At 66.6% G+C, this 113,995-nt stretch carries 101 protein-coding genes, 1 tRNA gene and 1 pseudogene (2 of these 103 only partly in view); 68 read left to right on the top strand and 35 right to left on the bottom strand.

Annotation, left to right across the window (positions count from 1 at the left end; all coding sequences use genetic code 11):
* From AC5P74_RS13805 to AC5P74_RS13785, 5 genes are all read left to right on the top strand, one after another.
* Positions 1-1,208, top strand: partial view of an alpha/beta hydrolase gene (locus AC5P74_RS13805; RefSeq protein WP_229766020.1) — the 3' portion only. 79 nt of this gene lie to the left of the window's left edge; the window shows 1,208 of its 1,287 coding nt (coding positions 80-1,287); its start codon lies off the left edge, out of view; it ends in the stop codon at positions 1,206-1,208.
* A 174-nt stretch (positions 1,209-1,382) separates the two neighbouring features.
* Positions 1,383-2,417: a radical SAM protein gene (locus AC5P74_RS13800; protein ID WP_032129299.1), complete on the top strand. Its 1,035-nt coding sequence runs from the start codon at positions 1,383-1,385 to the stop codon at positions 2,415-2,417.
* Positions 2,414-3,460 (top strand): hypothetical protein, encoded by a 1,047-nt coding sequence (locus AC5P74_RS13795; RefSeq protein ID WP_053498411.1) that lies wholly within the window; start codon positions 2,414-2,416, stop codon positions 3,458-3,460. Before AC5P74_RS13800 ends, AC5P74_RS13795 begins: the two co-directional genes overlap by 4 nt.
* Before the next feature lie 3 nt (positions 3,461-3,463).
* Entirely contained in the window at positions 3,464-4,009 is a 546-nt protein-coding gene (locus AC5P74_RS13790; protein ID WP_154582241.1) for a hypothetical protein, read from the top strand.
* Positions 4,010-4,514: 505 nt separating this feature from the next.
* Positions 4,515-5,297, top strand: a complete 783-nt coding sequence (locus tag AC5P74_RS13785) for a 3-hydroxybutyrate dehydrogenase (RefSeq protein WP_053498407.1) — start codon at positions 4,515-4,517, stop codon at positions 5,295-5,297.
* Here AC5P74_RS13785 and AC5P74_RS13780 read toward each other — a convergent pair.
* Entirely contained in the window at positions 5,294-6,058 is a 765-nt protein-coding gene (locus AC5P74_RS13780) for a COG4705 family protein (RefSeq protein ID WP_495204975.1), read from the bottom strand. The two genes, AC5P74_RS13785 and AC5P74_RS13780, sit on opposite strands and share 4 nt — an antisense overlap.
* Before the next feature lie 157 nt (positions 6,059-6,215).
* Positions 6,216-8,057, bottom strand: a complete 1,842-nt coding sequence (locus AC5P74_RS13775) for a hypothetical protein (protein WP_495204974.1) — start codon at positions 8,055-8,057, stop codon at positions 6,216-6,218.
* 184 nt (positions 8,058-8,241) lie between these two features.
* Here AC5P74_RS13775 and AC5P74_RS13770 point away from each other — a divergent pair, with 184 nt between their 5' ends.
* Positions 8,242-9,501 (top strand): alpha/beta hydrolase family protein, encoded by a 1,260-nt coding sequence (locus AC5P74_RS13770; RefSeq protein ID WP_329842548.1) that lies wholly within the window; start codon positions 8,242-8,244, stop codon positions 9,499-9,501.
* 53 nt (positions 9,502-9,554) lie between these two features.
* Here the strand turns inward: AC5P74_RS13770 and AC5P74_RS13765 are convergent, their stop codons facing one another.
* The 3 genes from AC5P74_RS13765 to AC5P74_RS13755 are packed head-to-tail and all read right to left on the bottom strand — an operon-like array spanning position 9,555 to position 10,797.
* Positions 9,555-10,013 carry an SRPBCC family protein gene (locus AC5P74_RS13765; protein ID WP_346607511.1) on the bottom strand — a complete coding sequence of 153 codons (459 nt, stop codon included), beginning with the start codon at positions 10,011-10,013 and terminating at the stop codon, positions 9,555-9,557.
* 2 nt (positions 10,014-10,015) lie between these two features.
* Positions 10,016-10,330, bottom strand: coding sequence for an ArsR/SmtB family transcription factor (locus AC5P74_RS13760; protein ID WP_005416268.1), 315 nt, complete (start codon positions 10,328-10,330; stop codon positions 10,016-10,018).
* 11 nt (positions 10,331-10,341) lie between these two features.
* Positions 10,342-10,797, bottom strand: coding sequence for an SRPBCC family protein (locus tag AC5P74_RS13755; RefSeq protein WP_346607510.1), 456 nt, complete (start codon positions 10,795-10,797; stop codon positions 10,342-10,344).
* A gap of 233 nt (positions 10,798-11,030) precedes the next feature.
* On the opposite strand from AC5P74_RS13755, the gene AC5P74_RS13750 reads away from it, so the two are divergent.
* The gene (locus AC5P74_RS13750) at positions 11,031-11,618 is read left to right on the top strand and encodes a TetR/AcrR family transcriptional regulator (RefSeq protein ID WP_329842554.1); all 588 of its coding nucleotides are present in this window, start codon (positions 11,031-11,033) and stop codon (positions 11,616-11,618) included.
* Between the two features lie 93 nt (positions 11,619-11,711).
* Positions 11,712-12,215, top strand: coding sequence for a hypothetical protein (locus AC5P74_RS13745; protein ID WP_329842555.1), 504 nt, complete (start codon positions 11,712-11,714; stop codon positions 12,213-12,215).
* Between the two features lie 11 nt (positions 12,216-12,226).
* Here the strand turns inward: AC5P74_RS13745 and AC5P74_RS13740 are convergent, their stop codons facing one another.
* The 3 genes from AC5P74_RS13740 to ftrA form a co-directional block, all read right to left on the bottom strand.
* On the bottom strand, positions 12,227-12,694 hold the full coding sequence (locus AC5P74_RS13740) for a chemotaxis protein CheW (protein ID WP_329842556.1): 468 nt from the start codon (positions 12,692-12,694) through the stop codon (positions 12,227-12,229).
* Between the two features lie 97 nt (positions 12,695-12,791).
* Positions 12,792-13,235: a BLUF domain-containing protein gene (locus AC5P74_RS13735; protein WP_329842557.1), complete on the bottom strand. Its 444-nt coding sequence runs from the start codon at positions 13,233-13,235 to the stop codon at positions 12,792-12,794.
* A 94-nt stretch (positions 13,236-13,329) separates the two neighbouring features.
* Positions 13,330-14,331 (bottom strand): transcriptional regulator FtrA, encoded by a 1,002-nt coding sequence (gene ftrA, locus AC5P74_RS13730; protein WP_329842558.1) that lies wholly within the window; start codon positions 14,329-14,331, stop codon positions 13,330-13,332.
* Between the two features lie 337 nt (positions 14,332-14,668).
* Between ftrA and AC5P74_RS13725 the strand changes: the two genes are divergently transcribed.
* From AC5P74_RS13725 to AC5P74_RS13685, 9 genes are all read left to right on the top strand, one after another.
* On the top strand, positions 14,669-17,245 hold the full coding sequence (locus AC5P74_RS13725) for a TonB-dependent receptor plug domain-containing protein (protein ID WP_329842559.1): 2,577 nt from the start codon (positions 14,669-14,671) through the stop codon (positions 17,243-17,245).
* A 116-nt stretch (positions 17,246-17,361) separates the two neighbouring features.
* On the top strand, positions 17,362-17,943 hold the full coding sequence (msuE, locus tag AC5P74_RS13720) for an FMN reductase (protein WP_053498382.1): 582 nt from the start codon (positions 17,362-17,364) through the stop codon (positions 17,941-17,943).
* 156 nt (positions 17,944-18,099) lie between these two features.
* Entirely contained in the window at positions 18,100-18,462 is a 363-nt protein-coding gene (locus tag AC5P74_RS13715; RefSeq protein ID WP_065197036.1) for a DUF3088 family protein, read from the top strand.
* A 14-nt stretch (positions 18,463-18,476) separates the two neighbouring features.
* Entirely contained in the window at positions 18,477-19,454 is a 978-nt protein-coding gene (locus AC5P74_RS13710; protein ID WP_005416278.1) for an MsnO8 family LLM class oxidoreductase, read from the top strand.
* Positions 19,455-19,473: 19 nt separating this feature from the next.
* Positions 19,474-20,817 carry an LLM class flavin-dependent oxidoreductase gene (locus AC5P74_RS13705; RefSeq protein ID WP_346607509.1) on the top strand — a complete coding sequence of 448 codons (1,344 nt, stop codon included), beginning with the start codon at positions 19,474-19,476 and terminating at the stop codon, positions 20,815-20,817.
* Between the two features lie 4 nt (positions 20,818-20,821).
* The gene (locus AC5P74_RS13700) at positions 20,822-22,042 is read left to right on the top strand and encodes a M20 aminoacylase family protein (protein ID WP_346607508.1); all 1,221 of its coding nucleotides are present in this window, start codon (positions 20,822-20,824) and stop codon (positions 22,040-22,042) included.
* Positions 22,039-22,590 carry a GNAT family N-acetyltransferase gene (locus tag AC5P74_RS13695; RefSeq protein WP_206620097.1) on the top strand — a complete coding sequence of 184 codons (552 nt, stop codon included), beginning with the start codon at positions 22,039-22,041 and terminating at the stop codon, positions 22,588-22,590. The genes AC5P74_RS13700 and AC5P74_RS13695 overlap by 4 nt, the downstream gene beginning before the upstream one ends.
* The gene (locus AC5P74_RS13690; protein ID WP_080375078.1) at positions 22,587-24,329 is read left to right on the top strand and encodes an ABC transporter permease subunit; all 1,743 of its coding nucleotides are present in this window, start codon (positions 22,587-22,589) and stop codon (positions 24,327-24,329) included. Before AC5P74_RS13695 ends, AC5P74_RS13690 begins: the two co-directional genes overlap by 4 nt.
* Before the next feature lie 16 nt (positions 24,330-24,345).
* On the top strand, positions 24,346-25,323 hold the full coding sequence (locus AC5P74_RS13685; protein ID WP_206620096.1) for an ABC transporter substrate-binding protein: 978 nt from the start codon (positions 24,346-24,348) through the stop codon (positions 25,321-25,323).
* A gap of 174 nt (positions 25,324-25,497) precedes the next feature.
* On the opposite strand, the gene AC5P74_RS13680 is transcribed toward AC5P74_RS13685, so the two are convergent.
* Entirely contained in the window at positions 25,498-28,617 is a 3,120-nt protein-coding gene (locus tag AC5P74_RS13680; protein ID WP_346607507.1) for a discoidin domain-containing protein, read from the bottom strand.
* A gap of 514 nt (positions 28,618-29,131) precedes the next feature.
* On the opposite strand from AC5P74_RS13680, the gene AC5P74_RS13675 reads away from it, so the two are divergent.
* Positions 29,132-29,629: a helix-turn-helix transcriptional regulator gene (locus AC5P74_RS13675; RefSeq protein WP_346607506.1), complete on the top strand. Its 498-nt coding sequence runs from the start codon at positions 29,132-29,134 to the stop codon at positions 29,627-29,629.
* Between the two features lie 27 nt (positions 29,630-29,656).
* Here the strand turns inward: AC5P74_RS13675 and AC5P74_RS13670 are convergent, their stop codons facing one another.
* Positions 29,657-30,733, bottom strand: coding sequence for an MBL fold metallo-hydrolase (locus tag AC5P74_RS13670; RefSeq protein WP_053500038.1), 1,077 nt, complete (start codon positions 30,731-30,733; stop codon positions 29,657-29,659).
* A gap of 104 nt (positions 30,734-30,837) precedes the next feature.
* On the opposite strand from AC5P74_RS13670, the gene AC5P74_RS13665 reads away from it, so the two are divergent.
* Complete coding sequence (locus tag AC5P74_RS13665) at positions 30,838-31,449, top strand: TetR/AcrR family transcriptional regulator (RefSeq protein ID WP_053500036.1); 612 nt, start codon at positions 30,838-30,840, stop codon at positions 31,447-31,449.
* On the opposite strand, the gene AC5P74_RS13660 is transcribed toward AC5P74_RS13665, so the two are convergent.
* Both AC5P74_RS13660 and AC5P74_RS13655 read right to left on the bottom strand, forming a co-directional pair.
* A complete protein-coding gene (locus AC5P74_RS13660) occupies positions 31,446-33,392 on the bottom strand; it encodes an EAL domain-containing protein (RefSeq protein ID WP_346607505.1) in 1,947 nt (648 codons plus the stop codon). The genes AC5P74_RS13665 and AC5P74_RS13660 overlap by 4 nt on opposite strands.
* A gap of 96 nt (positions 33,393-33,488) precedes the next feature.
* Positions 33,489-34,205 carry an SDR family NAD(P)-dependent oxidoreductase gene (locus AC5P74_RS13655; RefSeq protein ID WP_070489328.1) on the bottom strand — a complete coding sequence of 239 codons (717 nt, stop codon included), beginning with the start codon at positions 34,203-34,205 and terminating at the stop codon, positions 33,489-33,491.
* A 278-nt stretch (positions 34,206-34,483) separates the two neighbouring features.
* Between AC5P74_RS13655 and AC5P74_RS13650 the strand changes: the two genes are divergently transcribed.
* On the top strand, positions 34,484-35,287 hold the full coding sequence (locus tag AC5P74_RS13650) for an APH(3')-II family aminoglycoside O-phosphotransferase (protein ID WP_053500030.1): 804 nt from the start codon (positions 34,484-34,486) through the stop codon (positions 35,285-35,287).
* Here AC5P74_RS13650 and AC5P74_RS13645 read toward each other — a convergent pair.
* A complete protein-coding gene (locus AC5P74_RS13645) occupies positions 35,260-35,685 on the bottom strand; it encodes a DoxX family protein (RefSeq protein ID WP_005416291.1) in 426 nt (141 codons plus the stop codon). The two genes, AC5P74_RS13650 and AC5P74_RS13645, sit on opposite strands and share 28 nt — an antisense overlap.
* Positions 35,686-35,830: 145 nt before the next feature.
* Here AC5P74_RS13645 and AC5P74_RS13640 point away from each other — a divergent pair, with 145 nt between their 5' ends.
* The 3 genes from AC5P74_RS13640 to AC5P74_RS13630 all read left to right on the top strand — a co-directional run bounded on the left by AC5P74_RS13640 (position 35,831) and on the right by AC5P74_RS13630 (position 38,556).
* Positions 35,831-36,421 (top strand): TetR/AcrR family transcriptional regulator, encoded by a 591-nt coding sequence (locus AC5P74_RS13640; protein ID WP_053500042.1) that lies wholly within the window; start codon positions 35,831-35,833, stop codon positions 36,419-36,421.
* Entirely contained in the window at positions 36,418-37,452 is a 1,035-nt protein-coding gene (locus AC5P74_RS13635; RefSeq protein ID WP_346607503.1) for a heparan-alpha-glucosaminide N-acetyltransferase domain-containing protein, read from the top strand. The genes AC5P74_RS13640 and AC5P74_RS13635 overlap by 4 nt, the downstream gene beginning before the upstream one ends.
* A gap of 99 nt (positions 37,453-37,551) precedes the next feature.
* Entirely contained in the window at positions 37,552-38,556 is a 1,005-nt protein-coding gene (locus AC5P74_RS13630) for a phosphotransferase (RefSeq protein ID WP_346607502.1), read from the top strand.
* A gap of 118 nt (positions 38,557-38,674) precedes the next feature.
* Here the strand turns inward: AC5P74_RS13630 and AC5P74_RS13625 are convergent, their stop codons facing one another.
* From AC5P74_RS13625 to amaB, 7 genes are all read right to left on the bottom strand, one after another.
* Entirely contained in the window at positions 38,675-39,562 is an 888-nt protein-coding gene (locus AC5P74_RS13625) for a DMT family transporter (protein ID WP_005416295.1), read from the bottom strand.
* Between the two features lie 29 nt (positions 39,563-39,591).
* Positions 39,592-40,653 carry a UDP-N-acetylmuramate dehydrogenase gene (gene murB, locus AC5P74_RS13620; protein ID WP_005416296.1) on the bottom strand — a complete coding sequence of 354 codons (1,062 nt, stop codon included), beginning with the start codon at positions 40,651-40,653 and terminating at the stop codon, positions 39,592-39,594.
* A gap of 8 nt (positions 40,654-40,661) precedes the next feature.
* Entirely contained in the window at positions 40,662-41,717 is a 1,056-nt protein-coding gene (locus tag AC5P74_RS13615; protein WP_053500023.1) for a quinone-dependent dihydroorotate dehydrogenase, read from the bottom strand.
* 8 nt (positions 41,718-41,725) lie between these two features.
* On the bottom strand, positions 41,726-42,496 hold the full coding sequence (locus AC5P74_RS13610) for a class I SAM-dependent methyltransferase (protein WP_346607501.1): 771 nt from the start codon (positions 42,494-42,496) through the stop codon (positions 41,726-41,728).
* Between the two features lie 4 nt (positions 42,497-42,500).
* Positions 42,501-42,785: a DUF4190 domain-containing protein gene (locus AC5P74_RS13605; RefSeq protein WP_053500019.1), complete on the bottom strand. Its 285-nt coding sequence runs from the start codon at positions 42,783-42,785 to the stop codon at positions 42,501-42,503.
* Positions 42,786-42,944: 159 nt separating this feature from the next.
* Positions 42,945-43,784: an SDR family NAD(P)-dependent oxidoreductase gene (locus AC5P74_RS13600; protein ID WP_346607500.1), complete on the bottom strand. Its 840-nt coding sequence runs from the start codon at positions 43,782-43,784 to the stop codon at positions 42,945-42,947.
* Positions 43,784-45,316 (bottom strand): L-piperidine-6-carboxylate dehydrogenase, encoded by a 1,533-nt coding sequence (gene amaB, locus AC5P74_RS13595; protein WP_005416301.1) that lies wholly within the window; start codon positions 45,314-45,316, stop codon positions 43,784-43,786. Before amaB ends, AC5P74_RS13600 begins: the two co-directional genes overlap by 1 nt.
* A 183-nt stretch (positions 45,317-45,499) precedes the next feature.
* Between amaB and AC5P74_RS13590 the strand changes: the two genes are divergently transcribed.
* Positions 45,500-45,576, top strand: a tRNA-Arg gene (locus AC5P74_RS13590).
* Positions 45,577-45,654: 78 nt separating this feature from the next.
* On the top strand, positions 45,655-46,119 hold the full coding sequence (locus tag AC5P74_RS13585; RefSeq protein ID WP_188241335.1) for a GNAT family N-acetyltransferase: 465 nt from the start codon (positions 45,655-45,657) through the stop codon (positions 46,117-46,119).
* A 26-nt stretch (positions 46,120-46,145) separates the two neighbouring features.
* On the opposite strand, the gene AC5P74_RS13580 is transcribed toward AC5P74_RS13585, so the two are convergent.
* Together AC5P74_RS13580 and AC5P74_RS13575 are read right to left on the bottom strand one after the other, a co-directional pair.
* A complete protein-coding gene (locus AC5P74_RS13580; RefSeq protein WP_069139920.1) occupies positions 46,146-46,505 on the bottom strand; it encodes a response regulator in 360 nt (119 codons plus the stop codon).
* The gene (locus AC5P74_RS13575) at positions 46,495-47,658 is read right to left on the bottom strand and encodes a two-component system sensor histidine kinase NtrB (RefSeq protein ID WP_428986915.1); all 1,164 of its coding nucleotides are present in this window, start codon (positions 47,656-47,658) and stop codon (positions 46,495-46,497) included. The genes AC5P74_RS13580 and AC5P74_RS13575 overlap by 11 nt, the downstream gene beginning before the upstream one ends.
* A 151-nt stretch (positions 47,659-47,809) precedes the next feature.
* Between AC5P74_RS13575 and AC5P74_RS13570 the strand changes: the two genes are divergently transcribed.
* The 5 genes from AC5P74_RS13570 (at position 47,810) to AC5P74_RS13550 (ending at position 53,967) form a co-directional block, all read left to right on the top strand.
* Positions 47,810-50,929, top strand: a complete 3,120-nt coding sequence (locus AC5P74_RS13570; protein ID WP_206620090.1) for a response regulator — start codon at positions 47,810-47,812, stop codon at positions 50,927-50,929.
* Positions 50,926-51,750 carry a CheR family methyltransferase gene (locus AC5P74_RS13565; RefSeq protein ID WP_053499919.1) on the top strand — a complete coding sequence of 275 codons (825 nt, stop codon included), beginning with the start codon at positions 50,926-50,928 and terminating at the stop codon, positions 51,748-51,750. The genes AC5P74_RS13570 and AC5P74_RS13565 overlap by 4 nt, the downstream gene beginning before the upstream one ends.
* Positions 51,750-52,325 carry a chemotaxis protein CheB gene (locus tag AC5P74_RS13560; protein ID WP_049413816.1) on the top strand — a complete coding sequence of 192 codons (576 nt, stop codon included), beginning with the start codon at positions 51,750-51,752 and terminating at the stop codon, positions 52,323-52,325. Before AC5P74_RS13565 ends, AC5P74_RS13560 begins: the two co-directional genes overlap by 1 nt.
* Entirely contained in the window at positions 52,322-53,455 is a 1,134-nt protein-coding gene (locus AC5P74_RS13555; RefSeq protein WP_095377692.1) for a hybrid sensor histidine kinase/response regulator, read from the top strand. Before AC5P74_RS13560 ends, AC5P74_RS13555 begins: the two co-directional genes overlap by 4 nt.
* An 83-nt stretch (positions 53,456-53,538) precedes the next feature.
* Positions 53,539-53,967, top strand: a complete 429-nt coding sequence (locus tag AC5P74_RS13550) for a BLUF domain-containing protein (protein ID WP_005416313.1) — start codon at positions 53,539-53,541, stop codon at positions 53,965-53,967.
* A 15-nt stretch (positions 53,968-53,982) separates the two neighbouring features.
* Here AC5P74_RS13550 and AC5P74_RS13545 read toward each other — a convergent pair whose 3' ends face one another.
* Positions 53,983-54,303, bottom strand: a complete 321-nt coding sequence (locus tag AC5P74_RS13545) for an ArsR/SmtB family transcription factor (protein WP_346607498.1) — start codon at positions 54,301-54,303, stop codon at positions 53,983-53,985.
* Positions 54,304-54,386: 83 nt separating this feature from the next.
* Between AC5P74_RS13545 and AC5P74_RS13540 the strand changes: the two are divergent.
* The 3 genes and pseudogenes from AC5P74_RS13540 to AC5P74_RS13530 form a co-directional block, all read left to right on the top strand.
* Positions 54,387-54,827 (top strand): annotated as a pseudogene (locus AC5P74_RS13540) (YeeE/YedE family protein); the annotation flags it as partial.
* Positions 54,824-55,261, top strand: coding sequence for a DUF6691 family protein (locus AC5P74_RS13535; protein ID WP_346607497.1), 438 nt, complete (start codon positions 54,824-54,826; stop codon positions 55,259-55,261). The pseudogene AC5P74_RS13540 and the gene AC5P74_RS13535, both read left to right, overlap by 4 nt.
* Positions 55,262-55,304: 43 nt before the next feature.
* Positions 55,305-56,357 carry a linear amide C-N hydrolase gene (locus AC5P74_RS13530; RefSeq protein ID WP_053499905.1) on the top strand — a complete coding sequence of 351 codons (1,053 nt, stop codon included), beginning with the start codon at positions 55,305-55,307 and terminating at the stop codon, positions 56,355-56,357.
* On the opposite strand, the gene AC5P74_RS13525 is transcribed toward AC5P74_RS13530, so the two are convergent.
* The gene (locus AC5P74_RS13525) at positions 56,354-57,133 is read right to left on the bottom strand and encodes a DUF6491 family protein (protein ID WP_171956861.1); all 780 of its coding nucleotides are present in this window, start codon (positions 57,131-57,133) and stop codon (positions 56,354-56,356) included. The genes AC5P74_RS13530 and AC5P74_RS13525 overlap by 4 nt on opposite strands.
* Positions 57,134-57,214: 81 nt before the next feature.
* Here AC5P74_RS13525 and AC5P74_RS13520 point away from each other — a divergent pair, with 81 nt between their 5' ends.
* The 6 genes from AC5P74_RS13520 (at position 57,215) to thrC (ending at position 64,119) form a co-directional block, all read left to right on the top strand.
* Complete coding sequence (locus AC5P74_RS13520; RefSeq protein ID WP_053499903.1) at positions 57,215-57,910, top strand: helix-turn-helix transcriptional regulator; 696 nt, start codon at positions 57,215-57,217, stop codon at positions 57,908-57,910.
* Positions 57,911-58,077: 167 nt separating this feature from the next.
* A complete protein-coding gene (locus AC5P74_RS13515) occupies positions 58,078-59,028 on the top strand; it encodes a DMT family transporter (RefSeq protein ID WP_495204973.1) in 951 nt (316 codons plus the stop codon).
* Positions 59,029-59,165: 137 nt separating this feature from the next.
* Positions 59,166-59,303 (top strand): hypothetical protein, encoded by a 138-nt coding sequence (locus tag AC5P74_RS13510; protein ID WP_162911581.1) that lies wholly within the window; start codon positions 59,166-59,168, stop codon positions 59,301-59,303.
* Between the two features lie 84 nt (positions 59,304-59,387).
* Entirely contained in the window at positions 59,388-61,892 is a 2,505-nt protein-coding gene (thrA, locus tag AC5P74_RS13505) for a bifunctional aspartate kinase/homoserine dehydrogenase I (RefSeq protein ID WP_495204972.1), read from the top strand.
* Positions 61,889-62,803 carry a homoserine kinase gene (locus AC5P74_RS13500; protein WP_053499897.1) on the top strand — a complete coding sequence of 305 codons (915 nt, stop codon included), beginning with the start codon at positions 61,889-61,891 and terminating at the stop codon, positions 62,801-62,803. The genes thrA and AC5P74_RS13500 overlap by 4 nt, the downstream gene beginning before the upstream one ends.
* A 29-nt stretch (positions 62,804-62,832) precedes the next feature.
* On the top strand, positions 62,833-64,119 hold the full coding sequence (gene thrC, locus AC5P74_RS13495) for a threonine synthase (RefSeq protein ID WP_495204971.1): 1,287 nt from the start codon (positions 62,833-62,835) through the stop codon (positions 64,117-64,119).
* 100 nt (positions 64,120-64,219) lie between these two features.
* On the opposite strand, the gene AC5P74_RS13490 is transcribed toward thrC, so the two are convergent.
* On the bottom strand, positions 64,220-64,972 hold the full coding sequence (locus tag AC5P74_RS13490) for a Crp/Fnr family transcriptional regulator (RefSeq protein ID WP_010482595.1): 753 nt from the start codon (positions 64,970-64,972) through the stop codon (positions 64,220-64,222).
* A 127-nt stretch (positions 64,973-65,099) separates the two neighbouring features.
* Here AC5P74_RS13490 and hisS point away from each other — a divergent pair, with 127 nt between their 5' ends.
* From hisS to cueR, 18 genes are all read left to right on the top strand, one after another.
* Positions 65,100-66,494 (top strand): histidine--tRNA ligase, encoded by a 1,395-nt coding sequence (hisS, locus tag AC5P74_RS13485; protein ID WP_065177574.1) that lies wholly within the window; start codon positions 65,100-65,102, stop codon positions 66,492-66,494.
* A gap of 407 nt (positions 66,495-66,901) precedes the next feature.
* A complete protein-coding gene (locus AC5P74_RS13480; RefSeq protein ID WP_083297606.1) occupies positions 66,902-67,210 on the top strand; it encodes a YerC/YecD family TrpR-related protein in 309 nt (102 codons plus the stop codon).
* Positions 67,211-67,244: 34 nt separating this feature from the next.
* On the top strand, positions 67,245-68,156 hold the full coding sequence (gene hisG, locus AC5P74_RS13475; RefSeq protein WP_053499888.1) for an ATP phosphoribosyltransferase: 912 nt from the start codon (positions 67,245-67,247) through the stop codon (positions 68,154-68,156).
* Positions 68,153-69,448, top strand: a complete 1,296-nt coding sequence (hisD, locus tag AC5P74_RS13470) for a histidinol dehydrogenase (protein ID WP_346608000.1) — start codon at positions 68,153-68,155, stop codon at positions 69,446-69,448. Before hisG ends, hisD begins: the two co-directional genes overlap by 4 nt.
* On the top strand, positions 69,445-70,539 hold the full coding sequence (hisC, locus tag AC5P74_RS13465; protein WP_053499884.1) for a histidinol-phosphate transaminase: 1,095 nt from the start codon (positions 69,445-69,447) through the stop codon (positions 70,537-70,539). The genes hisD and hisC overlap by 4 nt, the downstream gene beginning before the upstream one ends.
* Entirely contained in the window at positions 70,536-71,609 is a 1,074-nt protein-coding gene (gene hisB, locus AC5P74_RS13460; protein ID WP_065197009.1) for a bifunctional histidinol-phosphatase/imidazoleglycerol-phosphate dehydratase HisB, read from the top strand. Before hisC ends, hisB begins: the two co-directional genes overlap by 4 nt.
* Positions 71,606-72,208 carry an imidazole glycerol phosphate synthase subunit HisH gene (gene hisH / locus AC5P74_RS13455; protein ID WP_005416331.1) on the top strand — a complete coding sequence of 201 codons (603 nt, stop codon included), beginning with the start codon at positions 71,606-71,608 and terminating at the stop codon, positions 72,206-72,208. Before hisB ends, hisH begins: the two co-directional genes overlap by 4 nt.
* Positions 72,205-72,939: a 1-(5-phosphoribosyl)-5-[(5-phosphoribosylamino)methylideneamino]imidazole-4-carboxamide isomerase gene (hisA, locus tag AC5P74_RS13450; protein ID WP_346608001.1), complete on the top strand. Its 735-nt coding sequence runs from the start codon at positions 72,205-72,207 to the stop codon at positions 72,937-72,939. Before hisH ends, hisA begins: the two co-directional genes overlap by 4 nt.
* Positions 72,933-73,709: an imidazole glycerol phosphate synthase subunit HisF gene (gene hisF, locus AC5P74_RS13445; RefSeq protein WP_053499875.1), complete on the top strand. Its 777-nt coding sequence runs from the start codon at positions 72,933-72,935 to the stop codon at positions 73,707-73,709. The genes hisA and hisF overlap by 7 nt, the downstream gene beginning before the upstream one ends.
* On the top strand, positions 73,699-74,319 hold the full coding sequence (hisIE, locus tag AC5P74_RS13440; protein WP_329842589.1) for a bifunctional phosphoribosyl-AMP cyclohydrolase/phosphoribosyl-ATP diphosphatase HisIE: 621 nt from the start codon (positions 73,699-73,701) through the stop codon (positions 74,317-74,319). The genes hisF and hisIE overlap by 11 nt, the downstream gene beginning before the upstream one ends.
* An 81-nt stretch (positions 74,320-74,400) precedes the next feature.
* Entirely contained in the window at positions 74,401-75,990 is a 1,590-nt protein-coding gene (locus AC5P74_RS13435; protein ID WP_053500446.1) for a calcineurin-like phosphoesterase C-terminal domain-containing protein, read from the top strand.
* 35 nt (positions 75,991-76,025) lie between these two features.
* Positions 76,026-76,310, top strand: coding sequence for a hypothetical protein (locus AC5P74_RS13430; protein WP_005409434.1), 285 nt, complete (start codon positions 76,026-76,028; stop codon positions 76,308-76,310).
* Positions 76,311-76,394: 84 nt separating this feature from the next.
* Positions 76,395-77,417, top strand: coding sequence for a glucokinase (locus tag AC5P74_RS13425; RefSeq protein WP_495222490.1), 1,023 nt, complete (start codon positions 76,395-76,397; stop codon positions 77,415-77,417).
* Positions 77,418-77,468: 51 nt separating this feature from the next.
* On the top strand, positions 77,469-78,467 hold the full coding sequence (locus AC5P74_RS13420; protein WP_095377680.1) for a glycosylasparaginase: 999 nt from the start codon (positions 77,469-77,471) through the stop codon (positions 78,465-78,467).
* Positions 78,464-79,201, top strand: a complete 738-nt coding sequence (locus tag AC5P74_RS13415) for a copper homeostasis protein CutC (protein ID WP_253135575.1) — start codon at positions 78,464-78,466, stop codon at positions 79,199-79,201. Before AC5P74_RS13420 ends, AC5P74_RS13415 begins: the two co-directional genes overlap by 4 nt.
* A gap of 392 nt (positions 79,202-79,593) precedes the next feature.
* Entirely contained in the window at positions 79,594-82,551 is a 2,958-nt protein-coding gene (locus AC5P74_RS13410) for a TonB-dependent receptor plug domain-containing protein (protein WP_346608003.1), read from the top strand.
* A gap of 161 nt (positions 82,552-82,712) precedes the next feature.
* A complete protein-coding gene (locus tag AC5P74_RS13405; protein ID WP_346608004.1) occupies positions 82,713-85,214 on the top strand; it encodes a heavy metal translocating P-type ATPase in 2,502 nt (833 codons plus the stop codon).
* Between the two features lie 11 nt (positions 85,215-85,225).
* Positions 85,226-85,681 carry a Cu(I)-responsive transcriptional regulator gene (cueR, locus tag AC5P74_RS13400; RefSeq protein WP_188248180.1) on the top strand — a complete coding sequence of 152 codons (456 nt, stop codon included), beginning with the start codon at positions 85,226-85,228 and terminating at the stop codon, positions 85,679-85,681.
* A gap of 78 nt (positions 85,682-85,759) precedes the next feature.
* On the opposite strand, the gene AC5P74_RS13395 is transcribed toward cueR, so the two are convergent.
* Complete coding sequence (locus tag AC5P74_RS13395; protein ID WP_005416342.1) at positions 85,760-85,954, bottom strand: heavy-metal-associated domain-containing protein; 195 nt, start codon at positions 85,952-85,954, stop codon at positions 85,760-85,762.
* A gap of 187 nt (positions 85,955-86,141) precedes the next feature.
* Positions 86,142-89,216, bottom strand: coding sequence for a TonB-dependent receptor (locus AC5P74_RS13390; protein WP_053500459.1), 3,075 nt, complete (start codon positions 89,214-89,216; stop codon positions 86,142-86,144).
* A 1,075-nt stretch (positions 89,217-90,291) separates the two neighbouring features.
* On the opposite strand from AC5P74_RS13390, the gene AC5P74_RS13385 reads away from it, so the two are divergent.
* The 6 genes from AC5P74_RS13385 to AC5P74_RS13360 all read left to right on the top strand — a co-directional run bounded on the left by AC5P74_RS13385 (position 90,292) and on the right by AC5P74_RS13360 (position 100,223).
* Positions 90,292-92,757, top strand: coding sequence for a GH92 family glycosyl hydrolase (locus tag AC5P74_RS13385; protein WP_495204970.1), 2,466 nt, complete (start codon positions 90,292-90,294; stop codon positions 92,755-92,757).
* 96 nt (positions 92,758-92,853) lie between these two features.
* Complete coding sequence (locus AC5P74_RS13380) at positions 92,854-93,903, top strand: LacI family DNA-binding transcriptional regulator (RefSeq protein ID WP_005416345.1); 1,050 nt, start codon at positions 92,854-92,856, stop codon at positions 93,901-93,903.
* 60 nt (positions 93,904-93,963) lie between these two features.
* Positions 93,964-95,277, top strand: coding sequence for an L-fucose:H+ symporter permease (gene fucP / locus AC5P74_RS13375; RefSeq protein WP_005416346.1), 1,314 nt, complete (start codon positions 93,964-93,966; stop codon positions 95,275-95,277).
* 7 nt (positions 95,278-95,284) lie between these two features.
* On the top strand, positions 95,285-96,280 hold the full coding sequence (locus AC5P74_RS13370; RefSeq protein ID WP_138953590.1) for a carbohydrate kinase family protein: 996 nt from the start codon (positions 95,285-95,287) through the stop codon (positions 96,278-96,280).
* On the top strand, positions 96,277-97,503 hold the full coding sequence (locus AC5P74_RS13365) for an AGE family epimerase/isomerase (RefSeq protein WP_329842598.1): 1,227 nt from the start codon (positions 96,277-96,279) through the stop codon (positions 97,501-97,503). Before AC5P74_RS13370 ends, AC5P74_RS13365 begins: the two co-directional genes overlap by 4 nt.
* Positions 97,504-97,604: 101 nt before the next feature.
* Positions 97,605-100,223, top strand: coding sequence for a beta-mannosidase (locus AC5P74_RS13360; protein WP_346608160.1), 2,619 nt, complete (start codon positions 97,605-97,607; stop codon positions 100,221-100,223).
* Positions 100,224-100,304: 81 nt separating this feature from the next.
* On the opposite strand, the gene mtnC is transcribed toward AC5P74_RS13360, so the two are convergent.
* The 5 genes from mtnC to AC5P74_RS13335 all read right to left on the bottom strand — a co-directional run bounded on the left by mtnC (position 100,305) and on the right by AC5P74_RS13335 (position 105,826).
* Positions 100,305-101,000: an acireductone synthase gene (gene mtnC, locus AC5P74_RS13355; RefSeq protein ID WP_053500748.1), complete on the bottom strand. Its 696-nt coding sequence runs from the start codon at positions 100,998-101,000 to the stop codon at positions 100,305-100,307.
* Between the two features lie 3 nt (positions 101,001-101,003).
* Positions 101,004-101,561 carry a 1,2-dihydroxy-3-keto-5-methylthiopentene dioxygenase gene (locus tag AC5P74_RS13350; protein ID WP_053500751.1) on the bottom strand — a complete coding sequence of 186 codons (558 nt, stop codon included), beginning with the start codon at positions 101,559-101,561 and terminating at the stop codon, positions 101,004-101,006.
* Positions 101,562-101,653: 92 nt separating this feature from the next.
* Positions 101,654-102,295: a methylthioribulose 1-phosphate dehydratase gene (locus tag AC5P74_RS13345; RefSeq protein WP_005416352.1), complete on the bottom strand. Its 642-nt coding sequence runs from the start codon at positions 102,293-102,295 to the stop codon at positions 101,654-101,656.
* 545 nt (positions 102,296-102,840) lie between these two features.
* Entirely contained in the window at positions 102,841-104,268 is a 1,428-nt protein-coding gene (locus AC5P74_RS13340) for an amino acid permease (RefSeq protein WP_053500013.1), read from the bottom strand.
* Positions 104,269-104,350: 82 nt separating this feature from the next.
* Positions 104,351-105,826 carry an amino acid permease gene (locus AC5P74_RS13335; RefSeq protein ID WP_005416354.1) on the bottom strand — a complete coding sequence of 492 codons (1,476 nt, stop codon included), beginning with the start codon at positions 105,824-105,826 and terminating at the stop codon, positions 104,351-104,353.
* A 132-nt stretch (positions 105,827-105,958) separates the two neighbouring features.
* Here AC5P74_RS13335 and AC5P74_RS13330 point away from each other — a divergent pair, with 132 nt between their 5' ends.
* Positions 105,959-106,573 (top strand): NUDIX hydrolase, encoded by a 615-nt coding sequence (locus AC5P74_RS13330; RefSeq protein WP_080375108.1) that lies wholly within the window; start codon positions 105,959-105,961, stop codon positions 106,571-106,573.
* A 68-nt stretch (positions 106,574-106,641) separates the two neighbouring features.
* Here the strand turns inward: AC5P74_RS13330 and serA are convergent, their stop codons facing one another.
* Positions 106,642-107,883 (bottom strand): phosphoglycerate dehydrogenase, encoded by a 1,242-nt coding sequence (gene serA / locus AC5P74_RS13325; RefSeq protein WP_005416356.1) that lies wholly within the window; start codon positions 107,881-107,883, stop codon positions 106,642-106,644.
* A gap of 169 nt (positions 107,884-108,052) precedes the next feature.
* On the opposite strand from serA, the gene AC5P74_RS13320 reads away from it, so the two are divergent.
* From AC5P74_RS13320 to AC5P74_RS13310, 3 genes are all read left to right on the top strand, one after another.
* Positions 108,053-109,441, top strand: coding sequence for an FAD-binding oxidoreductase (locus tag AC5P74_RS13320; RefSeq protein ID WP_346607837.1), 1,389 nt, complete (start codon positions 108,053-108,055; stop codon positions 109,439-109,441).
* Positions 109,442-109,503: 62 nt separating this feature from the next.
* On the top strand, positions 109,504-109,803 hold the full coding sequence (locus AC5P74_RS13315; protein ID WP_005416358.1) for a DUF2388 domain-containing protein: 300 nt from the start codon (positions 109,504-109,506) through the stop codon (positions 109,801-109,803).
* A gap of 70 nt (positions 109,804-109,873) precedes the next feature.
* Positions 109,874-111,712 carry a DUF7844 domain-containing protein gene (locus AC5P74_RS13310; protein WP_428986921.1) on the top strand — a complete coding sequence of 613 codons (1,839 nt, stop codon included), beginning with the start codon at positions 109,874-109,876 and terminating at the stop codon, positions 111,710-111,712.
* Here AC5P74_RS13310 and AC5P74_RS13305 read toward each other — a convergent pair.
* Together AC5P74_RS13305 and AC5P74_RS13300 are read right to left on the bottom strand one after the other, a co-directional pair.
* On the bottom strand, positions 111,690-112,766 hold the full coding sequence (locus AC5P74_RS13305) for an ATP-binding protein (RefSeq protein WP_005416360.1): 1,077 nt from the start codon (positions 112,764-112,766) through the stop codon (positions 111,690-111,692). The two genes, AC5P74_RS13310 and AC5P74_RS13305, sit on opposite strands and share 23 nt — an antisense overlap.
* A complete protein-coding gene (locus tag AC5P74_RS13300) occupies positions 112,766-113,482 on the bottom strand; it encodes a response regulator (protein ID WP_005416361.1) in 717 nt (238 codons plus the stop codon). The genes AC5P74_RS13305 and AC5P74_RS13300 overlap by 1 nt, the downstream gene beginning before the upstream one ends.
* A gap of 129 nt (positions 113,483-113,611) precedes the next feature.
* On the opposite strand from AC5P74_RS13300, the gene AC5P74_RS13295 reads away from it, so the two are divergent.
* A protein-coding gene (locus AC5P74_RS13295; protein ID WP_053500004.1) for an efflux RND transporter periplasmic adaptor subunit crosses the window boundary here: on the top strand, positions 113,612-113,995 show its beginning. Its footprint extends 765 nt past the window's final position; the window shows 384 of its 1,149 coding nt (coding positions 1-384); its start codon is at positions 113,612-113,614; the stop codon falls past the right edge of the window.

The following is a 113,995-nucleotide window of genomic DNA, read 5'->3' as shown; positions in this document are numbered from 1 at the left end:
TCGTAGCCCGCTTGCTCGATCACCTGGAGGCTGGGCGCATCGCTGAAGCCGAAGCAATGTTCACTCCACAAATGGCCGAAGCGGTACCGGCGGAATCTCTCAGCACCCTGTGGAACTCATTGGGGACTTTGAAGAGTCGTGGCCTGGCAGCGATCAGCACTCATGAAGGCATGCAGCTGGTGTTGGTGCCATTGCAGTTCAGCAACGGTCGATTTGTTGCACAAGTGGTGGTCGACAAACAGGAGAAAGTCGCCGGGTTAATGTTGCGGCCCGCCGCGCCCGAACAAGCGGCGCCGGCCCCGGCCAATGCCAGCTACCATGAGATCGATTTCATCGTTCCACAGGCACGCGGTGCGCTTCCAGGCACGCTATCGCTTCCCAAAGGAGAAGGCCCATTTCCCGCCGTTGTGCTGGTGCATGGCTCAGGACCGCAGGATCGTGACGAAACCGTTGGACCCAATCGGCCCTTCTTGGACGTCGCGCGCGGTCTCGCCGCGCAGGGTATCGCAGTACTTCGATACGACAAGCGAAGCCGTGCGCGCCCCCAGGATCTTAATGGCGACTTCAGCATTGATGATGAAACAACCGACGATGCGGTTGCCGCGCTCACGGCGTTGGGCGCTGATCGAAGCATAGATGGCAAGCGTCTATTTGTGCTGGGCCATAGCCAAGGCGCGATGCTGGCGCCGCGCATCGCCCAGCGATCACCTGAAGTGAGAGGGGTAGTCCTATGGGCCGCACCCGCGCGAAGCCTGTTGCAGATTATTCCAGAGCAGACCCGCCGCCTCCTTTCGGTAGACGGGCAGCTTGGGCCAAAAGCGGAAGAGCAGCTGGCCATGCTGGATACACAAATCGCGGCTGCTTTGGGTGATCAGGAAGTTGAGGCCAGCAAGCTCCCGCTGGGTGCACCCCAATCCTTCTGGAAGAGCATCGAAGCAGTTGACGCGCGCGGCGACGCCAGGTCACTCCGGAAACCATTGCTTCTATTGCATGGTGGCCGCGATTTTCAGGTAACAGCGATTGACTGGCGCATGTGGAACGAATCGCTGGAGGGGCAGCAGGAAGTGCAACTGAGAGAGTATTCCGCACTCAACCACCTCGGCATTGCAGGTGATGGCCCGGCTTCCCCCCAGGAATACATGCAGCCCGGAAACGTGGACCCGGTAATGATCAGCGATCTCGCACGTTGGCTTAAAGCCCAGAAGTAATGAGGCTGTCGGGCCATGAGCGCCCGTAGGCGTTCTCACGTCAAATATGCAATCGAAGATCTGCGGGGTTTCAATCTTCCGAAATATCCCTTATGGTGGATTTGCTGTTTGGACCCGTCGTAGTGTCCACAGGCGGCCCGGATTGGCCCTTGCCAGTAACATGGAGAAGCAAAAATGGATTTATGCGCTACCCAGGTGCTATCGCCCAGGACGCTGACGTTTATCACAACCTATCGCTGCACTGCGGCATGCGTTCAGTGCTGTTTCGAGTCGAGCCCGACGGTCAAAGGAAGGCTCAGTCGCGATGAGATGATCACAGCGCTTCATGATGCCAAAGGCTCCTTCCCCTCGCTGTCTGTCATCGTCTTCACCGGCGGCGAGGCGACACTTCTCAAAGACGATTTGATCAGTGTGATAGCCGAAGCGACATCGCTAGGGCTCGGCACGCGGATGGTATCGAATGGCTCCTGGGCGAAGACCCGATCCACCGCGAAGCGTTGGGCTGAAAAGCTTTCAACCGCAGGATTGAAAGAGCTCAATATCAGCTCCGGCAAAGATCATCAGGAGTGGGTACCTCATTCTTCCGTGGTCAATGCTGCCGAGGCCGGCCTCACTGCGGGGCTGCACGTTCTCGTGACGGTGGAGGCAGACACGGAAGACGGTCGAACAATGGCGACCTTCGCCGAGGATTCGACAATACGGATGCTTCTGAAGAAGGGCTTGCAACTGCAGTCAAACAGCTGGATGGAGTTCAAAAGCGATCAGGTCAAGCGCGAGAATACGGTTCCACAGCACCTGCGAATAGCCCCGTGCCACCAGATTCATGACAACATCGTTGTCACGCCCTACAAGGAAGTCGCTGCCTGTTGCGGACTGACACTTGAGCACATCCCAGAGATGAAAGTTGGGCGTCTCGAGGATGGCGTCAGCAACGCCTATCTCTCTCAAACGGACGATTTCCTCAAGTTCTGGATCAGAGTGGACGGCCCTGCGGAGATCATCAGGCGCGTGATGGGCGAAGAGAAAGCCGATGAACTACTGAATGGATCGGTGCACATGTGCCACGACTGCGCAGTGCTTCACAAGAACAGTGAAGTGCGCGCAAGACTTGAATCGGATTACCAGAAGTTCATTCCAGAGGTAATGAGTCGCCACGCACTCGGTAAGGCAGTAGACACCCTTTCCCGGCAACAAGGAGCGTTCAAATGAAGCGGCGGAAGTTCATCCAGTCCACACTCGCGGCCAGTGCTGCTGCATCAATTTCCGGGGCGGCGGCTGCCGCGGGCGACAAGAGGGTGTTCGGCACACCTGCGAGCCTTACCGGCGGCACGGATGTCAACGCAACACGAATGCTTCTTCCACTCTCGCGTAGCGGCATGCCTGCAGCCGGCTGGGATCACTGGTCAAAGTTGAGTGCCGCTGCTGTCGATATGTTTTCTGACGAGAAGAAGCGTTCGCTCTTCAACACCAATCCTGGTCGATATCTTTCCACGCTTGGGTTCGACACCAGCAAAGAGACACTGAACGCACCATCTCTGGCTCTGCTGGTTGCTCTGTCGGATAGGGATGTACAAGACGCGGCCAAACGCCGTGACTATACGCAAATGTTGAACTATCTCCAGGCATCTGGTGCGTTGGCGCGTCCAAAGGAAGACGTGCTCACCATGAAGATGCAGCACGCACTCCAGAGCAATATAGACATGATCCGCGGCGTGATGGAGCTTTCTGGGGACGAGTCTCCCGATGCCGAATCGGTACTCGCTTTCATCAAAGCTACTGACAAGCCTCCTACAACGGCAGACCTCGCGGCCCTCGCCAGTGTGGCGGAGCTTCTGCGGACAGCCCCTGGTCAAGCGGTTGTTGGCGCGGCTGTGATTGTGGTTGCGGCTGTTGACGCCATTGTTGGTGTGACCGTAGCCGTGGCTGCATTCACCATGGTTGCCGTTGTGAACCAGGTAGTGGTTGCCGGAAACGAGACCCAGATACCGTCATACAATCATGTGTTCAACGGCCAGCTGAGTCGGCTGGACGGTGACATCTGCGACAGTTGCGACGTTGCACATCGTGCAGCTTCCATCCTGGGAGCCCCCGGCCTTTACGACGAACACGCAAAACTCGTAATAAAGAACGAGGTTCGCTCGTTCCTGCGCGCGATGCGAAACGTCGGCCTTGTCACCTATGAAGAAGATGCATTTGAGACGATTGTCGAAGCGACTTACGTTTACGGCATGCGGTCAATCTCTGCGGAGTAGTTCATGATGATGTGCCGATCCACGCTGGACGTCTCCCTGATTCATGCCTATGCGCTTCCTCTCGGCATATGCGTGGCAGCAGCCGTGGTTCTGATCGCAGTATGGCTGGCACCCCGCTCTGGCGGGGTGCCAGCCAGGAATATTGCGCTCGGCTCGGCGCTGGCCGTTGTTGTCGTAGTTGCCTTTGGCCTCGTATATCAAGCGCGAACAGCGTACATCGCCGTTACAGATGGCCAGCTGATTGGGTCAGCAGCGTTTGTCCGACTGCAGCTCCCGCTTTCCAGTGTCTCGTGGCAGGACGCTTCCGATGCTTCAAGGATCACGCTGCCTCACCGGCAACTTGGGACCAGCACAGGGGGCGTTGAACTTGGCAAGTTCCGCATGCAGAACGGTCGCAACGTCTTCGTGCTGCGCACGGACCGTAGCTCTGTTCTCGTCACAACCAGAGGGGATACTGACTTGATTCTGGACCGACGTCTTCATGAACAGCTCAATGCATGCTTGGATCAGGTACGTGAGACCGGCGGCCATCGAGGAAGATTGCAATGATCAGCAGGAAGTACTGGTTTACCAGGAAAAAGTACGGATGGGGTTGGGGGATGCCGTGCGCGTGGCAGGGCTGGCTGGTGTACGCAGTCGCATTCGGCCTGCTGCTGGCGGGTCCGTTTCTGTTCTCTCCATTTCGCGAGCCCATCGCGTTTCAGCTCTACACGTGGGCCGTAGTGTTGGTCCTTGTCCTCATCTGCTGGATGAAAGGCGCCCCCCCCGGTTGGCGGTGGGGGGAGTAGAACGGCTGCAGAAGCTATTTTCGGACCTGTTCGATTTCGATCCGCCGGGCAAAGCATGGATGCATTGCCCTATGTGGGAGTCGGACAGTATCGCTAGCGGGCCACGACTGCGCCCCCTCTGAGGTGTACCGTTTTGAATGAACGCTGGACACTTCCCTCCGCGGGTACCCAACGCGTTCTAACCGTTGATTGACCAAGGTAGCGTCGCTTAAAGGGGCGCGCCGGTGAAGCTACACTGGCCACCTACGCCCAATGGAAGCTCACCCATGTTCAGTGGAAAGGTTGCGGTGGTCACCGGCTCCACCAGCGGTATCGGTCTTGGCATCGCCACGGCGCTGGCGCGGCAAGGTGCCGATATCGTGCTGAATGGCTTCGGCGATGCGGCGGAGATCGAACGCATCCGTACCCGCCTGGAAGCTGAGTTCGGCGTGCGGGTGGTGCACGATGGCGCGGACCTTTCCCGGGGCGAGGCGGTGCGCGCGATGATCGACCGCGTCGTGACGACGATGGGCCGCATCGACATCCTGGTGAACAACGCGGGCATCCAGCACACCGCGTCGATCGAGGAATTCCCGGTCGACAAGTGGGATGCGATCCTGGCGCTGAACCTGTCGGCGGTGTTCCATGCAACGGCGGCGGCGCTGCCGCACATGAAGCAGCAGGGCGCCGGCCGCATCATCAACATCGCGTCGGTGCACGGGCTGGTCGGCTCGGTGAACAAGTCCGCCTATGTAGCGGCCAAGCATGGCGTGGTGGGGTTCACCAAGGTGACCGCGCTGGAGAATGCGGGCACCGGCATCACCGCCAACGCCATCTGCCCGGGCTGGGTGCGAACGGCGCTGGTCGAGCAGCAGATCACTGCGTTGGCCGAGCGCGAGAGCCTGAATCAGGAGGACGCCGCGCGTGCGCTGCTGGCTGAAAAGCAGCCGTCATTGCAGTTCGTGACGCCCGAGCAGCTGGGCGAAATGGTGGTGTTCCTGGCCTCGGATGCCGCTGCCCAGATCACCGGCACGGCGCTGCCGGTGGATGGGGCCTGGACGGCGCGCTAGCTGGCTGGCTGCGCCTTACGCTGCAGCATCGGCAGTGCCACCAGTGTGGCGAGAATGGTGAACAGCACCAGCGACGAGCCTACCGTGCCGAAGCCCAGGCCGCCCTTTTCCAGCGGCTTGGTGAGCAGATCGCCGAAGGTGGCGCCGAACGGGCGGGTGAGCACGAAGGCGATCCAGAACAGGATGACCCGGTTGATGCCCTTGATGCGGCTGGCCAGTGCGGTGAGCGCGATGAGGCTGCCGATCAGCAGTGCGCCGCCGGTGAAGCCCAGCCCGGAATCGTCGGCGAGGAAATCCCCCAGCGCGGTGCCCAGCGTGTTGGAGAACAGCACGGCGGTCCAGTAGAAGCCTTCGGCGCGGCGCGATGCGATATTGCTGACCGAGATCGACTTCTCCGACATGCGCCAGGCCAGCAACACCAGCGCCAGGCAACCGGCCAGCAGGCTGGCGCCGGTGGCGTAGCCCAGGCCGAGCGTGCGGTCGATCAGGTCCGACAGGGTGGTGCCAGCGGTGCTGGTGGCCAGCACCACCGACCAGAACAGCACCGGGTGGAAGCGCCGTGCCGACAATTGCAGGGTAAGCAGGCCGGCGAAGACCGTCAGCAGGATGGCCGAGCTGGCTGTATAGCCCAGGTTGAGCGTCATCGACAGCAGGTCGCCGGCGGTCTCGCCGAGGGTGGTGGCGGCGATCTTCATCACCCAGAAGCCGAGGGTGACCGCCGCCACCTTGCTGTGCAGGGAATCTGCGTCTGAAGCACGCATCGAACGTCGCCTGGGGAGCCTGTGGGCGATGCTGTGGCGGGCGGCGTCGGAGCGCGGTCGGAACCGGGTTCACGCGTCGTTCCTGCTCATCTGGCGTATGCAGCGGTGCGCCGGCCTTGGAGGCTGCCGCCCGGGCGAACCCGGGCGGCAGGGGTACTTACAGCAGGTCGGAGAATCCTGCGACCAGTTCGGCGCGTTCGTTCATCCTGTCCACATAGCCTTCCTGCCCAGGGTTGAACATGCGGTAGCCGTCGGGCAGCACTCTGTTCGGGGTCGGGTAGTACGGCAATTCATTGCCGTAGCCAATGACGGGTACCGGCTGGCGCGGCTGCGCCTTGGGCATGCCCAGGCCGTAGGCGACCTGCTGGCGCTGCGTGGTGGTGGGGCACAGCAGCGATGTGGCAATCGAGTAGATGCCCTGAGAGGGGGCTGCGTATGCGTTGCCGCACGGCAGCCGCTTGTTGGTGTTGAGCGTGCCGCCGTAGTAGACGCCGTCGGCCCTGATCAGCTTGCGGATGGCCGTCACGTCGGGGTCGTGCGCCAGGCGGTAGGCGATATCGAATGACTCCACGCCCGGGAAGGTGAAATCGTCCGCCAACGTGTAGGCCTGGCGATAGCGGAAGGTGGCGCCCGAGTTTTCAAGGGCCTCATTGGTCAGCTTGAGGTTCTCCTCCATGAGCTTCAATGCGCCGCCCATCCCACCAACGGCTTCCACCTGCTGGTCGACAATGAACAGTAGATCGATGGTGGTTGTTTCACGCTCCCAAACGCCCTTGTCATTGACCCGGAACGCAACCTGTTCGCGTGGCCGTACCGTTTCGCGCAGCGTGCCGTGGGCGACATCGATCTGCCACAGCGCCGTGTTCTCCACAAGCACGCGCCGTTCGGTCTCCGGCTTGGGCAGGGTCAGCGTCCGGTAAGACGTATTGGGAGAGCCGACCACCACGCGGACAAACGAGGTCTTCTCCTCGAGCTTTCCATTGCGCAGCTCATGGAACTTCACCTCCTTCCCACTCCGGCGAACAAGCTGCCAATGTCCCAGTTCGGCGAGGAAGACGAACTCGAGTTCGTCACCCTTGCGCAGGATCACCTGGGGTGCACCGTAGTCAAGGCGGATGACGGAGTCGATGGAGGCGCTTGAACGATAGATCATCCTGTCGCGATCAGAACGTGTACGGGGCAGCGTGATGAGTCCCGCCCACTTGCCATCGCTGAATTCCACGATAGTGCGGGAAGAAACGCGGTGCTCCCAGGTCCGAGGGTCGTTGTTGTGGTAGTACGGTGCGTGCACCCACGTCCACACCTTCCTGGCGGGATCATACTCCGCACGCGCCAGCTGCTTGCGGTGGACGGTGATTCGCTGGTCGAGGAAGTCCGTACCCCCACCCAGTACCTCTGTCGGCGTGGTCGCTAGGTTGTCGATCACGATGGTTTGATAGGCCGTGCCCTGGTTGGGCAGTAGCAGCTCGCGAGCATGTTGCCCATCGCGCAGTACGACAAAGGAGACCAGGTGCTTGCTGGTCGGGATCTGCCAGCGTTGCTGGTTGGGCACGCTCAGCTCGAGGCTGGATTGCCATTCAAGCCATGCGCCCTCGCTACCAGTAGCGTTGGCGTGGAACTCGATGGATTCGCCGCTGGGCAGCTTCAATGGCCCGCCCGGAACGTTGTAGATCGGGCCTTGGATCTCCACCACGCTTGACGGGTAGACGGACATGTTCTTGATCCTGAGGTTCCGGAAGCGATCGGGAAGCTCGACCCGGTCCATCCAGTACCAATCCGTGATGGAAAGCTCCGTGTTCCTGCAGGTGTTGTCGCCCGGAGCGTGCGTGTTGGGTAGTTTTTCCTTGTACTTGAGGGAAGGCGGAGACCAGAACTGGTAGGGGCAGTTTGGAAGCGCGGCGAACGCAGGCGCTGCGGTGAGAGAGGCCAGAAGGCCCAGGGTGATTCGGGAGGGGATCATGCGCGTCCGGGGAGTTGCGGCATCGATGATGCGGTTCAAGGGGGCATCAGCCTCGCCGCAGGGCCGGGAGGCTTCCATCGGACGCCTACGAAATATGCAACGCGCCCGGACTGTAGGACGATGACGCCAACCACCGGACGCGCTACGCTGCATCTCGCTGCTGCTGGCGCTGGGCAGCACACTTCGACGGAGGTCCGAGGCACTGATGGGAACAAACCTGTTGTTGACGGCGGTACTTCTGTCTGCGGCGCTGCCCGCTGCAGCCACTGCGTTGTGCACGGCCAGCGCCTACGGTGACGGGCAGGGCAACATCGTGGTGCTGGGCGCACCCGCTGCGGCACCGGCCAAGGGGCAGCGTTATCTGATGCTGGACGGGCGACGTGGTGCCACAGGCGATGCCAACACACCTGTGAGCTGCAGCGGCGATGTGGTCAGCTTCAGGTCGTCTGCGGGAGCCGCGCAGCGCTGGCAGCGACTGCAGACCCGCGATACCGATGCGACCTTCATCAGTGCGGGAACCAGGCTGGTCGGGCAGTTGATCGAGCCGGCTGGCCCGGCCGACCCGACGCGGCCGCTGGTGGTGCTGGTGCACGGCTCGGAACGCACGATGGCGGTGGCGGCGATCTACCAACGCATGCTGGTGGCGCAGGGGATCTCGGTGTTTGCCTACCAGAAGCGTGGCACCGGCGATTCGGAAGGCGAGTACACGCAGAACTTCGAGCTGCTGGCTGACGATGCGGCGGCGGCCTTGGCGAAGGCACGTGAGCTGGCGGCGGGGCGTTTCGGTCGGGCCGGGTACTTCGGTGGTAGCCAGGGCGGTTGGATCGCGCCGCTGGCGGCGACGCGCTCGCAGGCGGATTTCGTGGCGATCGGTTTCGGGCTGGTGGTGTCACCGATCGAGGAGGACCGCGAGCAGTTGTTCGACGAGGCGCGCCGCATGCAGCTGGATGCAGCGGCGATGAAGCAGGTCGGCCAGCTATCGGATGCGAGCGCGCAGCTGATGCGCACGCATTTCAGCCAGGGCTACGAAGCACTGGCCCGGGTGCGTGCGCAGGTGGGTGCTGCGCCGTGGGCAAAGACGATCAGTGGCGAATACAGCGGCGACATGCTGCGCATGAGTGACGCTGACCTGCGCAGGATCGGTCGTGCGCGCTTCGACAACCTGGAGCTGATCTGGGACTACGACGCCGAGGCCGCGCTGCGCCGCCTGAAGGTGCCGTTGCTGTGGGTGCTGGCCGAGCAGGACCGCGCCGCGCCGATTGCCGCCACGCGTTCGATCCTGTCGCGCCTGCGCGCGTCAGGACAGCCGATCGAGACCTACCTGTTCCCCGACACCGACCATGGCATGGTCGAGTTCCGCACCGATGCCGAGGGCAACCGCGTGTCGACGCGGATCACCGACGGCTATCTGCGCCTGCTGGCGGATTGGATCAAGCAGGATGTGCACGGACAATACGGGCGCGCGCGCACAGTGAGCGATTGAGCGGATGGTGGCGCAGGCGGCGGATGGCGCTCCGCCGCCGATAGCGGCACGACTCAGCTCGGCTTCGCAAACACATCCAATCCCTTGCCGGTCTCCAGCAGCGACTTCAGGCTCGACAGCACGATCGGCCAGCCCTGGCGGATGCCGGTATCCATGCCGCTGCCCGGTTCCAGTTCCTCATGGGTAACCGTCAGCCGCACCATGTCCTGGTAGGGCACGATCTCGAAGGTGACCCGGCTGTAGGCGTCCGGGTTGTCGGCCTGCGAGGCGGCGGCCCAGGTGATGACCAGCCGCGAGGGCGGGGTGCTTTCCACCACTTCGCCGACCAGCTCGACCGAGCGCGTTTCATTTGCACGCACGTGCTGCCAGCGCGAGCCCGGCTTCCAGTCCGAGACGTTTTCGTGGCCCCAGTAGCGGCTGGCGATCTCGGGGCGGGTGATGGCCTCGAACACCTTCTGTGGCGTGGACGCGATGTAGATCACGTGGATGAAGCGGGTGGTCTCTGCGGACATCGTCATTCTCCTTCCAGTTCGCGTTTCAGGTCATGCAGCAGGCTCAGGCGCTGCTGCTCGAACTTGCGTACCCAGCGCTCATAGACCTCATGCAGCGGCACCGGGTTGATGAAGTGCAGCTTCTCGCGGCCACGGCGTACGGTGCTGATCAGGTTGGCGTCTTCCAGCAGGCCCAGGTGCTGGGTGACCGATTGCCGGGCCATGTCCAGGTGTTCGCAGAGCTGGCCCAGGGTCTGGCCGTTGTCTTCGCAAAGCAGGTCCAGCAGCGTTCTACGCGTGGGGTCGGCCAGTGCCTTGAACACCTTGTCTGCATTCATGCTGGGCGTCTTCAGTTCCAGTTGTCGATCCTGATGTCGTGTGGATTGGGCTGACCCTTGCCGGTTTCCAGCAAGGCCTTTAGGCTCAGCAGGAAGACCGCCCACTTGGTGCTGCAGTGGGAGGTGAACTCGACGCGTTCCTTCCAGCCTTCGTGGGTGAACAGGACGATGCAGTAGTCGCCCTCCTGCTTCAGCGCGAAGCGCACGTGGGTACCTATCCATTCGGCAGGACCGGCGAGGAACTGCCAGAGCACGAGCTGGCCAGGAATGAGCTGTTCCAGCTTCATTTCCATGGCGCCGATCTCCTGGCCGTTGCTCGTGAAACGCGCCTTGACCGTGCCGCCGACATCGCGGTCGCCGTGGGTTTCTTCAGCCCACCAGGCCGCCACGCCTTCGGGGGTGGCCAGTGCTTGATACACCTGGCTTGCGGGGGCCTTGATGCCGACCCGGTGTGCGATATCCACCATTGCAGGTTCCTCGCATGGGCCGGCAGGCGCCGCCCTTGAGTGGACTATATGCAGGTAAATACCTGCATGTCAAAACCCGCCACGAATGCCCGGGTTTGGTAGTGCCGGCCGCTGGCCGGCATCCCGGTGGAGTTGGGTGCGTGCAGTTGCCGGCCAGCGGCCGGCACTACCAGATGCTGCCCACCCGGCCGCGGCTAGTTGACAGGCAGCCAACCTACTAGTAGGTTGACGGCATGAAAGAGCCGCTCTCGCCCAAGGCCCAGGAGATCCTGGCCCACGCCCGTTCGCTGCTGGAGGCCGGTGGCTACAACGGCTTCAGCTACGCCGACGTGTCGGCGCGGGTGAACATCAGCAAGGCCAGCATCCATCACCACTTCCCCAGCAAGGCAGACCTGGTGCGCACGGTGGTTGAGCTGTACCGGGCCGAGGCGCGCGAAGGCCTGGCGCTCCTGGACCGGCAGCTGGGCGACCCGCTGCAGGAGCTCAACGCTTATGTGGACTACTGGTCGAGCTGTATCGCCGGTGGCACGTCCTCGTTCTGCATCTGCGCGATGCTGGCGGCCGAGGCACCGATGATCCCAGCGGAGGTTGCCGATGAAGTACGCGGGCATTTCGAGGACTTGAGCGGCTGGTTGGCGCTCACGCTGGAAAAGGGCGCTGCCATGGGCCAACTGCAATTGCAGGGCTCGGCGGCCGATGAGGCCAGGGCGTTCATGTCATCGGTGCATGGCGCGATGCTTGCGGCGCGCGGCTTCGGTGACGCGGCGACGTTTGCTGCGCTGGCACGGCTGGCCATCGCGCGGGTGAGCGCGGCTGCCTGATGGATGTGTGGTGGGCCTGCGGCAACGTAGGCCTTCTTTTTTGAATCAATAACCTACCTACTAGTAGGTTCACTCAATCCCTGGAGATGTTCCATGTCGCACTCTCTGTCCACGTTGGGCTTGATCCACACGGCCGTCAGCCTGGTACCGGTTATCACCGGCCTGTATGCCTTCATTTGCCATCGTGCCATCGACCCCGCCATACGCTCGGGCAAGCTGTACCTTTTGGGATTGGTGCTGTCGGTCGCTACGTCATTGACCGTCTCCAGCACGGGTGGGCTCAATCCAGGCCATGCGTTCGGCGTGATCGTGCTGCTGGTGGCGTTCGGCGGCGTGCTGGCCACCCGGCTGCGCTGGCTGGGTCGAGCAGCGCGCTACGTGTCGACATTTGCGCTGTCTTTCAGCTTCCTGCTGTCGCTGGTGCCAGGCGTGAATGAAACGCTGACACGGTTGCCGGTGAACCATCCCATTGCGGCTGCGCCGATGGCACCGGTGGTGCTGCACACGTTGCTGGGATTGGCGGTGGTGTTTGTGATCGGCTTTGCCGCGCAGTGCTGGCGCATGCGGTTTCAAACGGTTCGCAGCAGGCGCCCTTGAGCAGAGGCGCCTCAGTCCCGCACCGCGAGCGCAGCCAGCAGCGACTGGGGTTCGATCAGCGCAGCCGAACGTGTGGCATCCACCCGAACGTGCCGGATGCAGAAGTTGAACGGTCGACCCTGGGCCGGCGAGGCTGCGTCTGGAGATGCGTCCGGTGTTTCGATCTCCAGCACTTCATCTACCGCCAGCGCCAGGGTTGCAGTGCCGGCGGTGATCAGCAGCATGGCTGGGCTGCTGCCATCGAATGCCGGTTGCCCGCTGAGCCTGCGCAGGTCGGCCACCGGCAATGGCTGCCCTCGTACCTCCAGGTTCCGCCTGCCATGCGGGTCTGCAGGGCCGAAGGTCTCGGGGCCGCGTATTTCCACGGCTACCTGTACGTCGATCGCGAACAGGGCCGTGCCTGCACGCAGGACGACGACCTCGAACAACTCGGCGGGCGAGGCACGTGTTTCCGTTGAAGGTTGAGCGGGTACAGGCATGCTGTGGATCTGGCAGGAACGATGGGTAACGCGGCTTGAATGATGACGTGTGCAGGGAGCACGCGGCCGCGTGGGAGTACGCGCGCAAGGCGGCGGTTCAGCTGGATCCGACGGACGCATGGTGGGCACTGAGCGGGCAGATGCGCGGAAAGTGCGGACGCAGCAGGCCGACGAGCTGGTCCATGCCCGGGATGGCGTGGCCGAACTCGTCCCAGCGCGCATTCACCAAGCCGGATACCACGATCTGTCCGGTCTCGATGCAGGTCATCGCCCAGTAGGGTACGGCGCGTGCGCCGATTGCCATGTCCAGCACGGGGGCGATGGCGGCGTGCGAACGGCTGTCCTGGATGCGGCGCCTGACCGCCGCCAGGCCGTCGGGCGGGCCTTCGATGTATTGGAAAAACCGCTGCCCGTCGACGATCAGCGCACCGGTAATGTCCACCCGGCGATTGAACGCGGCAGATTGCGAGATGATCTGGCGGAGGGCTTGATTGGACAGCCCAGCCGACATGCGGCTGGAGTAAGCAAATGCATGGAGCATGGAAGGGGCTTCTTGTGACGCACGTCACTATACGCACGCAAGCCCGCACCGTCGTGAGGCTTTGCTCACGCCACGCCTGGCACAGCGCACCGGGTCAACAGCCCACCAGGCGGTCGGCACCGAGACCGCTGCGGTGCTGGTTGCGGTACTCGGCAGGACTGGCGTCCACCTGGCCGCGGAAGTGCCGGCGGAACGACTCCTGCGAACCAAAGCCGGCCTGCTCGGCAATCCACTGCAGCGGCCGGTCGGTGGTTTCCAGCAGCTCGCGGGCGAATGCCACGCGCTCGCGGATCAGCCAGTCGATGGGTGACAGGCCGGTGGCTTCCAGGAACTGCCGCTGCAGCGTGCGCTGGCTGAGCGCGGCCTGCTCGGCAAGACTGCCCAGCGAGTGCGGCTCGCGCAGGTTGCGGCGTATCCATTCCATCAGTTTTGCCAGACGCGAGGGCTCGCCATTGGGAATGGCCCGGCTGACACGCTGGCTGCGTTCGGCATCACGCCATGGCGCCAGCACCAGCCGTTCGGCCACCAGATTGGCCACGCGCGCGCCGTAATCCTTGCGCACCATGTGCAGCATCATGTCCATGCCGGTGGCCGAGCCGGCCGAGGTGATGACGTTGCCGGTATCGACGTACAGCACGTCTTCGCGCACATCGATGCGCGGAAAGTCGCGTGCCAGCGCTTCGGTGAGGCGCCAGTGGGTGGTGGCCGGGCGGCCATCGAGCAGCCCGGCCCAGGCCAGCACGAAGGCGCCAGAGCAGATCGAAGCGATGCGTGCGCCACGGGCGTGGGCGCGGATGAGTGCATCGAGCAGTGCCTGCGGCGGGCGTTCGCTGGGTTCGCGCCATCCGGGAATGACGATGATGTCGGCGTCATCAACAGTGCGGAGATCGTAGGGCAGCTGCACCTGCACATTGCCGAGCATGCGCAGTGCACCGGGTTCACCCGCGCACAGCTGGGTGCGGTACCAGGCCACGCCCAGTTCTGGCCGCACCGGTGCGAACAGGCCAACCGCACAACCGAACTCGAACAGCCCCTGGCCGTGGCAGGCGACGATGGTGACGAGCGGCGCGGTGGGATCGGCGGGTGGGCTGGGCATGGCTTGATGCTACGGGTGGAGATGCGTGGGGCTGCGTGGTGCGCGGGCATGAGGTGATGCCTGCCAGGCATATGGAGCGGTCGCTCCCCTCTTGTAGAGCCGAGCCCACGCTCGGCTCAGTACCGGCAGGGGGATGCATCTGACGCCGTCGCGTAGAGCAGCCGAGCGTGGGCTCGGCTCTACAGACAGCAGTGCACCGGCAATGCCGCCTAACCTCATTACCAGCGGTCATGTGGGTGGCCGGATGTTACGGCTGGGTGACGCGATCGCGCCTGTCGCGGTGGGTGAACAGGCCCTTGAATGGAAGCGTGTTTCCGGCCCACTCCCACGAGTCCCCATGCCTGCCGCCCATGCCCCTGTGCTGAACACTCTCGCCGTCCTGATCGCCAGCGTTCTGGCTGCATCGCCTGGCCATGCGGCTGACGCCGATGCAGATCCTGCTGCCACCGCTGCGACGGCCAACGTGGCAGCGTCCACGCTGGATGCGGTGGTGGTGACCGGTTCGCGCACCAGCACGCGTACGGTGAAGAACAGCTCCACGCCGATCGATGTGATCTCGGCCGAAGACCTCACCGCCACCGGCCAGGCCAACCTGCTGGAAGCACTGCAACGCGCGCTGCCGTCGCTCAGCCAGATCGGTGGCTACCAGAGCGACCAGGAGAGCCTGATCCGTGGCTACCAGCTGCGCAATCTCTCGCCGGGCTACACGCTGGTGCTGGTGAACGGCAAGCGCCGCAATGCCAGTGCCTATGTGAGCGGGGCCAACGGCGGCGGTTTCCCCGGCCATGCCTGGGCAGACCTGGCGTTGATTCCAGTCTCGGCGATCGACCACGTGGAAGTGCTGCGTGATGGCGCGTCGGCCATCTATGGTTCGGACGCGATCACCGGCGTGGTCAACGTGATCCTGAAATCGCAGGCGCACGGTGGCGAGCTCGCCGTGGAAAGCGGGCAGAGCATTGATGGCGATGGCTCGCGCACCAGCGTGCGTGCCAACGTGGGCCTGCCGTGGGGCGCCGATGGCTTCGTCAACCTGTCGGGCGAGACCACGCGGCAGCACCACGCGATCCGTACCCGCCGTTACATCGATGGCTACCTGAGCTATCCGGTGGTGGATGCCAACGGCAATCTGGTCGCGCTGCGACCGAACAACCGGTTGCCGGCCGGCGCATCGCCGAACCCGGCCGAGGCCAACCGCGATGCCGAGGCCAACACCATCCTCAGTTCGCCATCGTATGCGCTGAAGGCGTTTGCGGTGAACGTGGGCCATGGTCTGGGCGAGAGCGCCCAGTTCTACGCCAATGCCACCGCCAGTGATCGAACCGCGCAGGCGATCCAGAATTTCCGCCTGCCGGCGACCATCTTCACCACCTACAAGGCGCCGGGTGTGCTGAGCGTGTTTCCCGATGGCTTCCTGCCGGTGCTGGAAACCAAGGAGAAGCAGTACACCGGCACCGCAGGTGTGAAAGGCCAGATCGCGGGCTGGGATTACGACGCCAGCCTGACCGGCAACCGCAGCACGGTACGCACCTATACCCGCAACTCGGTGAACTACTCGCTGCCGTACCCCGGTTCGCCCACTGATTTCTATGATGGCAAGCTGGATTACCAGCAGGGCATCGCCAACCTCGACCTGCGCCGTGGCTTCGAGGTGGTGGCATTCGCTTCGCCGCTGGAAGTGAGCGCAGGTGCCGAGTACCAGCATGAACAGTACGAGCGCGGGGCGGGGCAGTGGGAGTCGTACACCGGCTTTGGTGCTGCAGCGTTCGTCGGCTATTCCACTGCGGACGCGGTGAAGGCCACCCGCAACAGCAAGGCGGTGTACGTGGGTGCGGCCGCCAACATCACCTCACGCTGGTATCTGGATGCGGCCGCGCGCTGGGAAGACCATTCCGACTTCGGCAGTGTCTCGACCGGCCGCCTGACCACCCGCTTCGATTTCACCGATGCGCTGGGTGTGCGCGCTACGGTCAGCAACGGCTTCCATGCGCCCAGCCTGGGCGCGCAGTTCTACCAGGCCACCGGCAGCTGCCCGTGCGGTACCACGCTGGTGGCGCAGGTGTCTTCGCCGGCGGCGGTCGCACTGGGTGCCACACCGCTGAAGCCGGAGAAGGCGACCAACTACAGCCTCGGCGTGACCTGGGATCCGAGCCCGGCCTTCCACCTGGCCGTGGATGCGTACCAGATCGATATCCGTGGCCAGCTCGGGCAGTCCAGCCAGATCGGCTACAACGCACAGGATCCGACGCGCATCACCGACAACAGCGGCACGGTGCTGAGCGCAGCGCAGAAGAACACCATCGATGCACTGCTGGGGTCGGCCGGCATCAGCATCCTGCCGGGTGATGCGTTCTATGCCAGCTACTTCACCAACGTGGGCAATACCCGTACCCGTGGCGTCGAGCTGACCCTGGAAGCGAACCAGGAAACCGCGTGGGGCAAGCTGCGCTGGAGCTACGCGGCCAACGTCGGCCGCACCACGATCCGGAAGATCAGTGATATTCCGCCGGCGCTGCAGGGGCTGCCCAACATCAACCTGTTGACCAAGTCCAGCGAGTACGCGCTGCGCTTCCGCACGCCCAGCTACACCCAGGTGGCGGGCTTGGGCTGGCAGAACGGGCGCTGGCGCTCGAATGTCGACTTCACCTACTACGGCCCGATCAAGCGCCTGAACAACGGCGTGGAGTACAAGCAGCCGCCGGTGCTGTTGACCAATCTCTCCGGTGCGGTGGAACTGGGTGCGGGCTGGAGTGCGGCGCTGGGCATCAACAACGTGTTCGACAAGCGCACGCGCAAGGTGCCGGCGTACGCGCGCAGTGCCACCGATGTGGCGAGCATCGAGACGACGTGGGATTCGGGCGACGTGCTGAGCCGGATCGGGGCGTTCTGGTACGGGCGGATCAATTACCGGTTCTGATGTGGAGCAGCCGAGCATGGCTCGGCTCTACAAAGGCGAATGCAGCCGAGCATGGCTCGGCTCTTCAGAACGCGAAAGGCGGCCGGACGGGGTTCGGCATCATCGAGGAGCAGTTCATGTCTTCTGCATTGAGGGTGGTTGCAGTGGTGGGGTCACCGACCAGCTCGGCGACGTCGCGTACGTTGCTACTGGTGCGGCACCTGTTGGCGTCGTTGCAGCAGCGGGTGCACGCCAGCGTGGAGCTGGTGGAGCTGGCGCCGATCGCGCGCTCAGTGGGGCAGTCGCTGTCGCGCGATGAAGTGGAGCCGGCGGTGGAACAGGCGCTGCAGGCCATCGAGACCGCTGAACTGCTGGTGGTGGCCGCGCCGGTGCATCGCGGTTCGTATCCGGGGCTGTTCAAGCACCTGGTCGACTTCATCGGGCTGGAGGCGCTGGTGGATACACCGGTGCTGCTGGCGGCGACCGGTGGCAGCGAGCGCCATGCACTGGTGATCGACCATCAGCTGCGGCCGTTGTTCAGTTTCCTGCAGGCGCACACGCTGCCGATCGGGGTGTATGCCACGCCGGCCGACTTTGATGGCGAGCACCTCAACAGTGCAGCGTTGCAGGCCCGCATCGCGCTGGCGACCGAGCGGGCGGCCGGGCATCTGGCTACGCAGGCGCTGGCGGTAGCGGCGCCGCTGCGACGCATCGCCTGATGCCATAACCGGCGGCGCTTTGCATATGGCCAAGGCGCATCTGCGTGGCCGGATCCGACCGCCGATTGTCGCCTGGCATCGCCACCGCAAGCACCGGCATCCCTAGCATCGAAATCGAAGCGGCATCGCATTGCCGGCCCTGATGAGGACACTCCCGTGGCGTTGGACGCAGCAAGCAAACCCATCCTGTTCCTGCTCGACCGCGAGTTCGAGGACGGACAGATTCCCGGCCAGCGCTTCTTCTGCCGGCACAGCCTGTTGCTGGAAGGGGCGCTGTCGAGCATCGATGGCCTCGACGCGCAGCTGGACGTACGTCGCATCGGTTTCGCGCGGCCACGCCGCGAGGTGATCGCCGAGATCGGCGAGCAGGACCAGTCGTTGCCCAAGCTGGTGCTGCCGCAGGGCGTGCGCAGCGAGCTGGCCAGTGGCGCGCATCAGGACCGCCAGTACATCTCCGGTGCCGAGCCGATCCTGGCTGCGCTGAACGGATTGCTTGGCATTCCCGTGGCCCACCCCTGAGCGAGGACACGACCTTGAGCTATCTGATCAGCGTCTTGGACAAGAGCCCCGTGGCTGAAGGCGCCTCGCCAGAGCAGGCGCTGCGCAACAGCCTGCAGTTGGCGCAGCGTGCCGAGCAGCTGGGCTATCACCGGTACTGGTTTGCCGAGCATCATGCCGCGCCGGCGCTTGCCAGCCCGGCGCCGGAAGTGCTGGCCGCCTGGGTGCTGGCGCAGACCCGTCGCATCCGCATCGGCAGTGGCGGGGTGATGCTGCGCCACTATGCGCCGTACAAGGTGGCCGAGAGCTTCAACCTGCTGGCGGCGTTGGCACCGGGGCGCGTGGATCTGGGCGTGGGCAAGGCGCCCGGTGGCCTGCCAGCATCGACCGCCGCGCTGGCGGCGGGACGCCCGGCATTCGCCGATTTCGACCAGCAGCTGCGCGACCTGGAGGGCTATCTGTCCGGTGCCGCAACCGAGGCGCTGGCGCGTCCGATTCCACAGCAGGCGCCGGAGCGCTTCCTGCTCGGTGCCAGCCCGCAGAGTGCGCAGCAGGCGGCCGAGCTCGGCTGGCGCTTCGTGTATGCCGCGCACTTTGATGGCGACCCGAAACACATCGAGGCCGCGTTCGACGCCTACCGCGGTGTCTCCACGCAACCGCCGTTGCTGGCCACGGTGGCCTTCGCCGCTCCGACTGCCGAAGCAGCCGCACGCCATATCGGCGCGCTGCGCGTCTACAAGCTGCATCTTGGCCCGGGGCAGACGGTGAACCTGCCCAGCCCCGAGGCGGCTGCCGAGTATGCACGCCAGGTAGGTGTGGCGGACTTCCGCATCGAGGAAACACGGCCAAGCGTGCTGTCCGGCGATGCGCAACAGGTACGCGGCGAACTGGATGCGCTGCACCGACGCTTCGGCGTGGGTGAATTCATCCTCGACGCGCCGGTGGCCGATCTCGACGCACGCCTGACATCCCTCGAACTGCTGTCGCCCGCGCCGCGCGCGGCGGTGGCCTGACCTGCAGGAGCGATCCCCAATGAGCACGACCCCGCGCCACATTCCGTTCGGCATCATGCTGCAGGGCCCCGGCAGCCACATGCATGCCTGGAAGCATCCGTCCAATCCGGCTGATGCCAGCGTCAACCTGCAGTTCTACAGCGACATCGCGCGCACGGCCGAGGACAACGGCATCGCCTTCGGCTTCGTGGCCGACGGCCTGTACATCAACGAGAAGTCGATCCCGCACTTCCTCAACCGCTTCGAGCCGATCTCGCTGCTGTCGGCGCTGGCCACGGCAACGAAGAAGATCGGCCTGGCCGGCACGCTGTCGACCTCCTACAGCGATCCGTTCACCGTGGCCCGCCAGTTCGCCTCGCTGGATCTGCTCAGCGGCGGCCGCGCCGGCTGGAACGTGGTGACGTCGCCGTTGGAGGGTTCGGGCCGCAACTATGGCCGGCCGCATCCGGAGCACGCGCTGCGCTACCAGATCGCCGATGAGTACCTGGACGTCGTGCAGGGGCTGTGGGATTCGTGGGACGACGACGCCTTCGTGCGCGAGCGCGACAGCGGTACGTTCTTCGCGCCGGAAAAGTTCCGCCGCCTCGACCACAAGGGCCGCTTCTTCCAGGTGGAAGGGCCGCTCAACATCCAGCGTTCGCCACAGGGCCAGCCGGTGATCTTCCAGGCCGGTTCGTCCGACGACGGCATCGCGCTGGCCGGCAAGTATGCCGACGCGGTGTTCACTCATTCGCCGTCGCTGGAAGAAACCCGCGCGTTCACCCAGAAGGTGAAGAACTCGGCGATCGCGCATGGCCGCAGCGGCAATGACGTGAAGATCTTCCCGGGTATCGGCCCCATCGTCGGCCGTACTGCCGAGGAGGCTGAAGCCAAGTACCAGGCGATCGCCGCACTGGCCACGCTGGAGGATGCGCTGGCGTACCTGGGGCGCTTCTTCGATCACCACGATTTCAGCCAGTACGACCCGGATGCACCGTTCCCGGAGCTGGGTGACATCGGCAGCAACTCGTTCCGTTCCACCACCGACCGCATCAAGCAGGATGCGCGTGAGAAGGGCTTGAGCCTGCGCCAGGTGGCGTTGGAAGCGGTGAGCCCGCGACCGAACTTCATCGGCACGCCGGAGCACGTGGCCGATGAGCTGATCCGCTGGTTCGATGCCGGTGCCAGCGATGGCTTCATTCTCGGCTTTGCCGCGCAGCGCGAGGGCCTGGACGATTTCGTGACCCAGGTGCTGCCGATCCTGCAGGCGCGCGGCTACCACCAGCGCGAGCTGGAAGGACAGACCCTGCGCGAGCATCTGGGTCTGCCGTACAAGGCCAGCCGCCATGCGACCGACGCCGAACCGGCGCGGAAGGTGGGGTAGGGCGATGAGCGGAGAAACTGCGGTAGCGCCGGGCCACGCCCGGCGGAATTCCCCAACCAGCGGCATAGTGCCGGAGATCGCGGCACGCGCCGAGGCGGCCATCGCGATTCGTCATGATCTGCACCGGCACCCGGAGCTGGCCTTCGAGGAGCATCGCACCAGTGCCCGCGTGGCCGAGCTGTTGCAGCAATGGGGCTATGAGGTCACCACCGGCCTCGGCGGCACCGGCGTAGTCGGCACGCTGCAGCGCGGGCAGGGAAGCCGTCGCCTGGGCCTGCGTGCCGACATCGATGCGCTGCCGATCCGCGAGGACTCCGGCCTGGCCTACGTCAGCCAGACCGAGGGCCTGATGCATGCCTGCGGCCACGATGGGCATACCGCGATCCTGCTGTCCGCTGCGCACTATCTGGCCCATCACGGCAATATCGACGGCACCCTGCAGCTGGTGTTCCAGCCTGCGGAAGAAACCGGTTCGGGTGCATCGAAGATGCTTGCCGACGGCCTGTTCGAGCGCTTCCCGGTGGATGCGATCTATGGGCTGCACAACTGGCCCGGCGTACCCGTCGGCCACTTCGGCTTCGTCGATGGCCCGGCGATGGCGTCGGTGGACTGGGCGCGGCTGAAGGTAATCGGCAAGGGCGGCCACGGTGCCGAGCCGCAGGGCAGCGTGGATCCGATCCTGGCGGCAGCGCACATCGTCACCGCGCTGCAGAGCGTGGTGTCGCGCAATGTCGATCCGCGGCAGATGGGCGTGGTCACCGTCGGCTCAATCCACGGTGGGCAGGCTGCCAATGTGATTCCGGACGTGGTCGAGCTGAAGCTGACCGTGCGCGCCTACCTGCCCGAGGTGCGCGACACGCTGCGACGCCGGGTCACGGAACTTGCCGAGCAGACCGCCGCCGCGTTCGGCGCGCGCGCCGAGATTGAATTCCCGCGCGGCTTCCCCAGCGTGATCAACCACCCGCAACAGACGGCCTATGCCCGCAAGGTGGCGGTGCAGTGCTTCGGCGCCGAACAGGTGGTGCCCGGCTTCGCACCGCGCACCGCCAGCGAGGACTTTGCCTTCCTGCTGCAGGCGCGACCCGGCAGCTTCGTGTTCGTCGGCAACGGCGACAGTGCACCGTTGCACAGCCCGCGCTATGTGTTCAACGACGCCGCCATTGCACCCGCTGCCAGCCTGTGGGCGCGGCTGGCCGAAGACTACCTGGTGAAGGACGTGGCATGAGCAACAACGAACGCTTCCTCTATACCTCGGTCGATGACCCGCTGGCGCGGCCGCTGTTCGATGGCCTGGAACAAGAGTACGACCGCCGTTACGCCGACGTGCGCCGACGCATCGGTGGCAGCGCCCGCGAGGAGCTGCAGCGCTATCCGGCGCAGGCCTTCGCGGCGCCGGTAGGGGCCTTCGTACTGTTGCTGCGCGACGGTGTGGCGATCTCTGGTGGCGCCTTCATGCCGCACCGCGATCCAGACACCGCCGAATTCAAGCGCATCTGGACGCTGCCGGGGTTGCGACGCCAGGGCATCGCGCGGCGCGTGCTTCAGGAACTGGAAGAACAGGCGGCACGCCAAGGCTATCGGCGTGTGTTCCTGACCACCGGCTTCCGCCAGCCCGAAGCTGTCGGCCTGTACCTCAGTCATGGCTACACCGCGCTGTTCGATCTGGATGCAGATCCGGAAACCGTCGCGCACCTGCCCTTCGAGAAGCACCTTGGGCAACCGGCGCCAGTGCTTTCGTCGTCGCAGGCCGTGCTGCACGGGGCCCATGCATGAGTACACCGTCGTCTGCGCTTGAGGGAATCACTGCGCGTCCTGCGCCAGCGCCCGAATTGAAGATCGTGCCGGCCCGGCATCCACTGCAGGGGGTTGGTACGGTGCTGGCACTCGCGCTGATCCTGATCGGCCTTCAATCAGTACTTGGCAATCCGCGTTGGGGCTGGGGCACTTTTGCCGAATGGTTCTTCGCGCGCCCGGTGCTTGAGGGCCTGGGCCGCACGCTGCTGCTGACCGCGCTCGGTACTGGCCTCGGTTTCGCGCTGGGCACCTTGCTGGCGTTGGCCCGCGTCTCCGGTTCGCCGCTGCTGTCGGCGGTGTCGTGGGGCTACGTGTGGCTGTTCCGCTCGATCCCGCTGCTGGTGCTGTTGCTGCTGCTGAACAATCTGGGCTACCTGTACAGCACCATCGAGCTGGGCGTGCCGTTCACCGGCATCAACCTGTTCTCGTACCCGACCACGCAGCTGATCGGTGTGTTCACTGCCGCGGTGCTGGGCCTGACCCTGAACCAGGCCGCGTTCTCGGCCGAAGTGATCCGGGGCGGCATCCTGTCGGTTGACCACGGCCAGTACGAGGCCGCGGCCGCGCTGGGCCTGCCACGTGGCCGCCAAGTCCGCCGCATCATCCTGCCGCAGGCGATGCGCTCGATCCTGCCGGCCGCGTTCAACGATGTGATCGGCCTGGCCAAGAGCACTTCGGTGGTCTACGTGCTGGCGCTGCCGGAGCTGTTCTACACCGTGCAGGTGATCTACCGCCGTAACCTGGAAGTGGTGCCGCTGCTGATGGTGGCCACGGTCTGGTACCTGGTGATCCTGACCGTACTTTCACTGCTGCAACGGCGCGTCGAGCAGCGCTTCGCGCGCGGCCAACTGCAGCGCGAGCGCTCGGCATCGCGCGTGTCATCGCCGCGCGTGCAGAGTGATGCCGCACCGCGCGTGGTCAACCGCCCGCGCATCGCCGCGCAGGTGGATGCCGGCGAGGGCGCGGCGGTGTCGCTGCACGGCGTGGGCAAGGTGTTTGGCGACCAGCCGGTGCTGGAGGATGTGAACCTGGACCTGCGCGCCGGCAGCGTGACGGTGCTGATCGGCCCATCGGGCGCAGGCAAGTCCACGCTGCTGCGGCTGATCAACCACCTGGAGCGTGCCGACAGCGGCTACGTGACCGTCGGCGGCCAGTTGATCGGCTACCGCCGTGACGGTGAAACCCTGTACGAACTGCCCGAGCGTGAGATCCGCCGTCGGCGTGCCGAGGTGGGCATGGTGTTCCAGGGCTTCAATCTGTTCCCGCACCTGACCGCGCTGGAGAACATCATCGAGGCACCGATCGCGGTGCGTGGCGTGCCACGTGCGCAGGCCGAACAACAGGCGCGCACGCTGCTGGAGCGGGTCGGCCTGGCCGACAAGGCCGATGCCTTCCCGCGCCAGCTGTCCGGTGGCCAGCAGCAGCGCATCGCGATTGCCCGCGCACTGGCGCTGCAACCGAAGGTGCTGCTGTTCGACGAACCCACCTCTGCGCTGGACCCTGAACTGGTGGCCGAAGTGCTCAGTGTGATCGAGGAGCTGGCCCGCTCCGGCACCACGCTGGTGATCGTCACCCACGAGCTGAGCTTCGCCCGCCGCGTGGCCGACCACGTGGTGATGATGGACCAGGGCCGGGTGATCGAGCAGGGCACGCCCGACGCCGTGTTCGAGCAGCCGCGCCAGCAACGCACGGCCGATTTCCTGGCCAAGACCCTGTAACCCCGGAAGGAGCACCATGAGTCGTGCAGCATCGCGTCGTCCCTCGCGCAGCACCCTGTTGATCGTGGCGGTGCTGGTCATCGGCATTGCCGGTATCGTCTACTCGCGCGTGCGCCAGGCACCGGATGCAGGCACCGTGGCCGCGACCAGCCTGGCCGGCGCGAACACGGCCGTCCTGAAGGGCACCTTCGACCCGAAGGCGAAGGCATTGATCCCCGCCGGTTATCAGTTCGTCACCCCGGGTGCGTTTACCGTGGCCACCCATCCGGGGCAGCTGCCGCTGGCCGACTACGGCGCCGACAGCAAGGACGTGGTCGGCATCGAGCCGGACATCGCGCGGCTGATCGCCGATGCGTTGGGCCTGAAGCTGGTGATCGTGCCGGTCGCGTGGGCGGACTGGCCGCTGGGGCTGGAATCGGGCAAGTACGATGCGGTGCTGTCGAACGTTACGGTGACCGAAGAGCGCAAGAAGAAGTTCGACTTCTCCAGCTACCGCTACGATCTTCTGGGCATCTACACGCGCAGCGACGGGCCCATCCAGAAGATCGAAAAGCCCGCTGATGTGGCCGGGCTGAAGGTGGTGGTGGGTGCCAGCACCAACCAGGACCAGATCCTGCGGCAGTGGGACCGGCAGAACATCGCGGCCGGGCTGAAGCCGGTGGAGTACCAGTACTTCGACGACGCCGTGGTCGGCCGCTTGGCGGTGATCACTGGCCGCGCCGATGTCTCGTTCGAGCCCAATGCCACCGGCGCCTACTCGGCACGCGATGGCAAGGTGCGGCGCGTGGGCCTGTTCCCCGGTGGCTGGCCGAACGCTGCGGCGATCTCGGTGACCACGCGCAAGGGCAGCGGCCTGGCCGATGCGGTGACGCAGGCGTTGAACACCCAGATCGGCAGCGGCACCTATGCGCAGGCATTGGCGCGCTGGAACGTGGCCGAGGAGGCGGTGCCGCAATCGCAGACCAATCCGCCGGGGTTGCCGACGCTGCAATGACACCGGGCGTGGCCCGGCGCTACAGCTGCTTCTGTAGAGCCGAGCCATGCTCGGCTGCAGTTCGCGCGGTGCGCGATGAGTCGAGCATGGCTCGACTCTGCAGGAGCATCCACCCATGGCGTGGATCTACTGGTGGAGTCTGCTTTCCGTAGAGCCGAGCCATGCTCGGCTGCTCTACCAACGCGCCTCCAGCGTTCTGAATGGTCTTGCCAGGCGCACGCCCTCCGCATCGAACGCGGTAACGTTGCGCCCATCCACACGCACGGTCTTCGGCATCGTCCGCGCCGGCCACCAGACCTTCACCGCCGTCCCACTGCGCAGGCCCTTGCCCAGCGTGATCGATAGCGTGCCGTCGCGTTGCCGTGCCTGCATCTGCAACGTGCCGTACGCGGTGGGCAGGCGTTCCACCGCCAATCCATCGCCCGCCACCCACGAGGGGGGCGTGCCCGGCAGCAGCGAGAGCGCATCATCGTCTTCGCGCATCAGCATGCCGAACAGCGTGCGGCCGTATTCGGCACCGATCCAGGTGTGCGGCATGTCGCCCAGGTAGCGAGGAAAGCGCAGGCGTGAGTGCACGACCTCGGCCAGCACCTGCCACTGAAGCGGGCGCCGGTCATGCAGCAGCCCCTGCAGCAGCTCATCGGCGACGTGCGGCTGGCCCAGGTGTACGTAACTCAGCACGTTGCGGATCTCGTACGGTGTGTACGCATACAGCGCACCGGGGTGGCTGCGCTTGCGCACGTCCTCCAGATAGCGGGCGAAGGTGGTCCGCAACGCATCTGCAGGCAACACGCTCTGCGCACCGGTCGGGTCCAGTGCGATCGAAACGCCGGTGGGATCGCCATCGCCCAGGTCGGCCGAGGAGGGAATGAAGTCGATGCCCTTCCACGCCATCGTCGCCCGGATCGAGGCATGCAGTGCGTCGTAGAGCAGCTTGTATTGTTCGCGCGCCCAGGCTGCGGTCTCGTGGTCGCCCAGCGATTCGGCCAGCCAGGCACCGTCGTGCCAGCCCTTCAGGCCCCAATAGTCATCCCAATAGCTGTGGGTGGGCGACGGGTAGCCCTCATGGCTGATCGACGGCGCAAGAATGCCCGCGAACCGTTCCGGCGAAGGCTGGTCAGCCTTGTAACCGGGCACCAGCGTGCGTTCGCGCAGTTCCTGCAGGAAGCGCAGCGCCGCTTTCACCTTCGGCAGATAGCCACGCACAGACTCGGGGCCGCCGTCCAGGCGCGCGACATCGGCCACCAGCGCGACGTACTGGCCCTGACTGTCGTACTCGATGTCTGATCCAAAGCCGGTGTTGACGCTGCCATCGTCGTTGAGGATCGGTGAGACCAGGCCGTTGGGATGCACGCCGTGCTCGCTGTACCAGGCCAGGTAGTCGCGCGCCACGCGGGCTTCCCCCATGCGCAGCAGCACCGCCGAGGTGGCCATGCCGTCGCGGATGAAGGAACGGTTGTAGTTGCGCGGGCCGGGCTGCATGGCTGGACCGGTCTGGTTGATCAGCATGTAGGCGGCCTGCGCGCGCAGCATGTCCACCAGCGACGGATCGGGCAGGCGCAGGCCGACCTGGCCCAGCCGTGCCTGCCAGTCTGCAGACGCCTGCGTGGCCAGTGAATCAAACGCCGCATTGGCATCGTGGGGCAGCGTGGTCAGATCCAGCGCAGGCGCTTCGGGCAGCACGCCATTGGCATCGGCGGCGGCGGTGCCCAACGGGAACGCGACCACGACGGCATCACTGGTTCCCGGCGCCAACGAGACGCGGTAGTTCAATGCAGCCGAGGCAAGCCCCTGATCATCACGCACCTGTTGCGTGGAAGGCAGCTGGCCGGCAGCGAGGGTCGCGGTGATCTCCGTTGCGCCATCCTTGCCGAATGGCGCCGCGCCGGATGCGGTCACTGGAGTAAGCGACTGCAGCAGCGTGCGCCCATTGATACGCAGGGCCTGCCCATCGATGGCCACCTCGCGGATCGGGGACAGCCCGCCGTTCTGCCACGGCGGATTCATCTGCATCGGGCGCACCACCAGGCTGAGCGTGCCATCGATCCGGGTGCTGCCGGTGTTGTGCAGGCGATGCCGCAGGAAGGTCACCGGCTGGCCATCGCGCTCAATGGCGAATACTTCACTGCGCAGCTGCAGGCCGGGTTGCGGTGACCAGGTGGCAGAGGGCATCGGCTTCCAGCCGTCGCGCAGGGCATGCTGCATGGCCTGCCCGGCGGCGCCGGCGGTTTGGCCATCGGCATTGCGCCAGATGGGCTGTACCAGCGGCGCACCCTTGAACGCTTCCAGATTGCCGTACTCGTCGAAGATCGATTTCTGTCGTCCTGCATGCACACCCACGGCCGTCCAGTAGGTCTGCTGCATCTGCAGCGAGGCCGGGAACAACGCGCGCTGGGCGCCGCTGGCGACGATCTGATACTGCTTCATCGGCGTCATCACGGCTTTCGGGCCGAGCAGGCGCAGGCGTGCGATCCGTGGCGCAGCGCCGTCCACGCTCAGGCGGAAAGCACGCAATGGTTGTGCTGCAGTGGCGGCCAGCCAGCTTTGCCGGTGACTGGCCGCCTGTGCATCGTGTGCGAGGTCCTGCCAACGGCCCTGTGCATCCTGCGCCTGTAGTCGGGCGGCGCCTCGTGCGCCATCGCCCCAGTCGACCACCAGGCCAGCCGTTGATTGGGCCTGCGGCAGCGTGATCTCGAACGTATGCGATCCATTTGCCCCGGCCGGCATCGCGACGGCGCCGCCGCCTTGCCAGAGCGCCGCTGCCTGCGTTGCATCGATACCGCTGATGCGTGCGCTGAGCGTGCTGTCCAGCGGCTCCATCTCGAAGATCGACACGCCCCAATCGGAAGTGCGCTGCGGGCTGGCCAGCCGCAGGTAGCGCGCCTGGCGCGGCGCGAAGTACAGCGTTTCCACATCGCCCAGCGAATCGGCCATCGTGTACGCGGTCTGCCACTGCCTGCCATCCATTGAGGTCTGCAGTGAATAGCCTTCCGGGTTCGATACGTCCCAGATGAGGCGGGCGCCGGCCAGCAGGGTGGGCGCGCCCAGATCGATCTGGAACCAGTGGCCGGGGCTGAAGGCGCCGCCGGTGACGGTCTTCGGGTTGCCGTCGATCAGGTGGCTGATCGCCATCGCCGGCACCTGCTGCGAGGAACTGCTGGCCTGCCATTGGCTGCGCGGTGGAAGGGTCTGTGCCTGTGCGCTGGAGGCCAGGGCGGCCAACAGTAAGGCCGCAGCAGGGCGCAATTGAAAAAGCGGTGTGGAGACCTTGGAGCGTTCGGCGCGCAACGTCATTACGGACAGCCTCGCAGGTTCGGCCGGAATCGGGCGAGCGCTACGCTAGCAAGGGATGTAATCGGTTACATGACGCACTGTAGCGCCGCTGGACGCTGGCGCTGCCATCACGGGAGGGCTGACGGATGTGGCTCTGGACGTGTAGCGCGGATTGGCTAGGGTCACGTCGAAAGTTCTTTCAAGTGAGTTGTCATTTGACAACCAATGTGAGCCGTGTGCAGACTATGGAGAACAGGGAATGTCTCGAGCGCGTCATCCAGACAAGGACATCGAAGCGGCGTTGCAGTTCGCGGAGGATCGTGGGTGGAGGCTCCGTATGGCGGGCGGCCATGCGTGGGGTCGGATGTATTGCCCTTACAACGACACCGATTGCCGATGCGGGGAGTTCTGCATCGTGAGCATCTGGAGCACACCGCGTAGCGGCAGCCATCATGCAAGGGCCTTGCGGCGTGTGGTCGAGAACTGCAGTCGTGAGCAATGAGATCACGCTTCGTCAGAAGCGAAGGGGTCAATCATGGAATTCAACTTCACCGTGAAGTACCGCTTGCCGGACACAGGTATTGAAATCGGTGTCCTCGAGCAGCGCCTGGCCGAAGGCGGCTGTGACGACGCGCTCGTGGGCCTTGGGCTGCCGGGACGGCTGGCCTTGGCGTTCTGCCGCGAAGCAGATAGCGCAGGGGCTGCCCTGCGTTCGGCGCTGGACGATGTGCAGCGGGCCGTGCCCGGTGCCGAACTGGTTGAAGTGAGCCCCGATCTGGTTGGGCTCACTGACGTCGCAGACCTGCTCGGAATGTCGCGCCAGAACATGCGAAAGCTCATGCTGGCCAACCCGCAGTCGTTTCCGTCCCCCGTGCATGACGGCTCGACCTCGATCTGGCATCTCGTCGACATTCTCGGTTGGCTGCGAGCGCGCGGCAGCGGGAAAGTCACGACGGAAATGACCGAGCTCGCTGCCGCTGCGCTACAGATCAATCTGGCCCGGGAAGGGCGCAGGCTTCACCCGAAGACGTAGCGGCGGCCAGAATTGGAGCCCACCGCGTTACAGCTCCACCGTCTCCCACCAGCGCGTACCTGCCTGCGGCGCCTGCATGTCCAGTGCTTCGCCCATCATCGGCGTAGCCACTGCAACATTGTTTGCAGCGGCCAGCGCGGTGATGCGTTCGAATGGCTGCTGCCATGCGTGCAGGGCCAGGTCGAAGGTGCCGTTGTGGATCGGCAGCAGCCACTTGCCGCGCAGGTCCAGGTGCGCCTGCAGCGTCTGTTCCGGCTGCATGTGCACAAATGCCCAGCGTGGATCATAGGCGCCGGTCTCGATCATGGTCAGGTCGAACGGACCGTATTTCTCGCCGATGGCCTTGAAGCCGTCGAAGTAGCCGGTGTCGCCGCTGAAGAAAATGCGGAAGTCACCGTCCTGGATCACCCATGAAGCCCACAGGCTGCGGTCGCTGTCACCCAGCCCGCGGCCGGAGAAGTGCTGGCCCGGGGTCGCGGTCAGGCGCAGGCCGTTGGCTTCGGTGGATTGCCACCAGTCCAGCTGCTCGACCTTGCGCGCATCCACCCCCCACGCGATCAGCTGGTCGCCGACGCCGAGCGGTGCAATGAAGCGCGCGGTCTTGCCGGCCAGCTGCATGACCGCGGCATGGTCCAGGTGGTCATAGTGGTTGTGCGAGAGGATCACACCGGCGATCGGCGGCAGCGCGTCGATGCTGATCGGCGGTGCATGGAAGCGTGCGGGCCCCATCCACTGCACCGGCGAGGCGCGCTCGGAGAACACCGGATCGGTCAGCCAGTACTGGCCACGCAGCTTCAGCAGGATCGTGGAGTGCCCCAGCCGGAACAGGCTGCGATCCGGTGCGGCGTCCAGCGTGGCGCGGTCCAGCGGCTTCACCGGAATCGGGTGCGCGGGCACGGTGCCCTTGGGCTTGTTGAACAGGAACGTCCACCAGATCTCCGCGCCGTCGCGCAGGCCCATCGCCGGACGGGGCAGGGCATTGCGGAACTTGCCATCACGGTACTGCGGCGAATCGGGGAAGTCGGGAAGGGACCAGGATTTGCAGAAGGTGTAGGCGGTCACGGCGAGGATTCCGAGCAGGAGGACAAGGAGCAGGCGCTTCATGGGTGACGTCCGCTGGGTACACTGCACAGTGTAGTTTCGTGTTTTTCAAAAGTACACTGTCGAGTGTAAAATAGAGGCATCCGTTCAGTTATCCGGTTCCCGCCATGTCCCGCCCCCCGCAACGCCTGACCGACCGCAAACGTGACGCCATCGTGCGCGCGGCGGTGGAGGAGTTCCGTGCATCGGGCTACGAGGCGACCAGCATGGACCGCATCGCCGAGGCGGCGGGGGTCTCCAAGCGCACCGTCTACAACCATTTCCCGAGCAAGGAAGCGCTGTTCTCGATGATCCTGGAGGAGCTGTGGGAACGCAGCGTGGCCAGCGACGCACTGCCATACCGCGCCGACCAGCCGCTGCAGACGCAATTGCTGCAGTTGCTGGGCCAGAAGCTGGACCTGCTCAGCGATGGGAATTTCATCGATCTGGCGCGGGTCGCGATGGCCGAGATCATCCATTCACCGGAGCGCGCGCAGGCCATCGTCTGCCGCATGGGCGAGAAGGAAAGTGGCGAGAGTGCCTGGATCCGCGCAGCAATTGCCGATGGCCGTCTGCGCGAGGTGGATCCGGACTTTGCCGGCCACCAGTTGCATGGGCTGGTGAAGAGCTTCGCGTTCTGGCCGCAGGTCACGATGGGGCAGCCACCGTTGACCGCGCAGGAACGTGCGCGCGTGTCCGAATCGGCGGTGGCGATGTTCCTGGGGTTCTACGCGGTCTAGCTGGCTGCGAAGCGACGGAACTCGTCGGCCGGCAGTGCCGCCGAGTACAGGTAGCCCTGGCCGACATCCACCCCGAGTGCGCGCAGCTTCTGTTCCTGGGCGAGGGTCTCGGTACCCTCGGCCACCACGATCGCGCCGCAGCGGTGCGCGACCTCGACGATGAAGCGAACGATCGACTGTGACTTGGCGTCGGACAGCGTGGCGATCAGTGCCTGCTCGATCTTGACCTCGGCGATGGCCAGCTGCGAAAGCAGGATCAGGGTTGAATAGCCGGCGCCGAAATCATCCAGCGACAGGGTGACCCCGGCTGCCAGAAGCTGTGCGATGTTGGCATCGACCACGTCGCGCTCGACGATTTCGGTCCATTCGACGATCTCCAGGCGCAGCATCGCACCGGGGATGTCATGCAGCTGCAGCAGCTCCTGCAGGCGCAGGCCGAAGTCGGGCAGGCGCAGCGATTCGGCTGAAACATTGACTGCAATGGTCAGCGCCGCGCCGTCCCGCCGGCAGTGCTGCAGGAAGTGCACCGCCGACCGCAGCGTGGCCCATTCCAGGTCTGCCAGCCGCCCCTGCCGGCGCAGCAGCGAGATCACCCGCATCGGGGCAATCGGCCGGCCTTCCCCGTCGCGCATGCGCAGCAGTGCTTCGGCGCCGACCAGTTGGCGGTCCTGCAGACGATGCTTGGGCTGGTAGCACAGCGGCGCATTGCCCTGCTGCAGCCAGTGCTCAAGCGCAGCCTCGATCAGGGCGTCGATCTCGCTGTCGCGCTGGATCGGGTCATCGAAGAACACCACGCCCGACTCGATCGCGCTCAGTGCCACGGTGATGGCGCGGAACGGAAGATGTCCTTCGTCGGCATCAGCAGGGGGCTTCAATTCAACCACTGCACAGCGGAACAGCGGCCGGAAGCCCGGCCAATCGCGGCCGACCCCATCGGCCAGGTTGCTGGCCAGCTCGGTGATCTGCGGTTGCGTGCGCAGTGTGGACAAGGTCAGGCCGCGCACCAGGATCGCCAGCGCGGCATCACCGAACTGGTAGATCTCCAGCTGCGCAGCCGACAGCGAGGGCAGCAACCGATGCACCTCCCCGGTGCTGTCGCGCTGCCACAGGCCGTTGTCCTGCAACGGCCCGTAGCGCAGGCGCAGATCGCGCAGGTTGCCCATCTCGGCCACGATCAGGCAGGCCTTGCCGGTGCCGTCGTTATCCCGCCAGTACTGTTGCAGGCGTTCACCGAGCGCACGCATGTTGGGCAGCCCGCTGATCGGATCGATGCGGAGCCAGGCCTGTTCGCGCTGGCGTTGCGCATCGATCTGGGCATCGTTGTAGACCAGCGCGAACACAGCGCCGAGCACGAGCAGCGAGACCGGCAGTGCCAGCACGCGCTGGATCGCCAGCTCGGCCACCGGCAGTTGATCGGCGCCAATGATCGCCACACCCAGCGCCAAACCCAGAGCGGTTACCCCGATACGCACGCCCCAGGCCTGCAGGATCATGCGCGGCGAGAGCTCGTTGAGCATGCGCGGGTGCAGGTGCCTGCGCAGCCAGACGCCGGCCACCATCTGCAACACGGCCTCAAGGCTGGCAGGCAGGAAGAACGGGATACCGACGAACTGGTAGCGGGCCAGCAGGGCGGCGGTCAGGCAGGCCAAGCCCCCGCGCCATCCGCCCAGCAGGCCACTGACCAGCAGGATGTCGAAGCCGAGGTGCAGCTTGACCACACCCTGGGAATAACGGGCCACGAACCAGGAATTGAACAGGTAGATCAGGCCCAGCGCTACGCCGACATACAGGCGACGGCCTTCAATGGCGTGCCCGGCGCGACGGGTGGCGATCAGCAGCACGCCGATCATGCCGATCACTGCCGTGGCCTGCAGCAGATACAGCGGCAGGCTGGGCAGGGCGCTGTCCAGGACCTGGGTCGAGACCCGTGAAAGCGCATCCATAGCAGGTTCCCGCCTGTGACCGACGGCCAGTGACGAGCAGGGTAAACCACGACCGCGCGCGCGGCCACTGAGCGTGCTCTGCGGCGGCCGGCAAGGTCAGTAGCGCGGGTCGGCGATGGCGGGCAGCACCAGTTCGCGCACGAAGCCGGAGGATGACAGCTGCAACAGGGCGCTTACCATGGCCACGACATCGTGGACCGGCACCTGCTCACCGTCGCCGCGCGCTGCGGCCTCGGCCACCGGCACCGACAAGGCGTCGTCGGTGTTGAGGTAGCCCAACTGCAGGCTGGTCACCGCCAGCCGGCGATCGCGGAAGCCTTCGCGCAGCGCATCGGCGATGCCGTTGAGGGCGAACTTCGAGGCGCCGAACGCCACTTCCGGGCGGCCACTGCGAGGCAGGGCCGAGGTCGAACCGGTCAGCACCAGCTGCGGGCGCGCTGCGCCCAGTACGCGGGGCAGCAGGCGTTGCAGCAGTAAAAGGGTCGCGGTGATGTTGACGTCGACCAGCTTCGTGAGTGCAGCATCGCTTTCATCGAGGAAGGCGTACTCGTCGCTGAAGGCCTTGTCTTCCCAGATACCCAGGTTGTGGATCAGCACATCGATATCGGCCGGTGCCTGCGCTGCGATGTGGTCGGCAGCCACGGTCGGCCGGGACAGGTCTGCTTCGATCCATTGCAGGGTGACGCCGTCAGCGCAGGCGATGCCGCACGGGCGGTTGCGCGAGACACCAATCACAGTGTCACCCGCGGCACAGAGGCCTTCCACGAACGCGCGTCCCAGGCCCTTGCTGGCGCCGATGACCATCAATTTCATGTTGCTTCCTCGTTGTACTGCGGCAGCCACGATCGGCTGCCAGAACGGTGCTCCACTTGGCGAACGCGCGCAGGCCGCCGCGTTCGGCGGTAAGGGTCGAGGCCGTGTCGTCGAACTGGCACCGGTACCGTGGCAGCAGCCGTCGCTGCTGCAGGCGCTGGGACGCAGTGGCCGCCGACGGCCCGGTCAGCTCGCTCAGGCTGCCTCCCGCACGGGGGGCGATGTGCGCCAGGATGAGCGAGAATGCGTAGGGTCACCGGCAACAGGAATCTCCTGGCATGGACGAGCACAACGCCACCACGGATGGCATGCCGCTGCCGTTGGCGTGGCAGAAAGCGTTGGCCGGCGCGCGCATCGAGCGGCAGTCGATGGGTGTTTCGCGGGCCGACGTTGCCCGCGTGCTGCGGCCAGGTAGACCCGACGCCTTCCTCAAGTCGGAACTGATCGATGCCTTCAGTGAGCTGGGCGATGAGATCGCACGCCTGCGCTGGCTCCAGGCACAGGGACAACCGGCGCCAACGGTGATTGCCACGGCCGAAGAAGCGGGCCGGCACTGGTTGCTGATGAGCGCGCTGCCTGGCCGCGATCTGGCTTCGTCGCCGGAACTCGCGCCGCAGCAACGGGTGGAGATACTGGCCGACGCGCTGCGCGGGCTGCATGCGTTGCCGGTAGCAGCCTGTCCGTTCGATCAGCGGCTGGCCTCGCGCCTGCCGGCCGCGCAGGCACGGGTCGAGGCGGGGCGCGTGGACGCCGATGACTTCGATGACGAACGCCTGGGACAGAGTCCACAGCAGGTCTTCGCCCAACTGTGCAGCACCCGTCCCGATCATGAAGATCTGGTGGTCAGTCATGGCGATGCCTGCCTTCCGAATCTGATGGTGGCCGAGGGGCGTTTCAGCGGTTTCATCGACTGTGGGCGGCTGGGCGTGGCCGACCGTTACCAGGACCTGGCGCTGGCCGCGCGCAGCCTGGTCCACAACTTCGGTGATACGCGTTGGGTCACGCCGTTGTTCCAACGCTACGGCGCTGTAGCCGACGAGCGCCGGTTGGCGTTCTACCGGCTGCTCGACGAGTTCTTCTGAGCCCGCGCGCGGCTGGCGATGGCCGCGCAGATCAGCCCACCGATCACGCTCAGGTGTTCCAGTGCGAAGAACAGGGCCAGCTGCTGTTCCGCGCCGTGCTTGGTCCAGAAGGCATGCACGATGGCGATGGTCAGCAGCATGAACACCGCCAGCGCGCCGCTGCCCAGCCAGAGCAGGCGATCAAGTAGCAGGCACAGTGAGCCACCCAGCAGCACCACGGCGCTGGCGAGGTTGAACAGCACAGGCGGTTGCAGCCCGGCCGCCTGCATTTCGGCCACGCTGTTGTCCCACGCCAGCAGCTTGGCCAGACCCGATGACAGGAACACCACGGCCAGCAGCAGTCGGGCCAGGAACCACAGCACGCGGCTGTCGAGCAGGGCGGTGATCATCCGCGGCATGAAGTCTCTCCGGGTTGGGCTTGGAACGGGCCGCGCAGCATCGGGCCTCAACCGCAGTTGAGGTCAAGGGCCGGCTGAACGGAACTCGCTGGTTGGCCGGGTTGCCATCTTCCATGTGGACGAACGTTCGTTCATTATTGGCGCCATGAACCGAGCCGACCGCAACGCGCAACGCAACGCGCAGATCCTGCAGGCCGCCCTGCAGTGCTTCCTCGCCAAGGGATTCCACCAGACCAGCATGCGTGACATCGCGCAGGCGGCCGACGTCAGCTTGGGCAATCTCTACAACCACTTCCCTGGCAAGGAAGCGATCATCCTTGCAGTGGCCGTGGCCGAGAGCGAGGAATTGGCGCCGTTGCTGCAGCGGCTGGCCGTGGCCGACGGTGATCGCACGCAGGTGCTGGCGTTCCTGCAGGACTTCCACACGCTGTGCAGCCATCCGGAATGGGCGACGCTTGCCGTCGAAGTGCTGGCCGAGAGCGCACGCAATCGGGCCGTGGCCGAGGCATTTGCGGCCAATCGCAGGCAGTTGCAGGCTGTGCTGGCCGAAGCGCTGCATCAGGTGGCACAGCGTGAACGTCGGCGTCCCGTGCTGGCCCCGGCACTGCAGGCGCAGGTGCTGCTGGATGCCATCGAAAGCGATGCGCTGCGTCGCGGGCTGGGCGAAGCCGGTGGCACCGATGAGGCTCCGCTGGACCCTGGCCTGCTCGCGCTGCTGCTCGGTGCACGCGCATGAGCGCGGTTGAGCGGCGATTGCACGGCCTCGATCTGGCACGGTATCTGGCGCTGGCAGGCATGGTGCTGGTCAATTTCCGCCTGGCGATGGCCGTGCCGGCAGAGGGTCAGGGTTGGCTGGCCGGCTTCTTCCATCTGCTGGAAGGCAAGGCCTCTGCGACCTTCGTCACCCTGGCCGGACTTGGCCTGGTACTGGCCACACAGCGCCTTGGCTGGATGCCGGCCGGCGCGCAGACCTGGCGGCGCGCGCTGTTCCTGCTGGTGCTGGGCCTGCTCAACCTGACCCTGTTCCCGGCCGACATCCTGCACTACTACGCGGTGTATTTCGCGCTGGCGGTGCTGTGGCTGCGTGCGTCGTCACGGGTGCTGCTGGCCAGCATCGCCGGCCTGGCGGCCGGGTCGTTCTGGGCACTGCTGCACTGGAATTACAGCCAGGGCTGGAACTGGCAGACGCTGGAGTATGCCGGTCTCTGGCAGTGGCCGGGTGCCGCGCGCAACCTGCTGTTCAACGGCTTCCATCCCTTGCTGCCCTGGATGTGCTTCTTCCTGCTGGGCATGCTGCTGGCGCGCCTGCCGTTGTCACAACCGCGGGTGCAGCGTTCCTTGCTGCTGGTGGGCCTGCTGCTGATCGGCGCAGGCCAGGCCGTGCAGCACCTTGCACAGGGAACGCCCTGGCAGCCGTGGCTGGGAACGCAGCCGATGCCGCCGGGACCGGCCTACGTGTTGACCGGTGCGGGCGCAGCCTGCAGTGCGATTGCCGCGTGCCTCTGGATCAGCCGCCGTTATCCGGGGGATTGGCTGGAACCGCTGACTGCAGCAGGGCGAATGACCCTGACCCTCTACGTCGGCCACATCCTGCTGGGCATGGGTACGCTGGAATGGTTGGGGCTGCTCGATGGCAGCGCGTCGCTACCGACCGTGCTGCTGTGGGCGCTGTTGTTCCTGATGCTGGCCACGGGCGCAGCGTGGCTGTGGTCGTGGCGGTTCACGCGGGGGCCATTGGAAGCGGTGATGCGTCGCGCCGCCGGCTAGCACGTTGGTCGCGCAGGCACGATGTTGTGACGGACATGTCTGTGTCGTGGCGGGCACATCTGCGATAGTTGTCGCAGATAACACTTTCCGCTTGCATCCATGTCATCCGCTTCGGCGCAGCATCTCGGCGAAGTCCTCCAGCAATCCTATGGCATCACCGCGACCGCCGTGGTGCCACGCCCGGTTGGCGCCGATGCCAACGCCAGCGTGTATCGCATCGATGCACGGCGCGGGCAGTGGTGGTTGAAATGCCGCAGTTACCAGGTGGCCCCTGCCGTCTGGGACACCCTGCATTGGCTGCGCGGCACGCTGGGTATCGAGGAGATCGTTGCGCCCTGGCCGGCCCTGACCGGTGGGGCATCGGTGCAGCGCTGGGGCCTGCAGTTCACCCTGTTCCCGTATGTGGAGGGCCAGTCCGGCTTCGAGGCGGCGTTGAGCCGCGCGCAATGGCAACGGTTGGGCGAAGTGCTGCGGCGCCTGCACGACGCGTGCCCGCCACCGGAGCTGCAGGAGGCGCTGCCTAGCCTGCGGATGGAAACCACAGCGCTTGATACCGTCGGGCAATGGCTGGCCGGCGAAGGCCTGGCGGCTGCCAAGGATGGGCTGGGCCGTGCCTTCGTTTCCGTCTGGGACCAGCAGCACGCGCGCATCGCGGCGCTGCACGCGCAGGCACTGCAGCTGCACGCGGCGTTGCAGGATGTGCCGGTGCGGCTGCACCTGTGCCACACCGACCTTCATGCCGGCAATCTGCTGATGGGCAATGACGGCGGCCTGCATCTGATCGACTGGGATGGCCTGTCGCTGGCACCGCGCGAGCGCGACCTGATGTTCATCGGTGGCGCTGTCGGCGGGCGCTGGGGCCGCGAGAACCCGTTGGGATTCGAGGAAGGCTATGGCAGCGACCGCGGCGACCCTCGCTGGATTGCCTGGTACCGTCACTGGCGCATCCTGCAGGACCTGATCGAGTTCCAGCAGGTCCTGCTGGGCAGCGATGGAGAGGACCGGTCGCCGCAGCTGCGCCGGCAGTCGCTGCATTTCCTCAGCGAACAGTTCGCACCGGGCAATGTGTTCGACGCGGCCGAGCGGGTGTATCGCGCGCTGTAGATCCACGCCATGCGTGGATGAACCCTGCGCGCTCAGTCAACGGTGGAGGCGCGAAGAGCAGCCGAGCGTAGGCTCGGCTCTACAGAGGAGTGCAGCGTCATCCACGCGTGGCGCGGATCTACTCGGCGGGCTTCGCCGCTGATGAGGCGGCTGCGCTGGCGGCGCGGCGCGACAGCACGGCCTCGCGGTGGGCAATGTAGGCGTTGGCGGCGAGGATGATGCCGGCGCCGATGATCGTCCAGCGGTCCACGCTTTCGTTGAACAGCAGCCAGCCGAACAGCGTCACCAGCGGCAGCTGCAGGAAGCTGATCGGGGTCAGCGCCGAGACTTCACCCAGGCGCAGCGCCCGCGTCCACAACAGCTGGCCGATGGTGCCGAGCACGCCGGTGGCCAGCAGCCACAGCCAGGCCATGCCGCTGGGCCAGACCCAGACGAACAGCGCCGGAACCAGCGACAGCGGCACCCAGAACACGTAGGTGTAGAGCACCACGGTATCGGCGCTGTCGACGCGGGTGAGCTGCTTGATCTGGATCGCCACCAGCGAACTGAGCACCGCGGCGGCCACGGCGACCAGGCTGCCCGCGGTGAAGCCGGCGGTACCGGGTCGCACGATCACCAGCACACCGATGAAGCCGACCACGACCGCGGCCCAGCGGCGCACGCGCACGGTTTCACCCAGCCACAGCACGGCGGCAATCGTGACGAACAGTGGCGTGGAGTACGACAGCGACACCGCCTGCGCCAACGGCAGGTGGCCCAGCGCCCAGAACGCGCACAGCATCGAGCCGAGGCCGATCGCACTGCGCACGAAATAGCGCGGCAGCTGCTGCGTCTTCAGCGGAGCACGGCCCGGCCGCAGCAGCATCGGCAGCAACGCCAGCAGGCCGAAGGCATTGCGGAAGAACGCCACTTCCTGGGTTGGCACGTACCGGGTGGCGTAGCGGATCGCGACCGCCATCAGGCCGAATGCCATCGTGCTGCCAAGCATCAGCAGCGCCGCCCGCATCGGGGCGCTTGGGGAAAGGGCGGGGGTGTTCACCACTGTGCGCCGAGCAGGCGGGGCTCCGGTTCGATCGGCACACCGAACTTCTCCAGCACCGAGGCCGAAATGCGGCGCGCCAGCGCCAGCAGTTCAGCGCCGCTGGCATTGCCGTGGTTGACCAGCACCAGCGCGTGGCTTGGCGCCACGCCGGCATCACCTTCGCGGAAGCCCTTCCAGCCGCAGGACTCGATCATCCATGCCGCCGAGACCTTGCGCTTGTCATCCTGCTCGGCCGGGAACACCGGCAGGTCGGGGAAGTGCTGCAGCAGCACGTCGACCTGTTCCAGCGGCAGCACCGGGTTCTTGAAGAAGCTGCCGGCGTTGCCCAGTACATCCGGGTCGGGCAGCTTGCGGCGGCGGATCGCGATCACGGCATTGGCCACGTCCACTGCGCTCGGCAGCTCCACGCCCTGTGCCTGCAGCTCCTCGCGGATGCCGGCGTAGTCCATGCGCAGATCGTGCAGCAGTGGCAGCTTCAGTTCGATGGCGGTGATCAGGTAGCGATCGGGTTGCTGCTTGAACACGCTGTCGCGGTAGGCGAAGCCACACTGTTCGTTGTCCAGCCGCACCCAGGCCTGCTCCTGGCAGTCCCACGCTTCGACCGCCTGGATGAACTCGCCAACCTGCGCGCCATAGGCACCGATGTTCTGGATCGGCGCGGCACCGGCCGTGCCGGGAATCAGGGCCAGGTTTTCGAGGCCAGACAGGCCTTCCTGCAGCGACCACATCACCAGGCCATGCCATGGCACGCCGGCACCGGCACGGATCACCGCATGGTCGGCGCGGTGTTCAAGGAAACTGATGTCACGGTTGCCGAACACCAGCACGGTGCCGGGCAGGTCCTCGGCGATCAGAACGTTGCTGCCGCTGCCCAGCACCAGCAGCGGGCCGCTGGCCACCTCAGGCAATGCCAGCACGTCCGGCAGCAGCGCGGCATCGTGCAGTTCCAGCAGCTGCGCGGCGCTGGCCTGCACATGGAAGGTATTCAGCGCCTGCAGCGGCGCATTGCGGGTGAGCGTCCAGCGCAGCGGGGCGTTGCCGTCGATGGTATCCATGGGCGCGCTCACAGCGGGGCCACCGCGCCGCGGCTTGGCGCTTCACGGCGGCGACGGATCGCCTCCACGCATTCGGAAACCAGCGCCGGTCCACGGAAGATCAGGCCGCTGTAACACTGCACCAGTGCCGCGCCTGCGGCCATCTTGGCCACGGCATCGGCGCCGGACAGGATGCCGCCGACGCCGATCAGCGGCACCGATTCGGGCAGGCGCGAACGCAGGCGGCGCAGCACCAGCGTGGACTGCTCCAGCACCGGTGCACCGGACAGGCCGCCAGCCTCATTGGCCAGCGGATCGCCGGCCACCCTGCTGTGGTCGATGGTGGTGTTGGTGGCGATCACGCCGTCCACCTGCAGTTCGCCCAGCACGCGGGCGGCGGCGTCGATATCGCGTTCGCTGAGGTCCGGCGCCACCTTCACCAGCATCGGCACGCGTCGGCCGTGCCGGGCAGCAAGGTCTTCCTGGCGGTCGCGCAGCTGGCTGACCAGCTGGCGCAGCGCGGTCTCTTCCTGCAGCTCACGCAGGCCTGCGGTGTTGGGCGAGGAGATGTTGACGGTGATGTAATCGGCCAGCGGGTACACCTTGTCCAGGCAGGCAATGTAATCGTCCACGGCCTGTTCGTTGGGGGTGTCCTTGTTCTTGCCGATGTTGATGCCGAGCAGGCCGCGGCGGTTGCGCGCGCGCTCGACGTTGCGCACCAGCGCATCCACGCCCGCATTGTTGAAGCCCATGCGGTTGATGATGGCGTTGTGTTCCGGCAGGCGGAACAGGCGCGGTTGCGGATTGCCGGCCTGCGGGCGCGGGGTGATGGTGCCGATTTCGACGAAGCCGAAGCCGAGCGCGAAAAGTGCATCGATGTGCTCGCCGTTCTTGTCCAGGCCGGCGGCCAGGCCGACCGGATTGGGGAAGGTCAGCCCGAACACCGTGCTGGGCATCGGCGCGATGCGTGCGGCCAGCAGCGGCGTGGTGCCGGTGCGATAGGCCAGGTCCAGTGCGGACAGGCCGAGGCCGTGGGCGCGCTCGGCGTCGAGCGAGAACAGGAAGGGGCGGGCAAGCGAATACATGCGTCGGTTCAGTCCAGCGTGCCGAGGAAGGCTCGGGTTCGATATTCAAAAGCGACCTGGCCGTCCACCGCATGGGCGGCGAACAGGTCATGCAGAGCGTCGATCATCGCCGCGTGGCGGGGATGACCGGATTGGGGTGCATAGGAGGAGGACAGCAGGCGCCCGCGCAAGGCGTCGAAGTCCAGATACTGCACGTTTGGCAGCTCTACCCTGCCGCGCAGGCCGGGGCCGAACCAGGCCTGCATGGTGGCATCGTCCTGGTAGCGCTCGGCCACAGCGGTGTAGTCGGTGCCGTAGTCCAGCAGCAACTGTTCGTAGCCGATCAGGAACGGGCTGGCATCGAGCAGGCGCGAATTCCAGTAGATCAGTGCCTGGCCACCGGGGCGCAGGATGCGCTGCCACTCGGCGCGCACCGCCACGGTGTCGAACCAGTGAAAGGCCTGCGCGACGCTGACCAGATCGATGCTGGCGTCCCCCAGGCCGGTGGCCTCGGCGCGGCCATCGACAGCGGAAAAGTCCGGATACTGCGGTGCCAGCCACTGTTCGGCGGCGGCGCGCATCGCAGCGTTGGGCTCGACCGCCACCAGCGGATGACCGCTGGCGAGAAACGGGCGGCTGGAGATGCCGGTGCCGGCGCCGATGTCGGCGACACGGGCCTGGTGGCTGACGCCCATCGGGCCGTGCAGCCAGTCCAGCAGTGCGGGCGGGTAGTCGGGCCGGTAGCGGACGTAGTCGGCGACGCGGTTGCTGAAGCGTTCAGTGCTGTCGGAGGCGGTCATGGCGTCAGTTCGACACCGCCGCCAGCCATGCCAGGCCGCCGAAGAACACGATGAAGACCAGGATGGCGGCAAGCACGGCGCCGACCATGACCCAGCCCAGCACCAGGCCGGTAACGGCCAGGCCGTCGCCTTCCAGTTCATGCGGGCGGCGGCGGATCTCGGCGCGGGCCATGTGGCCGGTGATGATGGCGACGATGCTGGCCACGAAGGGCAGGACGGTCCAGCTGGCGATGCCCATGACCAGGCTGACCACGGCCAGGGCGCTTGTCTGTCGGGGTGCCACGCTCATCGGGTCCTCCTTGGCAGTGTGCACATGATAGTGCCTCTGCCCGGGCAATCCCATGGGCAGCGGTTGCGGACGCGCCGACCAGGGTTGGCCGCTACGGTAGCCGTCGACCTTGGTCGACGAACGGCATGCCAACCAAGGTTGGCAGCTACCAGGCGCCTATCAGCCCATCAACACCTGGCCGCCATCCACGTTGAGCACGCTGCCGGTAATCCAGCGCGCCAGTGGCGAGCACAGGAACAGGGCGGCGTCGGCGATCTCACGCGCGTGGCCAAAGCGACCGAACGGGATCTTCGCCAGGGTGCCGTGGTACAGCGCTGGATCCTCGATGCGGCGACGGTCCCAGAGCCCGTCATCGAACTCGATCGAGCCCGGTGCGATGGCGTTGACCCGGATCCGGTCCTTGGCCAGCGCCAGCGCCTGCGAGGTGGTGTAGTGCGAAAGCGCGGCCTTGGCAGCGGCGTAGGGCGCGCCACCGGGGCGCGGCTGCTGCGCGGCAATCGACGACAGATTGAGGATGCAGGCATCGCTGGATGCGCGCAGCCAGGGCAGGGCCAGGCGCGAGGCACGCACCGCCGCCATCAGGTCGATCTGCAGGCTCGCAGCCCAGCCCTCTTCATTGTCGGCCATGCCGTAGCCAGTGGCATTGTTGACCAGCACATCGATGCCGCCGAGGGCATCGGCGGCGGCCTGCAGCCAGGCCTGGATCTGGCCGGGATCGGCCAGATCGGTGGAAAACGCATGCAATGGCGTGCCCTGCGCCTGTGCATCGGCGCACAGGGCCTCCAGGCCGGCCTGGCCGCGCGCGCAGACCGAGACCTGCGCACCGGCACCCGCAAAGGCCAGTGCCATTTCACGACCAATGCCTTTGCTGCCGCCGGCAATGAGCACGCGGCGGCCGCTGAAATCGAGGATCGGAGCCCCTGCGGGGATCCGACCCTGGGCATGGGTCAGATCCCCGGAGGGGCTCTGACCCACAGACGTGTCTGCGTCGCTTGCCATCACAGGTCGAACTTGATGCCCTGCGCCAGCGGCAGCGAATCCGAATAGTTGATGGTGTTGGTCTGGCGGCGCATGTAGACCTTCCAGGCATCCGAACCGGACTCGCGGCCACCGCCGGTGTCCTTCTCGCCACCGAAGGCGCCGCCGATCTCCGCACCGGACGTGCCGATGTTGATGTTGGCGATGCCGCAGTCGCTGCCGGCGGCCGACAGGAACTTCTCGGCGGTCTTCAGGTTCTGGGTGAAGATCGAGGACGACAGGCCCTGCGGCACGCCGTTCTGCATGTCGATGGCTTCGTCGAGGGTGTCGTACGGCATCACGTACAGGATCGGTGCGAAGGTCTCGTGCTGGACCACGGCGTCGCTGTTCTTCAGGCCCGTGACGATTGCAGGCAGCACGAAGTTGCCGGCGCGGTCGATGCGGGTGCCGCCGGTCTCGATGGTGCCGCCGGCCGCCTTGGCCTGGGCAATGGCATCGAGGAACTGCTGCACGGCGCCTTCGCTGTTCAGCGGGCCCATCAGGTTGGCGGCATCGGTCGGATCGCCGATCTTGCCTTCCACCTGCTTGTAGGCCTTGACCAGGGTGGCCAGCACGTCGGCGTAGATCGAGCGGTGCACGATCAGGCGGCGGGTGGTGGTGCAACGCTGGCCGGCGGTGCCGACGGCGCCGAACACGATGCCCGGCACGGCCAGCTTGAGGTCGGCGGTTTCGTCCAGGATGATCGCGTTGTTGCCGCCGAGCTCCAGCAGGCAGCGGCCGAGGCGGCGTGCGACCTTCTCGTTGACGGTGCGGCCGACCTGGGTCGAGCCGGTGAAGCTGATCAGCGGCACGCGGCGGTCATCGACCATCTTTTCCGACAGCGCGGTGCCGGCATCGTTGATCAGGAAGAAGATGTCCGGGAAGCCCGCTTCGCGCAGGGCATCGTTGCAGATCTTCAGCGAGGCGATGGCGGTCAGCGGCGTCTTGTTGGACGGCTTCCAGATGCACACGTCGCCACAGATCGCCGCCAGGAACGAGTTCCAGCTCCACACCGCGACCGGGAAGTTGAAGGCCGAGATGATGCCGACCAGGCCCAGCGGGTGGTACTGCTCGTACATGCGGTGGCCGGGGCGCTCGGAATGCATGGTGTAGCCGTACAGCATGCGGCTCTGGCCCACGGCGAAATCGGCGATGTCGATCATCTCCTGCACCTCGCCATCGCCTTCCGGCTTGCTCTTGCCCATTTCCAGGGCAACCAGCGAACCCAGGGCGTCCTTGTGCCTGCGCAGTGCTTCACCGCACAGGCGCACGGCTTCACCTCGGCGCGGCGCCGGCGTGGTACGCCAGACCTTGAAGGCTTCCTGGGCGCGGGCGACGACGGTCTCGTACTCGGCCTCGGTGGTGGCGCGGACCTGCGCGATCGGCTCGCCGGTGGTCGGGTTGACCGGGGTGATCAGCTCACCGCTGGTCGCGCTCGACCACTCCCCGTTGCCCAGGTACGTGCCAGCGTTGATCGCGTCCAGGCCAAGGGACTTGAGCAGCTCGGAAGACATGCAGACTCCTGTGTTTCGTTACGTTGTTTGGTGCCATCGCGGGCAGGTGGGGGACGCGATGAACTGAATCGCCGATGGTAGCAGAGCGCCCCGACCGGCCATGGTGCAACGCGCCAGGGGAACCGGGTGGAACATGAATGCTTGGAGGGCAGGGCACGTTGCCTGTAAACTTCCCGGCTGCATGGCCCCGTAGCTCAGCTGGATAGAGCGTCCCCCTCCTAAGGGGAAGGTCGCCCGTTCGAATCGGGCCGGGGTCACCATGTGCGCGGCGCCACGTCCGCGCGCTGCCCGCGAGGCCACTCGGATATGCTGGCGCCTCACCTCGCGATCCGGCCGCCATGGACCACCGCCTGCAGCCCGTGCAACCCCACGACTACGCGCTCATCGCCGGGTGGCTGGATTCGGCCGCAGGCACGCTGCGCTGGGCTGGACCGGGCGTGCCCTATCCACTGCGACCCGAGCAGTTCGAGCAGGTATTGCAGCTGCGCGAACGCCCAGGATGGCTGCTGCTGGCAGAAAACGGCATGCGCGTGGGTTTCGGCCAGGCCTGGCGCACACAGCCGGGTACGATGCATCTGGGCCGTCTGCTGGTTGCCCCGCAGGCGCGGGGCCGCGGTCTCGGGCGTGGGTTGGTGCAGGCGCTGATCGAGCAGGCGTTCCAGTCTGATGCCGTTGAACGGCTGACCTTGCGGGTCTATCGGGACAATGCCGCCGCAGTTGCGTTGTACCGGTCCTTCGGCTTCGAGCCGGTGAACACTGCATCCACGCCGGCGCTGCTGTTCATGCAGCGGGCCCGGCGCTGAGCATGGTCACGCAGGCCGGTACGCCTTCAGTCCTGCCTGAGCAGTTCAACCAGCTGGCGCAGGCGATAGGGCTTGGGCAGGAACTCCACCTGCTCCGGAAGCGGCGGCAGCTGCGAACGCGCATAGCCGGAGGACAGGATCATGCGTGCATGCGGCTGCTCACGCGCGACGTGCTCGCTGAGTTCGATGCCGGACATGCCGTTGGGCATGCTGACATCGCTGAACACCACGTCGAAGCGTGCGTCGCCCTTCAGCAACGCAGCGGCTTCATGCCCGTCGGCCGTGGTGGACACCTCGATGCCGAAATCGCGCAGGGCCATGCCGATCATCTCGCGCAGATCGTTCTGGTCCTCCACCATCAGTACGCGGATCGGGTCATCGGTCATGGGTAAATTCCTCGGTTGCGGGTAGCAGCAGGCTGACCGTGGTGCCGACACCGGGCGTGGTGGACACGTCGACGAAGCCGCCGCTCTGGGTAGTGAATCCGAACACCTGGCTCAGGCCCAGGCCGCTGCCCTTGCCGATGTCCTTGGTGGTGAAGAAGGGCTCGCTGGCCCGCTCGGCGATGTCGGCGGCCATGCCGTGGCCTTCGTCGCAGACGCTGAGGGTGACATAGCCGCGTTGCAGCGTGGTGTCCGCATCCGGGTCGAGGCGATGTTCCAACGCGGTGCCGATCAGGATGCGGCCGCCATCGGCGGTGGCCTCCACGGCATTGGCCACCAGGTTCGCCAGGGCGGTCTGGAGCTGCATCGCATCGGTGCTCACCAGCGGCAGGCCCGGGGTGAGATGGGCTTCCAGTACCACCGTGAGCGGGCAGGCGCGTTGCAGGTCCGGCAGCCACTGCCGTACCAGCGCATTGATGTCCACCGATTCCCGGATCAGGGTCTGGCCGGTGCTGAAGGCCAGCAGCTGGCGGGTCAGCAGCGCGCCGCGGTCGGTGGCTGCCTGCGCGGCATCCAGCAGCTCGGCTGCGCGTGCATCGTCACTGCTGACACGCAGCGACAGCAGGTCAAGGGCGTTGCCGATGGTGGTCAGCAGGTTGTTGAACTCATGTGAGAGGCCGCGACTGAGCCGGCCGACCGTCTCGAACTGCTGCGTATTGCGCAGCGCACGCTGGGCATCGCGCAGCAGCCGCTGCGCCTGCCACTGCTCGGTGATGTCACGGGTGATCTTGACGAAGCCGAGCAGTTCGCCGGCTTCCACGACCGGTTCGATGACCACGCTGGCGCGGAACAACGAGCCATCGCGGCGAACGCGCCAGCCCTCACTGGCGGCATGACCCTGCTGCGCTGCGACGCGAAGCAGGCGCTGCGGTTCACCGGCCTCGCGGTCGGCGGCCAGGTAGAAGCGGCTGAAGTGCGTTCCCACCACTTCATCGGCTGAATAGCCTTTGATACGTTCGGCGCCCGGGTTCCAGCTGCACACGATGCCTTCAGGATCAAGCAGGTACAGCGCATGGTCGCGCACGCTGTCGATCAGCAGTCGCAGTTGTCGGGAAGGGTCCGTCAGCACGGACGTCGTAGAAGCGGCTGCGTCCACGTGTAAATAAGTGTTACCCCTGTGAGGGACGTGAAGCTAGGCATTCAAGTGTGAAGGATGCGTGCACACCTGACACGTGCCATTTGTCCTGTGCGGCTGAATGCGACACGGAGTACCATCTTCCACCCTTTGCCCTCTGGAACCGACCTGCATGCGTCCTGGTGCGACTACGCGTGACCGCTGGATCTGGATGACGTCCGCCGTGCTGCTGGCCGCGACCATCGCGTTGGAACTGGTCGTCCCGCTCGGCTACGCGGTATGGCTGGCCTACTTCCTCGCGGTCGGCGTGACGGTGTTCCAGCGCAGTGCACGCGCGCCGTTCGTGGTCGCGGTGATCGCCTGTGTCCTGCTGGTGATCGGCTTCAACGTTGCGCCAGCCAGCAACAATTCGTCGTTCTCGCTTGTCAACCGTACCGTCGGTGGCTGCGCCTTCCTGATGATCGCACTGATCGTCTCGCGCGCGATCCAGGCCCGGCGCCAGGCGATGCGCGCGCTCTGGCTGCAGGAGGCCGAGAACGCGGTGGCGATGAGCCTGCGCGGTGACCTCGGGCCGGAGCAGATCGCCGAGGCGGCAGCAGTAAGCCTGGCCGGGCAGCTGGATGCAGAGGTCGGTGCGGTCTATCGCCTGGACGGCGGCCGGCTGCAGCTGACCGGTGGCGTGGCGCTGCCCTCTGGGACGCCGGCCTCGCTGGCCCTGCACGAAGGACTGGCCGGGCAGGTTGCCCGGGACGAACGCATCCGCCACCTGCACGGCGAAGATGCTGCCGTGCTCGAACTGCAGACCAGCCTGGGCCGGCTGCCGGTGCGCGAGCGCATCCTGGCGCCGATCAGCAGCGATGGTGCGGTGGTCGGTGTCATCGAGCTGGGCCGCGCGCGGGCGGGTGAACAGCGTGACCTGGATCGCGAGCTGCTGGAGCGCTGCGCCGACACCATCGGCATGGCACTGCGCGCATCGCTGCTGCGTGCGCAGCTGGTGGTTCTGCTGGAAGAGTCGCAGCGCCAGGGCGAGGAGCTGCAGGCCCAGCAGGAAGAGCTGCGCGTGGCCAACGAGGAACTGGAAGAGCAGAGCCGCAGCCTGTTGCAGTCGCAGAGCCACCTGGAAGAACAGCAGGCTGAGCTGGAACAGAGCAACGTGCAGCTGGAAGAGCGCACCCACGAGCTGGAGGCGCAGAAGCAGGCACTGCTGGTTGCGCAGAGCCAGCTGGTGCGCAACAGCAACGAGCTGGCGGCGACCTCGCGTTACAAGTCCGAGTTCCTGGCCAACATGTCGCATGAGCTGCGCACGCCGCTGAACAGCTCGCTGATCCTGGCCAAGCTGCTGGCCGACAACAAGGACGGCACGCTGACCGAGGAACAGGTGAAGTACGCGCGAGCGATCCTGTCGTCCAACAACGACCTGCTGGCGCTGATCAACGACATCCTCGACCTGTCGCGCATCGAGGCCGGCCATGTCGAACTGTCCGATGAAGTGGTGGTGGTCGAGAGCGCGCTGCAGCGCCTGCGCGAGACCTTCGAGCCGATGGCGCGGCAGAAGGGCCTGGCCCTGCAGATCGAAGCCGACGCCCTGGCACCGACCCAGATGGTGGTTGACAGCCAGCGGCTGCAGCAGATCCTGAAGAACCTGCTGGCCAACGCGGTGAAGTTCACCGAGCATGGCAAGGTCAGCCTGCACGTGCGTGCCGGCGGCAACGGCCGCATCCGGTTCGAGGTCTGTGACACCGGCATCGGCATTGCCCGCGAGCAGCTGGATGTCATCTTCGAAGCGTTCCGCCAGGCCGATGGCAGCACCCGCCGTCGCTACGGCGGTACCGGCCTGGGCCTGTCGATCTCGCGCGATCTGGCCGAGCGCATGGGCGGCGGCATCCAGGTTGACAGTGAGCCCGGGCGCGGCAGCTGCTTCATCCTGGAGCTGCCGTTGCAGGGTGCGCCTGCGGCGAGCGCAGCCGACGCTGCCGAGGTCCCCGTGGCAGCGCCGCCGACGGCGCCGGCCGTGCTGCCGGCCGTGCTGCCGGCCGCGCCCGTACGCGCTGCGACCGCGGCAGCGCCGGTTACTGCGATGGCCGGCGTAGCCGACGACCGCGGTCGCCGCCAGCGCGCCGGGCGCCTGATCCTGGCGGTCGAGGACGATGCCACGTTCGCCGAAGCACTGGTGGCGCTGGCCCATGAACTGGACTTCGACTGCGTGGTAGCGGGCACGGCGGAAGAGGCGCTGGCCCTGGCCAGTGAACTGCGCCCGAACGGCATCCTGCTCGATATCGGCCTGCCGGACGTGTCGGGCCTGAGCGTGCTGGAACGCCTGAAGCGCAACCCGGACACCCGCCACATCCCGGTGCATGTGGTCTCGGCCACGGACCGCAGCCAGGTGGCGCGCGAGCTGGGCGCGATCGGTTTCGCGATCAAGCCGACCACGCGCGAGCGGCTGGTGACGGCGATCGAACAGCTGGAACAGACCAGCCAGCGCGACATGCGGCGGCTGCTGATCGTGGAAGACGACAACGAGCTGCGCCACAACCTGGAACTGTTGCTGGGCCGCGACCAGCTGCAGATCGTCGCTGTAGGCACCCTGGCCAGCGCACTGGAACAGCTCAGTACGGTCACGTTCGACTGCATGGTGATGGACCTGTCGCTGCCCGACGGCAGCGGCTACGACCTGCTCGAGCACATGGCCGGCAACGACGATGTCGGTTTCCCGCCGGTGATCGTCTATACCGGCCGCGCGCTCAGTCGCGAGGAAGAGCAGCGACTGCGCCGCTATTCCAAGAGCATCATCATCAAGGGCGCGCGTTCGCCCGAGCGCCTGCTGGACGAGGTGACCCTGTTCCTGCACAGCGTGGAGGCCAGCCTGCCCAGCGACCAGCAGCGCCTGCTGCGCGAGGCCCGCCGTCGCGACACCGTGCTCGACGGTCGGACGGTGCTGCTGGCCGAGGACGACGTGCGCAACATCTTCGCACTGTCCAGCGTGCTCGAACCCCTCGGCGTCACGCTGGAGATCGCGCGCAATGGCCAGGAAGCGGTGGATCGGCTGGCCGAGCGCGAGGTCGACCTGGTGCTGATGGACATCATGATGCCGGAGAAGGATGGCCTTGCTGCGATGCGCGAAATCCGCGCGCAGCGCCACCTGCAGGACCTGCCGATCATCGCGCTGACCGCCAAGGCCATGCCGGACGACCGTGAGCGCTGCCTGCAGGCCGGCGCCAACGACTACATCGCCAAACCCATCGACGTCGACAAGCTGGTCTCGCTGTGCCGGGTCTGGTGCTCGCGGCAATGAACGAGCAGGCCCTGTTCGACCTGGAGCTGAAGGTGCTGCTGGAAGCGCTTTACCAGCGCTACCACTACGATTTCCGCAGTTATGCGGTATCGTCGCTGCGGCGGCGGATCCGCCAGGCCATGCAGCGCTACGAGTGCGAGCGGCTGGCCGACCTGCAGCACCGCCTGCTGCACGAGCCGGACCTGTTCGCGCAGGCGATGCAGTTCTTCACCGTGCAGGTCTCGGAGATGTTCCGTGACCCGGCCTATTTCCGGGAGCTGCGCGAGCAGGTGGTGCCGGTGCTGCGCACCTATCCCTCGGTGAAGCTGTGGGTGGCCGGTTGCAGTACCGGCGAGGAAGTGTGGTCGCTGGCGATCCTGTTGCACGAGGAAGGCCTGCTGGAGCGCAGCATCGTCTACGCCACCGACATCAATCCGGCAGCCCTGGCCACCGCCGAGGCCGGCGCCTATGGCATCGACCGGATGGCCCAGTTCAGCCGGAACTACCTGGCGGCCGGTGGCAGCGCCTCGCTGTCCGACTACTACGCCACGGCCTACGATGGCGCGGTGTTCGATCGCCAGCTGCGCCGCAACGTGGTGTTCGCCGACCACAGCCTGGCCACCGACACCGTGTTCTCCGAGGTGCATCTGGTGTCGTGCCGCAATGTTCTGATCTATTTCAACCGCGATCTGCAGGACCGCGCGGTGGGCCTGTTCCGTGAAGCGCTGGTGCATCGCGGCTTCCTTGGTCTGGGCAGCAAGGAGTCGCTGCAGTTCGGGCGCCACCACGGCGCGTTCGAGACCTGCTCGCGGGAGCATCGCCTGTACCGGAAGGTTGCCTGATGGCACTGCCGACACGACCGGCCGTGCTGGTGATCGGGGCCTCGGCGGGTGGGGTTGCGGCGCTGCAGGCGGTGCTCGGCGCGCTGCCCGCGGCTCTACCGGCGCCGGTGCTGGCCGTGCTGCACCTTCCGCGCGACCGCAGCAGCCGCATCGCCGAAGTGCTGGCGCCGTACTGCGCGCTGCCGGTGCGCGAGGCCGAAGACAAGCAGCCGCTGCAGCCAGGCACGGTGACCTTTGCGCCACCGGACTATCACCTGCTGGTGGAAGACGCCGGTTCGCTGGCGTTGTCGGTGGACGCGCCGGTGCTGTTTTCGCGCCCGGCCATCGATCCATTGTTCGAGTCGGCTGCGGCCGTGTTCGGCGCGCAGGTGCTGGCCCTGCTGCTGACCGGTGCCAGCAGCGATGGTAGTGAAGGGGTGGCCGCGGTGCGCGCCGCCGGTGGCCGCGCCTGGCTGCAATGTCCCGAGGAGGCCGAGGCATCGATGATGCCGGCCTCCGCCCTGCAGCACGCCGGCGCCGATGCCGTGCTGCCCCTCGAACTGATGTGCCGTCGCCTGAAGGAGTTGTTTGCATGAACCTGCTGCCACCGGACCCTGCGCAGTCGCAGACCCCGGTCAACCTGCTGATCGTCGATGACGTGCCGCAGAACCTGGTGGCCATGCAGGCGCTGCTGCAGCGCGAAGGCGTGAACCTGCTGCTGGCGGGCTCGGGCGCGCAGGCGCTGGAACTGCTGCTCGAGCATGAGGTGGCGCTGGCCCTGCTGGACGTGCACATGCCGGAGATCGATGGCTTCACCCTGGCCGAGCTGATGCGCGGATCACACCGCAGCCGGGATGTGCCGATCATCTTCCTGACCGCTTCGCCGGACGACCCGCTGCGCGCGTTCAAGGGCTACGAAACCGGCGCGGTCGACTTCCTGCACAAGCCGGTGGCGCCGCAGGTGATCCTGAGCAAGGTCAATGTCTTCATCGAGCTGTACCAGCAGCGGCAGCTGCTGAAGGCGCGCAACGAGGCGCTGGAGCGCTCGCTCAAGCTCAACGAGACGATGGCGGCGGTGCTCACCCATGATCTGCGCACGCCGCTGTCGGCGATCCTGCTGTGTGCCGACAAGCTGGCGCTGGAGCTTCCTGCGGGCAATGACGGCGCGCAGCAGACCCTGAAGCACCTGGAAGCCAGCACGCTGCGCATGGCGCGCATGGTTGAGCAGCTGCTGGACTTTTCGCGGATCCGCAGCGGCGGGCTGCGCCTGCAGGCCAGCGCCTGTGATCTTGCCGAGGTCACGCGTGCGGTGGTGGCCGAAGCGGGCAGCGCCCACGGCCACGCACGGGTGCATCTGGATATGCTGGGCGATACCCGCCTGCAGGGTGATCTGGATCGGCTGGGACAGGTTGCCGCCAACCTGATCGGCAATGCGCTCACCCATGGCAGTGAGGCGAGGGTGGAGGTGGACGGCCGTGATCCGCGCAGCGTGCTGCTGCGGGTGAGCAACGCGGGACGGATCGACGACGCGCTGCTGCCGCGCCTGTTCGAGCCGTTCAAGGCCAGCTTCCATCCCAGCAATGGCCTGGGGTTGGGCCTGTATATCGTCGATCAGTTCGTGCGCGCACACGGCGGGCACATCGCAGCGCGCAATGAAGCCGGTCAGGTGGTGTTCGAAGCCCGGTTGCCGAGGCGCACAGAGGGGCTGCCGGCGGCCGCTACCTGAATTCTTCAGGGAACACCTGCGGGCACTGAGACGGACTCGTCCGCAGCTGCTACCGTGGGTGTACATCTTGTCAAGGAAGCGCCATGCCACTGCGTGCCATCGCCTACGTCAGCCAGGCGCTGCCGGATCTTTCCGCTGAACGGCTGCGGGCGCTAGTCGACGATGCAGCCCGTTTCAACAAGATGGCGGGCGTGACCGGTGTGCTGCTGCATGACGGCGGGCGATTCCTGCAGTACATCGAAGGGCCGCCGGATGGTATCGATTCGGTGTACGAACGGATCCTGCAGGCCGGTAGCCATATCGACATCATCGAACTGGCGCGTGGCCGCCTTGGCCAGCGCCAGTTTCCGTACTGGTCGATGCGCGCGTTGCCGGTGGAGGAAGCGCTGCTGCGGCAACTGTCTTCCAGCGACTGGTCAGGTTTCACCCGCGCGTTGCATGGTGACCTGTCGGCGCCGACCCCGGTGGATCTGCTCGATCAGGTCGTGCAACCGGTGCTGCACGCAGGTTGAACCTGCGTGGAAGGTTCAGCGCGCGGCACTTCCGCAGTACGCCGCGTGCAACGCCTGCAATACGCCCAGCGCCGGCCCTTCCACTACCCGGTAGTGGATCGACTGCGCTTCGCGCCGGGTCGAGACGATGCCAAGTCCGCGCAGCACCGCCAGATGCTGGGACAGCGCTGATGCGCTGAGCCCGGTCAGTGCCTGCAGTTCCGGTACTGGCGCCTCGCCTTCGACCAGCCGGCACAGCACGCGCAGCCGTGCAGGATTGGCCAGGCTTTTGAGCAGCGCCGCGGCCTGGGCGGCATGCTCGGCCATCGCGGCACTGTCGAGCTCGATTCGGGCCATGGTTGACCTTTTGCTTTAGAGGACGCTAATTTAGAAAAAGCTAATTCAAAAGGCAAGCGAATGAACGGGACAACTGGAGGCAGGTCATGACCGTGCCGTGGGCCGCCGTCGCGGGGGGCGCGTTGATCGGTGCGGCGGCGGTGGTCTTGCTGGCAACCACGGGCCGGGTAGCCGGCATCAGCGGCATCTCCGCTGGCAGCGTGCGCGCAACGCCCGGCGATCGAGGCTGGCGCTGGGCATTCCTGCTCGGCCTGCTTGCCGCTGCAGGGGGTGTGCTGTGCTGGCAGGCCGTGCCAGATCAAGCGCCCCGCGACCTGTTGCGTGACGCCTTGCCGGCGTGGCAGCTGGTTGGCGCCGGCCTGCTGGTCGGATTCGGTACGCGGTTGGGCAACGGTTGCACCAGTGGTCATGGAGTGTGCGGCATGGCCCGCGGCTCAATGCGGTCGCTGCTGGCGGTGCTGGTATTCATGGCCTGCGCAATGCTGACTACATTCCTGATCCGTCATGGCGGGGGCTTCGCATGAACCGCGTGATGGCCGCCGCCGGCGCGGCAGGGGCGCTGTTCGGCGCGGGCCTGGCGCTGGCCGGCATGACCGATCCGCGCCGCATCCTCGGTTTCCTCGACATCGCCGGCGATTTCGATCCCACCTTGGCCTGGGTGCTGGCCTCGGCACTGCTGGTCAGCGCGGTCGGCCAGCGCTGGGTGCTGCGGCGCCCGCGGCCGTCATGCGCAACGCGCTTCCAACTGCCCGCTGCGCGCGGTGTCGATGTACGCCTGGTGCTGGGCGCGGCATTGTTCGGAATGGGTTGGGGTTGGGCAGGCTATTGCCCGGGCCCTGCCATCGCCGGGCTGGCGGTGGGATCGCGCGAAGCGCTTTGGTTCGTGCCGGCCATGCTCGCAGGTTTCTGGCTGCACGATCGGCTGGTTCGCCGGGGCTTCACCGCTGTGTCACCCTGAATCGGGTCATATCCACGGATCACGGGGAAAGGAGCGCAACGACATGGCACGGATGAAGTGGAAGGAAAGGGCACTGCTGGCGGTCGCGCTGGCCGCCGCAGTGGCACCCGCGCTGGCCTGCACGCGCGCGGTCTACCTGGGCGACAACGGTGATGTGATCACCGCGCGCTCGATGGACTGGAAGGTCGATGTGGCGACCAACCTCTACGTGCTGCCACGCGGCATCGCGCGCACTGGCCAGGCCGGGCCGAAGTCGCTGGCCTGGACGGCGCGCTACGGCTCGGTGGTGGCCACCGGTTATGACGTATCGACCACCGATGGCATGAACGAGAAGGGCCTGGTGGCCAACCTGCTGTGGCTGGTCGAATCGGAGTATCCGAAGCAGCGCGGCAACAAGCCGGGCCTGGCCATCTCACTATGGGCGCAGTATGTGCTGGACAACTTCGCCACCGTCGACGAGGCGGTCGCGGCGCTGCAGCGCGAGCCGTACTCGATCGTCACCGACAAGGTGCCGGGCGAAGACCGCCAGGCCACGCTGCACCTGTCGCTGTCAGATGCCAGTGGCGACAGTGCCATCGTCGAATACATCGGCGGTCGCCAGGTGATCCACCATGACCGGCGCTACCAGGTGATGACCAATTCACCGATCTTCGAGCAGCAGCTGGCACTCAACAGCTACTGGCAGCAGATCGGCGGCACGGTGATGCTGCCGGGTACCAACCGCTCAGCCGACCGTTTCGCGCGCGCCTCGTTCTACATCAACGCCATTCCCAAGTCCGAAGACCCGGTGGTGGCGCTGGCCAGCGTGTTCAGCGTGATCCGCAATACGTCGGTGCCCTACGGCATTACCACGCCGGGCGAGCCGAACATCTCCTCCACGCGCTGGCGTACCGTGGCCGACCACAAGCGGCGCTTGTACTTCTTCGAATCGGCATTGACCCCGAACACGTTCTGGGTCGACCTCAACAAGGTGGATTTCGGCGGCAAGGTGCTCAAGCTCGATCTCGGTCCGGACCAGCGCAATACCTTTTCCGGCGACGCGCTGGGCCACTTCGTGCCCAGCGCACCGTTCGCGTTCCTTGGCGTCGACGGTTAGTTCGACGCCTGGCTGGAAGCCGGATAGACCGCCTGGATCGTGCAGCCGCCGCGGGTGTACTGCGGCAGCGGCGCCAGCGCGTCGTTGCGCAGGTCACCATTCTCGAATCCGGCGGTGAGGATGCGATCGCCCGGATTGCCACAGATCAGGCCGTTCTGCATGCCGGAGTGGAAGCTCAGCTGTGGCGCACGGTCGAGCTGGCGGCAGTGGCTGCCAAGCTCCACGCGATAGTAGCGGTGACCCCCATTGCGATGCGGATTGGTCTCCACCAGCATGCCCTGCGGGTCGGACGACCACGCGCGCACGTTGCGCGTGGCAAAGCAGTACGACGGCGAACCACCGAAACTGCGGCGGATGTCCCTGCGCTCGCGGATGGTCAGGGCGGGCAGGGTGGCCATGCGCAGGCGGTCGCTGTCGCGGGCCACGCTGGCGTAGTCGCGATCCTGCACGGGGGTCACCGCGCTGATCGCGCAGTTGCGGCCATCGACCACCACACGCTCGCTGGGGCGACCGCAGGCCCAGCCGGCGGGTGCTTCAAGTTTCAGCGTGGTGGCACCGCGGACGCCGGGGCACTCTTCGCTGAAGTCGATCCGATATGCCTGGCCCGAGGCGGCTCGCAGAGCGATTGAACGCGATGAAGCCTGCTCCACTTCCTGGACGCCGACCGCGTCCATGCAGTGCGGGGCCGGTGGCGTACGTTCCTGCGCGGAGGCCGAGGCGGTGAGCGCCAGGCCGAGGCTGGTGGCAAGCACCAGGGACAGCTGCTGATGGGTCATGACCTGCACTCCCTGCGTTGGATGACGGATCGACTATAGCAGCGGTTTGCACGGCCGTTGTTACACGCGCACACTGCCCGGATGGGCGCCATCTTCCATCTGCGGCACTACGGGCAGGCCACCGGCCTGGACCGCCATGACTACGCGCAGTGGGTGCTGCCGCTGCAGGGGGAACTGCAGTTCGAGATGGAAGGGCGCGGCGGCCGGCTGGACCTGCTGCAGGGGGCATTTGTCGCCGCCGGCGAAGCACATGACCAGATGGCGGACGGCCCCAATGGTTTCGTGATCGTTGATTGTCCTCCAGGCGTGCTGGATGACGGCACGCAGGAGCATCTGTGCCGCCAGCGCTGGCTGCATCTGCCGCTGGCGTTGCGGCAGCGCCTGGCCGCCGTGCAGGCAGGGCAGCCGATGCCGGCGTTGCTGCCGCAGTTGCTGCAGGTATTTGCACCGGCGGGCAGTGGCGCGCGCATGCAGGGCCTGTGCGCGGCGGTGCAGGCCGATCCCGGCCGGGCCTGGCCGGTTGCCCGGATGGCCGGAGTTGTTGGTGTCAGCGAGAGCCGGTTGCACACATTGTTCCAGCGCGAGTTCGGGCTGAGCCCGCAGGCCTGGCTCAGCGCGTGCCGCTTGCGTTGGGCCAAGCATCAGCTGCGCACCACTGCCGCGCCGATCAGCGATATCGCACTGGCCGCAGGCTATTCCGAACAGAGCGCACTGACCCGTGCGCTGCGCCGCGAATGTGGCCAGACCCCCGCTGCGTGGCGCAGGGGTGCCGGCTGATCTGTAGAGCCGAGCCCACGCTCGGCTGCCCTTATCTGCACAACGGTGAATCGCAGCCGAGCATGGGCTCGGCTCTACAGAGGTGACAAGGCAGCAGCCTGGGTCAAGAGCGCCCAGCGGCCAGCGCTTACACTGCGCGGCCCGTTCCATCCGCTCGGACAATCCGAATGCGCAATAACCCGATGGCCGTGGGCATCGCCAATGGCGTGGCCGCTGGCGCACTGTGGGGCGTGGTCTTTCTCGCGCCTGCCGTGCTTCAGTCGTTCAATGCGTTGCAACTGTCCGCCGGCCGCTACCTGGTCTATGGCCTGATGGCAGTCGCCCTGCTGCTGCCGCGATGGAAGCGGCTGGCACCGCGGCTGGGCCGTGCCGAATGGTTCGGCCTGCTGTGGCTGAGCCTGGCAGGCAACCTGGTGTATTTCCTGCTGCTGGCGACCGCCGTGCAGTGGGCCGGTGGCGCTGCGGCATCGCTGATCGTTGGCCTGATTCCGGTGGTGGTCACCCTCGTTGGCGTGCGCGAGCAGGGCGCTGTACCACTGAAACAGCTGCTGCCGGCACTGGGGCTGTGCGTGCTGGGGGTCGCCCTGGTGGGTTGGGAAGCGCTGATGTCCGAGCACCTGGCCATCCCGTGGCGGCAGCGCCTGATCGGGCTGCTGTGCGCGTTCGGTGCGCTGTTCTCGTGGGCGCTGTATTCGATCGGCAACAGCCGCTGGCTGGCGCGCAGGCCGGACCTGTCCAGCCATGACTGGTCGCTGCTGACCGGCGTCACCACCGGCGGCCTGGCCCTGCTGCTGGTGCCGATGGCCTTCATCGGGCACACCGGCAGCCATACGGCGGCGCAATGGAGCGGGTTCTGGGCGATCAGCGCCGGCGTGGCAGTGGTGGCCTCGATCCTCGGCAACGCATTCTGGAACCGTGCCAGCCGCCTGCTGCCACTGACCCTGACTGGCCAGATGATCGTGTTCGAGACCCTGTTCGCGCTGCTGTACGCCTTTGCATGGCAGCAGCGCTGGCCCTCGCTGCTGGAAGCGCTGGCAATCGTGTTCCTGGTGGCTGGCGTGATGCTGTGCGCGCATGCGCATCGCACACCACGGGCGATCGCCGAACATGCCGGCTGAATGCAGTCGTAAGCGTGCTGATGTCGGCTTTGTCTCAGTTGCAACCAAATGTCGGCACGTTGGCCGATGATCGCTGCATCGGTTTTTTGCATCGCAGCACTTGACAGCGGCAGGGCGCACGGTGTTTTCTGTGCGCCATGGTGCTTGATGCCGCCCACGCCAGCCTGATCGCCCCCGCCATTGCGGGCCGTTCGACTGCGCCGGTCGCGACCATCACCACCATTACCACCACCACCGTCACCACTGCCCTGGTGCGGCCCGTCGTCTTCGTGTAACTCCCGAAAACCACGGCCCCGCACCCTTCAGGTGGCGGGGAAACTCGACACCTGCATGCGACGGGGCCTCCTACCGAGGTCTGCATGTCTTCCCACGCTCCCGCTCATTCCGTTGCCCCGGCCGACCTGGCTGCCCCGTTCACCGTCGTGCACAAGTTCGGCGGCACCTCGGTGGCCGATGCCGAACGCTATCGCCATGTGGGCGGCCTGCTGCTGGCCCGTCCCGAATCGCTGCAGGTCACTGTCGTCTCGGCGATGAAGGGCGTCACCGACGCGCTGATCGAACTGGCCCAGCTGGCGGCCAAGGGCGATCAAGGCTGGCGTGAGGCCTGGCATGTCCTGCGCGCACGCCATCGCGGCGCTGCCGTGGCGCTGCTGGGCGAGCAGGTGGGCGAGACGGTCGAATGGATCGACGCCCGCTTCGATCAGTTGGCCGAAGTGCTGGCCGCGCTGGCGGTGATCGGCGAGCTGCCGCGCGAGGTGCTGGACCGTGTGCAGGGCTTGGGCGAAGTGTTTTCCGCACAGCTGCTCGGCACGCATCTGCGCGCGCTGGGCGAAGACTGCGCGGTGCTCGACGCGCGCGATGTGCTGGTGGTCGGGCATGGCGAACTCGGCGTGGATGTCGACTGGGAAGCCAGTGCCGACCGCCTGGCCAAGTGGCGCCTGCAGCATCCGCAGTCGCGCCTGGTTGCCACCGGATTCGTCGCACGCGATCGCGATGACCGCATCACCACCCTCGGCCGCAACGGCAGCGACTATTCCGGTGCGATCTTTGCCGCGCTGTTCAACGCTGACGAGCTGCACATCTGGACCGATGTCGATGGCGTGCTGTCGGCGGACCCGCGGCTGGTGCCCGAGGCGGTGCAGCTGGAAGCGCTGAGCTACGACGAGGCCTGCGAACTGGCGTACTTCGGCGCCAAGGTGGTGCACCCGCAGACTATGTCGCCGGCGATCCGCCTCGGCCTGCCGATCTTCATCCGCAATACGTTCCAGCCGGCGCATCCGGGTACGCGGATCAGCGCCGAGCGCTCGCCGCGCGGGCCGGTGAAGGGCCTGACCCTGAGCCCCGGGCTGGCCCTGCTGAACCTGGAGGGCACCGGCCTGATCGGCGTGCCGGGTACCGCCGAGCGCGTGTTTGCCGCGCTGCGCCAGGCGCAGGTGTCGGTGGTGATGATCTCGCAGGGTTCCTCGGAACATTCAATCTGCTGCGTGGTGCGTGCTGCCGAAGCCGGCCGTGGCCGTGATGCACTGCTGCACGCATTTGCGCACGAGTTGTCAGCGGGACAGGTGCAGCGCGTACAGGTCAGTGAGGGCGTCAGCGTACTGGCCGCGGTCGGTGACGGCATGGCCGGGCAGCCAGGTGTGGCGGCGCGCCTGTTCGAGGCACTGGGGCGTGCGCAGGTGAACATCCTGGCGATTGCGCAGGGCTCGTCCGAGCGCAACATCTCGGTCGCAGTGGATAGCGCCGATGCCACCCGTGCGCTGCGCGCGGCGCATGCTGGCTTCTGGCTGTCGCCGCAGACCTTCGCGGTCGGTGTGATCGGGCCCGGCAACGTTGGCGCCGCACTGCTGGACCAGTTGCTGGCCGCGCGCCCGCAGCTGCTGGCCAAGGCCAATGTGGATCTTCGCCTGCGTGCGCTGGCCTCGCGTTCGCGCATGCGCCTGGAAGTGGACGGCCTGCACGCGGACTGGCGCGAGGCCCTGCGGGACGCGGGTGAATCCAGCGATCTTGATCGTTTCACCGAGCACCTGCTGGCTGCGCACCTGCCGCATGCGGTGGTGATCGACTGCAGTGGCAGTGCCGAGGTGGCCGAGCGCTACGAGGGCTGGCTGGCGGCGGGCATCCATGTGGTCACCCCGAACAAACAGGCGGGTGCCGGGCCGCTGCCACGCTACCAGCGCATCCGCGCCGCCGCAGCGGCCAGTGGTGCGCGCTTCCGCTACGAGGCCACGGTGGGCGCGGGCCTGCCGGTGATCACCACGCTGCGCGATCTGGTCGATACCGGTGACGAGGTGCTGGCCATCGAGGGCATCTTCTCCGGCACGCTGGCCTGGCTGTTCAACCGCTTCGATGGCAGCCAGCCGTTCTCGCAGCTGGTCGCGCAGGCGCGGTCGATGGGCTATACCGAGCCGGACCCGCGCGATGATCTGTCCGGTGTGGACGTGGCACGCAAGCTGGTGATCCTTGCACGCGAGGCCGGTCGCGCGCTCAGCCTGGAACAGGTACAGGTGGAAAGCCTGGTGCCGGCACTGCTGCGCGACGGCAGCGTGGATGACTTCATGGCGCGGCTGGGCGAGTCCGACGCCAGCCTGCTGCAGCGCCTGCAGGATGCGCGGGCGCGTGGCGCGGTGCTGCGCTACGTGGCACGGCTGGGCACCGACGGCGCCTCGGTGGGCCTGCAGGAACTGCCGGCCGACCATGCCTTCGCCAACCTGCGGCTGACCGACAACGTGGTGCAGTTCCGTACCCGCCGCTACTGCGACAACCCGCTGGTGGTGCAGGGGCCGGGCGCTGGACCGGAAGTGACGGCGGCGGGCGTGTTCGCCGACCTGCTGCGGGTAGCCGCTGGCGAGGGGGCACGCCTGTGATCGCACGTGCATTTGCGCCCGCCACGGTGGCCAATGTGGCGGTGGGCTTCGATATTCTGGGGCATGCCATCGCAGGCGTTGGCGATACGGTGAGCGTGCGGTGTATCGATGAGCCGGTGGTGCGCATCGAGGCGATCCGTGGCAGTGCGGTCGAACTGCCGCTGGAGGCGGCCGGAAACACCGCAGGTGCGGCGTTGATGTCGCTGCGCGCAGGGCTGGGCCTGGACTTCGGCTTCGCGGTGGAGATCGACAAGGGCATTCCATTCGGCTCCGGCATGGGCGGCTCGGCAGCGTCGTGCGTCGCTGCGCTGGTTGCTGCCAACGCATTGCTGGATGCACCACTCGCGCGCGAGGCGCTGTACCCGTTTGCGCTGGATGGCGAGGCCGTGGCCAGTGGGGGCCGCCATGGTGACAACGTGGGGCCGCTGCTGCTCGGCGGGCTGGCGTTGTGCACGGCCGACCGCCTGCTGCCGATCCCTGTGCCAGCCAGTTGGCACAGCCTGCTGGTGCACCCGCACGCGGTGCTGGAAACCCGTCTGGCACGCCAGGCGCTGCAAGGCAGCTATGCGCTGGGTGAATTCGTGGCGCAGAGTGCGAATCTTGCGCTGGTGCTCAGCGGCTGCCATCGCAGCGACGCGGCGCTGGTCCGCGCTGGCCTGCGCGACGTGCTGGTGGAGCCGCGACGGGCGGGACTGATCGGCGGCTTCGAGGCGGCTCGTGATGCGGCGTTGTCAGCCCGTGCAATGGGCGCAGGCATCTCCGGTGCCGGCCCCAGCGTGTTCGCCTGGTTCGAAGATGCCGACCAGGCCCACGCTGCCGCGGCGCCGGTGCAGGCGGCATTCGCTGCTGCCGGCTTCGACAGCGATGCCTGGGTGTCGCCGCTGGATGCGCCCGGAGCCCGGCTGTGCTGAATCCTTCTCCCTCTTTGGATACTGAACCCATGCAATTCGTTTCGACCCGCGGCCGGTCCCCGGCCGTTGGCCTCAGTGCGGCCATCGCTGCAGGCTTGGCGCCCGATGGTGGCCTGTACGTGCCCCAGGTACTGCCGGCGCCACGTGAGCTGGAAGCCGGTGCGACCCTGGCCGATACCGCTGCAGACCTGCTGGCACCGTTCTTCGCCGGAGATGCGCTGGAGGCCGGATTACCGTCGATCTGCCGCGAGGCGTTCGACTTCCCGGTGCCGCTGCGTGCGCTCGGCGACGGTGACCACGTGCTGGAACTGTTCCATGGGCCGACGGCGGCGTTCAAGGACATTGGTGCGCGTTTCCTGGCCGGTACGCTGTCGCAGCTGCAGGCCGGCAAGGACCGTGACCTGACCATCGTCGTCGCCACCTCCGGCGATACCGGCGCGGCCGTTGCCGCGGCCTTCCATCGCCAGCCAGGCGTACGCGTGGTGGTGCTGTATCCGGATGGTCGCGTCTCACCGCGCCAGGCGCACCAGCTCGGCTGCTTTGGTGACAACATCCTGGCGCTGCGCGTGGCCGGTGCCTTCGATGACTGCCAGGCCATGGTCAAGCAGGCGCTGGCCGACCGCGAACTGCAGGCACAGGTGCCGCTGAGCTCGGCCAACAGCATCAGCCTCGGTCGCCTGCTGCCGCAGATGAGTTACTACGCACATACGGCACTGAACCACTACGCGTTGCATCGTCGCCGGCTCAACCTGGTGGTGCCGACCGGCAACCTTGGCAACGCGATGGCCGCGGTGCTGGCGCGCGCACTGGGAGTGCCGATCGGGCAGATCGTGCTGGCCACCAATGCCAATGCCGTGCTGCCCGCGTACTTCAGTGGCGGCGACTACCAGCCGCAGGCCAGTGTGGCCACCGTGGCCAACGCAATGGACGTGGGTGCGCCAAGCAACTTCGAACGCCTGCGCTGGCTTTACCGCGGAGATGATGCGGAGCTGCGCGCTGCACTGCGTGCGTTCGCGGTGGATGATGTGACCATCCGCGCGACGATTGCGGCGGCCCATGCCAGCAGTGGCGAGCTGTTCTGCCCGCATACGGCTACGGCGGTGAAGGTGTTGCAGGACCTGCGCGCACGGGGTGCCAAGGGCGACTGGGCGGTGGTGGCCACCGCACATCCGGCCAAGTTCGAGGCCGTTGTCGAGCCGTTGATCGGCGAACCTTTGGCCGTGCCGCCGGCATTGGATGCGTTGTTGCAACGGGCGGCGCACGCCGAACCGTTGGCCGCCGATTACTCGGCGTTGCGCGAGGTGTTGCTGCGCTGACCGAGAATGCCTGGTTGCCGGCCAGCGGCCGGCACTACCCGTGCTGCATTACGCTGGTAGTGCCGGCCGCTGGCCGGCAACCCCATGAACCGTGATGCGGTCAGATCAACCCTTCACCGGCCAGTGTGCGCAGCCCGTCCTCGTCGAGGATCTCCACTACGTTCAGGTGGGGCAGGGCAATCAGCCCTTGCTGGCGCAGCTTGGTGAAGGTGCGGCTGACCGTTTCCATGGTCAGGCCCAGATGGTCGGCGATGTCGCCTCGGCCCATCGGCAGCGACACGCGCAGGCCGTCGCCGCCCAGCTTGGCCTCGCGCGCGGCCAGGCGCAGCAGGAAATCGGCCAGCTTCTCGGCCGGCTGCAGGCGTGCCAGCGCCAGTGCAGCGTCCTGCGCGGCATCCAGTTCCTGGCAGGCACGCTGCAGCAGCTTGCGCTCCAGGTGCGGGAAGCGGCTGCGGAGCGCCTTCATCTGTGGCAGCGCGACGCGGCAGACACGGCTGTCGGCGATGGCTTCGATGTCGTAGCGGTGATGGTCGCTGCCGCTCAGGCCCAGGTAGTCGCCGGGCAGCACGAAGCCGTTGATCTGGCGGCGGCCGTCGGCCAGGGTGCGTACCAGGCGCAGTGCGCCGGCAGTCAATGTATAGACATGGTCGCGTTCTTCACCCGTGCGGGCCAGCGTGCTGCCCATGCTGACCTGCTGCGAAACGGTGACCTGTTCCAGCGCCTGCACTTCATCGGGCGACAGCGCCGAGCACACCGCAAGGTGGCGAACCGAGCAGTGCAGGCAGTCCAGCGTGGTGCAGGACGGCGAGGCGGGATCGTTGGTGGCGGGCGGAGCGCCGGAAGGCCGTGACATGTTGCGGGGGCGTATCGCGGGCGGGGGAGGGCCTTATGATACTTCAAGCGGCCGTTCGACCCTGCCCGAGGCGGGGGCGCTAGAATGTCGCCCCCTCCCACGTCCCGTTCCAGCAGGAGTTCCGCCCGTGATCAAGCCCCGTACCCCGCCCGGCACCCTTGAGCTGCTGCCGCGCGAGCAGATTGCGTTCCAGCGCATGCTGGACGTCATCCGCCGCAACTACGAGCGCTTCGGGTTCCTGCCGGTGGAGACGCCGGTGTTCGAGCTGTCCGACGTGCTGCTGACCAAGTCCGGCGGCGAGACCGAGCGCCAGGTGTACTTCGTGCAGTCCACCGGTGCGCTGGCCAATGCCGCCGAGTCGGGTGACCGTTCGCTGCCGGAAATGGCGCTGCGCTTCGACCTGACCGTGCCGCTGGCGCGTTACGTGGCCGAGCACGAACACGAACTCACTTTCCCGTTCCGCCGTTACCAGATGCAGCGCGTGTACCGTGGCGAGCGTGCCCAGCGCGGCCGTTTCCGCGAGTTCTACCAGTGCGACATCGACGTGATCGGCAAGGACAGCCTGAGCGTACGCTACGACGCCGAAGTGCTGGCGGTCATCCACGCCGTGTTCTCGGAACTGCGCATCGGTGACTTCAGCATCCAGCTGAACAACCGCAAGCTCATGCGCGGCTTCTTCGAGAGCCTGGGCGTGGCCGAAGGCGAGCGCCAGCTGGCGGTGCTGCGCGAAGTGGACAAGCTGGACAAGCGCGGCGCCGATTACGTGCGCGAGACGCTGGTGGGCGAGGGCTTCAACATCCCGGGCGAGCAGGTCGAGAAGATCCTGGCATTCGTGGCCGTGCGTTCGCAGGGTCATGCCGATGCGCTGGCGCAGCTGGCAACGCTTGAAGCCGACGCCGGTTCTTCGGAGATCCTGCGTACCGGCGTGGCCGAACTGCGCGAAGTGCTGCAGCTGGTGCAGGCGCTGGGCGTGCCGGAAACCGCGTACTGCCTGAACTTCTCCATTGCGCGCGGCCTGGACTACTACACCGGCACCGTCTACGAGACCACGCTGACCGACCACCCGCAGATCGGCTCGATCTGCTCGGGCGGCCGCTACGAGGACCTGGCCAGCCACTACAGCAAGTCCAAGTTGCCGGGCGTGGGCATCTCCATCGGCCTGTCGCGCCTGTTCTGGCAGCTGCGCGAGGCCGGCCTGATCGATGGCATCGAGGCCAGCAGCGTGCAGGCGCTGGTGGCGCTGATGGACGAGCAGGGCATGCCGCAGTCGCTGGACATCGCGCGCCGCCTGCGCGCGGGTGGCATCAATACCGAAGTGCAGATGGAGCCGAAGAAGATCGGCAAGCAGTTCCAGTACGCGGCCAAGGCGGGCATCCGCTTCGTGGTGCTGGCCGGTGAAGACGAGCTGGCGCGCGGCGTGGTGGCGGTGAAGGACCTGCTGCGCGAACAGCAGTTCGAAGTGTCGCGCGATGAGCTGGCGAGCACCCTGCAGGTGGAGCTGGAGCAGTCGAAGGTGATGTAACTGCCGGTTGGCCGCACGCCGACACGCCACGAAACGCCCACCACCCGGTGGGCGTTTTCATTTCCGGGCCGCGTTCCGGGGTCAGAGCCGTTTTCCTTCAGAAAGCGGATCCGACCCCTTGCTGTTCCAACAGCTCGCAGGAAACTGTCGACGGCGGGGTGGGTCCGGTGGCAGGGGTGTGAGCGGCATGGATGCCGCGGCCAAGCCCCCATGGATGGATTTACGGCGTCCCCTGCCACCGGACCCTCCCCGCCAACGCTCAGGAAATCAGCATTTGCTTTTGCTCTGGCTCTTGGCGGGTGCAGGGCAGCAGCCTTGCCGCCCCCTCAACCCCCGATTTGACGCACTGCGCAAGAATGCGCTAATGTACTAACGCGCTATTACATTGATGCATGGAAACGACCCCCGTGAAAGCCCGCCCCGAGATTGCCGCCAAAGATCCGAAGGCCGACCTGGAATCCTTGGCCCTGGCCTTTGCCGCCCTGCGCGAGCCGGAGCAGGTGGAAGCCTTCCTGCGCGACTTGTGCACTCCGGCCGAACTGGAAGCCATGGCCGACCGCTGGAAGGTGGTGCCGTTGCTGCAGCAGGGCGTGCCGTACCGCGAGATCCACGAGCGCACCGGGGTCAGCGTGACCACCACCGGACGGGTGGCGCGCACGCTCGAGCACGGCCATCGAGGCTATGCCGCTGCCATCGACCGCCTTGCTTCGCGCTGATCCGCGCCCCGTTCCGAACTTCGAGACCTCCCCCATGAGTGCAACCCAGGCAGCGCCGGCACGAGACCGGCTGCGTATCGCCATCCAGAAGAGTGGCCGGCTGGCCGAGCCCGCCCGTAACCTGCTCAGCGCCTGTGGCCTGAGCTGGCGCGAAAGCCGCGACAAGCTGTTCTGCTACGGCGAATCGCTGCCGGTGGACCTGCTGCTGGTGCGCGACGACGACATCCCCGGCCTGATCGCCGACGGCGTCTGCGACCTCGGCATCGTCGGCCGCAACGAGCTGGACGAACAGGCCGCGGCACGCCGCCAGGTCGGCCTGCCGGACGCCTATCAGGCGCTGCGCGGGCTGGGCTTCGGCCAGTGCCGGCTGATGCTGGCGGTGCCGGAGGAATGGCAGTGGCAGGGTCCGGCGCAGCTGGCCGGCACCCGCATCGCCACCAGCTACCCGGCCATCCTCACGCAGTGGCTGGCGGAGCAGGGGGTGGACGCACAGGTGGTCGAGCTGTCCGGTTCGGTGGAAATCGCCCCGCGTCTGGGCACCGCCGACCTGATCTGCGATCTGGTGTCCAGCGGCGCCACCCTGCGCGCCAATCAGCTGACCCCGGTGCACAACCTGCTCGACAGCGAGGCGGTGCTGGCCGGTGCAGTACGGGTGCCCGATGATGCACGTGCATCGCTGCGCGCGATGCTGCTGCGCCGCCTCGATGGCGTGGTGCAGCGCCAGGACCGCAAGCTGCTGATGTTCCGCGCCAGCGAGGATCGTGTCGACGCGCTGGCGCAGTTGCTGGCCGATGCCGAGCCGCTGGTGCGGTTGCCGGCCGATGGCGGTGCGCTGCGCCTGCAGACCATGTGCCCCGGCCCGCTGAGCTGGCAGCGCATGGAGGAACTCGAGCGCGCGGGTGCGCAGGGCCTGATGGTACTGAGCGTGGAGCGGTCGCTGGCATGAACCGTCTGATCTGGTCCCGACTTGATGAGGCCGCGCGCAGCGCGGCATTGACCCGCCCGGTGCAGGCCGTGGCGCAGCAGACCCGCGATGCCGTGACGGCCCTGATCGCGCAGGTGCGTGCACAGGGCGACGATGCGCTGCGTGCGATCACCGCGCGCTTCGATGGTGTCGAGCTGACCTCGTTTGAAGTCTCCGAAGCCGAATTCGCCGCTGCTGAAGCGGCCGTGCCCGCCGAACTGCGCCAGGCGATGGTGGACGCCGCCGAGCGCATCGCGCGCTTCCACGCCGCCGGCATGGGTAAAGGCTATGCAGTCGAAACCGCGCCGGGCGTGGTCTGCGAACGCATGCTGCGCCCGATCGGCCGGGTGGGCCTGTACGTACCTGCTGGCAGCGCGCCATTGCCGTCCACCGCGTTGATGCTGGGCGTTCCGGCGCAGTTGGCCGGTTGCCCGCAGGTGGTGCTGTGCACGCCGCCGCGCGCCGACGGCAGCGCCGATCCGGCAGTGCTGGTAGCCGCGCGCCTGACCGGCGTGCAGCGCGTGTTCAAGTTGGGCGGCGCGCAGGCGATCGCCGCGATGGCCTATGGCACCGCCAGCGTTCCGGCCTGCGACAAGCTGTTCGGGCCCGGCAACAGCTTCGTCACCGAAGCCAAGCAGCAGGTCGCGCAGGATGGCGCCGCCGCCATCGATATGCCGGCCGGTCCCTCCGAAGTGCTGGTGATTGCCGACGCTGGCGCCAATCCGGCGTTCGTCGCCGCCGACCTGCTGTCGCAGGCCGAGCACGGCCCGGATTCACAGGTGCTGCTGTTGACCGACGATGCCGCGATGCTGGCCGCGGTCGAGGTTGAGGTCGAGCGCCAGGTGGCCCTGCTGCCGCGCCAGCAGATTGCGCGGCAGGCGCTGTCAGCGTCGCGCCTGATCCAGGTTGATTCGTTGGACGAGGCCTTCGCGATCAGCAACCGCTATGCGCCCGAACACCTGATCCTGGCGCTGCGTGAACCGCGCGATTGGCTGGACAAGGTGCAGGCGGCCGGCTCGGTGTTCCTCGGCGACTACACCCCCGAAGCACTGGGTGACTACTGCAGCGGCACCAACCACGTGCTGCCCACCGCCGGCGCCGCGCGTGCTTACAGCAGCGTGAGCGTTGCCAGTTTCCAGAACCTGATCAGCGTGCAGAGCGCCAGTGCCGCCGGCCTGGCCGCGATCGGCGGCTGCGCGCGCATCATCGCCAGCGCCGAAGGCCTGGATGCCCACGAGCGTGCGGTGGCATTGCGCATGGAGGTGGCGGCATGAGCGCGGCTGTCGAGGAGGTGCTGGCGCTGGTGCGCCCGGATCTGCAGGCGTTCGCCGGTTACAGCTCGGCACGCAGCGCAGCGGTGCAGGGCGAGGTCTGGTTGAACGCCAACGAGTCCGCCTGGGCCAATACGGCCGACGCGGCTGGCAGCAGCCGGCGCTATCCGGAGCCGCAACCGTTGGCGTTGCGCGAAGGCTTGGCGGCGCTGTACGGCGTGACGCCACAGCAGCTGCTGGTCGGCCGCGGCAGCGACGAGGCCATTGATCTGCTGGTGCGCGCGCTGTGCGTGCCGGGCCGCGACGGCGTGGTGGTCACGCCGCCGGTGTTCGGCATGTACGCCGTCTGCGCACGCCTGCAGGGCGCTGCATTGATTGAAGTGCCGCTGGTGGACAGCGAAGATGGCCTGCGTGCCGATCTGGATGCGGTGATCGACGCGGCCAAGGCGCAAGGTGCCAAGCTGGTGTTCCTGTGCGCCCCGTCGAACCCGGCCGGCAGTGACATCGCCCTGGACGAAGTCGAGCGGGTGGTGGTGGCGCTGCGCGGGCAAGCACTGGTGGTGGTGGATGAGGCCTATGTCGAGTACGCGCAGCGTCCGTCGGCGACCACGCTGCTGGCCGCGAACCCGAATCTGGCGGTGCTGCGCACGCTGTCGAAGGCGCACGCTCTTGCCGCCGCCCGCGTTGGCACCCTGATCGCCGCCCCGGAGCTGATTGCCGTGCTGCGCCGCTGCCAGGCGCCGTACCCGGTGCCGACGCCATGCGCGGAACTGGCGGTGCAGGCGCTGCAACCCGCCGCGCTGACCATCACCGCCGAGCGCGTAGCCACGGTGATTGCCGAGCGCGAACGCCTGCGCGAGGCGCTGCCGGGCCTGCCCGGCGTGCGTCGCGTCTACCGCTCATCCGGCAACTACCTGCTGGTTCGCTTCGCCGATGCGCAGGCCGCGTTCGATACGCTGCTGGCTGTGGGCGTGGTGGTGCGCGACCAGCGCGCCGCGCCGCAGTTGGGTGATGCACTGCGCATCAGTATCGGCAGTCCCGAAGAGAACGACCGCGTGCTTGCGGCCCTGTCGGCGCGGAGGGCCGCAGCATGACCCCGATCCTGTTCATCGACCGCGACGGCACCCTCATCGAGGAGCCGTCCGATTTCCAGATCGATGCCTACGAGAAGCTGCGCTTCGTGCCGCAGGTGATCCCGGCGCTGCTGAAGCTGCGTGATGCCGGCTACCAGTTCGTGATCGTCACCAACCAGGATGGCCTGGGCAGCGACAGCTACCCACGCGCCAGCTTCGATGGCCCCAACGACCTGATGCTGCAGATCTTCGAGAGCCAGGGCATCACCTTCCGTGACGTGCTGATCGACTGCAGCTGGCCGCAGGACAATGCGCCGACCCGCAAGCCGGGCATCGGCCTGATGACCGCCTACCTGCAGGACCGCAGCATCGACTGGGCGCGCTCGGGCATGGTTGGCGACCGCATCACCGACCTGCAGTTCGCCGACAACCTCAACATACGTGGCTTCCAGCTGCGCACCGCGCAGTTCGGGGGCGAGTGGGACTGGCCGGGCATCGCCCACGCGCTGGCCGACGCGCCACGCACCGCCGTGGTCCAGCGCAACACCAAAGAAACGAAGATCCGCGTTGAGCTGGACCTGGATCGCGCCGGTGATGCGCGCATCTCCACCGGCCTGCCGTTCTTCGACCACATGCTGGAACAGATCGGCAAGCACGGCGGCTTCGCCCTCGATATCCAGGCCGAGGGTGACCTGCACATCGATGAGCACCACACCATCGAGGACACCGGGCTGGCCCTGGGCCAGGCCCTGCGCGAGGCGCTGGGCGACAAGCGCGGCATCGGCCGCTACGGTTTCACCCTGCCGATGGACGAGACCCTGGCCAGCGCCGCGCTGGACTTCAGCGGACGCCCGTACTTCGTGTTCGAGGGCGAGTTCAAGCGCGAGCGGGTGGGTGACATGCCGACCGAGCTGGTGCCGCACTTCTTCCGTTCGCTGTGCGATGCCAGTGGCCTGAACCTCAACCTGCAGGTACGCGGCGACAACGATCACCACAAGGTGGAGGCCTGCTTCAAGGCGCTGGCGCGCGCACTGCGCCCGGCGCTGGCCCGGCAGGGCACGGCACTGCCGAGCACCAAGGGGGCATTGTGAGCGACGTCGCGCTGATCGATGCCGGCGGTGCCAACCTGGGCTCGGTGCGCTACGCACTGGAGCGGCTGGGCGCGACAGTGCGGCTGGTGCGCGATGCGGACGGCCTGGCGGGTGCGCAGCGGGTGATCCTGCCCGGCGTCGGCGCCGCCGGTCCCGGCATGCAGCGCCTGCACGCGCAGGGCCTGGTGGAGCCGTTGCAGCGGCTGGAGGTGCCGCTGATGGGCATCTGCCTTGGCATGCAGCTGCTGTTCGAACGCTCCGAGGAAGCGGGTGTGGAGACACTGGGACTGATTCCGGGCGTGGTGCGCAAGCTGGTGCCGGCCTGTGGCATCCGCGTGCCGCACATGGGCTGGAACCGCCTGCTGCCGCTACGTGAGTCGGTGCTGTTGCAGGGTGTGCCGGAACGCGCCAGCGCCTACTTCGTGCACAGCTATGCGGCGCCGCTCAATACCCATACCGTCGCTGCCTGCGACCACGGCGGGCTGTTCACCGCCGTGGTGGAGCAGGGGCGTTACTACGGCGCACAGTTCCATCCCGAGCGCTCCGGCGAGACCGGCTCGCTGATGCTGCGCAATTTCCTCGAGGGCACTGCTGCATGAGTTTCATCGTCTACCCCGCGCTGGATATCCGCGACGGCCGCGTGGTGCGGCTGCGCCAGGGCGACTACGCGCAGGAAACCTCCTACGGCGACGATCCGCTGCCGCGCGCGCAGGCGTTCGCCGCGCAGGGCGCGCAGTGGATGCACCTTGTGGATCTGGATGCCGCACGCGCCGGTGGCTATACGCTGGCGCCGCTGCTGGCGGCGATCCGCGCGCACACGCAGCTGCAGGTGCAGACCGGCGGTGGCGTGCGCGGCCGCGACGACGTGGCGCGCATCCTCGATGCCGGCGCCGGCCGCGTGGTGGTGGGCTCGCTGGCGGTGCGCCGCCCCGATGAAGTGGTCGGCTGGCTGGAGGAATTTGGCGCCGAGCGCATCACGATTGCGCTGGACGCGCGCCAGGACGCACAGGGGCAGTGGCAGCTGCCGGTGCACGGCTGGACCGAGAACGCCGGGGTGACCCTGGATGACCTGGCCCAGCGCTATGCGCGCGCCGGCATGCGCCACCTCTTGTGCACCGACATCGCCCGCGACGGCATGCTGGCCGGGCCCAATATCGGCCTCTACCAGCACCTGTCGGCCTTGCTGCCGGGGGTGGCGGTGCAGGCGTCCGGCGGCATCCGTGACGTGGCCGATGTGGCCGAGGCGCGTGCCGCTGGCTGCGGTGGTGCGATTCTCGGCAAGGCACTGCTGGAGCAGCGCATGGACCTGGCGGAGGCGTTGGCATGTTGAGCCGCCGCATCATTCCCTGCCTTGACGTGCGCGATGGCCGCGTGGTGAAGGGCGTGCGCTTCCGCGATCACGTCGACATGGGCGACATCGCCGAGCTGGCGCAGCGCTACCGCGACCAGGGTGCCGACGAGCTGGTGTTCTATGACATCGGCGCCAGCCCCGAGGCGCGTTCGGTGGACGTGGCGTGGATCGAGCGCATCGCGCGCCTGATCGACATTCCGTTCTGCGTGGCCGGTGGCATCGACAGCGTGGAAGCCGCGCGTCGCGTGTTGTTCGCCGGTGCCGACAAGGTGTCGATCAACTCGCCTGCGCTGGGCCGCCCGGAGCTGATCACCGAACTGGCCGACGAGTTCGGCGTGCAGTGCGTGGTGGTGGGTGTCGACTCGGTACGTGAAGCGGACGGCCAGTGGCGGGTGCGCCGTTTCAGTGGCGACCCTGACAAGACCCAGGCGGTACCGCTGCGTACCCTGGACTGGATCGTCGAAGCTCAACGGCGTGGCGCTGGCGAGATCGTGCTGAACTGCATGGACAGCGACGGCGTGCGCCGTGGCTACGATGTCGTGCAGCTGCAGCAGGCGCGGGCCCTGTGCCAGGTGCCGCTGATCGCCTCCGGTGGCGCCGGTGCGATGGAGCACTTCGCCGAAGCCTTTGACCAGGCCGACGTCGACGGCGCGTTGGCAGCCAGCGTGTTCCACAGCGGTGCCATCGCCATTCCGGAATTGAAGCGCTACCTGCGAGCACAGCAGATCGAGGTGCGGGATGTCTATTGAAGTGAGGCCATCGCTGGATGCGCTGCAGGCGCTGGACTGGGGCAAGGGCGACGGCCTGCTGCCGGCCGTGGTGCAGGATGCCGATACCCTGCAGGTGCTGATGCTGGGCTATGTCAGCGCCGAATCGCTGGCCGCCACGCTGGCCATCGGCCACATGACCTTCTTCAGCCGCAGCAAGCAGCGGTTGTGGACCAAGGGCGAGCAGTCCGGCAACGTCCTGGCGGTACAGTCGATCAGTGTCGACTGCGATGCCGACACGCTGCTGGTGATGGCACGCCCGGCGGGGCCAACCTGCCACACGGGTGCGGAGAGCTGTTTCGACCAGGCGCCGAAGGACTTCCTGGGCGGGCTGGACCAGTTGGTCGCGATGCGTGAGGCGCAGCGCCCGCCGGGCAGCTATACCACCAGCCTGTTCGAGGGCGGCATCCGCCGCATCGCACAGAAGGTGGGTGAGGAGGGGGTGGAGACCGCTCTGGCTGCGGTTGCGCAGGATGACGAGGCGCTGCTGGGCGAGGCCTCGGACCTGCTGTACCACCTGCTGGTACTGCTGCGCGCGCGCGGTCTGTCGCTGGACGATGCGCGGGCGCTGCTGGAAAAACGCCATCGTTGAAGTGCGATAGTGCCGGCCGGCAATGCAGCCGAGCGTGGCTCGGCTCTACAATACCGCGTCTCTTTCTGCCGGATGCCTCCCATGAAACTGCCTGCCGCCTGGCTGTGCTGCCTGTTGCTGACCTCGCCGGCCTGGGCTGCGGACACCGTGGTCACCGGCAAGGTCTATCTGGAGCGTGACGGCAAGCCGGGCCGCGGTGCGACCGATCCGGGCCTGGCCGGGGTGCAGGTCTCCAACGGCGAGACGATAGTCAAGACCGCCGCCGATGGCAGCTACAGCCTTCCGGTGCGTGACGGCCAGACCGTGTTCGTGATCAAGCCCGATGCGTATTCGTTCCCGAAGGCGACAGACGGCCTGCCTTCGTTCTGGCGCCACTTCCGCCCGAACGGCTCGCCGGCGCTGAAGTACGGCGGCATCGCCGCCACCAGCGATGTCACCCGCAACTGGGATTTCGCGCTGCAGTCGGATCGCCATGACAGCCGTCGCGGCTTCCAGATGCTGGTCTTCACCGACTCCCAGACCGCCAGCCTGAAGGACATCGGTTACTACCAGCAGTCGATCGTGTCGCCGCTGATCGGCCAGACCAAGGCGCGCATGGGCACCACCCTGGGTGACATCGTCAACGACGATCTGACCCTGTATCCGGCAATCAACAAGGTCACCACGTCGCTGGGCGTGCCGTGGTTCCATGTGCCGGGCAATCACGACCTCGATTTCGATGCAGCCAGCGACGAGCATTCGCTGGACAGCTGGCGCAACATCTACGGCCCGGACACCTACGCGGTGGAAGAGGGCGGTGCCAGTTTCGTGTTCCTCGACGACGTGGTGTATGACCCCAACGCAAGGCCGAAGTATGTCGGTGGCCTGCGCGAAGACCAGTTCGCTTTCCTTGCCAGCTACCTGAAAGGCCTGCACAAGGACCGCCTGCTGGTGCTGGGCATGCACATCCCGCTGTTCGACGCCGCGCCGGGGCGCGAGACCTTCCGTCATGCTGACCGCCAGCGCCTGTTCGACCTGCTGAAGGACTTCCGCAACGTGCTGGTGCTCAGCGGGCACAGCCACACCCAGCAGCACGTCTACCACGGCAAGGCCGACGGCTGGAACGGTGACAAGCCGCTGCACGAATACAACGTCGGTGCCAACTGCGGCGCATTCTGGTCCGGGGTGAAGGATGCCGCCGGCGTGCCGGACAGCGCCATGAGTGATGGCACGCCAAAGGGCTACGCGTTGCTGGACGTCGCCGGCAATGGCAGCTACAAACTGCAGTACCGCGTGGCCGGCAAGCCGGCCAGCGAGCAGATCGGCCTGCATGCGCCGAAGGTGCTGCGCCAGGGGGCCTATCCGGCGTGGGGTGTCTACGCCAACGTCTACATGGGCGAGGACGCCAGCGTGGTCGAGTACCGCGTCGATGGCGGTGCCTGGCAGCCGATGAAGCAGGTCAGTCAGCCCGATCCGCGCCTGATGGTGGAGAACGTGGCTGACGATCTGGCTGACAGCCTGCGCGGCTACGACCGTTCGCCGGAGGCCACCGCGTCGCCGCACCTGTGGCGTGGCGCGCTGCCGACCGACCTGGCAGTGGGCAGTCACAAGGTCGAAGTACGCTCTACCCAGCCTGATGGTGCAGTATTCACCGCCACCACCCGCTACAGCCTGCAGACGGCACAGCCCTGATCCCCCGCATCTCCGCTCCAGCGAAAGGACCCCGCATGGATATCCGCTTCATGGCCGGCACCACGCCAGTCACCCTCAGCCGCCACTGGTTCACCGGCGCGATGCTGCTGCAGAGCGCCACCGAGAAGGTCTGGGTGCAGCATCCGCTGCATCCGGGCACCCACTTCTCGTTCTCGCTGGTACAGTCGTGGCTGCGCCACATCGCCGGCCATGAGGTGCTGGTCGAGCGCACCCGGCCGCTGTTGTTCGCCGGCTTCCGCCCGCAGCGCCTGCGCGTGCTGGTGGATGGTGTGCAGGTGGCCGAACAGGAAGGCATGTAGTCCAACCTGAACCGCCGGCGCGCTAGGCAAAGCCGCCCCGATGCCTGAGAATCGGGGCGATTCAATCGATCCAAGCAGGCCAGCGTGACCATCGCAGCAGCGTCCCCGGTTTCCACCGACTCCGCCCGCGGCGGTCTTCCGCGCAGTCTCGTTGTCGCCGATGTCGGCGGCACCTTCGCCCGTTTGGCGCTGGCTGAAACGCAACCCGGCCAGGCACCACTGCTGGGCAGCCATCGCACCTATGCCTGCGCCGAGCATCCGAGCCTGTCGGCGATCCTTGCTGATTTCACCGCAGGCCTCGGCCAGCCGGTAGAGGCCGCCGTGGTCGCCATCGCCGGCCTGCTCGATGGCGATGTGCTGATCAATTCCAACCTGCCATGGACGGTCTCGCTGTCGGCCACGCGGGTGCAGTCCGGGCTGCATGAGCTGCAGCTGATCAATGATTTTGAAGCGGTGGCGTTGGCCATTCCTTACCTGCAGCCTGACACCTTGGTGCCGCTCAATGGCGATGCTGACCCGGCGCAGGCGTTCCCGGCGCTGGTGCTGGGCGCCGGTACCGGCCTGGGTGCAGCATTGCGCTTTGCCGACGGCGAGCGTCCGGTGCTGGCCAGCGAGATCGGCCATGCCGCGCTCGGCGCCGGCACCGCGCTGGAACTGCAGGTGCTGGGCAAGCTGCTGCAGCGCTGGACGCACGTGGACAACGAGCGCGTGCTGTCCGGCAGTGGCCTGATGAACCTGTATCCGTGCCTGTGCGAACTGCGCGATGTCACCCCGGTGTGGGGCAGCACCGAGGCACTGATCGGCGCCGCGCGCAGCGGCGAGGATGCGCTGGCCGTGGAAACGCTGCAGGTGTTCTGTGCCTGGCTGGGCAGCCTGGCCGGCGACGCAGCGATCGCGGTGGGTGCGCGTTCGGTGTACCTGGCCGGGGGCATTTCTGCGCATGTGCAGGATTTCCTGGCCGATGGCCGCTTCCGTGAGCGCTTCCTCAACAAGGGCGTGCTGACCGAGGTACTGCGCCAGGTGCCGGTATGGCGCGTGGAGCATGGCCAACTGGGCGTTCTCGGCGCAGCGGTCTGGTACGCCGCACGGCAGCCCACGCAAGACTGATCGGCGTGGCCGGCATCGGGCCGGCCGTGCATTGCAGACTGGGAGGGGAAGATGGTGGATCGCAGGCAGTTCCTGCAGGCCGGCGCACTGGCTGCAGGCATGGTGGCCTTGCCGGGCGTGCAGGCGCGCACGCAGGGTGGGGCCAAGGTGGTTTCGACCTGGGACTTCGGCGTGCCGGCCAACCAGGCCGCATGGGAGGTGCTGGCGCAGGGCGGCAGCGCACTGGATGCGGTGGAAGCGGGCGCACGCTGGGCTGAGAGCGAGCTGTGCAACCCCACCGTCGGTCATTGCGGCAACCCGGATCGCGACGGCGTGCTGAGCCTGGACGCGAGCATCATGGATGGTGATGGCCGTTGTGGCGCAGTGGCCGCGCTGGTGGACATCCTGCATCCGGTGTCGGTGGCCCGCAAAGTGATGGAAAACAGCCCGCACGTGCTGCTGGTGGGCGAGGGCGCGCAGCAGTTCGCGGTGCAGCAGGGTTTTGAACGCAGGCACCTGCTGACGCCGCAGGCCGAAGCGGCCTGGCGCGAGTGGCTGAAGACCGAGAAGTACCAGCCGCAGATCAATGCTGAGCGTCGTAGTATTCCTGGCAACAGCGACAACCACGACACCATCGGCATGCTGGCGCTGGATGCCCGCGGTAAGCTGGCCGGCGCCTGCACCACCAGCGGCATGGCCTGGAAGCTGCACGGCCGGGTCGGCGACAGCCCGATCATCGGTGCCGGCCTGTATGTCGACAACGAAGTGGGCGCGGCCACTGCCTCGGGCGTGGGCGAGGAGATGATCCGCAATGCGGCCTCGTTCCTGGTGGTCGAGCTGATGCGCCAGGGGCGCTCGCCGGCGCAGGCCTGCCGCGAAGCGATCGATCGCGTGGTGCGCAAGCGCCCCGAAGCGAGCAAGACGCTGCAGGTGTGCTTCCTGGCCATGAACAAGCAGGGCGAGGTGGGCGCTTACGCGCTGCATCGCGGCTTCGTCTACGCGGTGTGCGATGCGCAGCGCCAGGATGACCTGCGTGATTCGCCGTCGATCTACACGAGCACCCAGGCGTGAGCACACGGCTGACCCTGGAGATCGCCAGCAACTCGCTGGCCTCGGCGCTGGCCGCCCAGGCCGGCGGCGCCGATCGCATCGAACTGTTCGACAACCTGGCCGAGGGCGGCACCACGCCGTCGTTCGCCAGCATCGCGATCGCCCGCGAACGCCTGTCCATTCCGCTGTTCGTACTGGTGCGCCCGCGCCCGGGCGACTTCCACTACGACGCACTGGAAACCGAACTGATGCTGCGTGACATCGCGCAGTGCCGCGCGCTCGGCTGCGATGGCGTGGTGATCGGTGCGCTGGATGTGCAGGGCGGGATCGATCTGGCGCTGTGCCGTGAACTGGTGCAGGCCGCCGGGCCGCTGCAGGTGACCTTCCATCGCGCCTTCGATGCTGCCCGCGATCTGCCTGCGGCACTTGAGCAGGTGGTTGAGCTGGGTTGCCAGCGCGTGCTGACCTCGGGCGGCCAGGTCAGCGCCGAGGCCGGCGCGGATGTGCTGGCGGGTCTGGTCACCCAAGCGGCGGGACGTATCACGGTGATGGCCGGCGCCGGGCTGGGACCGGCCAACATCGCGGCCGTTGCGCGACGGAGCGGCTGCACCGAACTGCACGCCTCGGCCAAGGGCCTGCGGCGTTCGGCCATGCAGTTCCAGAACCCGGCGCTGCGCGGCTTGGACCCGGACTGGAGCCAGACCGCCACCGCCACCGTGGCCGCACTGCGGCAGGCGCTGGACAGCGCAAGGTAACCCGCTTCTCCTGTAGAGCCGAGCCAACGCTCGGCTGCGCTTTGCGGCAAACGACATCAGCCGAGCACGGGCTCGGCTCTACAGTCGCACGCGACAACGCGGACAAAACCGTTCCGCGCGCGATTGTCGCGTTCGTGTCATTGACGTGTGCGCCGTTCTCTCAGCGATGTTGCGCAACCCTTTGATTGTTCTGGATACCGGCAGCCGATAGCGGCATTCCGCCAGCGGTTGCTGCATCGCCGCATGCCCGGCGCGGTTCAGCTGTGCTTTAGTTTGGATCGATCCACAGGGGAGGGGCTGGGACGGTCGTGAACCGATCCCGGTACCCGGATCAGCCGTCGTGCTACGCCACCACCCGTCCGTGCGTCCACACTTTCCAAGAGCAATCACCCATGGCTCAGTCCGTTCGCAAGCGTCGTCACCTGCTGTCCCAGGCACTGGTCCTGGTCCTGTTTCCCCTGGCCGCTGGTGCACAGGAAGCGGCCAGTTCGTCCACCAAGGACTTGGACGCGGTCACCGTTACCGGTTCGCGCATCAAGCGCGCCGCGGTCGAAGGTCCGGCCCCGGTCAACGTGATCACCGCGCAGCAGATCCAGAAAGAGGGCTTCGTCAGCGTGTACGACGCGCTGAAGACGCTCACCGAAGCGACCGGTACCGTCGAAGCCGCCTCGCAGTGGGGTTCGCACACGCCCAATGCCAGCGGGCTGAACCTGCGCGGGATGGGCCCGAACCGCTCGCTGCTGTTGGTCAACGGCCGTCGCGTGGCCGATTACCCGCTGCCGTATGGCGGTGAAACCAATTTCTCCAACTACGGCAACATTCCGGCCGCAGCGGTGGAACGCATCGAAGTACTGACCGGCGGCGCCTCGGCCATCTATGGTTCGGACGCGATCGCCGGCGTGGTCAACGTCATCCTCAAAACCAACTACGACGGCGACGAAGTGCGCGTGCGCGGCGGCACCTCCACCGAAGGCGGGCGCGACACCTGGGACCTGTCATGGGCCGGCGGCAAAACGGGTGACAACTGGAGCGTGACCTATGCGTTGCAGTACACCAAGCGCGATCCGTTGTTCGGCCGCGACCGCCCGCAGATGGACGATGCCGATGATGCGCCGTATGCGTCCTGGAACATGGAGCAGCGCAAGGTCGGCTTCCGTCCCACGGCCGGGCTGGCGCTGATCGATCCGACGACGGGCCAGCGCCTGGCGCCGCCCACCGGTACCTGCGAGAAGTTCGACGGTGAGTACTACACGGCCGATCGACTGGTCTACAACTACGCCGCCAACCGCATCACCAACACCGGCCGCCTGTGCGGCATGAGCGCCGACTACGCCAACTGGCTGCTGACCGGTGGTGCCGAGAACGTGTCCGGCAACCTGTATGCCACCTTCGATTTCAGCAGCGACCTGCAGGCCTGGACCAACCTGGCGGTGTACCACTCCGAAGCGATCTGGGGCACCAACCCGCCCAGCGTCTCGCTGATCGACGACGACAACGGCTATTACTGGGATGCCAATCGCAACCGTCCGATCCTGGGCGTGCGCCAGTTCACTCCGAACGAAGTCGGCGGCCTGGACACCCTGCGCAACACCAACCGCGAACTGTCCTGGGACTGGAGCGCTGGCCTGCGTGGCCGCCTCGCCGACCGCTTCGACTGGAGCGCTACGGTGGGGCGCTCGTATTACCGGGTGGAGGAAAGGCAGAACGTGGTCGACAAGCAGAAGTCGTACGACTACTTCCTGGGACCGAAGCTGGGCACCACCGCCGATGGCGAGGCGATCTATGCACTGAACGAATCGCGCTGGTGGAATCCGCTGACGCCGGACCAGTACTGGCAGATGGGCACCGTCGCGAAGAATCGCGCAACGTCCTGGGTCAACCAGGCCTCGGCGGATATCACCGGCGAACTGTTCCAGGGTTGGGCCGGCCCGATCTCGTTCGCCGCCGTGGCCGAAGTCGCGCAGCAGGGCTATCACCTCAGCCCGGACCCGCGCGCCGGCATCGACTTCGATCTGCAGAACGTCGATCGCGGTGGCGGCGAGCGCACCCGTTACTCTGCCGGCGTCGAGTTCAAGATCCCGCTGCTGGAGAGCGTGACGGCCACCGCGGCCGCCCGCTACGACCGCTATGGCAACTACAAGGCCGATGACAGCAGTGAAGCGCTGGATATCGGCAGCCAGAAGGAGACCACCTGGAACGTCGGCCTGGAATGGCGCCCGGTCGAATCGCTGCTGGTGCGTGGCTCGTACGCCACCAGTTTCCACGCGCCGGACATGCACTATCTGCTGGGCCAGCCGAGCAGTTCCGAAGTGCAGACCTATGACCGCCTGCGCTGCATCCAGAGCGGTGCCTACCTGGTCAACAACTGTGGCGTGGGCAACACCGATGTCTGGTACACCTTCGACGTGAACCGGCGTGGCACGCCGCTGCTGCGTTCGGAAACCGGCGATTCGTGGACGGTCGGCTTCGTCTGGGACGTGATGCCGAACCTGTCGGTCAGCGCCGACTACTGGGCGATCAAGCTGGAAGACATGATCGTCGACGTCGGCGCCGACGAGGTGCTGGCCAGCGAGGCCGGCTGCCTGACGGGCAAGAACATCGATGGCACGCCGTGGGCCAATCCGGCCGGTGGCGATTATTGCGCCGGCATCCTGGCCCGCGTGAACCGCGACAGCAGCGGCCGGCTGGTGTCGATCGAGCGCGGCCCGTTCAACCTGGCCAGCCGGGAAGTGCGCGGTATCGACCTGACTGCACGCTATCGCCTGGAAACCGCGCAGTGGGGCAGCTTCCAGCTGGGCCTGAACTACACCAACCAGATCTCGACCAAGGAACAGCGCTACGCCAACGACCCGAACCCGGAACGGCGCGACCGGGACCTGCGCAGCAAGCTGCGCGCGAGCCTGGCCTGGCAGCGTGGCAACTGGAACGCCAACGTCTATGCCGACCGCGTGGGTTCGGTGCCGGGCGTGCGCTATCACTGGGGCACCGATCGCCTGGACAATCCCGGCGGTTGCCTGCCGTTCGCCGACGGCTACGTGCCCAGTGACAGTCCGTCGCTGAACTGCCTGGAACCGGCACAGCTGCCGGATGGCTCGGTGAACCCGAACCCCAACGCGGGCCAGCAGACCTCGCGCTACTTCGGCCGGGTCGGGCCGTTCATCACCTGGAACGTCAACGTGGGTTACCAGGTGACCGAGCACGCCAAGGTCAATGTCTACGTCAACAACGTGTTCAATTCGGCCAGCTGGAACCACAAGGACCCGTACAAGCTGGACTATGACTTCGCCCCGACCCGGTTGCTGAGCGCGGTCGGCCGCGAGTTCGCATTGGAGTATGTGTTCACCTTCTGAGGAGACCGGCCTCCGCCGGTAGATCCACGCCATGCGTGGATGCGGAAACGGAACACCGGGGGCGGCGCCCCCTTGAGGCATGCGGACAGGCTGGATTTGACCTTCCCACGATGGCAAGGTTTAGCCTGTCCGCATCCAGAAGGAAACCCGGGAATCCGATCATGAGCACGCCGCGCGCCGCTGCCGCCCCCGCCAGCCCCTCCACCATCAGCCTGCCCATCGAGGGCATGACCTGCGCCAGCTGCGTAGGCCGGGTCGAGGCAGCACTGTCCAAGGTCGAGGGCGTGGGCAGTGTCTCGGTGAACCTGGCCACCGAGCGGGCGGACATTCGTCCGTCGGGCCCGGTGGATCGCGCGGCGCTTGTCCAGGCAGTGGAGCGGGTGGGCTATGACGTGCCCGCAGCGACCACCGAACTGGCGGTCGAAGGCATGACCTGCGCTTCCTGCGTGGGCCGTGTCGAACGCGCGCTGTTGGCCGTGCCCGGCGTCAGCCAGGCCAGCGTCAACCTGGCCACCGAGCGCGCCACGGTGCGTGGCATGGCGGACGTGGCTGCGCTGGTCGCCGCGATCGACAAGGCCGGCTATGACGCACGTGTGATCGAGGCGGGTGTGCAGTCCGATGACCAGGCTGCGGAAAAGAAGGATGCCGAGCGCGCCGAACTGAAGCGCGACCTGATCGTGGCGGCCGCGCTGGCACTGCCGGTGTTCGTACTGGAAATGGGCTCGCACCTGATTCCCGGCATGCACGCATGGGTGATGTCCACCCTCGGCATGCAGGCCAGCTGGTACCTGCAGTTCGTGCTGACCGCGCTGGTGCTGGCCATTCCGGGCCGCCGTTTCTACCAGAAGGGGTTCCCGGCGCTGCTGCGGTTGGCGCCGGACATGAATTCGCTGGTGGCGGTGGGCACCGCCGCGGCGTTCGGCTATTCGGTGGTAGCGACCTTTGCACCGCGGCTGCTGCCGCCGGGCACGGTGAACGTCTACTACGAAGCGGCGGCGGTGATCGTCGCGCTGATCCTGCTCGGCCGCTTCCTGGAGGCCCGGGCCAAGGGCCGCACCTCTGAAGCGATCAAGCGCCTGGTCAACCTGCAGGCCAAGGTGGCCCATGTGATCCGTGACGGCCGCGCGGTCGACATCCCGATCAATGAAGTGCAGAGCGGCGACGTGGTGGAAGTGCGCCCGGGCGAGCGCGTGCCGGTGGATGGCGAGGTGGTTGAAGGCCGCAGCTACATCGATGAATCGATGATCAGCGGCGAGCCGATTCCGGTCGAGAAGCTGCCGGGCAGCAGCGTGGTGGGTGGCACGGTCAACCAGAAGGGCGCACTGACGGTGCGGGCCACGGCCGTGGGCGCGCAGACCCTGCTGGCGCAGATCATCCGCATGGTCGAACAGGCGCAGGGCTCGAAGCTGCCGATCCAGGCGGTGGTCGACAAGGTCACGTTGTGGTTTGTGCCGGCGGTGATGCTGGCCGCGCTGGCGACCTTCGCGGTCTGGTTGATCTTCGGTCCATCGCCGGCACTGAGCTTTGCATTGGTCAATGCGGTGGCGGTGCTGATCATTGCCTGCCCGTGCGCGATGGGCCTGGCCACGCCGACCTCGATCATGGTCGGAACCGGTCGTGGCGCCGAAATGGGCGTGCTGTTCCGCAAGGGCGAAGCACTGCAGCTGCTGAAGGACGCGCAGGTGGTGGCGGTGGACAAGACCGGCACGCTGACCGAAGGCCGCCCGCGCCTGACCGACCTGGAGATTGCTGCCGGCTTCGATCGCAACAGGGTTCTGGCGGCAGTGGCCGCGGTGGAGTCGCGCTCGGAGCATCCCATCGCCCGCGCGATTGTTGATGCCGCGACCGGGCAGGGCATCACGTTGCCGGGCATGGTCGACTTCGAATCGGTCACCGGCATGGGCGTGCGGGCCAGTGTCGAGGGTGCACGCGTGGAGGTCGGTGCCGATCGCTTCATGCGCGACCTGGGCGTGGACATCACTGCATTCGCAGCATTGGCGGCGGAACTCGGCACGCAGGGCAAGTCGCCGCTGTATGCCGCCATCGACGGTCGCCTGGCCGCGATCATCGCGGTATCCGATCCGATCAAGCCGAGCACCCCGGCAGCGATCGCGGCACTGCATCGGTTGGGCCTGAAGGTGGCGATGATCACCGGCGACAACGCCGGGACCGCGAAGGCGATCGCGCGCCAGCTCGGCATCGATGAAGTGGTGGCCGAGGTGCTGCCGGAAGGCAAGGTCGAGGCGGTGCGCCGGCTGAAGGCCACGCACGGCCACGTCGCCTTCGTTGGTGACGGCATCAACGATGCGCCAGCACTGGCCGAGGCCGATGTCGGCCTGGCCATCGGCACCGGCACCGATATCGCGGTGGAATCGGCCGACGTGGTGCTGATGTCGGGCAACCTGCAGGGCGTACCCAATGCCATTGCGCTATCGAAGGCGACGTTGGGCAACATCCGGCAGAACCTGTTCTGGGCGTTCGCCTACAACACCGCGTTGATTCCGGTGGCCGCCGGCGTGCTGTACCCGGTCTGGGGCGTGCTGCTGTCGCCGGTGTTCGCGGCCGGTGCGATGGCACTGTCCAGTGTGTTCGTGCTGGGCAACGCACTGCGCCTGCGCCGCTTCCAGCCGCCGATGGCGGATGCCGCCGTTGCGACCCACTGAAGGAGAATCGCATGAATATCGGTGATGCCGCCAAGGCCTCCAGCGTGTCGGCGAAAATGATCCGCTACTACGAACAGATCGGCCTGATTCCTGCGGCGGATAGAACGGAGTCAGGCTATCGGGCGTATTCGCAGGCCGACATCCATCGCCTGCGCTTCATCCGCCGCGCGCGCGATCTCGGCTTCCAGGTGGCCGAGATCGGCGACCTGCTGGGCCTGTGGAACGACACGTCGCGCCACAGTGCTGACGTCAAGCAGCTTGCCGAGCAGCACATCGCCGACCTGGAACAGCGCATCGAGCACATGCGGCAGATGGCCGACACGCTGAAATCGCTGATCCGCTGCTGTGCCGGCGATGAGCGCCCGGAATGCCCGATCCTGCAGCGGCTGGGTGAAGACGATGAGGCCCCGCCGCCGGTCGATGCAGCGAAGACCGGCGCGGTGCGGCGGCGCGCGCGCAAGCGCTGAGTTTCCATGTCGCGTGCAGGAAAAGCCCGCCCAGTGACAGTGCAGGGGGCGGGCTCCGCTGTGGCAGAAAGCAGGGGATCAGGCAGTGCGCGGCGGGAATCCCGCATCGTTCAGCGCGGCGAACACCTGCTCCTGTGATGCGGTGGTCTGCACCTTGACCAGGCCGGTCGGCGGATCGGCCACCACACTGGCGCTGGGATCGATCTGCTGGATCGCGCGGGTCACGCTGCGCGCGCAGCCGCCGCAGGTCATGCCGTCAACATGGAATTCCATCTGTAGCTCCTTCGGTGCTCGTGAGGTGAAACCAGTGTGCACCTTCCAACGATGGCAGGGTCAAGCAGGTGGCTGAACGGCGGTGCAGGCAAATGAAAACGGCAGCCGCCTGTACCAGCGCGGCTGCCGTGGAGGACCATTCCCGTCGGGGCGGGCAAGACTGCGCCGGGCCAGGCCCGGCGCTGCCTCAGAACTTCCAGTTCACGCCGAAATACAGCTGGCGCCCGGCGTACAGATTGGACAGCAGGCGGGCCTGGCTGTCGTTGCCGATGTAGCTGCGCAGCTCGGACTTGGTGGCGTTCAGTACGGCGGCGGTCACCGTCCAGTCCGGGGTGAGGTTGTAGGCCACGTTCAGGTCAAGCTGGCTGTAAGGCTTGGTGTAGGTGGTCATGCCATTGTTCAGGCCGCCGACCACTTCACCACGACGGTTGTACGAGGCGCGCGCCAGGAACTTGTCGTTCTCGTAGAACACCGTAACGTTGGCCTGGTTCTTGGCACTGCCGACCAGCGGCGAGGAGCCGATTTCCTCGCCATCCAGCACGATCGAGGCCAGGTTGGTGTCGTTGTAGGTGTAGTTGGCCTGCACGCCCAGTCCGAAGTCGAACGTGTACTGGCCATACAGTTCCACGCCCTGCGACACGCCATCGCGGCCATTGGCCTGGGTCTCGTACTTCTGCACGGTGACCGACTGCCCGCCGACGTTCATCTGCTGGTCGCGCACCACCGGCACGGTGAAGTTGTCCACGTTCTTGCGGAACAGCGAAACACCTGCGACCGCGCCCGGCTTGAAGTACCACTCCAGGCCCAGGTCGAACTGGACCGCCTTGAACGGTTCCAGCGCCTTGTTGCTGCCCGAGCCGTACCAGCCGGGCGTGTCGGTGCCGCCGGTGACGCGGCGGTCGTTGGCGTACTCTTCGCTGATGTAGCGCAGGCCACCGGGATAGGCGATGCTGGTGTAGCTCGGGCGCGCGACCACCTTCGACGCCGCGCCACGCAGCACCAGGTTGTCGGTGATGTCCCAGGCAATGTTGAAGCTGGGCAGCACGTCGGTATAGGTCTTTTCCAGCGACGACAGGGCATACACCTTGTCGCGCACCTGCGGGTCGGGCAGGCGGACGAAGCCACCCTGGCAGCGCAGGTTCGGGTCGGCGGCCGGATCATCGCAGCTCATCGGCGCGCCGCTGGCGTTGTCGACGAAATAGTCGTTGAAGCGCTCGACCGAATCGCTGGACTGGGCGAACTGCTTGGTCCGCACCACGCGCACGCCGATGTTGCCGCGTACCCGCTCAGTGCGGAAGTTGGCCTGGAAGTAGCCGGAATAAATCTTCTCGTTGACGTCGTAGACGAAGTCTTCTTCGGTGCGGTTGTGCGAGCCACCGTAGGTCTTGTTCAGGTAGTCGATGTAGGCCGGGTAGTTGATGCCCGGGAACACGTTGGCGTTGAACGCGCCGGTGATGTTGCTGATCGGGTTGGACAGGAAGAAGCCCGGCTGCGCATCGCCTGCGGTCGGATCGCAACCGGCCTGGTAGCGGTTGTTGTCATAGTCGGACGGATCCAGGCCCGGGCACACCCAATAGGTGTTGCCGGTGTTGCGGTGGACCTTGCCATCGCGGTACTTGGCGCCGAACTGGATCGAATCCAGCCAGCCGGCCTCGAACAGCTTGGTGACGTCGGCCTGGAAGTAGTTCTGCTTGACCTCGGTCTGCATCCACGACGAATCGGTCGAGCCGGTATCGACTTCGGCCACGCCCGCCATCAACTGCTGCTGCAGGTCCGGCGAGAACTGCACCGACGGTGTGCCGGTCAGGTCCCAGGCGGTGTACTGGTTGCCGGACTGCCACTGGTTGCCAACCTTGCGGCGCGGCTTGGCCGACATGCGGAAATTCATCGACGGACCACCTTCGGACCAGGTGCGGCCGCCGGTGAACGAGGCCTTCCACAGCGGGCTGATATCCCAGTCGATGGTCAGGTCGGCGGTCTGCGACAGTGCCTTTTCCTTGCTGTATCCACCGGTGAGCTGCGGAGTGGGGATGGTGCAGTCGTCCGGGCCCCAGCCACCGGGTTCCAGGCCGGCTGCCGCTGCTTCTTCCTCACTGCAGTAATAGGTCTTTCCGGCCAGCTTCTGGTACTGCGCACCCGTGACGATGCTGCCACTCGGGTCGAAATCCAGGCCGTTGAGCAGGCGGCCGCCGGCCCAGTTGCCGTCCTGGTTGTAGCGGGCCAGGTTCCACTCCGGCACCTTCAGCATGTTCTGGGTGTAGTCACCCTGCAGCTCGAAGCGGAAGTAGTTCGCGGTCATCGTGACGTTGTCGACCGGCTTGAACTGGAAGGTCAGCTGGCCGCCCTTGCGCTCGCGCTTTTCTTCCTTCACCGCGAAGTTCACCGAGGTCGGCATGAAGAATTCGCTGTAGTTCTTGCCAGCCTGGTTGTTGAAGCCGGACTGGCCCCACCAGTAGTGGATGCCATCCTGTTCCAGCAGGTTGCCGTTGGCATCGCGGGCCGTGGTGCCATTGCCGTACCACTGGTAGTCCTCGGTGCTGGCTTCCATGGTGCGGGTGGTGCGCTTCTGCTGGGTCACGCCGACGAGGACGCCGAAGCGCTCATCCTTGCTGTGCCACGAGTACAGCGCGGACGCCTGCGGATCGACATCGTGGCTGGTATCGGAGGTGGTGCCCTCCAGGTTCACGTAGCCGGAGTTGGATTCCATGTCCAGCGGGCGGCGGGTATGCAGGATGACCGTGCCGCCGATGCCGCCTTCGTCGATGCGTGCTTCCGGCGACTTGAACAGCTCCGCGCTGGACAACATGTTCGATGGCAGCAGGGTGTAGTTGAAGGAGCGCGTCGCTTCGTTGTTGGTCTCCGACGAGGCGACGAAGTTGCCGTTCAACTGGGTCAGGGTCAGGTCCGGCGCGAGGCCGCGCACACTGACACTCTTGCCTTCGCCACCGCTGCGGGTGATGACCACGCCGGGCACGCGCTGCAGTGCGTCGGCCACGTTCTTGTCGGGGAACTTGCCGACGTCCTCGGCGGTGATCACCTCGACCACCGCGTTGGCGTCGCGCTTCTGCTCGAGGCTCTTTTCAATGGCGTAGCGGTAGCCGGTGACCTGGACGCTGTCCAGGGTGGTGGCGTCCTGCGAGCCGGTGGAAGCGGCCTGTTGCGCGGCGGCGCCACCCGGAATGACGGCGGCGGCCAAGGCCAGCGCGATGGCCAACGACAATGCGTCCTGGCCATGCGTACGTGTTGAATGCTTCATTCCCATCTCTCCCTCTCTCATGGATTGATCCGGTGACGTGGCACGGACAACTTGAATCGATCTAATTTGAAGTGACTTTGTCGCTGTCGCCAAGCAACTGCCAGTGGCGCCGCGCGCGTGGCCTGGTACGTCCTGTTGCTGCTCCCCCAACTCCCGGCCATCGCAGCGTCGTCTTGGATCGATCTAAGCGATGGGCGGGCGATTTTTAGCACGGGTCGCCCGCAGGCGCATGCTGCTGCGCAATATGGTACTGGCGTGGCGAAGGGATGACGGTTTGCTGAAATCAGTGAAATCGTTTTCGTGCGCAGGGGAGGGTGGGTCGGCAGGGCTGCGCCCTGCACCTGCGGTAGTGCCGGCCGCTGGCCGGCAACTGCCAAAGCCAAAGCCAAAGCGGCTCTGGTTTTCTGCTGGTTTGGCGGGGCGGTGTGGGCTGGCAGGACACGCCGTAAACCCGTCCATGGGGGCTCGATGGCGCCATCCATGGCGCCAACGGTCCTGCCAGCCCACGCCGCCCCACCTTTGACAGCCTCCCGGTGACGGTTGGATTGTCCTGGCGACGGAATGTGGAACGGCATGGGGTCAGATCCGTTTTCCTATGGAAAACGGATCTGACCCCAATTGATTTCGTTATCTGTCAGAGATTCAGCCAAGCATGGCGTTGATCCGTTGCAGATCGCGAGAATCTGTCGAAGGCGGGGTGGGTCCGGTTGCGGGGGTGTCCGCGGCATGGATGCCGCGGCCAAGCCCCCAGGGACGGGTTTACGGCGTCCCCCGCAACCGGACCCACCCCGACTCCCCACAGGAAACCGGCTTCTGCTGTTGCTTCTGCTGTTGCGGTTGCTGTTGCTCCAGCTCGTAGCAGGTGCAGGGCGCAGCCCTGCCGAACACCCCATCTCATGCTGCGCCGCAGAATGCATTCGGCTGAACCTGCATGCTCTACTTGAATCGATCTAAATTCACGGTCTGGTGGGTCGGGCGTCGTTCCAGGGGGAGCTCTCTGCAGGTCAGGGCAGGGCTCAGCGGAACGGTGCCGGACGGCCCCGGCCGTCTGCCTCCGCGTCATCGACTACAGGAACCCGACATGCGTCCAGTGCCGTCCGCTCCCGCCGTCCCATTGTCCTCGCGCCCGCTGGTGCGCCTGGCCTGCCTGCTCGCGCTGTCGTCAGTGCCGGTGCTGCTGCAGGCCGCACCGGCCGCGCTGGAACGCGAGGTCAATACCTTCATCGGCAGCAAGGACGACGGCAATACGTTCCCGGGCGCGTCGGCGCCGTTCGGCCTGATCCAGGTCAGCCCGATCGGCAGCCACTATTCGGGCTGGCGCTACGACGACGAGAAGATCCGTGGCTTCGGTCATTCGTTCATTTCCGGCGCCGGCTGCTGGGAGCAGGGTGGCCAGGTGTCGGTGCTGCCGGTGACCGGTTCGATCGGTCCGGGCGGCGATTTCGATACCGGCAATGCCAAGCAGTTCGACCACAAGGCCTACGCATCGACCTACACCCACGATGGTGAGGTCGGCCAGGCCGGCTACTACAAGGTGCGCCTGACCAGCTACGGCGGCATCGATGCGGAAGCCACCGCGCGCACCCGTGCCGCCGCCGAGCGCTACACCTTCAGCCAGCCCAGCGGCGATGGCCACGTGCTCGTCAATGTCGGCCAGGCCAACGAGCGCCATTCGGTGATCGGCAGCGTGGTCGATGTGGTCGGCGATCGTGTGGTGGAAGGCAAACTGGTCACCAAGAGCTTCTGTGGCGGCCACCAGTACACCACCTGGTTCCGCATCGAGTTTGACCGTCCGTTCAAGGCGCATGGCACCTGGGGTGAGGGCGGTGGCCTGCCGGGCGCGCGCCACAGCATGGAAGGCGAGCAGAAGCCGAACGGCGCCTGGCTCAGCTTCGACCTGGCCAAGGGCCAGTCGGTGACGGCGGTCAGCGCGATCTCGCACGTGGATGCCGAAGGCGCGCGCACCAACCTGCGCGCAGAAGGCATGCAGAATGGGGTGCTGCTCGGCTTCGACCGCATGCGTGCGCTGTCCCAGCAGTCCTGGCGCGAGCAGCTGGGCCGGGTGCGTGTTCAGGGCGGCACTGCCGACGACCGCGCGGTGTTCTACAGCGCGGTCTATCACGCACTGCTGCAGCCGATGACCGGCAACGACGCCGACGGCCGCTACCGCGGTTATGACGACGGTATCCACCGCGCCGATGGCTGGACCTATTACGAGTACTTCTCGCTGTGGGATACCTACCGCGCGCAGAACCAGTGGCTGGCGCTGACCCGCCCGGACGTGGCGCGCGACATCGGCCGTACCCTGCTGGCGATCGACGAACAGGTCGGTTGGCTGCCGCGCTGGGGTTATGCCAACTTCGAGACCAACATCATGACCGGCGATCCGGTCACGCCGTTCATGGTCGACCTGTGGCGCTTCGGCGCGCTCAAGGGCCGTGAATCGCAGGCCTGGGATGCACTGCGCCGCAATGCCTTCGGCACGCCGCCACTGAACTCGCGCATGGCCGGACGCTCCGGCAACCCGACCTACCTGGACAAGGGCTATGTGGCCTACGACCGCGCATTCCCGTCCAAGGGCATGGATGTCGATCCGCACCATGGTGGTTCGGCCACGCTGGAATATGCGTTGGCCGACTGCGCGCTCTCGCAGATGGCCGATGTCCTGGGCCATGCGCAGGATGCGGCGACGCTGCGTGAGCGTGGCCGCAACTGGCGCAAGGTGTGGGACCCGCAGGTGCGGGATGCCGAGACGGGTTTCACCGGCTTCCCGCGCCCGCGCACCGAGGATGGCCAGTGGTACACGCCGGCCGATGGCCACTACAGCCCGCGTTCGCACCACGGTTTCCATGAGGGCACGGCGTGGCAGTACCAGTGGCTGGCGCAGCAGGACGTGCCGGGCCTGGTCGAAGCGATGGACGGCCGCGAACAGGCCGGTCGCCGCCTGGATGCGTTCTTCGCGATGGACGCGCTGCAGGCCGATCCGCTCAATGCCGCCCGCAAGGCGTGGGTGGTAGGGCCCTACAGCTACTACAACCAGTTCCGCTACAACCCGAACAACGAGCCGGACCTGCACTCGCCGTGGCTGTACACGCTGATCGGCCAGCCGTGGAAGACCGCCGCCGTGGTGCGTGCCGCGCAGCAGTTGTTCACCAATGCCCCTAATGGCGTGACCGGCAACGATGACCTCGGCACGATGTCGGCCTGGTACCTGTTCAGCGCCATCGGCGTGTACCCGGCGGTGCCGGGCAGCGGCCAGTTCCTGCTGCACACGCCGCGCTTCAGCAAGGTCGAAGTGGATATGGGCAATGGCCGAACCCTGCGCATCGACGCGCCGGGTGCCGATGGCCGCCGCCTGCAATACGTGCAGGGTGTGCGGGTCGACGGCCAGGCGCATGCACCGGTGTGGCTGGACTGGGACCGCCTGCAGCAGGGCCCGCGCCTGCAGTTCGCGCTCGACGCGAAGGCGCCGGAGCAGGGCTGGGGCACCGCGGTGAAGGACCTGCCGGTGTCCTGGTGCGCGGCACCGGGCAGCCAGCTGCGCTGAGCCGGACTGTGCCGTTCGCGCTGACCCAGCGAACGGCACGGCACGACACGGCCCTGATCCATTAGGCTTGAGCCTCCAGCGGAGTCCGGGAAGACGATGAACGACAACGGCAACAGTCCCAGCAAGCGCGCCGGCAAGGCGGTGACGGTGACCGACATCGCGCGCGCGATCGGCGTGTCACGGGCAACCGTGTCGCTGGTGCTGCGTGGCAGCCCGCTGGTCAACGTCGATACCCGCGCCAAGGTCGAGGCCGAACTGCGCCGCCAGCGTTACGTCTACAACCGTGCGGCGGCCAACCTGCGCCGTCGTACCTCGTCGAGCATCGCGCTGGTGATCAACGATCTCTCCAACCCGTTCTTCGCCGAGTTCGCATCGGGCGTGGACGAGGCGTTGGGCGGGCGTGGCTACGTGACCCTGCTCGGCAGCACGGGTGAATCGCCGGAGCGGCAGCAGGCGGTGCTGTCCACGCTGATGGAGCACACCCCGGCCGGCCTGATCCTGTCGCCGGCCGAGGGCAGCGATACCGCACAGCTGCGGCAGGCACTGGGTGCCAATGCCAACGTGCTGCTGTTCAACCGCGAACTGGCCGGGGCCGACTGGGACTTCCTGACCCTGGACAACCAGCACGGCGCCTATCTGGCCACGCGCCACCTGATCGAGCGCGGCCACCGGCAGATCGCGTTCTTCGGGGGCCACGCCGCATCCAGTTCCTGCCACCAGCGCCGCGCGGGTTTCCAGCAGGCGCTGGCCGAGGCCGGTCTTTCGCTGCCGCCGGGCTGGATGATCGAGTCGGCCCCGAACCGCCTGGAAGCGGCAGCGCGCACCGATGAACTCTTCGCCGACGGTCATCGGCCGAGTGCGGCGGTTTGCTACAACGACACCGTCGCGCTGGGCCTGATGCTGGGCTTGAACTCGCGCGGCATCCGTCCGGGCGGCGATTTCGCCGTCACCGGCTTCGATGATATTTCCGAGGCGGCGGTGGCCGTACCGCCGTTGACCACGCTCACCGCCGACCCGCGCGAGCGTGGCCGCCAGGCTGCGGCGCTGCTGCTGCAGCGGCTGGACGAACCCGATGCACCGCCTCGGCGCACGGTCGCGCCGGTGCAGTTGCGCATCCGCGAAAGCAGTGCCGCACGACCGAACTGATTCCTTCCGCATACCCCTTCCACGCAACAACGACCTTCCGCGCATCGAGGCGCGTACCGCATGCCGATCTCCGCAACGCCCCGTCCATCGGGTTCTTCGGGCAACGCACCCGCCGTCACCAACGGCAAGGCGTTGGCTGTCGTGACCACGATCTTCTTCATGTGGGGCTTCCTGACCTGCCTCAATGACATCCTGATCCCGCACCTGAAGGCGGTGTTCGAGCTGAACTACGCCAAGGCGATGCTGGTGCAGTTCACCTTCTTCGGTACTTACTTCCTGATGTCGCTACCGGCGGGCCGCCTGGTGGCGGCGCTGGGCTACAAGAAGGGCATCGTGGCTGGACTGGTGATCGCCGGCATTGGCGCGCTGGGCTTCTGGCCGGCGGCCGAACTGCGCGTGTACGGCGCCTTCCTCGGTGCGTTGTTCGTACTGGCCACGGGCATTACCGTGCTGCAGGTCGCCGCCAACCCGTACGTCGCGCTGCTGGGCCCGGAACAGACCAGTTCCAGCCGCCTGACCCTGGCGCAGGCGCTGAACTCGCTGGGCACGGCCATCGCGCCGATCTTCGGCGGCATGCTGATCCTGTCCAACACTGTCAAGAGCGCTGACGACATCGCGGCGCTGCCGGCCGCCGAGCAGCTGGCCTACCGTGCCGCCGAGGCGCAGGCCGTGCAGGGACCGTACGTGGGCCTGGCCGTGGCGCTGGTGCTGCTGGCGCTGTTCGTGTTCCTGTTCCGCCTGCCGGCGCTGAGCGACGCCACCGAGCAGGCCGACCAGGGCCACCACCACAGCTACCTGGATGCGCTGCGCAAGCGCCACCTGCTGCTGGGCGTGCTGGGCATCTTCTTCTACGTCGGCGCTGAGGTGTCGATCGGCAGCTTCCTGGTCAACTACCTGTCGATGCCCAACATCGGTGGCTTCAGCGAACAGGAAGCCACGCACTACGTGTCGGCCTACTGGACGATGGCGATGATCGGCCGCTTCGCGGGCTCAGCGCTGCTGGCGCGCTTCTCGCCCAGCCGCCTGCTGGCGATCTTCGCGCTGGTCAACGTGGCGCTGCTGGTCACGACCATGCTGAGCTCCGGCAACATCGCGCTGTACTCGGTGGTGGCGATCGGCCTGTTCAACTCGATCATGTTCCCGACCATCTTCGCGCTGAGCATCGAGCGCCTGGGGCCGCTGACCAACAAGGGCTCCAGCCTGCTGATCATGGCTATCGTCGGCGGTGCCGTGGTGCCGTACCTGCAGGGCGTGCTGGCCGACCACATCGGTGTGCAGGCCAGCTTCATCCTGCCGCTGCTGTGCTACGGCTACATCATTTTCTACGGACTGGTCGGCGCGCGTACGCCGGCCTCCGCAACGCAGGGAGGCTGAGTCCGGAATGGGTGCCATCGTTTGCTTCGGCGAAATTTTGATCGATCTACTAGCGCAGCCGCCGGCCTCGGCCGACACGCCGCGCGCCTTCCTGCAGTACGCCGGTGGTGCACCGGCCAACGTTGCCGTTGCGGCCGCACGGTTGGGTGCGAAGACGCAGTTCGTCGGCACGCTGGGCCGCGACATGTTCGGCGACTTCCTGGCCGACAGCCTGGTCGAGCACGGCGTGGGCACGGATTACATCGTGCGTACCGATGCGGCCAAGACCGCACTGGCCTTCGTCGCACTGGATGCCAGCGGCGAGCGCAGCTTCAGCTTCTATCGCCCGCCGGCAGCCGACCTGCTGTTCCGTGACAGCGACTTCCAGGCGGCGTGCTTCGACAGCGCACAGTGCTTCCATGTCTGTTCCAACAGCCTGACCGAAGCGGCCATCGCCGAGGCGACCTTCGCCGGCATGGATCGTGCGCGCGCGGCTGGTGCGGTGGTCAGCCTCGACCTCAATCTGCGTCCGGCGCTGTGGCCGGCGAACGAGGACCCGACACCGCGCCTGTGGCAGGCGCTGGAACGCGCCGACCTGGTCAAGCTGTCGCGCGAGGAACTGGACTACCTGGCCGCGCCGCTGGGTGCCGATGGCGAGGCAGCGGTACTGCGGCGCCTGCTCGCTGCGCGCGCGCGCTGGGTGATCGTCACCGACGGTGCGGCCACGCTGCACTGGTACACGCGCGACAACCACGGCACGGTCACCAGCTTCCGCGTGGCCACCGTCGACACCACGGCGGCTGGCGATGCTTTCGTCGGTGGCGTGCTGGTTGGGCTGCTGGAGCGCGGCGGCGCCGGTACCGGTTTTGCCGCCTTCTGCCAGGACCCGGAGGCGATCACCGCCACGCTGCGCTTCGGCGCCGCAGTCGGCGCGCTGGCTGTTACCCGCAAGGGCGCGTTCGCCGCGATGCCCTCGCTCGATGAAGTGCAGCAGCTGCTGCAGGCACAGGACATTACCGCATGAGCACCTCGCCCGATTTCCGTTCGCCCGCGTTCCTGCGCGCGCATATCGCCGACACGATGGCGTTCTACCACCCGCACTGCATCGACCCGGACGGTGGCTTCTTCCACTACTTCCGTGACGACGGCAGCATCTACGACGCCAACCATCGCCATCTGGTGAGCAGCACGCGTTTCGTCTTCAACTACGCGATGGCCTACCGCGAATTCGGCAACGCCGAGTACCGTGAGGCGGTCGAGCACGGCGTGCGCTACCTGCGCGAGGGGCACCGCAACCCGGCCACCGGCGGTTACGCCTGGACCCTGCGCGACGGCAAGGTCGAGGACGACATGAACCACTGCTACGGCGTGGCGTTCGTGCTGTTGGCCTACAGCTGCGCACTGAAGGCCGGTCTCGAACAGGCCCGCGCCTGGATGGACGAGACCTGGCAGCTGCTGGAAGCGCGCTTCTGGGAGCCCCAGCACGGCCTCTACAAGGACGAAGCCGATGGGCAGTGGAACTTCACCGGCTACCGTGGCCAGAACGCCAACATGCACATGTGCGAGGCGATGCTGGCCGCCTTCGAGGCCAGCGGCGAACAGCGCTATGTGGAGCGCGCGCTGCAGCTGGCCGACAACATGACCCGTCGCCAGGCCGCCAAGGCCGGTGGCCTGGTGTGGGAGCACTACGATTCCAACTGGGAGATCGACTGGGACTACAACCTGGACGACCCCAAGCACCTGTTTCGCCCGTGGGGCTTCCAGCCGGGCCACCAGACCGAATGGGCCAAGCTGTTGTTGATCCTGGACCGCCATGTGCAGGTCGACTGGCTGGTGCCGACCGCGCAGCACCTGTTCGACGTGGCCGTGGCGCGCAGCTGGGACGAGACGCGGGGTGGCCTGTACTACGGTTTCGCGCCGGAGTCGCGCCGGCAGCCGGGCATGGATGGCGCCCCGATCGGTGGCGACAGTTTCGTCTGCGACGACGACAAGTATTTCTGGGTGCAGGCGGAGACGCTTGCGACCGCCGCACTGATGGCCAAGCGTACCGGCGATGACCGCTATTGGCAGTGGTACGAGCGTATCTGGGCGTATTCGTGGGAACACTTCGTCGATCACCGGTACGGCGCCTGGTTCCGCATCCTCGATGCCGACAATCGCAAGTACAGCGACGAGAAGAGCCCGGCCGGCAAGGTGGATTACCACACCATGGGTGCGTGCTACGAAGTGTTGAACGTGGTGCGTTGAGGTCTGCCGCGCTGCGCGCTCGCCGGACGTGGTCCGGCGCTACCGTGGCGTGTTGAATTGGTAGCGCCGGACCATGCCCGGCGGAAAGACAGGAGCATCCCGTGCATCGCCTTCCCCTCGTTGTCCGCCTGCTCCTGCTGCTGATCGCGGCGTCCGCCTTCCCGGTCGCTGCCACGCCGCTGCAGGCACAGTGGGAGTTCCGTATGCTGCCCGGCGACGCGCAGGGCGCCGCTCATCCAGGTCTGCAGCAATGGCGGGCGGCGACGGTGCCGGGCAGCGTGCACACCGACCTGCTGGCTCACGAACTGATCCGTGATCCGTATGTCGGCGCACCAGAGGCCGAACTGCAATGGATCGGCCTGGCCGCCTGGGAGTACCGCGCCCGCTTCGACGTGGATGCGGCGACGCTGGCCAAGCCCAATGCCGAGCTGCGCTTCGACGGTCTGGATACCTACGCCGACGTCAGCCTCAACGGCAAGCCGCTGCTGCGCGCGGACAACGCGCACCGGACCTGGCGCGCGCGCGTGAATGGGCGCCTGCGGGCCAGGGACAATGAACTGCAGATCGTGTTCCGTTCGCCTATCCGCACCCTGCTGCCGGGCGTGCAGGCAATGCCGCACAAGATCGCTGGCAACTACCCGTCGCCGTATGGCGATGAGCCGAAGGGCGCGATGGTCGGCAACTTCGCGCGCAAGCCGGCCTACCACTTTGGCTGGGACTGGGGGCCTCGCTATGTCACCGCCGGCGTCTGGCGCGGGGTTGACCTGCAGGCCTGGGAGGCTCACCGCCTGACCGATCTTGCGGTGCGTACAGATGCATTGAGCGCGGAGCAGGCGAAGCTGGCCGTGCTGCTGCAAGTGGAGCAGGGCGCGGCGGCGGGCTCGGCCGTGGTGAATGTGGATGTGCGCGATCCGCAGGGCCGCAACGTGGCCCAGGTGCAGCGCACGGTGCTGCTGAAGCCCGGCCAGAACAGCATCGAGGTTCCGGTTGAACTGGCCGATCCAAGGCGCTGGTGGCCAGTCGGCCACGGCGCGCAGGACCGCTACACGGTGCAGGCCCGCCTGGACCAAGGTGGCACGCCGGAGCTGGCGCGCGAGCAGCGCATCGGGCTGCGCACGGTCGAACTGCGCCGCGAGGAAGACCGCAAGGGCGGGCAGGGCTTTGCCTTCGTCATCAACGGCGTGGAGATCTTCGCCAAGGGCGCCAACGTCATTCCGTTCGATGCCTTTCCCGCTCGCGTCGATGCCGCACGCCTGCGCCAAGTGCTGACGGCCGCGCGCGACGCCAACATGAACATGCTGCGCAACTGGGGCGGCGGCTACTACGAGGACGACGCGTTCTTCGACATCGCCGACGAACTGGGCCTGCTGGTCTGGCAGGACTTCATGTTCGGCGGCGGCATGCAGCCGGGCTACGATCCGGCGTTTCGTGCCAACGTGGTGGCCGAAGCACGCGACAACGTGCGCCGTCTGCGCCATCACCCCAGCATCGTGCTGTGGTGTGGCAACAACGAGGAAGAAACCGCCTGGAAGGACTGGGGCCACGGCCGCGACCTGAAGGCGGCCAACCCGGCATTTGCGGCGAAGGTCTGGCAGGGCTACGTCGACCTGTTCGGCAACGACCTGCGCCAGGTAGTGGGCGAGGAGGGGCTGGGCGTGCCGTACTGGTCCAGCTCACCGAGCAACGACCTTGACGAGAAGGCCAACGATTCAACGCGTGGCGACAAGCACTACTGGCAGGTCTGGGGTAATCCGGCGTTGCCGGTGCAGGCCTACCTGCGCGAGACGCCGCGCTTCATGTCCGAGTACGGGCTGCAGGCGTGGCCGTCGGTGGCGACAGTGGACCAGATCGCCACCCGCGCCGAACAGCGCATCGACAGCCCGGTGATCCGCGCGCACCAGAAATTCATGGCCGGCGAGGGCAACAGCCGTCTGCTGCACTACATCGAACTGGGTTACGGCACGCCGAAGGACTTCGAGGACTTCGTCTATCTCAGCCAAGTGATGCAGGCCGATGGCATCGCACTGGCGGCGCTGCATCATCGCGCCTCGCGGCCATACACGATGGGTTCGCTGTACTGGCAGCTCAACGATGTCTGGCCCGGTGCCTCGTGGTCCAGCGTGGACTATTTCGGCCGTTGGAAGGCGCTGCACTTCGCCGCGCGGCGTTTCTTCGCGCCAGTGACGGTGGCGGCACTGCGCGACGAGGGCAGCACGCGGGTGCGCCTGATCAATGATGGCGCCTCACTGGAAGCGCGCTGGCGTCTGCGGGTGATGGACGTGGAGGGGAAGGTGCTGCGTCGTCGCGAGGAAACGGTGACGTTGGTGGCGGCGGGTGTCACCTCGATGGGCGATTTCAGCGATGCAGAGCTGCTGGCCGGTGCCGACCCGACGCGTACGGTGGCGGTGTTCGAGTTGCTGCAGCACGGCGACGTGAGCGCGCGGCAGGTGGTCGGTTTCGTTGAGGCCAAGGACCAGCTGTTGCCGCGGCAGAAACTCAAGGCCACGTTGTCCATTGAAGGGGACCACTATCGTCTGCGGCTGGAAAGCGCGGCGTACGTGCGCGCGGCGTGGATCGACTTCGGCGCGCTGGATGTGCAGGTCGAAGACAACCTGCTGGACCTGCTGCCGGGCGAAACACGTGATATCGCGGTGCGCGGCCCGGTGGATCTGGTTACCCTGCGCGAAGCGCTGAAGGTGAAGACCCTCAACGACCGTTGAGGGGTTTCCCGCTTTGGTAGGTGCCAACCTTGGTTGGCACACCAGCAGCATGCCAACCAAGGTTGGCACCTACCATTTTGCTTACAGCTGGATCTGCTGGAAATTCTCGACCCGTTCGTGGCCGTTGGCGGCCTGGCCGGTACGCGGCATCGGGTAATCATCCAGGCGATCGATCAGGCGGGTCTGCAACCCGGCTTCGCGGGCGGCATCCAGTTCTTCCACCACATCGGACAGGAACAGGATCTCGCCGGCCGGTACGCCGATGGCCTGCACGATGCGGCGGTAGCTGTCGGCCTCGCGCTTGCCGCCGACTTCGGTATCGAACCAGCCCGACACCAGCGGGCTGAGGTCGCCGGCGTCGCTGAAACCGAAGAACAGCTTCTGCGCCGGCACCGAACCGGAGGAGTACACGTACAGCGGCAGGCCGGAAGCGTGCCAGCCCTTCAGCACCGGCGCCACTTCCGGGTAGAAGTGCGCGGTGTAGTCGCCACGGCGGTAGCCTTCGTCCCAGATCAGCCCCTGCAGCGCCTTCAATGCGGTGTGCTTGCGGTCCTGGTCGATCCAGCCCTGCAGCGTCTCGGCCACCAGGCTGTCCTGGCAGGCACCGCCGATCTCGGTGGCGACCGCGTCCAGCCAGCGACGGACCTCCGGTTGCTGGCCATGTTCGGCGACGAACGCGGGCAACGCCTTGCGCGCATAGGGGAACAGCACGTTCTTGACGAACGAGATGCTGCTGGTGGTGCCTTCGATGTCGGTCAGGATGACGCGGGCTTGCATGGATCAGGACGCCTGGGTGGGTACGTAACGAGGGAACTTCTGCGCGATGTCGGTGCCGGTGAAATGGCCGACCCAGCCGTCGGGCTCGGTGAAGAAGCGGATCGCCACGAAGCTGGGTTCCTCGCCCATGTCGAACCAGTGGGTGGTGCCATCGGGCACGGCGATCAGGTCGTCCTTCACGCACTCGATCTCATAGACCTTGTCACCCACGTGCAGGGTGAACAGGCCGGAGCCGGCGACGAAAAAGCGCACCTCGTCTTCCTTGTGGAAGTGCTCGTCGAGGAACTTCTTGCGCAGCTCGGCGCGGTTCGGGTTGTCCGGGGCGATCGAGGCCACGTCCACGCTCTTGAAACCGCGCTCTGCCACCAGGCGGTCGATGTCGGCGCGGTACGCGGCGAACACTTCCTCCTGGCTGGCGCCCGGTGCGACCGGCGCGGTGGCCTGCCAGCGCTCGAAGGTGACGCCGATCTTCCGCAGCTCGGCAGCAATGACCGCGCCGTCCTGGGTGTCCAGCAGCGGCGATTCGGGGCGGGTGTCGTCGTAGATGCGCAGTCGGCTCATGGCGGCAGCTTGAACGTCTCGGGGGGAAGACAGGGTAGCAGGGTGGGCATGAGGTGCAGATTCCGGATCGGCATCTGCACCTGCGTGCGGGTTCAGCCGCGCAGCCTGCGCAGTTCCAGCTCGCAGTGGAACAGGAACTCGAACGCTTCCAGGTGGCGGCGTGCCTCGGCCATGTCGCGGCCCCAGGCATACAGGCCATGGCCGTCGATCAGGTAGCCCCATAGGTTCTGCCGGTCGAGCAGGTCATCGACCTGCTTCGACAGCACGTTCATGTCCTGGGTGTTGGCGAATACCGGCACATCGATGGCCATTTCATGGGTACTGTTGCCGGCGAAGGCCTTCAACAGCTCGTAGCCTTCCAGGCGGACATGACCCTGCGGCGCGTACAGGCGCGAGGCGATGGTCTGCACCGGCGAGTGCGTATGCAGCACGCAGCCGACGTCCGGGAAGCGGCGGTACAACTGGGTGTGCAGCAGGGTCTCGGCGGACGGGCGCAGCGGACGGCCGACGGCCTGGCCGTCGAAGTCCACCACCATGATGTCGTCCTCGATCAGGCGGCCCTTGTCCTTGCCGGACACCGTGATCGCGGCGTGGCGATCGTCCAGGCGGTGGGAGAAGTTGCTGCTGGTGGCCGGGGTCCAGCCGGCGTGGGCCAGTTCGCGGACATTGTCGATCAGCAGCTGGGCCAGTTCGCTCAGGCGCGCGGTGTCGTAGGGGAAGGTGGGGGCGTTCATGCCGGCGATTTTACTGGATTCGGCCAACGGCTGAGCCCCTCGTGGCTGGTCGTGTAGAGCGGTTCATGGGGTTGGCGGGGCGGGTGGGCCGTGCAGGGGGCGCTGCAAGTACGTCCCTGTAAGCTCGATGGCGCCATCCATGGCGCCAACGCCCCTGCACGGCCCACCCGCCCCGCCGCCGACAGTTCCTTGCGGTCGGCCACGGAGTGACGGAGGAAGAGCGAAAAGCGGGTCGCGGCGCTGCGCTTGCTCGCAGCCGAGCATGGCTCGGCTCTACAGGAAATTCGTCCCGATACATTCGCTTCCGGGAACGCTTCATCCACGCATGGCGTGGATCTACCGGACGCGCCGGGAGACTGTCAGGGGCGGGGAGGCATGGGTTCGCGGGGGTGTCAGCCGCATGGATGCGGCTGCCAAGGCTACATGGACGTACTTGCGGCGTCCCCCGCGAACCCATGCCTCCCCGCCAAACCCACAGTCCCGCTCTTGCCGTTGCTCCGGCTTCAAAGGCGGGTGCAGGGCCGCAGGCCCTGCAATGCAAAACCTTACTTGCCCCGCAGCCGGCTGTGCCTGAAGCCGTAGCAGAAATAGATCACGAAACCGACGAAGGTCCAGACGCCCATCAGCATCCAGTTGTGCATCGTCATCGCCGACAGCAGGGCAAGGCAACTCAGCACGCCCAGGCTGCAGATCAGCCAGGCCATCGGCATGCGGAACGGGCGCGGCAGGTCCGGCTGGGTGCGGCGCAGGATCAGCACGCCGGCACACACCGCCGCGAACGCGATCAGCGTGCCCATCGAGGTCAGCTCGCCAAGGATGTCCAGTGGGAACAGCGCCGCCAGCAGCGCGATGCCGATGCCGGTGATCACCGTGTTGATGTGCGGGGTGCGGTACTTCGGGTGGATCCTGGTGAACACCGGCGGCAGCAGGCCGTCGCGCCCCATGATCATGAAGATGCGCGGCTGGCCGATGATCATCACCAGTACCACCGAGGACAGTCCGACCAGCGCGCCGACCTCGACCACCCAGCGCAGCCAACCCAGCTGCGGATGCGCGGCCACCGCGGTCACCACCGGTTCGTCGGTGCCCAGCAGCTGGAACGGCACCAGGCCGGTCATCACCGCGGCCATCGCGATGTAGAGCACGGTGCAGACCACCAGCGACAGCATCATGCCGATCGGCATGTCGCGCTGCGGGTTCTTGGATTCCTGCGCCGCCACCGAGACCGCCTCGAAGCCGATGTAGGCGAAGAACACCATCGCCGCGCCACGCAGCACGCCTTCCATACCGTACTTGCCGGGGCCTTCGTTGGCGGGGATGAACGGCGTCCAGTTGCTGGTGTCCACGTACTTCCAGCCGACCACGATGACCAGCAGGATGAGGCCGGTCTTGAGCACGACCATCGCCATGTTCATTGCCGATGACTTGCTGATGCCGACGTAGCACAGCCAGGTCAGCAGCAGTACCAGCGCAGCGGCCGGCAGGTTGGCGATAGCACCGGTGGGACGCAGCTGTGCGTCCAGTGGTGCACTGACCAGCGCCGCTGGCAGATGGATGTCGAACTGGCTGAGCAGGCTGAGGAAGTAGCCGGTCCAGCTGACCGCCACCGCCGACGCAGAGACGCCGTATTCGAGCACCAGCATCCAGCCGATGAACCAGGCCGACAGTTCGCCGAAGGTGGCGTAGGTATAGGTATAGGCGCTGCCGGAAACCGGCACCATCGAGGCGAACTCGGCGTAGGCCAGCGCGCAGAAGGCGCAGCAGATGGCGGCCAGCACGAACGACAGCATGATCGCGGGGCCGGCGTGATTGGCGGCGGCCTGACCGGTGATGACGAAGATGCCGCCGCCGATCACGGCACCGATGCCGAGGGCGGTCAGGCCCCAAGGGCCGAGGTGGCGGCGCAGGCTCAGGCCGTTGGCGTCTTCATGGGCGGCATGCGGGTGCTTGGTGGCCCACAGTTGCTTGAACATGTCTGGTGGTCTTGTCGAAGCGCGCCGTGTCTGGCGCGCGGGGAAAACGGACGGGCCGGCACAGGGCCGGCCCGTAGGCGGATCAGGGTGACTTGGCCAGCTTGCTGTTGCGCATGCCATAGCCGAGATAGATCAGCATGCCCAGCACGGTCCAGCCGACGAACAGGTGCCAGTGCACCACGAACGCCTGCCAGAACAGGAACAGGCAGGCCGCAGCGCCAAGCGGGCAGATGATCCACACCGCCGGCACGCGGAACGGGCGGTGGATCTCCGGCTTGGTATAGCGCAGCACCAGCACGCCGATGCAGACCGTGGCGAAGGCCAACAGGGTGCCCATCGACACCAGTTCGCCCAGCACGTTCAGCGGCACCAGGCCGGCCAGTGCGGCGGCGATCACGCCGACCACGATCGTGGCCCAATAGGGGGTGCGGAAACGAGCGTGGACCTTGCCGAAGAACTTCGGCAGCAGGCCGTCGCGGGAAATGGTGTAGGCGATGCGGGTCTGGCCCATCATCATCACCAGCACCACCGAGGACAGGCCGGCGATGGCGCCGATCTCGACCAGGGTCTTCAGCCAGGACAGGGTCGGGTACGGCTCCAGCGCGGTGGCCACCGGCTTGTCGGTGCCCAGCAGGTGGTACGGCATCATGCCGGTCAGCACCGCGCAGACGATGATGTAGACGATGGTGCACACGGCCAGCGAGCCGAGCAGGCCGATCGGCATGTTGCGCTGGGGATCCTTGGTTTCGCCGGCGGCGGTGGAAACCGCGTCGAAGCCGATGTAGGCGAAGAACACGATGGTGGCCGCGCGGAAGATGCCGCTCCAGCCGAACTCACCCGGCACGCCGGTGTTTTCCGGAATGAAGGGCTGCCAGTTGGCCGGATCGATGTGGGCCGCGCCGATGCCGATGAACAGGCAGATGACGGTGACCTTGATCGCCACGATGATGGCGTTGACGAACGCCGACTGGGTCACGCCCACGTACAGCAGGCCGGACACCGCCGCCACGATCAGCACCGCCGGCAGGTTGAACAGCTTGCCGGAAGAGACGAACTCGCTGCCGGTCCAGGCGATGGGCGCGGCGCTGAGCAGGTCCGGGAAGGGCATGTGCAGCGTGGTGGTGATGAAGCTGATCAGGTAGGCCGACCAACCCACCGCGACCGACGCCGAGGCGAACAGGTACTCCAGCACCAGGCACCAGCCGATGAACCAGGCCATGCCCTCGCCGAGGGTGGCGTAGGAGTAGGAGTAGGCACTGCCGGAGACCGGCATCATCGCCGCGAACTCGGCGTAGCACAGGCCCGCCAGGGCACAGGCGAAACCGGCCAGCACAAACGACAGCATTACCGCCGGGCCGGCGTGGTTGGCCGCGGCCTGGCCGGTCAGCACGAAGATACCAGCGCCGATCACCGCACCCACGCCCAGCAGGATGAGGTGTTTAGCCGTGAGGGTCCGTTTCAACGTGGCTTCGCCGTCCAGGCTGCCTTCGATGGGTTCGCCGGCATCGACGTGCCCGGCCGGCTGGACCGGCTTGACCCTCAACAGAGCTTTCAGCATGCAGTACTTCCTAATGATCGGATGGGGTGGGCCGCCGATACGTTGCCGGCAACCTTGAATGGTGAAGGCCGTGCGAACGGCCCGCTGTACCTTAGCCAAAGCTGAAGCCAACGCACAAGCGCAATCGCAACAATGAACGGCGATAATGAGCAGTATTTTTCCGAACCGCCCCCATTCATGCGCCAGACCGCCGAAACCCTTGCCGTGCTTGATGATCGCCTGCGCGGCCTGTTGCGGGACTATGCCCGCCGCGAGCCCGCCCACGACGCACTGGCTGCCGAATTCGGCACATTGCTGGACGATCCAGAAGATCCGTTCCGTCGCGAACGGCTGGCCGGGCATTTCACCGCCAGCTGCTGGCTGGTCAGTGCCGACGGCCAGCGCCTGCTGCTCACCCATCACCGAAAGCTGCAGCGCTGGCTGCAGCTGGGCGGTCACGCCGACGGCGACCGTGATCTGGCGCAGGTGGCGCTGAAGGAAGCCGAGGAGGAGTCCGGGCTGAGCGGCCTGGTACTGGAAGACCCGGCCATCTTCGACATCGACAAGCATTGGATTCCGGAGCGCAAGGACGTGCCGGGGCACTGGCACTACGACGTGCGTTTCGTGATCCGGGCGCTGGGTGGCGAGGCCTTCGTGCTCAGCGAGGAATCGCTGGACCTGGCCTGGCGGCCGGTGACGGAAGTCGCGGCCGACCCCGAATCGGATGAATCCATGCAGCGCATGGCGCGCCGCTGGCTGGCACGTTGAAAAAAGGGGACGGAGGGGATTAAGTCGTTAATGCATAAGCGACTTAATCCCCTCCGTCCCCTTTTTACCTAGTACAGGATGCGCGTCCGCAGCGTGCCCGGAATCGCGGCCAGCTCGTCGCGCACGGCGGCGGCCTGTGCCTCGCTGGCGGTGATGTCGATCACCACGTAGCCCACCTTCGGGTCGGTGCGCAGGAACTGGCCGTCGATGTTGACGTTGTGGCGCGAGAAGATCTCGTTGACCCTGGACAGCACGCCCGGCACGTTCTGGTGGATGTGCAGCAGGCGCAGGCTGTCTTCGTGTTCGGGCAGGGTCACTTCCGGGAAGTTGACCGCCGACAGGGTGCTGCCGTTGTCGCTGTAGCGCACCAGCTTGGCTGCCACTTCCACGCCGATGTTGTCCTGCGCTTCCAGCGTGCTGCCGCCTACGTGCGGGGTCAGGATCACGTTGTCGTGGCGGGTCAGCGGCGACTCGAAGATATCGCCGTTGCCCTTCGGTTCGACCGGGAACACGTCCAGCGCGGCACCGCCGACGTGGCCGCTGGCCAGTGCGGCATCCAGCGCATCGATGTCGACCACGGTGCCGCGCGCGGCGTTGATCAGGTGCGCACCCTTGCGCATCTTCGCCAGCTCGGTGCTGCCGATCATCCACTGCGTGGCCGGCGTCTCCGGCACGTGCAGGGTGACGATGTCGGCGCGCGCCAGCAGGTCGTCCAGGCTGGCCGCGGCACGCGCATTGCCCAGCGCCAGCTTGGTTTCCACGTCGTGGAAGATCACCTGCATGCCCAGCGATTCGGCCAGCACGCCGACCTGGGTGCCGATGTGGCCATAACCGATGATGCCCAGCGTCTTGCCACGCACTTCATGGCTGCCGCTGGCCGACTTCGACCAGCCGCCGCGATGACATTCGGCGTTCTTCTGCGGGATGCCGCGGGTCAGCATGATCGCCTCGGCGATCACCAGCTCGGCCACGCTGCGGGTATTGGAATAGGGCGCATTGAACACCGGGATGCCGGCCAGCTCGGCCGCATCCAGGTCGACCTGGTTGGTGCCGATGCAGAAGCAGCCCACCGCGATCAGGCGCTTCGCCTCGGCCAGCACCTCGGCGCTGAGCTGGGTGCGCGAACGGATGCCGACAATATGTGCCTCGGCGATGCGCGCCTTCAATTCGTCCTCGGGCAGTGCCTTGGTGTGTGCCTCGATCTGGCTGTAGCCGGCGGCGCTGAACACCTCCACGGCGGTCTGGCTGACCCCCTCCAGCAACAGCACGCGGATATCCTGCTTCGGGAACGAGGTCTTCTTCGGCGACATGGGGCAACACGGCCAGTGGGACAGGGGCCAACCACTATGCCAGATCACGGCGCTCATGGTGCAGTGCGCAATTGGTTGCATCCGTAGCTATCTGCCTGTCTGCAGGGCTGGACGCTGGCGCGTGCCGCTGGCACGCTTGCCCGTTCTTCACGCCCCGCGCTGGACCGTCATGACCGATTCCCGCATTGCCTCGCTGCAGCAGGCCTGTCCCGGCCTGAAGCTGAAGACCGACCCGGCCGACCTGGAGCATTACGGGCGCGACTGGACCCGGCGCTGGACGCCGGCGCCGCTGGCGATCGCACTGCCGGCCACGGTCGAGGAGGTACAGGCGGTGATGCGCTGGAGTGCCGCCGAGGGCGTGGCGGTGGTGCCGTCGGGCGGCCGCACCGGCCTCTCGGGTGGCGCGGTGGCGGCCAACGGCGAGCTGGTGCTCAGCCTGGAGAGGATGAACAGGGCGCTGGACTACGACGCGGTCGATCGCACCCTGGTGGTGCAGGCCGGCATGCCGCTGGAGGCCGTGCACAACGCCGCGCTGGACCACGGCCTGATCTACCCGGTGGATTTCGCCGCGCGAGGCTCGTGCACGATCGGCGGCAACATTGCCACCAATGCCGGCGGCATCCGCGTGATCCGCTACGGCAACACCCGCGAGTGGATCGCCGGGCTGAAGGTGGTCACCGCCAGTGGCGAACTGCTCGAGCTCAACAAGGGCCTGATCAAGAACTCCAGCGGCTATGACTTCCGCCAGCTGTTGATCGGTTCGGAGGGCACGCTGGGCGTGATCGTCGAAGCCACCGTGAAGCTGACCGACCCGCCGCCGGCCAGCAACGTGATGCTTCTGGCAGTACCCAGCTTCGAAGTGCTGATGCAGGTGTTCGCCGCGTTCCGCGCGCGCCTGCAGCTGCAGGCCTTCGAGTTCTTCACCGACCGCGCGCTGGACCATGTGCTGGCGCACGGTGCGCAGGCGCCGTTCGACGAGGTGCACCCGTACTACGTGGTCACCGAGTTCGCCGCCAACGACGAAGCGCAGGAAGCGGCGGCGATGGCGGCCTTCGAGGACTGCATGGGCAACGGCTGGGTCAGCGACGGGGTGATCAGTGCCAGCGACGCCCAGGCCGCCCAGCTGTGGCGCCTGCGCGAAGGCATCACCGAATCGCTGGCGCGCTACAAACCCTACAAGAACGACGTCTCGGTACGGATCTCGGCGATGCCGGCGTTCCTGGCAGAGACCCAGGCACTGATCGGGCAAGCCTACCCGCACTTCGACGTGGTCTGGTTCGGCCACATCGGCGACGGCAACCTGCACATCAACGTGCTCAAGCCCGACGATACCAGTGACGCCGATTTCGTGGCGCAGTGCGAGCACGTCACCAAGCTGCTGGCGCAGGTGCTGGCGCGTTTCGATGGCAGCATCTCGGCCGAGCATGGCATCGGCCTGGTCAAGAAGGGCTACCTGGACAGCACCCGCGGCCCGGCCGAAATCGCGCTGATGAAGGCGGTCAAACGCGCGTTCGATCCCCAAGCGCGGCTGAATCCCGGCAAGCTGTTCGACGCCTGAGCCGGGCAAATCCTTCACGCACCCGTTACGCTCCACGCATCCTCACAACCGGCTTCGAACCGATGACCCGTAAGCTTCTGCTGCTCGCCCTGCTGTCCCTGCCGCTGGCCGGCTTCGCTTCCAGCTTCGCCGGCACCTCGGCCGGTTCGGCCACCGGCGCTTCCTCCGGCTCCTCGGGCAGCAGCTCGGGTGATGACAAGGTGGTGCTGGCCGCGCGCGACGATGCCGCTGCGTTCGTTGCCAGCGACGGCCAGATCCGTGGCGCCCGCCTGCAGGCCGCGCTGGTCCACCTGCGTGAGCAGAGCGCCACCGCACAGCTGCAGAGCGACCTGGAACTGGCCCGCGCGCTGCTGGCCCGCTGATCCGGGCTGCATGACCTCGGCGTCATCGCTTTCTGTAGCGCCGAGCCATGCGCGGCTGAAGGACTGGCGCATGCGGATCGCAACAGTAGCCGAGCATGGCTCGGCTCTACAGAGGCTTGGCCGGTGGAACGCAGCCACGCATGGCGTGGCTCTACTGCTGGTCGCCCACGTCGCGCACGCAGCTGATCGCCTGCAGCTGGACCCGGCAGGGTTGAGCCCTGCACAGCAGCAGGTGGCGACGCAGACCCTGGCCGACGTGCAGGCACTGCTGCCTGATGGCCTGCTCCGCGCATTGCCTGCACAGGTCCAGGTGCGTTGGCGCGATGACCTGCCGGCCGATGTGCACGGCCGCGCTTTCGCCGGGCGCATCGCCCTGCGTCGCGAGCTGCTGGATGATGCCGTGCCCGGCGCGCGCCGCGCACGCCGCAGCGCGCTGGTACACGAACTGACGCACGTCGCCGACCGTGGCGGTGCGAACTGGTCGCAGAGCATGCGATGGCGTGACCTCGCGGGTTGGCAGCGCAAGCCCTGGCATCTCGGCCGTGGCGACAACGACTTCCGTGACCGCAGCCCCGATGCGTATGAACTGAAGGACCCGGCCGAGTACCTGGCAGTGAACGCCGAGCATTTCGTGCTCGACAGCGAGTTCGCCTGCCGGCGCCCGGCACTGGCGCGGTGGTACCAGGCCCATTTCGGAACCCTGCCATCGCTGCCGCAGTCGCACTGCGCGACCGCGTTGCCCTTGCTGCAGGCCGAATCGGAAGAGGGGGCGGCATCGCTGCTGCAGCTCGACCCCGCGCGTGTCTACGCCGTGGATTACCTGTTCGCCGAAGGCAGCGCGCAGCCAATGAGCCGCTGGGGCCACAGCATGCTGCGATTGGTGATCTGCAGGCCCGGGCGCGCACCGGGGCCGGACTGCAGGCTGGATCTTGAACACCACCGCGTGCTGTCCTTCCGCGCGTTCGTGGGCGACGTGCAGATATCCAACTGGCGCGGCTTGACCGGCGGCTACCCGTCGCGGCTGTTCGTGCTGCCGCTGCAGCAGGTGGTGGACGAGTACACCAAGGTCGAACTGCGCGGCCTGCAGTCGCTGCCATTGCGGCTGCAGCGCGATGAGATCGCCAGCCTGCTCGAGCGCACCGCCCAGGTGCACTGGAGCTATGACGGGCGCTATTACTTCGTCAGCAACAACTGTGCGGTGGAGACCGCCAAGCTGCTGCAGGCCGGAGTGCCGCAGCTGGGCGAGGCCGGGCTGGCCCAGCTGAGTCCGCGCGGTCTCAAGCGCCGGCTGGCGCGGCTGGGCATGCTTGACGAGCGGGTACTCACGGACCGCAACGCCGCGCAGGCACAGGGCTATTACTTCGCTTCCGCGCGCGACCACTACCAGCAGTTGTTCACAGTGGCGGCGACCCAGCTGAGCCTGCCCGCCCGCGATGTGCGCGGCTGGTTGAAGCTGCCGGCGGAACAACGGGCACCGTGGCTGCTGAAGGGCGACCTGCGCGCCAGTGCCGGCCTGCTGTTGCTGGAACAGGCCGCACAGCGGCGTGCCGAGCTGCGGGCACGCGATGTGCTCAAGCGGCAGCTGCTGGCTGCTGCGGACAGCGCGGAAACCCGCAGCCTGCGCGGCCTGCTGGCGCAGAGTGGGCAGTGGTTGCGCCCAGGGACGCTGCTGCAGGACGGCGGCTATGGGTTGCCTCTGGGCGACGAGCAGGTACTGCTGTCTGCGGCCGTGACCACTGCCAGTGCGCAGGCGGTACCGGCATGGCAGGCATTGCGTGTGCAGCTTCGCCAGCAGTTGCCGGCGCGGCAGCGTGAGGAAATGGATGCGATCGACGCCAATCTGGCCGCGCTGGGGGCACACCTGCGCACGCAGGCCGCTGGTCCGGCTACTGGCGCGGCAGTTCGATGACGAAACGGCTGCCGCCGCAGCTGCCGGGCGTGCAGTAGGCATGGCCGCCATGTGCATCGGCGATGGCCTTGACCACCGCCAGGCCGAGCCCGCTGCCACCGCCCTGGCGCGAACGTGAGCCGTCGGCGCGCATGAACGGAGTGAAGATGTCGGCATGCAGTCCCGGATCAATGCCCGGGCCTTCATCCTCGATGGCCACCTGCACATGTCCCGGCGTGTCATGGACAGCGATCCGCACCTTGCCTGGGCTGGCATAGCGACGGGCGTTTTCCAGCAGCGCCAGCAGCGCCTGGCGCAGGCGCGTGGGATCACAGTGCGCGTTGTGTTCCTCGCGGCTGGTTTCCAGCTCCAGCACGAAGCCCGCAGCGCGGAACTGCGGGTCGACCAGCGTCATCACCGAATGCACCTCGGCCACCACGTCGGTGCGTGCGCGACGCACGTCCAGCCGTGCGTTGTCGGACAGGCTCAGTACGCGCAGATCTTCAATCAGGCGGGACAGCCCTTCGACCTGGGCGAGCAGGCTGCGGAACTGCGACTCGTCCGGATGGAACACGCCCTCGGCCAGTCCCTGCAGGCGGCCGCGCAGGATCGTCACCGGAGTACGCAGCTCATGTGCGATGGCCGCATGCCACATCGCGCGCTCGCTCTCCATGTGCTGCAGGCGGCGCGCCATCGCATTGAAGTCTTCAACCAGGGTCGCCACTTCGCCCGGCGAATTCTCCTCGACGCTGGCGCGGGCCCCGAGGTCACCGCTGGCGAGGGCACGCACGCTGTCCACCAGCGAATTCAACGGCGACAGGATGCGGTGGGCGAGGCGGAACGAGGCGGCGATGGCCAGCGCCAGGCCGGTCAGGATCACGCCCACCATCCATGCAAGCTCCGGCCCGGTCGGCAACCAGCTTTCCGGCTCTTCGGTACTTCCGGGGAAGAACTCGACCAGCACCGCGTACAGCAGCCACGACGACAGGATCATCATCACGATGACGCCGATCACCATCAGCGACATCGAGACGATGATGTGGCGGCTGAGCCCGGAACGGCGCAGTCGGGCCATCAGCGGTCAGCCATCAACCGGTAGCCGACGCCGCGCACACTGGCCGGAACATTGACCATGCCCACTTCGTCCAGCTTGCGGCGCAGCTTGCTGACATGGCTGTCGACAGTGCGCTCCAGCGCTTCGCTTTCCGGCAGGCATTCGTGCATCAGCTCGCTGCGGCTGAAGATGCGGGTCGGTGCCAGCGCCATGCAGTGCAGCAGCTTGAACTCGGTGAGCGTGAGCAGCACTTCGTGACTGTAGCCTTCGCCCTCCACGTGCACGGCGTGGGTGGCCGAGTCGATCAGCAGCGGGCCGACGCGCAGCGCAGTGGGCGCGTCCACGCGCGAGGCGCGCAGCGTACGCCGCAGCACCGCGCGCACGCGCGCCGCTACCTCGGCCGGGTTGAACGGCTTGACCACGTAGTCGTCGGCACCCATGCGCAGCGCGGTCAGCTTGTCGAGGTCCTGGTCCAGCGCGGTCAGCATGATCACCGGCGTCTCACCACGCTGGCGCAACTGGGTCAGCACGCTCCAGCCATCCAGGCGTGGCAGCTGTACATCGAGCAGGACCAGGTCGGGGCGGGCGCTGCGATGCAGGTCCAGTGCGCTATGGCCATCGGCCGCGCGCAGCGTGCGCAGTCCTTCGCGTTCCAGGTAGGCGCTGAGAATATCGGCGATCTCGGCCTCATCCTCGACGATCAGGACGAGGGCGGCGAGGGCGGGGGAGGCATGCATGCAGGGGCGGGGCCGTAAGGTGCTTGCCTCCATCGTATCTCCACAGTTCCTCCATCGAAACCCCATCATTGCCACGCACACTGCGCGCTTCAGAACCTATCCGCCGCCTGCGCGGCATTGTGCACAGCAATGAGAACCTTCAGGACTCCGGTCGCGTTGATCGCGGCCCTCGCCCTGGCCATGACGGCCTGCTCAACCCCCGAAGCCACTCCCGAAGCCGCACCGCGTGTCAGCGTGATCACCGTCGGCCCACAGGTGGTGCAGCGTGACGACGAACTGCCCGGCCGCGTGGCCGCCGTGCGCACCGCGCAGATCCGTGCGCAGGTGGGCGGCATCGTGCAGCGCCGGCTGTTCGACCAGGGGGCCGAAGTGAGCGCCGGCCAGGCCCTGTTCCAGATCGACCCGGCCGCGTTCCGGGCCGACGTCGATTCGGCACTGGCTGCCTTGCAGCGCAGTGAGGCCGCGCTGGGCCGCAGCCGCGTGCAATCGCAGCGCCTGCATGCGCTGGCCGCC

Source organism: Stenotrophomonas sp. YJH_SMC_94-11, assembly GCF_059370435.1.
Note: the sequence above shows the minus strand (reverse complement) of the source record. Positions and strands in the feature narration are given on the sequence as shown.

Coding starts and splice junctions, on each gene's coding strand:
- AC5P74_RS13800 (WP_032129299.1), top strand. CDS start 1,383: ATGGATTTATGCGCTACCCAGGTGCTATCGCCCAGGACGCTGACGTTT.
- AC5P74_RS13795 (WP_053498411.1), top strand. CDS start 2,414: ATGAAGCGGCGGAAGTTCATCCAGTCCACACTCGCGGCCAGTGCTGCT.
- AC5P74_RS13790 (WP_154582241.1), top strand. CDS start 3,464: ATGATGATGTGCCGATCCACGCTGGACGTCTCCCTGATTCATGCCTAT.
- AC5P74_RS13785 (WP_053498407.1), top strand. CDS start 4,515: ATGTTCAGTGGAAAGGTTGCGGTGGTCACCGGCTCCACCAGCGGTATC.
- AC5P74_RS13780 (WP_495204975.1), bottom strand. CDS start 6,058: ATGCGTGCTTCAGACGCAGATTCCCTGCACAGCAAGGTGGCGGCGGTC.
- AC5P74_RS13765 (WP_346607511.1), bottom strand. CDS start 10,013: ATGTCCGCAGAGACCACCCGCTTCATCCACGTGATCTACATCGCGTCC.
- AC5P74_RS13760 (WP_005416268.1), bottom strand. CDS start 10,330: ATGAATGCAGACAAGGTGTTCAAGGCACTGGCCGACCCCACGCGTAGA.
- AC5P74_RS13755 (WP_346607510.1), bottom strand. CDS start 10,797: ATGGTGGATATCGCACACCGGGTCGGCATCAAGGCCCCCGCAAGCCAG.
- AC5P74_RS13750 (WP_329842554.1), top strand. CDS start 11,031: ATGAAAGAGCCGCTCTCGCCCAAGGCCCAGGAGATCCTGGCCCACGCC.
- AC5P74_RS13745 (WP_329842555.1), top strand. CDS start 11,712: ATGTCGCACTCTCTGTCCACGTTGGGCTTGATCCACACGGCCGTCAGC.
- AC5P74_RS13740 (WP_329842556.1), bottom strand. CDS start 12,694: ATGCCTGTACCCGCTCAACCTTCAACGGAAACACGTGCCTCGCCCGCC.
- AC5P74_RS13735 (WP_329842557.1), bottom strand. CDS start 13,235: ATGCTCCATGCATTTGCTTACTCCAGCCGCATGTCGGCTGGGCTGTCC.
- ftrA (WP_329842558.1), bottom strand. CDS start 14,331: ATGCCCAGCCCACCCGCCGATCCCACCGCGCCGCTCGTCACCATCGTC.
- AC5P74_RS13725 (WP_329842559.1), top strand. CDS start 14,669: ATGCCTGCCGCCCATGCCCCTGTGCTGAACACTCTCGCCGTCCTGATC.
- msuE (WP_053498382.1), top strand. CDS start 17,362: ATGTCTTCTGCATTGAGGGTGGTTGCAGTGGTGGGGTCACCGACCAGC.
- AC5P74_RS13705 (WP_346607509.1), top strand. CDS start 19,474: ATGAGCACGACCCCGCGCCACATTCCGTTCGGCATCATGCTGCAGGGC.
- AC5P74_RS13700 (WP_346607508.1), top strand. CDS start 20,822: ATGAGCGGAGAAACTGCGGTAGCGCCGGGCCACGCCCGGCGGAATTCC.
- AC5P74_RS13695 (WP_206620097.1), top strand. CDS start 22,039: ATGAGCAACAACGAACGCTTCCTCTATACCTCGGTCGATGACCCGCTG.
- AC5P74_RS13690 (WP_080375078.1), top strand. CDS start 22,587: ATGAGTACACCGTCGTCTGCGCTTGAGGGAATCACTGCGCGTCCTGCG.
- AC5P74_RS13685 (WP_206620096.1), top strand. CDS start 24,346: ATGAGTCGTGCAGCATCGCGTCGTCCCTCGCGCAGCACCCTGTTGATC.
- AC5P74_RS13680 (WP_346607507.1), bottom strand. CDS start 28,617: ATGACGTTGCGCGCCGAACGCTCCAAGGTCTCCACACCGCTTTTTCAA.
- AC5P74_RS13675 (WP_346607506.1), top strand. CDS start 29,132: ATGGAATTCAACTTCACCGTGAAGTACCGCTTGCCGGACACAGGTATT.
- AC5P74_RS13670 (WP_053500038.1), bottom strand. CDS start 30,733: ATGAAGCGCCTGCTCCTTGTCCTCCTGCTCGGAATCCTCGCCGTGACC.
- AC5P74_RS13665 (WP_053500036.1), top strand. CDS start 30,838: ATGTCCCGCCCCCCGCAACGCCTGACCGACCGCAAACGTGACGCCATC.
- AC5P74_RS13660 (WP_346607505.1), bottom strand. CDS start 33,392: ATGGATGCGCTTTCACGGGTCTCGACCCAGGTCCTGGACAGCGCCCTG.
- AC5P74_RS13655 (WP_070489328.1), bottom strand. CDS start 34,205: ATGAAATTGATGGTCATCGGCGCCAGCAAGGGCCTGGGACGCGCGTTC.
- AC5P74_RS13650 (WP_053500030.1), top strand. CDS start 34,484: ATGGACGAGCACAACGCCACCACGGATGGCATGCCGCTGCCGTTGGCG.
- AC5P74_RS13645 (WP_005416291.1), bottom strand. CDS start 35,685: ATGCCGCGGATGATCACCGCCCTGCTCGACAGCCGCGTGCTGTGGTTC.
- AC5P74_RS13640 (WP_053500042.1), top strand. CDS start 35,831: ATGAACCGAGCCGACCGCAACGCGCAACGCAACGCGCAGATCCTGCAG.
- AC5P74_RS13635 (WP_346607503.1), top strand. CDS start 36,418: ATGAGCGCGGTTGAGCGGCGATTGCACGGCCTCGATCTGGCACGGTAT.
- AC5P74_RS13630 (WP_346607502.1), top strand. CDS start 37,552: ATGTCATCCGCTTCGGCGCAGCATCTCGGCGAAGTCCTCCAGCAATCC.
- AC5P74_RS13625 (WP_005416295.1), bottom strand. CDS start 39,562: ATGCGGGCGGCGCTGCTGATGCTTGGCAGCACGATGGCATTCGGCCTG.
- murB (WP_005416296.1), bottom strand. CDS start 40,653: ATGGATACCATCGACGGCAACGCCCCGCTGCGCTGGACGCTCACCCGC.
- AC5P74_RS13615 (WP_053500023.1), bottom strand. CDS start 41,717: ATGTATTCGCTTGCCCGCCCCTTCCTGTTCTCGCTCGACGCCGAGCGC.
- AC5P74_RS13610 (WP_346607501.1), bottom strand. CDS start 42,496: ATGACCGCCTCCGACAGCACTGAACGCTTCAGCAACCGCGTCGCCGAC.
- AC5P74_RS13605 (WP_053500019.1), bottom strand. CDS start 42,785: ATGAGCGTGGCACCCCGACAGACAAGCGCCCTGGCCGTGGTCAGCCTG.
- AC5P74_RS13600 (WP_346607500.1), bottom strand. CDS start 43,784: ATGGCAAGCGACGCAGACACGTCTGTGGGTCAGAGCCCCTCCGGGGAT.
- amaB (WP_005416301.1), bottom strand. CDS start 45,316: ATGTCTTCCGAGCTGCTCAAGTCCCTTGGCCTGGACGCGATCAACGCT.
- AC5P74_RS13585 (WP_188241335.1), top strand. CDS start 45,655: ATGGACCACCGCCTGCAGCCCGTGCAACCCCACGACTACGCGCTCATC.
- AC5P74_RS13580 (WP_069139920.1), bottom strand. CDS start 46,505: ATGACCGATGACCCGATCCGCGTACTGATGGTGGAGGACCAGAACGAT.
- AC5P74_RS13570 (WP_206620090.1), top strand. CDS start 47,810: ATGCGTCCTGGTGCGACTACGCGTGACCGCTGGATCTGGATGACGTCC.
- AC5P74_RS13565 (WP_053499919.1), top strand. CDS start 50,926: ATGAACGAGCAGGCCCTGTTCGACCTGGAGCTGAAGGTGCTGCTGGAA.
- AC5P74_RS13560 (WP_049413816.1), top strand. CDS start 51,750: ATGGCACTGCCGACACGACCGGCCGTGCTGGTGATCGGGGCCTCGGCG.
- AC5P74_RS13555 (WP_095377692.1), top strand. CDS start 52,322: ATGAACCTGCTGCCACCGGACCCTGCGCAGTCGCAGACCCCGGTCAAC.
- AC5P74_RS13550 (WP_005416313.1), top strand. CDS start 53,539: ATGCCACTGCGTGCCATCGCCTACGTCAGCCAGGCGCTGCCGGATCTT.
- AC5P74_RS13545 (WP_346607498.1), bottom strand. CDS start 54,303: ATGGCCCGAATCGAGCTCGACAGTGCCGCGATGGCCGAGCATGCCGCC.
- AC5P74_RS13535 (WP_346607497.1), top strand. CDS start 54,824: ATGAACCGCGTGATGGCCGCCGCCGGCGCGGCAGGGGCGCTGTTCGGC.
- AC5P74_RS13530 (WP_053499905.1), top strand. CDS start 55,305: ATGGCACGGATGAAGTGGAAGGAAAGGGCACTGCTGGCGGTCGCGCTG.
- AC5P74_RS13525 (WP_171956861.1), bottom strand. CDS start 57,133: ATGACCCATCAGCAGCTGTCCCTGGTGCTTGCCACCAGCCTCGGCCTG.
- AC5P74_RS13520 (WP_053499903.1), top strand. CDS start 57,215: ATGGGCGCCATCTTCCATCTGCGGCACTACGGGCAGGCCACCGGCCTG.
- AC5P74_RS13515 (WP_495204973.1), top strand. CDS start 58,078: ATGCGCAATAACCCGATGGCCGTGGGCATCGCCAATGGCGTGGCCGCT.
- AC5P74_RS13510 (WP_162911581.1), top strand. CDS start 59,166: ATGGTGCTTGATGCCGCCCACGCCAGCCTGATCGCCCCCGCCATTGCG.
- thrA (WP_495204972.1), top strand. CDS start 59,388: ATGTCTTCCCACGCTCCCGCTCATTCCGTTGCCCCGGCCGACCTGGCT.
- thrC (WP_495204971.1), top strand. CDS start 62,833: ATGCAATTCGTTTCGACCCGCGGCCGGTCCCCGGCCGTTGGCCTCAGT.
- AC5P74_RS13490 (WP_010482595.1), bottom strand. CDS start 64,972: ATGTCACGGCCTTCCGGCGCTCCGCCCGCCACCAACGATCCCGCCTCG.
- hisG (WP_053499888.1), top strand. CDS start 67,245: ATGAGTGCAACCCAGGCAGCGCCGGCACGAGACCGGCTGCGTATCGCC.
- hisD (WP_346608000.1), top strand. CDS start 68,153: ATGAACCGTCTGATCTGGTCCCGACTTGATGAGGCCGCGCGCAGCGCG.
- hisC (WP_053499884.1), top strand. CDS start 69,445: ATGAGCGCGGCTGTCGAGGAGGTGCTGGCGCTGGTGCGCCCGGATCTG.
- hisB (WP_065197009.1), top strand. CDS start 70,536: ATGACCCCGATCCTGTTCATCGACCGCGACGGCACCCTCATCGAGGAG.
- hisA (WP_346608001.1), top strand. CDS start 72,205: ATGAGTTTCATCGTCTACCCCGCGCTGGATATCCGCGACGGCCGCGTG.
- hisF (WP_053499875.1), top strand. CDS start 72,933: ATGTTGAGCCGCCGCATCATTCCCTGCCTTGACGTGCGCGATGGCCGC.
- hisIE (WP_329842589.1), top strand. CDS start 73,699: ATGTCTATTGAAGTGAGGCCATCGCTGGATGCGCTGCAGGCGCTGGAC.
- AC5P74_RS13435 (WP_053500446.1), top strand. CDS start 74,401: ATGAAACTGCCTGCCGCCTGGCTGTGCTGCCTGTTGCTGACCTCGCCG.
- AC5P74_RS13430 (WP_005409434.1), top strand. CDS start 76,026: ATGGATATCCGCTTCATGGCCGGCACCACGCCAGTCACCCTCAGCCGC.
- AC5P74_RS13420 (WP_095377680.1), top strand. CDS start 77,469: ATGGTGGATCGCAGGCAGTTCCTGCAGGCCGGCGCACTGGCTGCAGGC.
- AC5P74_RS13410 (WP_346608003.1), top strand. CDS start 79,594: ATGGCTCAGTCCGTTCGCAAGCGTCGTCACCTGCTGTCCCAGGCACTG.
- AC5P74_RS13405 (WP_346608004.1), top strand. CDS start 82,713: ATGAGCACGCCGCGCGCCGCTGCCGCCCCCGCCAGCCCCTCCACCATC.
- cueR (WP_188248180.1), top strand. CDS start 85,226: ATGAATATCGGTGATGCCGCCAAGGCCTCCAGCGTGTCGGCGAAAATG.
- AC5P74_RS13395 (WP_005416342.1), bottom strand. CDS start 85,954: ATGGAATTCCATGTTGACGGCATGACCTGCGGCGGCTGCGCGCGCAGC.
- AC5P74_RS13390 (WP_053500459.1), bottom strand. CDS start 89,216: ATGGGAATGAAGCATTCAACACGTACGCATGGCCAGGACGCATTGTCG.
- AC5P74_RS13385 (WP_495204970.1), top strand. CDS start 90,292: ATGCGTCCAGTGCCGTCCGCTCCCGCCGTCCCATTGTCCTCGCGCCCG.
- AC5P74_RS13380 (WP_005416345.1), top strand. CDS start 92,854: ATGAACGACAACGGCAACAGTCCCAGCAAGCGCGCCGGCAAGGCGGTG.
- fucP (WP_005416346.1), top strand. CDS start 93,964: ATGCCGATCTCCGCAACGCCCCGTCCATCGGGTTCTTCGGGCAACGCA.
- AC5P74_RS13370 (WP_138953590.1), top strand. CDS start 95,285: ATGGGTGCCATCGTTTGCTTCGGCGAAATTTTGATCGATCTACTAGCG.
- AC5P74_RS13365 (WP_329842598.1), top strand. CDS start 96,277: ATGAGCACCTCGCCCGATTTCCGTTCGCCCGCGTTCCTGCGCGCGCAT.
- mtnC (WP_053500748.1), bottom strand. CDS start 101,000: ATGCAAGCCCGCGTCATCCTGACCGACATCGAAGGCACCACCAGCAGC.
- AC5P74_RS13350 (WP_053500751.1), bottom strand. CDS start 101,561: ATGAGCCGACTGCGCATCTACGACGACACCCGCCCCGAATCGCCGCTG.
- AC5P74_RS13345 (WP_005416352.1), bottom strand. CDS start 102,295: ATGAACGCCCCCACCTTCCCCTACGACACCGCGCGCCTGAGCGAACTG.
- AC5P74_RS13340 (WP_053500013.1), bottom strand. CDS start 104,268: ATGTTCAAGCAACTGTGGGCCACCAAGCACCCGCATGCCGCCCATGAA.
- AC5P74_RS13335 (WP_005416354.1), bottom strand. CDS start 105,826: ATGCTGAAAGCTCTGTTGAGGGTCAAGCCGGTCCAGCCGGCCGGGCAC.
- AC5P74_RS13330 (WP_080375108.1), top strand. CDS start 105,959: ATGAACGGCGATAATGAGCAGTATTTTTCCGAACCGCCCCCATTCATG.
- serA (WP_005416356.1), bottom strand. CDS start 107,883: ATGTCGCCGAAGAAGACCTCGTTCCCGAAGCAGGATATCCGCGTGCTG.
- AC5P74_RS13320 (WP_346607837.1), top strand. CDS start 108,053: ATGACCGATTCCCGCATTGCCTCGCTGCAGCAGGCCTGTCCCGGCCTG.
- AC5P74_RS13315 (WP_005416358.1), top strand. CDS start 109,504: ATGACCCGTAAGCTTCTGCTGCTCGCCCTGCTGTCCCTGCCGCTGGCC.
- AC5P74_RS13310 (WP_428986921.1), top strand. CDS start 109,874: ATGCGGATCGCAACAGTAGCCGAGCATGGCTCGGCTCTACAGAGGCTT.
- AC5P74_RS13305 (WP_005416360.1), bottom strand. CDS start 112,766: ATGGCCCGACTGCGCCGTTCCGGGCTCAGCCGCCACATCATCGTCTCG.
- AC5P74_RS13300 (WP_005416361.1), bottom strand. CDS start 113,482: ATGCATGCCTCCCCCGCCCTCGCCGCCCTCGTCCTGATCGTCGAGGAT.